This is a genomic window from Oceanisphaera pacifica (genome assembly GCF_017498065.1).
Taxonomy (GTDB): Bacteria; Pseudomonadota; Gammaproteobacteria; order Enterobacterales; family Aeromonadaceae; genus Oceanimonas; species Oceanimonas pacifica.
In genome coordinates, this window is sequence record NZ_JAGDFX010000003.1 from 57,672 (window position 1) to 173,014 (window position 115,343).

The 115,343-nt window shown below is 47.6% G+C and carries 107 protein-coding genes, 3 tRNA genes and 1 pseudogene (2 of these 111 cut by a window edge); 48 read left to right on the forward strand and 63 right to left on the reverse strand.

Annotation, left to right across the window (positions count from 1 at the left end):
- Together bioD and htpX are read left to right on the forward strand one after the other, a co-directional pair.
- Positions 1-220 carry the 3' portion of a dethiobiotin synthase gene (bioD, locus tag J3U76_RS02985; protein ID WP_208004250.1) on the forward strand. Its footprint begins 473 nt before the window's first position, so 220 of the gene's 693 nt are visible here — the last part of the coding sequence; the start codon falls outside the window, past its left edge; it ends in the stop codon at positions 218-220.
- An 86-nt stretch (positions 221-306) separates the two neighbouring features.
- Positions 307-1,176, forward strand: a complete 870-nt coding sequence (gene htpX / locus J3U76_RS02990; RefSeq protein ID WP_208004252.1) for a protease HtpX — start codon at positions 307-309, stop codon at positions 1,174-1,176.
- 532 nt (positions 1,177-1,708) lie between these two features.
- On the opposite strand, the gene J3U76_RS14395 is transcribed toward htpX, so the two are convergent.
- Positions 1,709-2,833: a methyl-accepting chemotaxis protein gene (locus J3U76_RS14395; RefSeq protein ID WP_208004257.1), complete on the reverse strand. Its 1,125-nt coding sequence runs from the start codon at positions 2,831-2,833 to the stop codon at positions 1,709-1,711.
- A 341-nt stretch (positions 2,834-3,174) separates the two neighbouring features.
- Between J3U76_RS14395 and J3U76_RS03000 the strand changes: the two genes are divergently transcribed.
- On the forward strand, positions 3,175-3,894 hold the full coding sequence (locus J3U76_RS03000) for an RNA polymerase sigma factor (protein ID WP_208004259.1): 720 nt from the start codon (positions 3,175-3,177) through the stop codon (positions 3,892-3,894).
- Between the two features lie 41 nt (positions 3,895-3,935).
- Positions 3,936-4,568, forward strand: coding sequence for a hypothetical protein (locus J3U76_RS03005; RefSeq protein ID WP_208004261.1), 633 nt, complete (start codon positions 3,936-3,938; stop codon positions 4,566-4,568).
- A 185-nt stretch (positions 4,569-4,753) separates the two neighbouring features.
- Here the strand turns inward: J3U76_RS03005 and J3U76_RS03010 are convergent, their stop codons facing one another.
- Complete coding sequence (locus J3U76_RS03010) at positions 4,754-6,658, reverse strand: PhoX family protein (protein WP_208004263.1); 1,905 nt, start codon at positions 6,656-6,658, stop codon at positions 4,754-4,756.
- 418 nt (positions 6,659-7,076) lie between these two features.
- Here J3U76_RS03010 and J3U76_RS03015 point away from each other — a divergent pair, with 418 nt between their 5' ends.
- From J3U76_RS03015 to J3U76_RS03025, 3 genes are all read left to right on the forward strand, one after another.
- Complete coding sequence (locus tag J3U76_RS03015) at positions 7,077-8,201, forward strand: NapC/NirT family cytochrome c (RefSeq protein WP_208004271.1); 1,125 nt, start codon at positions 7,077-7,079, stop codon at positions 8,199-8,201.
- A gap of 2 nt (positions 8,202-8,203) precedes the next feature.
- Entirely contained in the window at positions 8,204-10,669 is a 2,466-nt protein-coding gene (locus J3U76_RS03020; RefSeq protein WP_208004273.1) for a molybdopterin guanine dinucleotide-containing S/N-oxide reductase, read from the forward strand.
- A gap of 291 nt (positions 10,670-10,960) precedes the next feature.
- Positions 10,961-11,935: a transposase gene (locus tag J3U76_RS03025; protein WP_208004275.1), complete on the forward strand. Its 975-nt coding sequence runs from the start codon at positions 10,961-10,963 to the stop codon at positions 11,933-11,935.
- Positions 11,936-12,317: 382 nt separating this feature from the next.
- Here J3U76_RS03025 and J3U76_RS03030 read toward each other — a convergent pair whose 3' ends face one another.
- On the reverse strand, positions 12,318-13,799 hold the full coding sequence (locus J3U76_RS03030; RefSeq protein ID WP_208004277.1) for an anion permease: 1,482 nt from the start codon (positions 13,797-13,799) through the stop codon (positions 12,318-12,320).
- A 135-nt stretch (positions 13,800-13,934) separates the two neighbouring features.
- Positions 13,935-14,987: an NADP(H)-dependent aldo-keto reductase gene (locus J3U76_RS03035; protein ID WP_243454025.1), complete on the reverse strand. Its 1,053-nt coding sequence runs from the start codon at positions 14,985-14,987 to the stop codon at positions 13,935-13,937.
- Between the two features lie 151 nt (positions 14,988-15,138).
- On the opposite strand from J3U76_RS03035, the gene J3U76_RS03040 reads away from it, so the two are divergent.
- Entirely contained in the window at positions 15,139-15,735 is a 597-nt protein-coding gene (locus J3U76_RS03040; RefSeq protein WP_208004279.1) for a DUF5610 domain-containing protein, read from the forward strand.
- 269 nt (positions 15,736-16,004) lie between these two features.
- Here the strand turns inward: J3U76_RS03040 and J3U76_RS03045 are convergent.
- The 3 genes and pseudogenes from J3U76_RS03045 to msrA all read right to left on the reverse strand — a co-directional run.
- Positions 16,005-16,448 (reverse strand): annotated as a pseudogene (locus tag J3U76_RS03045) (hypothetical protein); the annotation flags it as partial.
- Positions 16,449-16,777: 329 nt separating this feature from the next.
- Complete coding sequence (msrB, locus tag J3U76_RS03050; RefSeq protein WP_208004281.1) at positions 16,778-17,248, reverse strand: peptide-methionine (R)-S-oxide reductase MsrB; 471 nt, start codon at positions 17,246-17,248, stop codon at positions 16,778-16,780.
- A 4-nt stretch (positions 17,249-17,252) separates the two neighbouring features.
- Complete coding sequence (msrA, locus tag J3U76_RS03055) at positions 17,253-17,867, reverse strand: peptide-methionine (S)-S-oxide reductase MsrA (protein ID WP_208004283.1); 615 nt, start codon at positions 17,865-17,867, stop codon at positions 17,253-17,255.
- Between the two features lie 237 nt (positions 17,868-18,104).
- Here msrA and J3U76_RS03060 point away from each other — a divergent pair, with 237 nt between their 5' ends.
- The 3 genes from J3U76_RS03060 to J3U76_RS03070 are packed head-to-tail and all read left to right on the forward strand — an operon-like array spanning position 18,105 to position 20,680.
- Complete coding sequence (locus J3U76_RS03060) at positions 18,105-18,890, forward strand: TSUP family transporter (protein ID WP_424022294.1); 786 nt, start codon at positions 18,105-18,107, stop codon at positions 18,888-18,890.
- Positions 18,891-18,930: 40 nt separating this feature from the next.
- Positions 18,931-19,938, forward strand: a complete 1,008-nt coding sequence (gene btuC / locus J3U76_RS03065) for a vitamin B12 ABC transporter permease BtuC (protein ID WP_208004292.1) — start codon at positions 18,931-18,933, stop codon at positions 19,936-19,938.
- A complete protein-coding gene (locus tag J3U76_RS03070) occupies positions 19,925-20,680 on the forward strand; it encodes an ATP-binding cassette domain-containing protein (RefSeq protein ID WP_208004297.1) in 756 nt (251 codons plus the stop codon). Before btuC ends, J3U76_RS03070 begins: the two co-directional genes overlap by 14 nt.
- A 48-nt stretch (positions 20,681-20,728) precedes the next feature.
- Here J3U76_RS03070 and J3U76_RS03075 read toward each other — a convergent pair whose 3' ends face one another.
- Positions 20,729-21,136, reverse strand: a complete 408-nt coding sequence (locus tag J3U76_RS03075; protein ID WP_208004298.1) for a VOC family protein — start codon at positions 21,134-21,136, stop codon at positions 20,729-20,731.
- Between the two features lie 78 nt (positions 21,137-21,214).
- Between J3U76_RS03075 and J3U76_RS03080 the strand changes: the two genes are divergently transcribed.
- Complete coding sequence (locus J3U76_RS03080; protein ID WP_208004300.1) at positions 21,215-21,517, forward strand: putative quinol monooxygenase; 303 nt, start codon at positions 21,215-21,217, stop codon at positions 21,515-21,517.
- A 15-nt stretch (positions 21,518-21,532) separates the two neighbouring features.
- On the opposite strand, the gene J3U76_RS03085 is transcribed toward J3U76_RS03080, so the two are convergent.
- Positions 21,533-22,567, reverse strand: coding sequence for an LLM class flavin-dependent oxidoreductase (locus tag J3U76_RS03085; RefSeq protein ID WP_243454026.1), 1,035 nt, complete (start codon positions 22,565-22,567; stop codon positions 21,533-21,535).
- Between the two features lie 134 nt (positions 22,568-22,701).
- On the opposite strand from J3U76_RS03085, the gene J3U76_RS03090 reads away from it, so the two are divergent.
- Complete coding sequence (locus tag J3U76_RS03090) at positions 22,702-23,190, forward strand: prolyl-tRNA synthetase associated domain-containing protein (protein WP_208004302.1); 489 nt, start codon at positions 22,702-22,704, stop codon at positions 23,188-23,190.
- Between the two features lie 342 nt (positions 23,191-23,532).
- On the opposite strand, the gene J3U76_RS03095 is transcribed toward J3U76_RS03090, so the two are convergent.
- The 3 genes from J3U76_RS03095 to ttrB are packed head-to-tail and all read right to left on the reverse strand — an operon-like array spanning position 23,533 to position 28,401.
- A complete protein-coding gene (locus tag J3U76_RS03095) occupies positions 23,533-26,607 on the reverse strand; it encodes a molybdopterin dinucleotide binding domain-containing protein (protein ID WP_208004304.1) in 3,075 nt (1,024 codons plus the stop codon).
- Complete coding sequence (gene nrfD, locus J3U76_RS03100; protein ID WP_208004312.1) at positions 26,600-27,664, reverse strand: NrfD/PsrC family molybdoenzyme membrane anchor subunit; 1,065 nt, start codon at positions 27,662-27,664, stop codon at positions 26,600-26,602. Before nrfD ends, J3U76_RS03095 begins: the two co-directional genes overlap by 8 nt.
- A gap of 8 nt (positions 27,665-27,672) precedes the next feature.
- Positions 27,673-28,401, reverse strand: coding sequence for a tetrathionate reductase subunit TtrB (ttrB, locus tag J3U76_RS03105; protein ID WP_208004314.1), 729 nt, complete (start codon positions 28,399-28,401; stop codon positions 27,673-27,675).
- A gap of 87 nt (positions 28,402-28,488) precedes the next feature.
- Between ttrB and J3U76_RS03110 the strand changes: the two genes are divergently transcribed.
- Both J3U76_RS03110 and J3U76_RS14655 read left to right on the forward strand, forming a co-directional pair.
- Complete coding sequence (locus J3U76_RS03110; protein ID WP_243454027.1) at positions 28,489-30,228, forward strand: PhnD/SsuA/transferrin family substrate-binding protein; 1,740 nt, start codon at positions 28,489-28,491, stop codon at positions 30,226-30,228.
- A complete protein-coding gene (locus tag J3U76_RS14655; protein ID WP_341534293.1) occupies positions 30,225-30,836 on the forward strand; it encodes a response regulator transcription factor in 612 nt (203 codons plus the stop codon). Before J3U76_RS03110 ends, J3U76_RS14655 begins: the two co-directional genes overlap by 4 nt.
- A 54-nt stretch (positions 30,837-30,890) precedes the next feature.
- Here J3U76_RS14655 and J3U76_RS03120 read toward each other — a convergent pair whose 3' ends face one another.
- Together J3U76_RS03120 and J3U76_RS03125 are read right to left on the reverse strand one after the other, a co-directional pair.
- Positions 30,891-31,781: a tetratricopeptide repeat protein gene (locus tag J3U76_RS03120; RefSeq protein ID WP_208004318.1), complete on the reverse strand. Its 891-nt coding sequence runs from the start codon at positions 31,779-31,781 to the stop codon at positions 30,891-30,893.
- A gap of 109 nt (positions 31,782-31,890) precedes the next feature.
- Positions 31,891-32,100: a cold-shock protein gene (locus J3U76_RS03125; protein WP_208004320.1), complete on the reverse strand. Its 210-nt coding sequence runs from the start codon at positions 32,098-32,100 to the stop codon at positions 31,891-31,893.
- Between the two features lie 299 nt (positions 32,101-32,399).
- Between J3U76_RS03125 and ectA the strand changes: the two genes are divergently transcribed.
- The 11 genes from ectA to rplY all read left to right on the forward strand — a co-directional run bounded on the left by ectA (position 32,400) and on the right by rplY (position 46,156).
- Positions 32,400-32,921 carry a diaminobutyrate acetyltransferase gene (gene ectA, locus J3U76_RS03130; protein ID WP_208004322.1) on the forward strand — a complete coding sequence of 174 codons (522 nt, stop codon included), beginning with the start codon at positions 32,400-32,402 and terminating at the stop codon, positions 32,919-32,921.
- 60 nt (positions 32,922-32,981) lie between these two features.
- A complete protein-coding gene (gene ectB, locus J3U76_RS03135) occupies positions 32,982-34,256 on the forward strand; it encodes a diaminobutyrate--2-oxoglutarate transaminase (RefSeq protein WP_208004324.1) in 1,275 nt (424 codons plus the stop codon).
- Positions 34,257-34,360: 104 nt separating this feature from the next.
- The gene (locus J3U76_RS03140; RefSeq protein WP_208004327.1) at positions 34,361-34,756 is read left to right on the forward strand and encodes an ectoine synthase; all 396 of its coding nucleotides are present in this window, start codon (positions 34,361-34,363) and stop codon (positions 34,754-34,756) included.
- A gap of 134 nt (positions 34,757-34,890) precedes the next feature.
- Positions 34,891-36,333 carry an aspartate kinase gene (locus J3U76_RS03145; protein WP_341534294.1) on the forward strand — a complete coding sequence of 481 codons (1,443 nt, stop codon included), beginning with the start codon at positions 34,891-34,893 and terminating at the stop codon, positions 36,331-36,333.
- A gap of 183 nt (positions 36,334-36,516) precedes the next feature.
- Entirely contained in the window at positions 36,517-36,798 is a 282-nt protein-coding gene (ppiC, locus tag J3U76_RS03150) for a peptidylprolyl isomerase PpiC (protein WP_208004329.1), read from the forward strand.
- Positions 36,799-36,850: 52 nt separating this feature from the next.
- Positions 36,851-38,473: a DUF2813 domain-containing protein gene (locus J3U76_RS03155; protein WP_208004331.1), complete on the forward strand. Its 1,623-nt coding sequence runs from the start codon at positions 36,851-36,853 to the stop codon at positions 38,471-38,473.
- Positions 38,474-38,544: 71 nt separating this feature from the next.
- Entirely contained in the window at positions 38,545-39,285 is a 741-nt protein-coding gene (locus tag J3U76_RS03160) for a hypothetical protein (protein ID WP_208004332.1), read from the forward strand.
- Between the two features lie 92 nt (positions 39,286-39,377).
- Positions 39,378-40,517: an MFS transporter gene (locus tag J3U76_RS03165; protein ID WP_208004334.1), complete on the forward strand. Its 1,140-nt coding sequence runs from the start codon at positions 39,378-39,380 to the stop codon at positions 40,515-40,517.
- Between the two features lie 156 nt (positions 40,518-40,673).
- Positions 40,674-41,147, forward strand: a complete 474-nt coding sequence (locus J3U76_RS03170; RefSeq protein ID WP_208004335.1) for an outer membrane lipoprotein — start codon at positions 40,674-40,676, stop codon at positions 41,145-41,147.
- Positions 41,148-41,891: 744 nt separating this feature from the next.
- Positions 41,892-45,767 carry an ATP-dependent RNA helicase HrpA gene (hrpA, locus tag J3U76_RS03175; protein WP_208004553.1) on the forward strand — a complete coding sequence of 1,292 codons (3,876 nt, stop codon included), beginning with the start codon at positions 41,892-41,894 and terminating at the stop codon, positions 45,765-45,767.
- A gap of 101 nt (positions 45,768-45,868) precedes the next feature.
- Positions 45,869-46,156 (forward strand): 50S ribosomal protein L25, encoded by a 288-nt coding sequence (gene rplY / locus J3U76_RS03180; RefSeq protein WP_208004338.1) that lies wholly within the window; start codon positions 45,869-45,871, stop codon positions 46,154-46,156.
- A 70-nt stretch (positions 46,157-46,226) separates the two neighbouring features.
- On the opposite strand, the gene J3U76_RS03185 is transcribed toward rplY, so the two are convergent.
- Complete coding sequence (locus tag J3U76_RS03185; RefSeq protein WP_208004339.1) at positions 46,227-46,721, reverse strand: LabA-like NYN domain-containing protein; 495 nt, start codon at positions 46,719-46,721, stop codon at positions 46,227-46,229.
- A gap of 4 nt (positions 46,722-46,725) precedes the next feature.
- On the reverse strand, positions 46,726-46,872 hold the full coding sequence (locus J3U76_RS03190) for a hypothetical protein (RefSeq protein ID WP_208004341.1): 147 nt from the start codon (positions 46,870-46,872) through the stop codon (positions 46,726-46,728).
- On the opposite strand from J3U76_RS03190, the gene J3U76_RS03195 reads away from it, so the two are divergent.
- The 3 genes from J3U76_RS03195 (at position 46,871) to J3U76_RS03205 (ending at position 49,356) form a co-directional block, all read left to right on the forward strand.
- On the forward strand, positions 46,871-47,377 hold the full coding sequence (locus tag J3U76_RS03195) for a DUF3087 domain-containing protein (protein WP_208004343.1): 507 nt from the start codon (positions 46,871-46,873) through the stop codon (positions 47,375-47,377). The genes J3U76_RS03190 and J3U76_RS03195 overlap by 2 nt on opposite strands.
- A 155-nt stretch (positions 47,378-47,532) precedes the next feature.
- Positions 47,533-48,525, forward strand: a complete 993-nt coding sequence (locus J3U76_RS03200) for a hypothetical protein (protein WP_208004345.1) — start codon at positions 47,533-47,535, stop codon at positions 48,523-48,525.
- A 12-nt stretch (positions 48,526-48,537) separates the two neighbouring features.
- On the forward strand, positions 48,538-49,356 hold the full coding sequence (locus tag J3U76_RS03205) for a mechanosensitive ion channel family protein (protein ID WP_208004353.1): 819 nt from the start codon (positions 48,538-48,540) through the stop codon (positions 49,354-49,356).
- A gap of 64 nt (positions 49,357-49,420) precedes the next feature.
- On the opposite strand, the gene J3U76_RS03210 is transcribed toward J3U76_RS03205, so the two are convergent.
- A complete protein-coding gene (locus J3U76_RS03210; protein WP_341534295.1) occupies positions 49,421-51,940 on the reverse strand; it encodes an EAL domain-containing protein in 2,520 nt (839 codons plus the stop codon).
- 111 nt (positions 51,941-52,051) lie between these two features.
- Positions 52,052-52,480 (reverse strand): YbjN domain-containing protein, encoded by a 429-nt coding sequence (locus J3U76_RS03215; RefSeq protein ID WP_208004555.1) that lies wholly within the window; start codon positions 52,478-52,480, stop codon positions 52,052-52,054.
- A 230-nt stretch (positions 52,481-52,710) separates the two neighbouring features.
- Here J3U76_RS03215 and J3U76_RS03220 point away from each other — a divergent pair, with 230 nt between their 5' ends.
- Positions 52,711-53,571, forward strand: coding sequence for a universal stress protein (locus tag J3U76_RS03220; RefSeq protein WP_208004355.1), 861 nt, complete (start codon positions 52,711-52,713; stop codon positions 53,569-53,571).
- A gap of 29 nt (positions 53,572-53,600) precedes the next feature.
- Here J3U76_RS03220 and cysQ read toward each other — a convergent pair whose 3' ends face one another.
- Positions 53,601-54,413: a 3'(2'),5'-bisphosphate nucleotidase CysQ gene (gene cysQ, locus J3U76_RS03225; RefSeq protein WP_341534297.1), complete on the reverse strand. Its 813-nt coding sequence runs from the start codon at positions 54,411-54,413 to the stop codon at positions 53,601-53,603.
- Positions 54,414-54,632: 219 nt separating this feature from the next.
- Here cysQ and J3U76_RS03230 point away from each other — a divergent pair, with 219 nt between their 5' ends.
- The gene (locus tag J3U76_RS03230) at positions 54,633-56,225 is read left to right on the forward strand and encodes an ABC-F family ATPase (protein WP_208004360.1); all 1,593 of its coding nucleotides are present in this window, start codon (positions 54,633-54,635) and stop codon (positions 56,223-56,225) included.
- An 87-nt stretch (positions 56,226-56,312) separates the two neighbouring features.
- Here the strand turns inward: J3U76_RS03230 and J3U76_RS03235 are convergent, their stop codons facing one another.
- The 6 genes from J3U76_RS03235 to mtgA all read right to left on the reverse strand — a co-directional run bounded on the left by J3U76_RS03235 (position 56,313) and on the right by mtgA (position 63,057).
- Positions 56,313-57,167 carry a universal stress protein gene (locus tag J3U76_RS03235; protein WP_208004362.1) on the reverse strand — a complete coding sequence of 285 codons (855 nt, stop codon included), beginning with the start codon at positions 57,165-57,167 and terminating at the stop codon, positions 56,313-56,315.
- 209 nt (positions 57,168-57,376) lie between these two features.
- On the reverse strand, positions 57,377-58,228 hold the full coding sequence (locus J3U76_RS03240) for a universal stress protein (RefSeq protein WP_208004364.1): 852 nt from the start codon (positions 58,226-58,228) through the stop codon (positions 57,377-57,379).
- A 27-nt stretch (positions 58,229-58,255) separates the two neighbouring features.
- The gene (locus J3U76_RS03245) at positions 58,256-59,740 is read right to left on the reverse strand and encodes a SulP family inorganic anion transporter (protein ID WP_208004366.1); all 1,485 of its coding nucleotides are present in this window, start codon (positions 59,738-59,740) and stop codon (positions 58,256-58,258) included.
- A 192-nt stretch (positions 59,741-59,932) separates the two neighbouring features.
- A complete protein-coding gene (locus J3U76_RS03250; RefSeq protein WP_208004367.1) occupies positions 59,933-61,522 on the reverse strand; it encodes a cation:proton antiporter family protein in 1,590 nt (529 codons plus the stop codon).
- A gap of 25 nt (positions 61,523-61,547) precedes the next feature.
- Positions 61,548-62,294, reverse strand: coding sequence for an HAD-IIA family hydrolase (locus J3U76_RS03255; protein WP_424022295.1), 747 nt, complete (start codon positions 62,292-62,294; stop codon positions 61,548-61,550).
- An 88-nt stretch (positions 62,295-62,382) separates the two neighbouring features.
- The gene (gene mtgA, locus J3U76_RS03260; RefSeq protein ID WP_208004371.1) at positions 62,383-63,057 is read right to left on the reverse strand and encodes a monofunctional biosynthetic peptidoglycan transglycosylase; all 675 of its coding nucleotides are present in this window, start codon (positions 63,055-63,057) and stop codon (positions 62,383-62,385) included.
- Positions 63,058-63,140: 83 nt separating this feature from the next.
- On the opposite strand from mtgA, the gene J3U76_RS03265 reads away from it, so the two are divergent.
- From J3U76_RS03265 to J3U76_RS03275, 3 genes are all read left to right on the forward strand, one after another.
- Positions 63,141-64,151: an adenosine deaminase gene (locus tag J3U76_RS03265; protein ID WP_208004373.1), complete on the forward strand. Its 1,011-nt coding sequence runs from the start codon at positions 63,141-63,143 to the stop codon at positions 64,149-64,151.
- Between the two features lie 87 nt (positions 64,152-64,238).
- Positions 64,239-65,114 carry a flagellar protein MotY gene (locus J3U76_RS03270; protein ID WP_424022296.1) on the forward strand — a complete coding sequence of 292 codons (876 nt, stop codon included), beginning with the start codon at positions 64,239-64,241 and terminating at the stop codon, positions 65,112-65,114.
- Between the two features lie 211 nt (positions 65,115-65,325).
- Positions 65,326-66,117 carry a sulfite exporter TauE/SafE family protein gene (locus tag J3U76_RS03275; protein WP_208004376.1) on the forward strand — a complete coding sequence of 264 codons (792 nt, stop codon included), beginning with the start codon at positions 65,326-65,328 and terminating at the stop codon, positions 66,115-66,117.
- Positions 66,118-66,232: 115 nt separating this feature from the next.
- Here J3U76_RS03275 and J3U76_RS03280 read toward each other — a convergent pair.
- Positions 66,233-66,317, reverse strand: a tRNA-Tyr gene (locus J3U76_RS03280).
- A 106-nt stretch (positions 66,318-66,423) separates the two neighbouring features.
- Positions 66,424-66,508: transfer RNA gene (locus tag J3U76_RS03285), tRNA-Tyr, on the reverse strand.
- A gap of 62 nt (positions 66,509-66,570) precedes the next feature.
- On the opposite strand from J3U76_RS03285, the gene J3U76_RS03290 reads away from it, so the two are divergent.
- Positions 66,571-67,107 carry a VC2046/SO_2500 family protein gene (locus J3U76_RS03290; protein WP_243454028.1) on the forward strand — a complete coding sequence of 179 codons (537 nt, stop codon included), beginning with the start codon at positions 66,571-66,573 and terminating at the stop codon, positions 67,105-67,107.
- A 522-nt stretch (positions 67,108-67,629) separates the two neighbouring features.
- Here J3U76_RS03290 and J3U76_RS03295 read toward each other — a convergent pair.
- The 4 genes from J3U76_RS03295 to J3U76_RS03310 form a co-directional block, all read right to left on the reverse strand.
- Positions 67,630-68,712 (reverse strand): ketoacyl-ACP synthase III, encoded by a 1,083-nt coding sequence (locus J3U76_RS03295; protein ID WP_208004377.1) that lies wholly within the window; start codon positions 68,710-68,712, stop codon positions 67,630-67,632.
- Positions 68,713-68,810: 98 nt separating this feature from the next.
- On the reverse strand, positions 68,811-69,188 hold the full coding sequence (locus J3U76_RS03300; RefSeq protein ID WP_208004379.1) for a thiol-disulfide oxidoreductase DCC family protein: 378 nt from the start codon (positions 69,186-69,188) through the stop codon (positions 68,811-68,813).
- Positions 69,189-69,269: 81 nt separating this feature from the next.
- Positions 69,270-70,745 (reverse strand): carboxypeptidase M32, encoded by a 1,476-nt coding sequence (locus tag J3U76_RS03305; RefSeq protein ID WP_208004381.1) that lies wholly within the window; start codon positions 70,743-70,745, stop codon positions 69,270-69,272.
- 173 nt (positions 70,746-70,918) lie between these two features.
- Entirely contained in the window at positions 70,919-71,062 is a 144-nt protein-coding gene (locus J3U76_RS03310) for a DUF3149 domain-containing protein (protein ID WP_208004383.1), read from the reverse strand.
- A gap of 233 nt (positions 71,063-71,295) precedes the next feature.
- Between J3U76_RS03310 and J3U76_RS03315 the strand changes: the two genes are divergently transcribed.
- Complete coding sequence (locus J3U76_RS03315; RefSeq protein ID WP_208004385.1) at positions 71,296-72,165, forward strand: MYG1 family protein; 870 nt, start codon at positions 71,296-71,298, stop codon at positions 72,163-72,165.
- A 29-nt stretch (positions 72,166-72,194) separates the two neighbouring features.
- On the opposite strand, the gene J3U76_RS03320 is transcribed toward J3U76_RS03315, so the two are convergent.
- The 10 genes from J3U76_RS03320 to rbsD all read right to left on the reverse strand — a co-directional run bounded on the left by J3U76_RS03320 (position 72,195) and on the right by rbsD (position 80,912).
- Positions 72,195-73,046, reverse strand: a complete 852-nt coding sequence (locus J3U76_RS03320) for a TraB/GumN family protein (RefSeq protein ID WP_341534298.1) — start codon at positions 73,044-73,046, stop codon at positions 72,195-72,197.
- 2 nt (positions 73,047-73,048) lie between these two features.
- On the reverse strand, positions 73,049-73,915 hold the full coding sequence (locus J3U76_RS03325) for an SDR family oxidoreductase (RefSeq protein WP_208004387.1): 867 nt from the start codon (positions 73,913-73,915) through the stop codon (positions 73,049-73,051).
- A gap of 116 nt (positions 73,916-74,031) precedes the next feature.
- A tRNA-Arg gene (locus J3U76_RS03330) sits at positions 74,032-74,107 on the reverse strand.
- Positions 74,108-74,163: 56 nt separating this feature from the next.
- On the reverse strand, positions 74,164-75,054 hold the full coding sequence (locus tag J3U76_RS03335) for a DMT family transporter (protein WP_243454029.1): 891 nt from the start codon (positions 75,052-75,054) through the stop codon (positions 74,164-74,166).
- Positions 75,055-75,163: 109 nt separating this feature from the next.
- Positions 75,164-76,162, reverse strand: coding sequence for a substrate-binding domain-containing protein (locus J3U76_RS03340; RefSeq protein WP_208004389.1), 999 nt, complete (start codon positions 76,160-76,162; stop codon positions 75,164-75,166).
- Positions 76,149-77,093, reverse strand: coding sequence for a ribokinase (gene rbsK / locus J3U76_RS03345; protein WP_208004391.1), 945 nt, complete (start codon positions 77,091-77,093; stop codon positions 76,149-76,151). Before rbsK ends, J3U76_RS03340 begins: the two co-directional genes overlap by 14 nt.
- 10 nt (positions 77,094-77,103) lie before the next feature.
- A complete protein-coding gene (gene rbsB / locus J3U76_RS03350; protein WP_208004393.1) occupies positions 77,104-77,985 on the reverse strand; it encodes a ribose ABC transporter substrate-binding protein RbsB in 882 nt (293 codons plus the stop codon).
- A 38-nt stretch (positions 77,986-78,023) separates the two neighbouring features.
- On the reverse strand, positions 78,024-78,983 hold the full coding sequence (gene rbsC, locus J3U76_RS03355; RefSeq protein WP_208004400.1) for a ribose ABC transporter permease: 960 nt from the start codon (positions 78,981-78,983) through the stop codon (positions 78,024-78,026).
- The gene (rbsA, locus tag J3U76_RS03360; RefSeq protein ID WP_208004401.1) at positions 78,983-80,485 is read right to left on the reverse strand and encodes a ribose ABC transporter ATP-binding protein RbsA; all 1,503 of its coding nucleotides are present in this window, start codon (positions 80,483-80,485) and stop codon (positions 78,983-78,985) included. Before rbsA ends, rbsC begins: the two co-directional genes overlap by 1 nt.
- A gap of 7 nt (positions 80,486-80,492) precedes the next feature.
- Entirely contained in the window at positions 80,493-80,912 is a 420-nt protein-coding gene (gene rbsD, locus J3U76_RS03365; RefSeq protein WP_208004408.1) for a D-ribose pyranase, read from the reverse strand.
- A gap of 266 nt (positions 80,913-81,178) precedes the next feature.
- On the opposite strand from rbsD, the gene miaE reads away from it, so the two are divergent.
- On the forward strand, positions 81,179-81,964 hold the full coding sequence (miaE, locus tag J3U76_RS03370; RefSeq protein ID WP_208004409.1) for a tRNA isopentenyl-2-thiomethyl-A-37 hydroxylase MiaE: 786 nt from the start codon (positions 81,179-81,181) through the stop codon (positions 81,962-81,964).
- Positions 81,965-82,084: 120 nt separating this feature from the next.
- On the opposite strand, the gene J3U76_RS03375 is transcribed toward miaE, so the two are convergent.
- From J3U76_RS03375 to J3U76_RS03400, 6 genes are all read right to left on the reverse strand, one after another.
- On the reverse strand, positions 82,085-82,885 hold the full coding sequence (locus tag J3U76_RS03375; protein WP_208004417.1) for a peptide ABC transporter ATP-binding protein: 801 nt from the start codon (positions 82,883-82,885) through the stop codon (positions 82,085-82,087).
- Positions 82,882-83,889: a peptide ABC transporter ATP-binding protein gene (locus J3U76_RS03380; protein ID WP_208004423.1), complete on the reverse strand. Its 1,008-nt coding sequence runs from the start codon at positions 83,887-83,889 to the stop codon at positions 82,882-82,884. Before J3U76_RS03380 ends, J3U76_RS03375 begins: the two co-directional genes overlap by 4 nt.
- Positions 83,889-84,782 carry an ABC transporter permease subunit gene (locus tag J3U76_RS03385; RefSeq protein ID WP_208004424.1) on the reverse strand — a complete coding sequence of 298 codons (894 nt, stop codon included), beginning with the start codon at positions 84,780-84,782 and terminating at the stop codon, positions 83,889-83,891. Before J3U76_RS03385 ends, J3U76_RS03380 begins: the two co-directional genes overlap by 1 nt.
- Positions 84,766-85,728, reverse strand: coding sequence for an ABC transporter permease (locus J3U76_RS03390; RefSeq protein WP_208004425.1), 963 nt, complete (start codon positions 85,726-85,728; stop codon positions 84,766-84,768). Before J3U76_RS03390 ends, J3U76_RS03385 begins: the two co-directional genes overlap by 17 nt.
- 2 nt (positions 85,729-85,730) lie before the next feature.
- A complete protein-coding gene (locus tag J3U76_RS03395; RefSeq protein WP_208004426.1) occupies positions 85,731-87,389 on the reverse strand; it encodes an ABC transporter substrate-binding protein in 1,659 nt (552 codons plus the stop codon).
- Between the two features lie 228 nt (positions 87,390-87,617).
- A complete protein-coding gene (locus J3U76_RS03400; protein WP_208004427.1) occupies positions 87,618-88,091 on the reverse strand; it encodes a hypothetical protein in 474 nt (157 codons plus the stop codon).
- A gap of 225 nt (positions 88,092-88,316) precedes the next feature.
- Here J3U76_RS03400 and J3U76_RS03405 point away from each other — a divergent pair, with 225 nt between their 5' ends.
- The 3 genes from J3U76_RS03405 (at position 88,317) to J3U76_RS03415 (ending at position 91,187) form a co-directional block, all read left to right on the forward strand.
- Positions 88,317-88,514 carry a DUF4250 domain-containing protein gene (locus tag J3U76_RS03405; protein WP_208004428.1) on the forward strand — a complete coding sequence of 66 codons (198 nt, stop codon included), beginning with the start codon at positions 88,317-88,319 and terminating at the stop codon, positions 88,512-88,514.
- Positions 88,515-88,557: 43 nt separating this feature from the next.
- Positions 88,558-89,226, forward strand: a complete 669-nt coding sequence (locus J3U76_RS03410) for a thiopurine S-methyltransferase (RefSeq protein WP_208004429.1) — start codon at positions 88,558-88,560, stop codon at positions 89,224-89,226.
- A gap of 593 nt (positions 89,227-89,819) precedes the next feature.
- On the forward strand, positions 89,820-91,187 hold the full coding sequence (locus J3U76_RS03415) for a YjiH family protein (protein ID WP_208004430.1): 1,368 nt from the start codon (positions 89,820-89,822) through the stop codon (positions 91,185-91,187).
- A gap of 127 nt (positions 91,188-91,314) precedes the next feature.
- On the opposite strand, the gene J3U76_RS03420 is transcribed toward J3U76_RS03415, so the two are convergent.
- Both J3U76_RS03420 and dinG read right to left on the reverse strand, forming a co-directional pair.
- Positions 91,315-91,947, reverse strand: a complete 633-nt coding sequence (locus tag J3U76_RS03420) for a YccT family protein (protein WP_208004431.1) — start codon at positions 91,945-91,947, stop codon at positions 91,315-91,317.
- Positions 91,948-92,323: 376 nt separating this feature from the next.
- Positions 92,324-94,453 carry an ATP-dependent DNA helicase DinG gene (gene dinG / locus J3U76_RS03425; RefSeq protein WP_208004432.1) on the reverse strand — a complete coding sequence of 710 codons (2,130 nt, stop codon included), beginning with the start codon at positions 94,451-94,453 and terminating at the stop codon, positions 92,324-92,326.
- A gap of 268 nt (positions 94,454-94,721) precedes the next feature.
- Between dinG and J3U76_RS03430 the strand changes: the two genes are divergently transcribed.
- The 4 genes from J3U76_RS03430 (at position 94,722) to J3U76_RS03445 (ending at position 99,080) form a co-directional block, all read left to right on the forward strand.
- On the forward strand, positions 94,722-95,873 hold the full coding sequence (locus J3U76_RS03430) for a porin (protein ID WP_243454030.1): 1,152 nt from the start codon (positions 94,722-94,724) through the stop codon (positions 95,871-95,873).
- A gap of 402 nt (positions 95,874-96,275) precedes the next feature.
- Positions 96,276-97,205 carry a tRNA dihydrouridine(16) synthase DusC gene (gene dusC, locus J3U76_RS03435; RefSeq protein ID WP_208004433.1) on the forward strand — a complete coding sequence of 310 codons (930 nt, stop codon included), beginning with the start codon at positions 96,276-96,278 and terminating at the stop codon, positions 97,203-97,205.
- A gap of 69 nt (positions 97,206-97,274) precedes the next feature.
- Entirely contained in the window at positions 97,275-97,643 is a 369-nt protein-coding gene (locus J3U76_RS03440; protein WP_208004434.1) for a transcriptional regulator, TraR/DksA family protein, read from the forward strand.
- Between the two features lie 255 nt (positions 97,644-97,898).
- A complete protein-coding gene (locus tag J3U76_RS03445; protein ID WP_208004435.1) occupies positions 97,899-99,080 on the forward strand; it encodes an MFS transporter in 1,182 nt (393 codons plus the stop codon).
- A gap of 221 nt (positions 99,081-99,301) precedes the next feature.
- Here J3U76_RS03445 and J3U76_RS03450 read toward each other — a convergent pair whose 3' ends face one another.
- Positions 99,302-99,835, reverse strand: coding sequence for a VOC family protein (locus J3U76_RS03450; RefSeq protein WP_341534300.1), 534 nt, complete (start codon positions 99,833-99,835; stop codon positions 99,302-99,304).
- A gap of 5 nt (positions 99,836-99,840) precedes the next feature.
- Positions 99,841-100,602 (reverse strand): DNA repair ATPase, encoded by a 762-nt coding sequence (locus J3U76_RS03455; protein WP_208004437.1) that lies wholly within the window; start codon positions 100,600-100,602, stop codon positions 99,841-99,843.
- A gap of 209 nt (positions 100,603-100,811) precedes the next feature.
- Here J3U76_RS03455 and cysB point away from each other — a divergent pair, with 209 nt between their 5' ends.
- Entirely contained in the window at positions 100,812-101,786 is a 975-nt protein-coding gene (gene cysB, locus J3U76_RS03460) for an HTH-type transcriptional regulator CysB (protein ID WP_208004438.1), read from the forward strand.
- Positions 101,787-102,059: 273 nt separating this feature from the next.
- On the opposite strand, the gene gloA is transcribed toward cysB, so the two are convergent.
- The 12 genes from gloA to J3U76_RS14405 form a co-directional block, all read right to left on the reverse strand.
- Positions 102,060-102,467, reverse strand: coding sequence for a lactoylglutathione lyase (gloA, locus tag J3U76_RS03465; protein ID WP_208004439.1), 408 nt, complete (start codon positions 102,465-102,467; stop codon positions 102,060-102,062).
- Between the two features lie 215 nt (positions 102,468-102,682).
- On the reverse strand, positions 102,683-103,318 hold the full coding sequence (gene nth / locus J3U76_RS03470; protein ID WP_208004440.1) for an endonuclease III: 636 nt from the start codon (positions 103,316-103,318) through the stop codon (positions 102,683-102,685).
- On the reverse strand, positions 103,315-104,010 hold the full coding sequence (locus J3U76_RS03475; protein WP_208004441.1) for an electron transport complex subunit E: 696 nt from the start codon (positions 104,008-104,010) through the stop codon (positions 103,315-103,317). Before J3U76_RS03475 ends, nth begins: the two co-directional genes overlap by 4 nt.
- Positions 104,010-104,642 (reverse strand): electron transport complex subunit RsxG, encoded by a 633-nt coding sequence (rsxG, locus tag J3U76_RS03480; RefSeq protein WP_208004442.1) that lies wholly within the window; start codon positions 104,640-104,642, stop codon positions 104,010-104,012. The genes J3U76_RS03475 and rsxG overlap by 1 nt, the downstream gene beginning before the upstream one ends.
- Complete coding sequence (gene rsxD, locus J3U76_RS03485; protein ID WP_208004443.1) at positions 104,642-105,691, reverse strand: electron transport complex subunit RsxD; 1,050 nt, start codon at positions 105,689-105,691, stop codon at positions 104,642-104,644. Before rsxD ends, rsxG begins: the two co-directional genes overlap by 1 nt.
- On the reverse strand, positions 105,691-107,871 hold the full coding sequence (gene rsxC, locus J3U76_RS03490) for an electron transport complex subunit RsxC (protein ID WP_208004444.1): 2,181 nt from the start codon (positions 107,869-107,871) through the stop codon (positions 105,691-105,693). The genes rsxD and rsxC overlap by 1 nt, the downstream gene beginning before the upstream one ends.
- 1 nt (position 107,872) lies before the next feature.
- A complete protein-coding gene (rsxB, locus tag J3U76_RS03495) occupies positions 107,873-108,427 on the reverse strand; it encodes an electron transport complex subunit RsxB (protein ID WP_208004445.1) in 555 nt (184 codons plus the stop codon).
- A complete protein-coding gene (rsxA, locus tag J3U76_RS03500) occupies positions 108,427-109,008 on the reverse strand; it encodes an electron transport complex subunit RsxA (protein ID WP_208004446.1) in 582 nt (193 codons plus the stop codon). The genes rsxB and rsxA overlap by 1 nt, the downstream gene beginning before the upstream one ends.
- 553 nt (positions 109,009-109,561) lie before the next feature.
- Complete coding sequence (pfkA, locus tag J3U76_RS03505) at positions 109,562-110,524, reverse strand: 6-phosphofructokinase (protein ID WP_208004447.1); 963 nt, start codon at positions 110,522-110,524, stop codon at positions 109,562-109,564.
- Positions 110,525-110,598: 74 nt separating this feature from the next.
- On the reverse strand, positions 110,599-111,360 hold the full coding sequence (gene tpiA, locus J3U76_RS03510) for a triose-phosphate isomerase (protein ID WP_243454031.1): 762 nt from the start codon (positions 111,358-111,360) through the stop codon (positions 110,599-110,601).
- Positions 111,361-111,640: 280 nt separating this feature from the next.
- On the reverse strand, positions 111,641-112,168 hold the full coding sequence (locus J3U76_RS14400) for an ElyC/SanA/YdcF family protein (RefSeq protein WP_341534301.1): 528 nt from the start codon (positions 112,166-112,168) through the stop codon (positions 111,641-111,643).
- Positions 112,141-112,491: a hypothetical protein gene (locus J3U76_RS14405; protein WP_243454032.1), complete on the reverse strand. Its 351-nt coding sequence runs from the start codon at positions 112,489-112,491 to the stop codon at positions 112,141-112,143. The genes J3U76_RS14400 and J3U76_RS14405 overlap by 28 nt, the downstream gene beginning before the upstream one ends.
- A gap of 70 nt (positions 112,492-112,561) precedes the next feature.
- On the opposite strand from J3U76_RS14405, the gene J3U76_RS03520 reads away from it, so the two are divergent.
- The 3 genes from J3U76_RS03520 to mukE form a co-directional block, all read left to right on the forward strand.
- Positions 112,562-113,350 carry a methyltransferase domain-containing protein gene (locus J3U76_RS03520; RefSeq protein WP_208004448.1) on the forward strand — a complete coding sequence of 263 codons (789 nt, stop codon included), beginning with the start codon at positions 112,562-112,564 and terminating at the stop codon, positions 113,348-113,350.
- 86 nt (positions 113,351-113,436) lie between these two features.
- A complete protein-coding gene (gene mukF, locus J3U76_RS03525; protein WP_208004561.1) occupies positions 113,437-114,762 on the forward strand; it encodes a chromosome partition protein MukF in 1,326 nt (441 codons plus the stop codon).
- Positions 114,743-115,343: the 5' portion of a chromosome partition protein MukE gene (mukE, locus tag J3U76_RS03530; protein ID WP_208004449.1), read on the forward strand. It continues 122 nt past the right edge of the window; 601 of the gene's 723 nt are visible here — the first part of the coding sequence; the start codon lies at positions 114,743-114,745; its stop codon lies off the right edge, out of view. Before mukF ends, mukE begins: the two co-directional genes overlap by 20 nt.

Sequence of the window (115,343 nt, forward strand, 5' to 3'; positions counted from 1 at the left end):
ATTAACACTCGAAGCCATCGAGCGTGATGGGCTAACGGTTGCTGGTTGGGTGATTAATCAGGTCTATCCGAATATGAGTCATTACCAAGAAAACGTAAACACCCTCAAACAGCGTATTAGTGCACCGCTGCTCGGTGAGATCCCTTGGTTAGAAGGTAAGCCCACTGACAGTGTCGACCAATACATAGACATTGACCTACTATTTAAAGATTATTGTTAATTTACACCTTGAAATGGCGCTAAATGGCCGCATTATTTACCTACAAGTTTAACCCCCATTTGAACACACTTTAATTAAGGAAAGGTATGAAGCGCATTTTGTTGTTTATTGCAACCAACTTGGCCGTAGTATTGGTGCTGGGCGTGGTGCTGAACATTGTGTTTTCAATGCTAGGCATAGACCGCAATAGCATTGGCGGCTTATTAGTTTTTTGTGCGATATTTGGTTTTGGCGGCTCTTTTATCTCACTGCTTATTTCAAAGTGGATGGCCAAGCGCGCCTACAATGTACAAGTGATTGATCAGCCGCGTAACGAAGTAGAGCACTGGTTGCTGACCACAGTCACGCGTCAGGCACAGCAAGCCGGCATTGGCATGCCAGAAGTGGGCATTTATCATTCAGGCGATATGAACGCCTTTGCCACAGGTGCTAGCCGCAATAGCTCATTAGTGGCGGTATCCAGTGGCTTAATGAGCAGCATGAGTCGTGATGAAGCCGAAGCCGTATTAGCCCATGAAGTAAGCCACATCGCCAACGGCGACATGGTGACCATGACCTTACTGCAAGGCGTAGTAAACACCTTTGTGATGTTCTTTGCCCGTATTATTGCCAATATTATTAGCAGCGCCATGAGCCGCGATGACGAAGAGGGCGGTGGCTTAGGTGGCCTTGCCTATTTTGGTGTGGTAATGGTGCTAGAATTAGTGTTTGGCATGTTGGCGTCCATTATCGTGATGTGGTTTAGCCGCTACCGCGAATACCGTGCTGACGAAGGCTCTGCACGTTTAGTGGGCAAAGAAAAAATGATTGCCGCATTGCAGCGCTTAGGCCAAGGCTCACAAGCGGAGTTAGAAGGCTCATTAGCCGCCTTTGGTATTACCGGCCGCGGCAGCAGCGAGCTGTTCATGAGTCACCCACCGCTAGAAAAGCGCATTCAAAGCCTGCGCAATCTATAAAACAACGCTGTACGCCATACGTCAAAACACCGCCAACAATGGCGGTGTTTTTGTTTATCTAACCGCGTAAGGCGTATAGCGAACCGTATTTTTTAAGCTTGGTGCCGTACGTTTTGAATCTTTTGTAGATACTCTGTTGGACGTCAAGGCTTTGCACTATATTGTTATGCGCCCTTATTTCGTCTTTGCGAGCGTAGCGCGGCAATCCATTTGTAAGAAAGCGCTACGTCTAACGCTGACCGCGTTACATTAAAGAAAAGTGCGGTTTTGCTTTTTCGTCAGGCGCTCAGCGTAAAGCGTACGGCTGCTTGTTAGATGGATTGCCGCGTCGTTGCACTCCTCGCAATGACCAAAGGGGGGCTCTGGCTTTTCGTAGGGGCGAATTTATTCGCACAAAAACCATGGCACGGCTTAAAATCGGTCGAATGAATTCGACCTTACACACGATTGTTTAGCATGCAGCTGTACACGGCGTAAGGCGTATAGCGAACCGTATTTTTTAAGCTTGGTGCTTGGCGCCGGGCGCTCGGCGCTATTTATCGTTAATCAAACGCCGCAATCTTGTCATTACATCCAAATTATTATCTTCCATGGCGGTTAACGCAGCTAACGCATCGTCATTGCGTTGCTCATAATGCGCCTGTACCGCCTCTTTAGCATACAGATGCACTAACCGGTGTGGCTCTTCAATGCCTGCAAAGTCTAATTGATTGGCATAATGTTCGCGGCCACTGCCCTGATAATACCACTCCCCCAAACGGCACTGAGTTTCATCGGGCAACGAGTCTAGAGAAACTGTCGATAAGCCCGATAAAACTTGATACACAGTAAGCTTAATTTCTAACTCTTCAAGATTCGCCAACTCAATTTCCGACAACATAGCCGCATTACCCAAGGCCCCAGAAGACGCATTAGCCAGCTCAATTAGCGTTAATAAGCGGGTTCGTGCCGTTTCTGCTTCTTGTGCAAGTTCCTCTATCTCGCTACTATTTTCTCGGCTCACACCGGCGACCGCCACGGTTTGATTACGAATGCGCGCAATCACAGAGTCAATTTCTTTAGTGGCATCACTGGTGCGCGACGCTAAACTGCGCACCTCAGTTGCTACCACACTAAAACCTCGACCATGTTCACCGGCACGCGCCGCCTCAATACTGGCATTCAGCGCTAATAAAGATGTTTGATCAGAGACACCATCAATTACATGCACTAAGTCAGTAATGCCATGGGTGTCCGACTCCAGAGAGTTCATCTGCTGCGCCGACTCCATTACATGGGATTTAGCTTCGTTTAGTTGCTCCACTAAAGTATGCATTCCATCACGTACATGCTCAGACTCATCACGGGTTGTGAGCGCTTCATCACGTCGCGTGCCCAGCATTTGCGATAGCTCTGCAAATGACCCTTTAAGCTCAGAGAGTGAGTGACCAAATTGCCCCAAGCCCGACATTAATTTATGGCCCAAATACAGCTGACTTTTAGCAGACTGCAGCTCAGCTTCTTGCTCACCTAGCTGCAACTCTAATTGCTGCTTTTCAGCAATCAACCGCTGTATTTCTTGCTGAGAGTGACTTAATTGATCAGAAAGCTGCGCCGCCTTCTTTTTTACTCGCATTAAAAAACATGCATCGCCTCTATTACTGCCGCTCTCTGCCACATGGTACACCTTAGGGGGATCGCTTTATCGCTATAGACAATATGAAGAGTTAGAGCGGCACTTAATTGTCATTTGGTATGCGTATTTAAGCATGAAGTGCGGCCTAGGTGCGAGAATTATGTGTGAGCCATATTAATGCTCCACTTCTCAGTTTTGTATATAGACGTTACGTTAGTGGAAGTAATCTACGGGTTTATTGCCTAGTGTCGATAATGAAAGGGCGGAAGAGTGTGCGGTTGAAATGAGGGTTGAGAGCAGTAAATTTTAAAATAAATGTCACCAATTTTCATCTGCTGCGTCAAATCTTATAAGAACCCCAAATGTTGATGAGAGAGCCTGCGATGTCTTATCCAAAAAATAAAGTGCCAGTCCCGCTTATTAAACTCACAGATGTGTGCTTACTTGAACGGGCACAGCGTGGTGAAGGGGCGGCTTTTGAATTAATAGTGCGTCGTCATAATCGATCGCTATTTCGGGCGGCAAGGGGAGTGCTAAGGGATGAGGGTTGGGCACAAGAAGCGGTGCAAGAGGCTTATTTAAGTGCTTTTAAAAATATGGATTCTTATCAAGGGCGGGCATCACTCAAAACTTGGTTAACGCGCATTGTTATTAACCAGGCTATCAGTATTAAGCGCCGACAGCGCCCTGAGGTGTCGTTGGATGAGAATGTCATTCAACTTAATAGCCCTCAATCTGAGCAGAGCCAGGCGGTGAGCAATATGAGCGACAGCCACACTCCAGAAGCGGCGGTTAACCAGCAAGAAGCGAAGACTTTTTTAGAGGCGGCCATCCGGCGCTTACCAGAAAATTATCGCAGTGTATTTATGTTGCGAGTTGTTGAAGAGATGTCTGTAGTTGATAGCGCTTATTGCTTAGGCATAACAGAGGCGGCGGTTAAAAAGCGTTTATCACGAGCTCGAGCAATGCTGCGTACCGATCTGATACAACAAGCAGAAAGCCAAGTGACAGATACCTTTGAATTTGCGGGTAAGCGTTGTGATGCGGTTACTGCACATGTAATGACAGAGCTAGTTTGTTTGGGAATAGTTAGGCCTGAATAATATGGCAGCTGTTCTCGCTTTTGAAGCAGAAGGAGAACCCCATGAAAAATACAAAGTTATATTTAGCGATAATGATGGCTGTCTTTACAGCTGGGCCGATATGGGCCGCTGATGTAGAGCGAACAGCTCATGCGCAACACGAGCAAGGTGTAGTGAATATGTTTGGTGGTGCCGTTTATACAGGAGAGCCAGCATTGGCCGTTACTGCGGCATTAATTAAAGCTGGGGGTGGTGCGGAGCATTTTAGTTTTGCTAGTGCTTTGGTGGCTATGTTGGGTGAAGAGACGGTTAATAGTGAAGTTGCCAAACTCACCAAGCAATATGGTGAAGATGAGGTAAATACCTTTATTAGTGGTATGGATGCAGCAATTGGTTATGCAATAAACCGCGTTACTGATGCGGGCATTACTTTGCCGGAGCCGGCTGATCTGACTGGAGTGGCGTTAGCGAAAACCTTAGTAGAAGCGGGTACGGCACCGGATGGCGTTTTTTGGAGTGGGTACCTGTTTGATAAGGCGCTTTCTAATAAAATTCATAATCAGGTAATGGCTGATATCAATGCAAATATTAGTTATGAAGATGACAAAATAACGCATAAAATCCTGAATCAAGCAATGTATGACGTGGCTCAAGCGTTAGCAATGACAGATGTAAAGTTGGCTGATTTGCATTAATAAATGCTAGTTTTCTATCAGAGGCAGCTTGGTATATTTAATACCAAGCTGCTTTTTCATTTGTACTAGTAAGGGGAGGCGGCCACGGGGCACGCGCCCCCGCTTGGCCTCACCAGCAATAGACATTAATCGTTGGGCTCGTAAGCGATTACGACGACCGCCTCGTGTTAGGTGTATCTTATTTATTAGCTGCCGATAATGCCGCCGTCTTCTTTGGTGATCATCATAACGCTAGAGCGAGGAGTGTGGTTACCTCCAAATGGAAAGTGAGAGCCTGCTAAGTCTTCTCCTGGGTGCTGTACCCCTACAAATAATGTTTTGTTGTCTGGCGTAAAAGCAAGGCCGGTGATCTCACAGGCGATAGGCCCGGTTAAAAAGCGCCGTACCTCTCCTGTTGTTGGGTCGGCACAAAGCATTTGGTTATTGCCTTGGCCGGCAAAGTCACCTTGGTTAGAGTATTTGCCGTCTGTTTGAATCCACAGCCGACCTGCGTTATCAAAGCCGATGCCATCGGGGCTGTTAAACATATTATCGGCATTAATATTCTCTGAACCTGCATATATGTCTTGATGTACGGTAGGGTTACCGGCAAGTAAAAATAGATCCCAGTTAAAGGTGTCGTCTGTATGATGCCCATGGCTTGGCTGCCAGCGAATAATTTGACCGTAGTGATTGTTCGCTCTGGGGTTAGGGCCGTTGATAGCTTGGTTATCTAGCACGCCACGATTTTTATTATTAGTGAGAGTACAAAAAACTATGGGCTCGGTAGGGTGTGCTGCTACCCACTCGGGTCTATCCATGGTGGTGGCACCCACTTGTGTGGCGGCAAGACGAGCATGAATTAACACCTCAGCTTGGCTGTTAAAACCACTTTCAGGTGTGATCCCGTGCTCACCTAATATTAGGGGCAGCCACTCTCCGGTGCCAGATAACTCGCCGCCACTGGCGCTGTTAAAACGTGCGACATATAAGGTGCCTTCATCCAGTATATTTTTGTTTGCTTCATTATTATTAGGGTCAAATTTATTATGACTCACAAAGCGATAAATATGCTCCCCGCGCTCGTCGTCACCTAAATACACAACTACATGGCCACTTTTATCGATAACGAGCTCGGCATTTTCATGTTTAAAACGCCCTAATGCAGTGCGCTTGATGGGGGTTGAAGTTGGATCTTGTGGGTCAATTTCGACCACCCAGCCAAAGCGATTACTTTCATTAGGGTTTTTTGCGACATCAAATCTGTCATCAAACAGGTGCCATTGCCAACCCGCGTCTTCTGTTCCTATGCCGTAGCGTGCTTGGGCTGGGGTGATGTGAGCGGATTGCTGGCTGCCAAAGTAGCCGTGTACGTTCTCTTCACAGGTTAAATAGGTGCCCCAAGGTGTCATGCCATTGGCGCAATTATTAAAAGTACCTAATACGCGCTCGCCGTTGGGATCGGCCTGAGTATGCAGCAATGGGTGACCTTTAGCGGGGCCACTAATAGCCATGGGGGTGTTGGCGTGAACGCGGCGATTATATCGGCCATCTTTTTCTACCTGCCAACCTTGGGGGCCATTTTTTAAAGTAAGCACAGACACGCCCTGAGCGGCCTGGGCTTTGGCTACATCTTGGGTAGACATTTTCTGACCCTGGTGCTCAAACATCAGTTCGTAGTTACAATACTCGTTATTGACCACTAAAATAGCGGTTTCTTCATCTAACGAGAAAAAGCTCATGCCATCGTTGTTATCACCAAACTGTTTTAACTGATCAGTGGCCGTATTTTTGCCACCATCAATAAACTCGGCAACGCCAGAAAATAAAGGATCTCCCCACGAAATTAAACGCTCGGCAGTATACCCAGGTGGTACCACTAAGGTATCGGCAGTGCTGGTTGGCACCGCACTAAAACCGAGTAAGGGGCTACTGGTTGCAGCAGCAATAGCACGAGACAAAGGCGACACACTAAAAAAAGCGGCAGCACCTAGGGCAGCCGTTCCCCCTAAAAAACGTCGCCGACTGACTTGTTTCTCTATCATTTGGGTAAATTCGGGAACGTCCGGTCGAGGGTGGTTTTGCTCATCCTTTAATTCAAACTGACTCATGTTGATTATCCTTACTCGCGCGAGGGTAAACTGAGTTAAACGCCATTAACTCAATATTTATGCCGTTAAGGTTAGCGATAGTTCATGGCATTTGGGTGTCGGATTGATGACAGTCATTTGACGTTACGCTGAGCTATCTTGCATTCAGTGCGTGGGCTATTAATTAAAAATACGGATTTGGTTATAAGAAGGGCACTCAAATTTTAGAACGGCTGGATCTTTACTCCTTTAATAAAGCGTCGCCTTATTATTTTTTATGTGATGAAGGTCAAAGTCTTTGCCCATCATTTTTATATTCATCTTATTATTGATTAGGCATAAGTTTTTCCTTATCTCAAATCGATACACTTCTAGTTATATAAATAAAAGTGTCGTTTTCGACTAGCTTGATGTTAGTGAGAAAATAAGGATAAACATAATGAAAAAACGGTATATAGCCATAATCGTGCTGATTGGTGTGGTGGTGGGTTGGCTCACACTGGGTGGCACGCAAGCGGTGTTGCATGCTACTTCTACGCAGGAGTTTTGTGTGTCTTGCCACACTATGGATACGCCATTAAAAGAATACCAAGGCTCGGTGCACTTTAGTAATGCCAAGGGCATTCGAGCTGAATGTGCCGATTGTCATATTCCAACTCATACCACGTTCGATTATTTATGGGCCAAGGTGCGTGCATCAAAAGATGTTTATCATCAGTTTGTTACCGGTAAAATTGATACCGATGAGAAGTATGAACTGCACCGCTTAGCCATGGCTGAAAGTGTGTGGGAGCAGTTACGGGCTAATGACTCTGCTACCTGTCGTGCTTGCCATACTTACGATGCCATGGAGCTGTATGATCAAGCGAGTGGCGCGCGCAATATGCATATCTCGGCGCAACAAGAAGGGCAAACCTGTATTGATTGCCATAAAGGCGTCGCGCATATTGCGCCGCAAATGGAGCTAGATACTTCAGCGTTCGATCACTTATACGACCTAGCTAAAGCTACGCCTGATGATGCCAGTGTTGTTTACCCACTGGATTATATAAAAATGGGAGAGCTGGCCACCATTAACCCAACCGTAGAATTGCAGGTTGAACATGTTGATGCTAATCAGCGTACCGTGACGGTTGCGGGTTATCAGATGACAGGCGCGGAGTCGGTTATTTATCTGGGTAACGGTAAACGCTCGGTGCTGGCGACCTTAACCGAGGCAGGCCAGCAGGCGGTAGTGCTGGGTGAGAGCACTACTGATGAGTACGGCAATGAATGGCGCACCGCGCGTTTAACCGGTGACATTACCGCCCCTGTTTTAGAGTCTAATGAGGCAATTTGGGAATACGGTAATAAACTCGACAGCACTTATTGTTCTACTTGCCATGCCAAAATTCCAGCCAATCATTTTACGGTGAATGCGTGGGGGCCGGTGGCTAAGTCGATGGGCACACGTACCGATATCTCCGATTTAAACCTTGAAATTCTCACTAAGTATTTACAGTTCAACGCCAAAGATGCTGTTTCACCAGCACCCGTTGCTCCATCAATAGAAGAAGGAATATAAGCATGTCTAATATTTCACGTCGTAAATTCTTAAAAGGCTCTGGTGCAACGGCTGGCGCCATGGCGATTGCTTCTATTTTGCCGATGCCTGTGATGGCAAAATATGACATAGGGCGTAGCGACGGAAAAATTTTAACCGCCGGGCGCATGGGGGTGTTATTGGCTGAGGTGAAAGACGGTAAATTAGTGTCCACTACCAATGCGCTTCCTCAAACTGTGGTTAACCACCTGCAAAGCACGGGTCCTTCGCAAGTACACACCAAAGCCCGTATTAAGCACCCTATGGTACGCAAAGGCTATTTGGCGAACCCTGAAAATCCGCAAGGTATTCGCGGTAAAGATGAATACGTGCGGGTGTCGTGGGAGCAAGCCTATCAATTGGCACACGAGCAGCACCTGCGCATTCGAGAGCAATACGGTGCCGAGGCGATATTTGCAGGGTCTTATGGCTGGCACTCCAGTGGCGTGTTGCACGACGCACGTACTTTATTGCAGCGTTATATGGAACTGGCTGGCGGTTATTCCGGCTCGCTTGGCGATTACTCAACCGGCGCGGCACAAATTATTATGCCTCATGTGGTGGGCTCCATTGAAGTGTATGAGCAACAAACTACCTATCCGGTGGTGCTAGAGCACAGTGAGGTGGTGGTACTGTGGGGGATGAACCCGATTAACACCTTAGAAATCGCTTGGACCGCCGCCGATGGACAAGGCTTGGAGTTTTTTCATCAGCTGAAAAAGTCTGGTAAAACCGTGATTGCCATCGATCCTATTCGCTCCGAAACCATCGACTTTTTTGGTGACAATGCACAGTGGATTGCCCCGCACCCTATGACGGACGTGGCGCTGGGCATGGGCATTGCGCATACCTTAGTGAAGAACAATAAACACGATACGGCATTTATTGAAAAATACACCCATGGTTTTGATAAGTTCAAAGATTATCTATTGGGCGTGAGCGATGACGTCGTTAAAGACGCGGCATGGGCGGCCAAGATCTGCGGCGTGTCGGTTAAGCAGATTGAGTTGCTGGCTGATATTTTTTCTAACAACCGCACCATGTTAATGGCCGGCTGGGGAATGCAGCGCCAACAATATGGTGAACAACCCCACTGGATGATCACAACGCTAGCAGCCATGCTCGGTCAAATTGGTTTGCCGGGCGGAGGATTTGGTTTTTCATATCACTACTCCAATGGCGGTAACCCAGCACGTGATGCGGGTATTTTACCCTCTATTTCTTCCACTATTGGCTCAGTGAGTGATACCAATGGCAGCTCTTGGCTAAGTAAGAATAAAGGAGTGGTCAATGCCTTTCCGGTGGCGCGAATTACCGAAGCGCTCGAAAACCCAGGCCAGCAATATCAGCATAATGGTCAGACGCTGACGTTCCCTGATATTAAAATGGTATGGTGGTGTGGCGGCGGCAACTTTACTCACCACCAAGATACCAACCGTTTAGTAAGAGCATGGCAAAACCTAGAATTATCAGTGGTGTCAGAAATTTACTGGACCGCCGCCGCCAAGCATGCGGATATTGTATTCCCGATCACCACCAGCTTTGAGCGTAACGACTTAACCATGGTCGGTGATTACAGTAGTCAATATTTGGCCCCAATGAAGCAAGTGATTGCGCCGCAAGCCGAAGCCAAAAGCGACTTTGAGGTGTTTGCTGACTTATCAGAAAAACTGTTTGCGGGTGGCAGTGAGGTATACCGTGAAGGGCGCGATGAAATGGAATGGTTAAACCACTTCTATAAAATAGCACAAGCCAGCGGGCGCAACGTTCGGGTACCCATGCCTAACTTTTCACATTTTTGGAAACAAAACCAAGAGTTTGAAATGACTTGGAATGAAAAAAATGCCCAGTTTGTGCGTTTTGCCGACTTTAGAGAAAACCCAGTATTAAACGCATTGGGCACGCCGAGTGGTAAAATAGAGATTTATTCTGAAACCATCGCCAGCTACAACCTGCCCGATTGCCCTGCGCACCCCACGTGGATGGAGCCGACAGAGTACACCGGCAATGCCAAAGCAGATGAGTTACAGCTGATGACGGCGCACTCGGCATATCGGTTGCACAGTCAGTTTAACTATGCCGATATACGCAAAGAATACGCAATTGCCAATAAAGAGCCGATATTGATCCATGAGCAAGATGCGCAAAAGCATGGCATTAACAGCGGTGACATTGTGCGGGTGTTTAACCAACGCGGCCAAGTGCTCGCCGGTGCACAGGTGACAAGTGGCATTAAGCCTGGCAGTGTTTGTATTCACGAAGGAGCTTGGCCTGACTTTGATCCTCAGCTAGGCATTTGCCGCAATGGCGGCCCTAACGTGTTAACGTTGGATATTCCTGCCTCACGATTGAGTAACGGCTGTGCCGCTAACTCGTCATTAGTCAAAATTGAAAAGTGGACAGGCAATGCACTGGAGACACAAGCTTTTGAGCCACCGCTAGGTGCTTGAGAATAGTCTGTTAATGGGGAGACTCCTTAGACGCTGACTTTTTCCGCCTGATTTCCAGTTACACTAAAGCCCTCTGTTTATATAAACGGAGGGCTTTTATACATTCCAGAAGCGAAATTTAACCATAATAAACCATCCAGTCTAGTGAGTGATCTCAATACTCATATTACTAATTAGACACCCAGACCATCTAATTATATTCATTAATGTGACACTCATGCGGTATGGTTAAATTTTGCACACTTGTCTACACTTAGTATGTTCAAACCAGAACACTCTAAGGAGGCGGATATGCCTAAGCCACGAGTAGAGCAAATTAGTTTACAGGACACGCCCTTTTACCACTGCGTAAGTCGCACAGTGAGAAGGGCGTTTTTATGTGGTGAAGATAATGTCACAAAACGCAGTTTTGAGCACCGCAGAGAATGGTTAGAAAAGCGAATAATATACCTATCAAAGACCTTTTCTATTGATGTAGCCGCTTATGCAGTTATGTCTAATCATCTGCATTTAGTGTTACATATAGATGCAGAGAAGGTGAAGGTTTGGAGTGATATTACGGTTGTAAAACAATGGCATAGAGTATTTAAAGGTACTGTTGTTACACGAAAGTTTGCCAGAAGTGAGCCTATTGAGGCGCACGAAATTGAGCACCTTAATGAGCGAGTTGCGGAGTTTAGAAATCGGCTGATGGATATCAGCTGGTTTATGCGTTGTTTAAGTGAGCCCTTGGCGCGAAAAGCCAATAAGGAAGATGAGTGTACTGGACACTTTTGGGAAGGTCGCTTTAAATCGCAGGCTTTGCTAGATGAAGCAGCAGTATTGGCCTGCATGACTTATGTAGACTTAAACCCAGTACGTTCACAAGTAGCTACAACGCCCAAAAAATCAAATTACACCAGTATTAAACAGCGCATTGCGGCTGCAAAAAATAGCAAGCAGCCGGAATGTTTACTGCCTTTTATTGGCAATGAGCAAAAAGAGCAACTTAAAGGCCTGACATTTGATGTGCAAGATTACATTGCATTAGTGAATGATATGGGCAGCATACAACGGGATGATAAGCGCGGTGTAATTTGCGACAGGACAGCTAACCTATTGGAAAGGCTGAATATTACACTAGGAAGCTGGCAAGAAATTACGCAAGATTTTAAGATTTTGTTTACAGGCCCTGTGGGTACACTTGAAGACCTAAGCCGTTACTATACGCACTTAGGTCGCCAGCGCCGCTCACACATACAAAGCTGCCGATATTGGCCTCATTGAGGCTGCTTATATTGACCTCGTTGAGGTTGTAAGCGTCTTGTAGCTAAATAATATTTCCACTCTTGAGCTTGAGTGGTTTTGTGCTGCCTAGCATTGGGTATTTTCCTAGATATTTTCTTACTTTTAGCACTTTCACTCGTTATATAGATATTTTACGCCTACTTAATTAAAAATAATGCTCATTTATCATGGTGAGCGGACTTTTTTGGAACCTTTTTATGGTTGTTATACCTTGGCTGGCCTTTTAAGCGGTATGAAGTATTGTGGATGAATTAGTGTTTAAGTCTCTTGGGTGGCAAAACTGAGGGAAGGGCAGCCCTGTAAGGATCAAGGGCTACTTATTATGAGTGTGGTTAAGTCAGTGTGTGGGGTTGAGTTGCTATTACCAATAGCCTAATAGTTTCCACCAGGCGCCGCCAACAATGACCCAAATTGTTAGGTTGACCACACTCATAACAAAGCCGACTTTCCACCATTCGCCTAAGGTCACGTAGCCGGAGTTAAAAATAACCGGAGAGGTGCCGGTCGCATAGTGCGTAAGGGTCATCATAATAGAGGATGAAGCAGCCATCATCAGTACAAATGGCATGGGTGGTGCGCCTAAGCTTAAGCCTACAACTAAGAAGGCACCCATCATGGCAGTAATGTGTGCCGTGGTACTGGCAAAGAAGTAATGAGAGTATAAAAACACCAATACCAATAAAGCCGCGCCTGCGGGCCAGCCCATACCTGCTGTGGCGATAATGTTTTGCATTGAATGAGAAAACCAGTCAATTACGCCAAGTTTGTTTAATTGGCTGGCCATCATAACGAGTGCGCCAAACCATACTAAGGTATCCCAAGCGTTACGCTCTTTTAGCACGTCTTGCCAAGTCAATACGCCGGTTAATAGCAATACAGTTAGGCCAATAAATGCGGTTGTAGTGGCATTTATTGTTAAGAAGTCACCAAAGAAAAGCGCTGGAATATCAGCCCATAATAAAAGTAAAAGGCCAAATACCGACATCATAATTTTTTCGTCTTTTTGTATTGGGCCCAGCTCTTTTAGTTGTTGCTTGGCAAAGCGAGAAGCGTCAGGGGTTGTTTTTATTTGGGGTGGATATAACCAATAAATAACCAATGGCATAAGTGCGAGGGCGATCAGGCCTGGCAATAGCATGGCCAGCATCCAAGTGGTCCAGCTTAACTGTATATCTGCCCCTGTGGCTTGGGCAATTAACTGTACCGTGAGTGGATTTGGGGCGGTGGCGGTAATAAACATAGCTGAGGTGATAGGGTTGCTGTGATAATTAACCAAGGCCAAGTATTTACCAATAAGGTGACTCGTGTTTTGTTCTGGGCCGCTTTTAAAGCTATTGGCGATTGATTGCATAATAGGGTGAATAATCGCACCCCCACGGGCCGTATTACTGGGAGTCACAGGCGCAATAACCAGTTCAGACAGCGCTAAGCCATAGCCGATACCTAAGGTTTTTCTACCAAAAATAGAGATAAAATAATAACCAATACGCCCCCCTAGCCCTGTGTTAATTAAGCCGCGAGAAATCATAACAGCCACGGCAATTAACCAAATTAGAGGGCTAGAGAAACTACTAAGGGCATTACTAATAGATGTGCTGGGGTTATCACTAGTAACGCCGGTGGCAGCGACTAATGCAATGGCTAAAATAGATAAGGCACCAATTGGCATGGCTTTGCCGATAATTGCGGCAATGGTGCCAATAAAAATGGCGAGCATCATCCAACCCTGATTACTTACTTCGGCGGGTTGCGGTAAAAACCAAATAAGTAACCCCACCGCAATAGCAACGAGGGCGGGTTTAATATGTAAATCTGACTGCGTAACAGGGGATGTGCTAGACATAGTGTGTTCCTCTAATAAGTCCACACTATGGTATCAATCATTTCTTCAATATAACGAGGATGAGATCAAACTTCCCTGTTATTTATTGCATCAGTCAAGGTTATGTATATAAAAGAGCTTACGCCTTGCCAGTGATCACACTGCCGGATTAGGAATGGCTTGGTGTAGTGCTTCTATGGCGGTGATAAGTTCAGTACTGAGTGTGATATTAACGCTGTCGATGTTTTCTTTTAGCTGCTCAAGATTAGTGGCACCAATTAAATTACTGGCGACAAAAGGGCGCGAGTTTACAAAAGCATGTGCCAGTTGTACTGGCGTTAAATCATGCTCTTTAGCTAAGTCACAATAGGCGGCGCTGGCTTTTTGTGCTTGTGGGTTTAAGTAGCGTTGAAAGCGGTCGTATATTGTTAAGCGTGCTCCTACTGGGCGGGCGCCATCTTGGTATTTTCCACTGAGCATGCCAAAGGCCAGTGGGGAATAAGCCAGTAATCCCACCTGCTCTCGCAGGCTAAACTCTGATAACCCCACTTCAAAGCTTCGGTTAAGCAGGCTGTATGGATTTTGAATGCTGGCAATACGGGGTAAATTTGCGTGTTCAGCCAGTGTTAAATATTGATGTAAACCCCAAGGGGTTTCGTTAGAGACACCAATATGGCGAATTTTTCCGCTATTAACTAATTCTTCTAATGCGCGCAGTGTTTCTTCAATTGGCACCGTTTCTTCTTCGGGCAGTTGCGTTAACCCTAATTGGCCAAAGTAATTGGCACTACGATCAGGCCAATGCAGCTGATATAGATCGATATAGTCGGTTTGCAGCCGCTTTAGGCTATCGTCTACGGCTTGTATTAGGTTGGCGCGGTCGAGTTTGGCTTGGCCATGGCGAAAGTGAGAAGGGCGCACTGGGTTGCGGGATGGGCCGACGGCTTTAGTGGCAATCACTAACTTCTCTCGTTGGCCTCTGTTTTGTAGCCAGTGACCTATCATGCGCTCGGTGTCCCCTTGGGTTTGCTGGCGAGCTGGAACGGGGTACATTTCTGCGGTATCAATGAGGTTAACACCCTGATCTACGGCCATATCAAGCTGAGCATGGGCGTCAGCTTGGGTGTTTTGTTCACCCCAGGTCATGGTACCTAAGCCAATTAGGCTAACCTTAAGGTTGGTTTGGCCAAGCAAGCGATATTGCATCATCAGTCCTTATGGGTTGGGTTAATAAGGGGTAGGTTAACAGTTATCAGGTATTTAAGTTAAGGAAGTTATGCTTGTTGCCGATACCTTGTATAAGTACTTTTTCATCTTGGTTCATATCACTGAGGTGTAATCTCAAGAGTAGGAGCTAGATATGGCAGTTTCTCCCATAACAGGTAGTCAAGCGGCACACACAGCTCGTGTTGACTCACAGCAGGTACAAAATAAAGATAAAGCCGAGCAAAAAGAGTCGGCAGAGTTTACGTCGTCACGCACTGAGCTAAAGGCGCAGTCTAACCGTAATATAGTGGAAGCCATGTTCGGTGGTGGCCAACAAGGCGGTGATAAGGCGATGAATGTTCTCTATAGCGAGATCATGGATACTATTAACGCCGCGTTAGGTGAAGAGCATGCGATTACCCCCGACAAGGTGGCGAGCCAATCTGCAGATTATTGGTCACCGGAAAATACCGCAGGGCGCATTGCGGAAGGGGCATTAGGCTTTTTTGAGACCTTTCAAAAGCAGAACCCAAATATGCCAGAAGAAGAGCAGGTTGATGAGTTCCTTTCTGTGATCAGCAAGGCGATTGATAAAGGTTACGGTGAAGCGGCTAAGATACTGGAAGGGCTACAGGTATTTGATGGCAGTATTAAAGATAATGCACAAGCGACGCGCAGCATTATTACCGATAAGCTTGAGGCCTTTCGTGAAGCCAAATTAGGTCCATCACAGCAAGAGGGCGGTGAGTAATTAACGCTCGCCATCTTCTTTGCTATAAAATTAAACGGCTAGGTGGAGGTACCTAGCCGTTTTTAGATTTAAGCCGTTATTTATCTGTGTTTATATATGGGGCTTTGAAATAACAGCAGCTGCGTTGTTTAACGATCCCATTGGTCATAATAGCGATCTCTTCGCGCCTCATACGCATCTCTGCGTCTTTTTTCTTCATATTTACGCATTTTTCTTTGATATTTTATTTCTTGCTTGCGCACTTTTTCATAGTGCTTACGTTCTGCTTTTCTACGTTTTCGCTCGTATTTGCGGTCGTAGTGATCACGATAGCCGCGGTCATACTCTCTGTTATGGCGACGATCATGCCGATCACCGGTTCTGGCGCCGATGGCAGAGCCCAAGCCTCCTCCTACCCCAGCACCAATGAGTTCACCATTGTGGCCACCAGCTTGCTTGCCCAGTGCTGCGCCCCCAACAGCACCCACAGCGCCACTTAAGGCGGCTTCGTTTTTATTACCACGACGAGCCCCCGCCGTGCCGCCGGCGGCACCCCCTAAGGCAGCACCAATAAGAGCGCCGGTATCGCCTCCTATTTGGCGGCCAATAAGGGCACCGGCTGCTCCGCCTGCGCCACCACTAATAGCCGTATTAACATCTTCACTGGCCATTACAGGGGCGGTGGCGAATAGTGTGGGGAATAAAACAAAACTGATTATGCGTTTTTTCAGCATAATACCGTCTCTCTTAGGCTGTTTGACTTAACAGCTACTATACAAAGCTAAGGTGCAAAAGAAAGCGAAATAGAGCATTAACTTAATACAGGGTAGTGAGAGGAGTTTATTATAAGTGATTGATAATAAAAGCTTAGTTTTAAGTTTGTCTAAGGTGGCGACGGTTTATGACCGACAACTATTGTCCATGACTCACCAAAACCGCTGCAAAAATACGGTGAGACAATGATGTGAGAAGGTGCGGCGCATTGCGTTAAGGCGTTAGAGCAAGCCAAGATGACCGCTGCACTTTGTATTTATTAACTAGCGTTTACAGCGAACCTTGAGTGTTACAGACATTCGCGCTCGCCGCGGCGTAATGGGTCGGGCTTTTCCTCGCCACGGGCACAAAAATCCAGTGACGCCGAATTTAAGCAATAACGCAGGCCTGTGGGGGCAGGGCCGTCCGGAAACACATGGCCCATATGGCTGTTGCAACGCTTACAACGAATTTCTACCCGGCGCATGCCATGGGTCACATCGGACAGCTCAACAATATGATCGCTATGGTAGGGGGCAAAAAAGCTGGGCCAACCGGTGCCAGATTCAAACTTACAAGCGGAGGAAAATAGCGGCAGTGCACAAAGCTTACATATATAGCTGCCCTCTTGTTTATTATCTAGCAGGCCTCCACAAAAGGGAGCCTCTGTGCCTTGGCTAAGTAAAATATGCCGTTCTTCTTCGCTTAATGTGGCTGCGAGTGATGCTAAAAGTGCGTCACTCGGAGGGTTTAAATCATAAGGCGTTGGGGAGTACGACATAATGCTATAAATCCTTTTTTAACTGATGTTTAAAGAAATGCTGCACTTTGGCCACTTTGGGCTGGGCAACCGCGGCAATATAAGGTTGATTAGGATGGGTGGCCGCGTAGTTTTGATGCACACTTTCTGCAGGATAAAAAGCAGTCAGAGGCTCTAAACTGGTCACAATAGGTTGCTTTAGTGCGCCGTTTTGCTCAAGCAATTGAATATAGTCGCTCACCAATTGTTTTTCTGCGCCGTTTTGATAAAAAACAGCCGAGCGATATTGCCGGCCTTGATCGTGCCCTTGGCGGTTAAGCTGGGTGGGGTCGTGTGCAATGCCAAAAAATACTTTTAACAAGGTGCCAGGGCCAATAATATGGCTGTCATATTGAATGCGAATGGCTTCTGCATGTTGGGTGCTGCCACTGCAAACGGCATCGTAATTGGCAGTGTCTTCGCTATCACCGGCATAGCCTGCTATCACCTCTATAACCCCATTTAGCTGGCGGTATACGGCTTCGGTACACCAAAAACAGCCACCGGCTAGTACCAAGTCGCGAATGCCTTGCTCTAAAAAAGCCTCGTCTTGGGCGTCGGGAAAATCATGGGGTAATAGGCTCAGTATTTCATCTGGCATTACATTTCTCCTCCATAGTGATAATGCTACATTAACATAGCTAACCAAGAGTATCTTTGGTTCTTTTACGTCTTTTGCGAGCGCCCAAGCATATATGTTGCCGTTAATAAGGGGCTGGATGGCATTAAGTGTTAATTGTGTGTGAGTTAGCATAATTTAAGTCACTATTTTGTGTAGCTAACCCTCTGATCCTGCTAGGCTATACGCCTTTTTGTTTGATGCGGATGACTCATGGAGCTGGAATTAGGACTGCTAACCTTATCCTTGTTGGCAATAGCGGCATTATTGGCCGGTTTTATTGATGCCATTGCCGGTGGTGGGGGCTTAATTACCGTGCCTGCCTTGCTAGCCACTGGTATGCCCCCAACCATGGCACTGGCCACCAATAAGTTACAAGGTAGTTTTGGCTCATTTTCGGCCACACTTTATTATTTGCGCCGTGGGTTACTGGACTGGCGCACCATGAAATGGGCGGTGCTTTGTACCTTTATCGGCAGTATGCTGGGCACCGTCTTGGTGCAATTAATTGATGCCTCGCTATTGCAAAAGGTTTTACCTTTTTTATTAGCTGGATTTGCCCTGTACTTTTTATTTTCCCCCCGGGTAGGAGACGAAGATAGGCAACATCGGCTGAGTATGATCCCCTTTGCGTTGCTTGTTGGTACTGGGGTGGGGTTTTACGATGGCTTTTTTGGCCCCGGGGCCGGATCATTTTTTGCCCTAGCGTTTATTGCGCTGGCGGGCTTTAGCATGGCCAAGGCCACGGCGCACACCAAATTACTGAACTTTACTTCTAATATCGCCTCCTTGTTGTTTTTTATCTTAGGCGGACAAGTGGTGTGGGTGGCCGGTTTATCAATGGCATTAGGGCAGTTTGTTGGGGCGAGACTCGGCTCAAAAATGGTGGTCACTAAAGGCACTCGCATTATTAAGCCCATGTTAGTGACAGTGTCTATGGTGATGTCACTGCATTTATTATGGCAGCAATACCCCAGCTGGTTTAGCTGGCTTAACTTTGCTTAAGTGTTCATATTCAGCATAATTATTTAAGGCATAAAATAAGGTGCTAACAACCCTCTTTTTACAGCAACAGCGTAAGTACCATTATTGGTTAGCTGCACTGGGTCTGGCTTTACTGGCCAGTATTCTATTAAGCTTGCAGCTAGGCGCGGTAGGGGTGGGAGTAGAGGCGCTTTGGCAGCCGGTGTCGCCACTAGAAAAGCAGGTGTTTTGGCAATTAAGGCTACCGCGCACCTTGTTAGCGGTGTTAGTGGGGGCAAGTCTTGCCTTGTGCGGTGCTGTATTACAGGTATTGCTGCATAATCCTTTGGCTGAGCCCGGCCTGATTGGTATTTCTAGCGGCGCCAGTTTAGCGGCGGTGTTAACGCTGTCGTTGTCGGTGTCATTAGGCATAACGCTGCCTTATTGGAGCTTATCGCTGGCCGCTTTTATGGGCGCCTTGCTGGTTACCTTATTGCTGTTGGCCTTGTCACGACGGCGGTTAGGCTCGGGAGCTTTATTATTATTTGGCGTGGCGGTGGGCATTTTGGCTAATGCGATTCTCACTTGGCTTTTATATTTGGCAGATGATGCCTCGCTGCGCAGTTTTTTATTTTGGATGATGGGCAGCCTTGGGCATGGTCAGCCGTTATCTTTTGCATGGTGGTTACCCGCCATTGCCACCCTATTTTGGTTACTTCGCCAAGGCCGTTCATTAGATCTATTAGCCTTGGGGGATCATCAAGCTCAATTATTAGGCTTAAATGTGCAACGCCTACAACCACAGTTGGTGTTGGCGGTGTGCTTGCTAACCGCCTTTAGTGTTGCCATGGCCGGCCCCATTGGTTTTGTCGGATTAGTGGTGCCGCATTTATTGCGCTTATTAGTGGGCGGTAAGCAACGTTTTTTATTACCGGCTTCAATGCTGGCTGGCGCCTTGGTATTAACCCTTGCCGATGTGGTTGCGCGTACCTTGCTGAGTGCAGGGGAGGTGCCCATAGGGGCAGTAACGGCTACTTTAGGAGCGCCTGTGTTTATTTGGTTATTGGTGCGTCGTTATGCTGGCGCTTAATGGATTTGTACAGCGCGATCGCGTAGGGCCGATTGGTGGTGAGTTTGCAGCCAAGCATGTCACGCTACTGATTGGGCCTAACGGCAGTGGTAAGTCGAGTTTATTAACGGGGGCGGCTGGGCTTAGTCGCAGTGAAGGGCAGGGCGAGGTGCGACTAGCTGGCCAAGCGCTTGCTGAGTTTGGCTTACATGAGCTGGCACGCCACCGTGCTATGTTGGCGCAACAGGCAATCTTACCTCATGGGTTGCGGGGTTATGAATTATTAGCATTGGGAGCAGAGCCATTAGGGGGCGTGAGTGACGAAGTGTGTATGGCCATCGCTCGACTGGCTAAACCATTAGGCCTAGAGGCCTTGTATCATCGCCAGCTGAATACCTTGTCGGGGGGCGAGCAGCAGCGCTTGCTGATTGCGAGCACCTTATTACAGGTGGATCCTGTTATTAATCCCGATGCCAAATTACTGTTACTCGATGAACCCTTAGCCGGCCTAGACTGGCAACATCAATTGGCGACTTTAGGTTTGTTGCGCCAATATGCCGAGCAAGGGTTGGCGGTGGTGGCCTCTATTCATGATATTAATATGGCTTGTCAATACGCTGATAGCGTTTGGTGCTTGCACCAAGGCCAACTTGCCGCTTGTGGCCCACCTAGCGTGATCACCCCTGAGCTTATCGCCGAAGTATTTGCGGTAGAAGTGCGGGTGTTAGCGCAAAATGGCATTAGCGTCATGCTGCCTAAATAAAAAACCGAGCCCAAGCTCGGTTTTTAGCCATTTATTCAAGATTGAATATTACGGCTTGGTGAAGCGTTGGCCAGAAATGTCGGGGTGATAAATAGGCTGGATCACGTTACCAGCAGGGTCGGTAATATGAAAGCTGCGCGCTCCGTCACCATGATCGTGAGGGGTATCTAACATAGTCACCCCTTTACTTTTTAGAAATAAAAACCATTCTTCTAGCTGTTCTTTGGTATCAACAATAAAGCCAAAGTGATCGAGGGTTTGTACGCCACTGGCGGCCACATCGGAGCGGCCTAAAGAAATATTGTCGTTACCACAAGTGAGGTAGACCAAGTCTGCGTGAGCACGGCGCAACAGCTGCATACCTAAAATCTCGGTATAAAACTGCTCACACTCTTCGAGATTGGGCATTTTGAAGGCGATATGACGCATGCCGTTAAATGGGCTAGGTCTTTCCATGGCAAAGCTCCTGACTTGTCTATTGTGTAAAGAGTTGTGTACTATTTATAACGTTTTCATTTTCAGATGGAGTTTACAATGTATTCGATTATTGTCAAAACCAAGCTAAAGCCAGGCAAAACAGATGAGTTTTTAGCCGCCATGTTGCCTAATGCCGAAGCCTCGGTGCGCGACGAGCCTGGTTGTCATACCTTTGATGTGCTGCAAGACCGCACCGATCCTGAGCTGTTTTGGTTATATGAAATTTATCAAGACGAAGCCGCACTCGCTGATCACAAATTGACCCCTCACTATAAAGCCAGCCGCGCTGTGGTGACCGATCTTATTGCCGAGCAGTCTGTAATCAAAGCCGACGTACTCGCGGTCAACCCAAAAAGATAACCATCAGCTGTACGCTTATCGCTGACGGCTACCCGAAGGGTTATTTTTAGCCAATTCTGCCAGTAGGCTCAGGCTTTGGTGGCGGGCGCTGGGCTCGTAGATATCAGTGACGACCATGATTTCGTCAGCATCGGTTTGGGCAAGCAGGGCGTTAAGCTTTGCCGATACCTGTGTTGGTGAGCCAATGGCTGACGCCGCTAAAAATTGCTCGACGCCTTGTTGTTCGTGGGGCAACCAATGGCCATCCATGCTATCAAGAGGGGGCTTTAAGGTGAGAGATTGGCCTCTAAATAAAGATAATATTTTTTGTTGCCCTGTGGTGGCGAGCCGTTTGGCTTCTTGTTCGGACTCTGCCACCACAACCGGCACTGTGATTATCACGTAAGGCTTAGCGAGAGTGGAAGATGGGCAGAAATTATCTTTATAAAGCTGTACAGCCTCCACTAACATACGCGGCGCAAAATGTGAGGCGAAAGCATAAGGCAGGCCCATTTTTGCTGCTAGTTGCGCACTAAATAAACTAGAACCTAATAACCAAATTGGCACATGGGTGTCGGCGCCCGGAATCGCTCTGAGCTGCTGGCCATGCTGGTTAGGCCCCAATAATTGCTGTAACTCTTGTACCTGCTCGGGGAAGTGTTCGGCATCTTGTGGGCGACGATGCAGAGCACGCATGGTCGCTTGGTCAGTACCGGGAGCACGGCCTAAGCCTAAATCTATACGGTTGGGATACAGAGTCGCTAAAGTGCCAAATTGCTCAGCCACCACTAATGGTGGATGGTTGGGCAACATAATGCCGCCGGAGCCGACACGAATGCGTTGAGTGTGTCCACTAATGTGACCAATAAGCACCGATGTTGCCGAGCTGTTGATGCCCTCAATGTTATGGTGCTCAGCAAGCCAAAAACGCTCAAAGCCCAACTGCTCCACATGTTGGGCTAGCGCCACTGACTCCTTCATGGCATCAAGCTGTGTGTGCCCGCTGCGAGTAGACACCAAATCCAACATGGATAAAGTAACTTGAGCGAGTAAAGACATCGTTGCTGACATTAGGCCTCTCATTTTCACATTTTGTGATGGTTAATGTAAGGATAACATCATATTTGACTGCATCTGGCTAGTGGTGCTTGTCTAATGTACTGTACTTCTAATATTAGGTAGGTAAAGTTAAAGAGATAAAAATAATGGATATACTAGAAAAGTTAACGAGCTGGCAGATAACGCCCCCCTTAATCGAACATCCGCCTTTGTTTAATTGCGATGAGGCAGATCGCTTGTTGTTAGAACGCCCCGGCACGCGACTAAAAAACTTATTTTTGCGGGACAACTATGGCCGCCGCCATGCCTTGCTATTAACCAAGCCTGATAAGCAAGTGGACTTAAAGGCGCTGTCTAGCCAGTTGGGGTGGTCGCGCATTGGGTTTGCGTCAGCTGAGCGTTTAGATAAATACCTAGGCGTTGCGCCTGGTCATGTATCGGTATTGGCACTAATCAACGATGCTAATGCCCAAGCTGTTGAGCTATGGCTAGATAATGACTTAAGTGAGGGTGATGACTTTCATTGTCACCCGCTGCGCAATACGGCCACTGTGTTACTGAGTAAAGTCGATCTTGCCCGTTTTGCCGAGCACACCGGCCACACCCCACAATGGATTGATGTACCAGAGCGCTAAAAGCTGCTCTAAGCCTTACGTTGACCGCTGTACGTTAAAAAATACCCGCCTTTGCCTTGTCTGTCTTTGCGAGTGTAGCGCGGCAATCCATTGTTTGTCTTTAGACTGTGCGTTTTAAGCTGTACGTTAAAGATGAAACCTATTTTTCGGTGGGTTCTGTGGATTTCGTGGCAAAAGAGGATTAGTTTTTTTAAAATTACTTCTAGACTGTCATGCGAAAGCATGATCAACCTAAAGCAAGTCGTCGACACAAACGACAGCTCTCTAAATAAAAACACCGAGCATAAGCTCGGTGTTTCACTATTTTTCGTACGACGTAAAGCGTACGGCTTACCGCGGTGTTTAAATCGCTTCTATTTTTGCTGGTAGTCCTTGGCGCACGGCCGCGCCACTGGTCCAATCTAGCCACACGTTAGCCACGTCTTTGCGGGTGGGATCCATTAGCCCGAGTAAGTTTTGGTTAACGCCGGCCCCCAAGCGTGGGTTGGCGGCCATGGGTTTGCCGTCAATTTCATGGGCGCGGGCGCCAAGCTCGGTATGGCCGTAGCCGTGCTCGATGGCAATCGCCCCTTCCACTATGCCATCGCGTACCAAAGCAATCCCTTCTACTTGGCCGCCTGGGGTACTAACACGTACTCCTTGGCCGTGTTTGATACCCGCGCGCTCGGCATCTTTGCGATTGATGCTAATCGGGTTTTCGGGGTGGATCATCCGTAATCGCTCGGCACCAATACTCGATGAACTCATAATATGAGATTTATACGAGGTCACCAATAACGGCCAATCTTGCTCAGAATAATGCGCGCGCATTGGGCTGCCATCGGCAAAGCGCGGGCCATATTCGCCAGCACAACCCAGCAGCTTTTCGCCGGTCATGGAATGGGTAATCGTGCCTATGGTTTCGTTCCAAATACTTAAGGTGGCGTTAATGCGGCTGTTCATGAGTTCACCTTCCCAGCCACTGGCAAAGGGCGCAAAGCGTCCGCCACGGCTGAGTACAAAGCCAACCTTGCGTTGCTCATCCTTTGCCAGCGTTTTATTAATAAGCGGCATCATGCGGGCGGCATTGGTCAGCATTAAATCATCAGCACTGGCATCGGGCACGGGGTCGTTATTGGCAAAGGCCAAGTTGGCCGCAGCACGCAGATAAAAATCCGATGATGTATGTAGGCCATGTTTATTGCCTTTATGATCGCGAATGACGCCATCACCGTAGCCGGGCAAGTTCATTTTTTTGGCCACAGCGATAATAAACGACTCCAAACCCACATAATCACCATTTTCAAGCTTAGGCGTGGCAGGCGTCACCACGGGCCAGCGTGCGGTAGTAGTTTTTTGTGGCACACCACTCCAAGGTTTAGTAAAGCCCCAGCTTTCATAGGTGAGGGTGTCGGGCACAATGTAATCTGCTAGCGCTGTGGTTTCGTTAATAAAGCCATCAATGGCGATAAACAGCGGTAATTGCGCGGGATCTTTTAACTTTTCACCTAAAAAGGCGTGTGCGCCGCCAATGCCATATAAAGGGTTAGTCATATGACTGATCCAAGCTTTAAGGCGATAAGGATAACCGCCAAAAGCCGCCGCTAAGTGCTCGGTGAGCAAGGGGGATGAAAAGGTATACCAAGGCGCGCGCGACGGGTAAGGCGATTCACCGGCTGCCACTTTGCGTTTATATTCGCTGCTTTTTTCATAGGCAAAGCGGTTACGCGACAAAAATAACCCTTTGGGACCAATCTTTCCGTCAAAGCTCATTAAATCGTAACGGGGGCCACCTTCAACACCGGCCACACCGCCGGCCCCTGGGGCTAAGCCGCCTTTGGCGTTAATATTGCCCAGCAAGGTATTAAGGGTTGTCACGGCAAAGGCGGTATAAAAGGCATTGCCGCTCATCATGCCACCGTGGGCATCAATGGAGGCTTTGGTGCCGTGGCGTTTTAGCTCTTGGCCAAGGCCTGCAATAATAGACTCAGGTACGCCACAACGCTCACTGTATTGGGCGATAGATTGGCTTTGCGCCGACTCTTTTAAACATTGCAGCGACGATTTCACCTGAGTGGGCACACCATTAATATTGACGGTACGTATCACCCACAACTCAGCGGGGCGTGCTTGAGTATGCGCCATTAGCTCGCCATTGCTGGCATCCACAACCAAGTGGGTCTCGGTATCGCCCATATTGAGATCGGCGGCGGTTAAAAAGCGCCCCGCTTCAGGGTGAGGTGCTTGTATCACTAAGTGCGTGGCATTGGCATGGCTGGGTTGCTGCGCTTTGGCTTGAGCCGCGGGGCCGGGTTGGGCCAAATAATCGAGGTTAATGCCCTCGTTTTCTATTAACCAACGGATCAGTGCCATGGCCAGCGCATCATCGGTGGCCGGCTTAATGGGCACCCAGTGCCCCCTATTTTCATTTAAGCGACTAATGCTGTTGGGCAGGGTGGGGGCCACCACCACATAATCAAGCTTGCCCTCGCTTCGTGCTTCAGCCAGTTGGCGGCCTTGGCGTTTAAAGGGGTTACCGGCTTGGGCAGGAGAGGTGCCAATACACAACACAAAACGGGCGTTATCCCAGTCGGGCTTGCCATGGGCGAATTTTTTTAAATCAGGATTAAATACAGCACCGGCCCCAGCTCGGTAGCCAAAGCCACAATAGCCGCCGTGGTGGCCAAAGTTACGGGTACCGTAGCTGTTAAAAGTAAAACGCTTTAAGAAGCTATCACGGCCTTCGTCACCAGCGTTGGTCACTAAAAGCTGGTTGGCTTTAGGGCCATACTCGGGGTTATTGGCATCCACTGGAGTGTCAATGTCACGAATAGCGCGCAAACCGTCCACATGGCCTTCGCCAAATAAATCACCGCCTTCAACCACCTCGCTAATGAGCTGCTCAAAACTAATGGTTTGCCATTTGCCTTCGCCTCGCTTACCCGCACGTTTCATAATTTTTGTGAGGCGGTAAGGGCTTTGCAGTTGCTCGCCAAGTGCTGCCCCTCGGGCACAAGCCGTTGAACGATGGTGAATGCCTGCTTCGCCGGCTAATTGCGTAAACACCTCGCGTACCGGGGTTTCTTGGGCCGGCGCATGGGTGTTAGATAAGGGGTGGTACGGATTACCAGCAATGCGAATAATTTTATTCGTTTGGGTGTCGACGCGAGCGCGCAAACCGCATTGGGTCCAGCAACCAAAGCACTGTACTGGACTAACCACTTGATTCTCGCTCATCACCAACTCGTTATCTGGGGTCACCATAAATTCGGGTTGCAAAGCATTGCCGGCAATACGGTCGTTGGTGGGCACGCCACTGGTGCCATTGATTAGGCCTTTTACTGCTTTATTCACGGGGTCGGCATAGCCGAGGGCAAAGGCACCTGTGCCACCAGCAATCATACCTGCTTGTAATAAGGCGCGACGTTTCTTATCCATGACGGACTCCCATATTATCCAGTAAGGCCCACACGGCGGCGGCCATTGCTAACCATAAACCAATAGTACCGGCCACAATAATGCCGGCCGAGCCCACTAAGTCGGGGCTTAAGTGATACATACCAGCACCGTATTTAGGCACTGTCTGTACGTTCATTAACACCACCCATCTAAAGCCCCAGGAGCACAGTAGCGCGAGCAGGGCGGGGATAAAATCAAACTGGCTGCGTGGGCGCTTGCGTCGTGCAATGCATAATACCCACAACAAAACGCCCCCCGCGAGTGACACTAAAAGCAAGTCTCGCCAGAACGTAAATTGGCTAAAAATGCGGTAAGCTTCTAACCAAGAGGGTGAGCCTAAAATTATGCCAGACAGGGCCCACAGCACCATGGCGCCAGAAAGTGCGCCCAGTGTGAGCTGCATGCCAAAGCGCAGTGGTTGTACTTGATGAGAGCTGCGGGGGAATAAAATATCCAGCAGCAACAGTAATCCAAATAAAGCGAGCAGAGCGGTCAGTAAAAAGTTAACTGGCAACCAGTAGGTATCCCACAATGCCCGTGAGCGCACTACCATTACCTCCATCCCGGTATAGAGCAAAATGCCCATCGCCGATAATGCCGTTAACCAAGCGAGCAGTTGCAGCACGTTATCCTTGGGCCAAATGGCGAGCTCGCACCACCACTTTAATAAGGGGTGCTTAGGCTTAAGCAAGCTCACTAACAGGCTACAAGACACCACTAAGCTCAGGGTGACAAACACGGGCAAGATTAACGCGCCAATCCACATCCAAGAGCTAGGGGTGAGCTGGGTATAAAAGTGCCAAAAGCGCAGCGGCTGATGTAAATCGGCCAACAAAGCTACCGGACCGGTTACCGCACTAATGCCCATAATAAAGGCTAAGCGCCAGCGCCACGGGGCCAATGCCGAGCCGTTACGCAAAGCAAAGGGCAGTAATAGGGCGGCGGTGGCGGCTAAGCCAATTAAAAAGAAATATTGCACCGCCCAAGGCAGCCAAGGGGCGTCTGCATGAGTGGTAAGCAGTTCAATAACAGGCATAAGGCCTCCTAAGCGTGTTGTGGAAACCAAAGTCCGGGCTGACCGTCGATACGATCCACAAACTCATCACCTAGACCGATGTAATACACTTGCGGCGCTGTACCTTGTTCGGGTTTAAGCACCTTGATGTCGTGGCTATGTTCTTGTAACAGTTGGCTAATGTGACTGTTAGGATCTTTCATATCGCCAATAACGCGCGCCCCACCCACACAAGACTCCACACAAGCGGGCAGCAAGCCGACTTCTAGGCGGTGTACACAAAAAGTACACTTATCAGCGGTTTGGGTTTCGTGATTAATAAAGCGCGCATCATAAGGGCAAGCTTGCACACAATAAGCGCAACCCACGCACTGTTCGTTGTCGACCACCACAATGCCATCGGCCCTTTGGTAGGTGGCTTGGGTTGGGCAGACAGGCACGCAAGGCGGATTGGCGCAGTGGTTGCACAGTCTGGGTAACATTACATGGCTCACCTGGTCTTTATCTGCAACCTCCACTTCATATTGTTGTACTGTGGTGCGAAACTGACCGATAGGCGGTAAGTTTTCCATGCTGCAGCTCACGGTGCAGGCTTGGCAGCCAATGCATTTTCGTAAATCAATGATCATGCCATAGCGTTGATTGCCATCACCCTCTGCCGTAACAGGGGCAGCTTGCAGCTCGGTTACCGGGATCAGGCTGGCGCCAGCGGTGAGCCCGGTCAAATTTCTAAGAAATTGTCGTTTACTGACGTCCATAAATAACTCCTTATGAGTAATGAGTGCTATTGTCTCGATCCTTTACTCATTAGCTCTATTGTGGTTTACCACATAAGGCACTTTGACTTGATCTGGAACAGGTTTTTATCCTATTTAATGGCTGCCTTGCCGCTTTTGTTACTGAGCTTTTCCGCGATTAGCCAGCAGTATCAGGTGGGATTTTTGGCAGTACGTGGTGAAGCCCACTCACAAGCTCAATGGGCGCCGACCTTAGCCTTATTAAATCAGCGCTTTAGTGACCATGAGTTTGTGGGCCGCCATCTTACGCAGCAGCAGTTGGATGAGGCACTTAGCCAACAACAACTCGACTTTGTGGTGACCAATCCGGTGCACTTTATGTTGAATCATGGGCAAGCGCTTAACTGGTTGGCCTCGTATTTAGACAGCCACTATGGCCAAGCACGGGCCAGTGTAGCGGGTACTTTGTGGGTGCGAGCTGACCGCCCCATCACAAAACCGGAACAATTACGTGGCCATACCGTGGGCGCTGTGCACGAGCAAGCTTTTGGTGGGTTTTTATTAGTGGCAGAACAGCTGCGTCGCCGCCAGATATTGCTCAGTGAACTTAAAGTGACGTTTCAAGGGTATCCACTGGATAAATTGGTTTATGACTTACAGCAAGGCGCACTAGATGTCGCTATTCTGCCCAGCTGTTTATTAGAAGATATGGCCAGTGAAGGTTTACTTAAGCAAGAGGATTTTCGAGCATTAATGGTGGAGGCCAGCTCGCCTTGTGTGCGTTCTACGCCTTTGTATCCGGGGTGGAGTTTTGCCAGTGTTGGCAATATAGAAGAACCGTTATTGCGAGAAATAACACAAGCGCTATTAAGCTTTGAGTTAGCAGGGCGTGCGCAGTGGGGAGCCAGTGTACGCCTAGATGAAGTGGCGCAGCTACTTATGGACTGGCAACTAGGGCCAGAGCCCAAACCGTTAGCACACTGGGCGTTATTACAGCAATTTATTGAGCAGCACTGGCCATGGCTGGCCGGTTTTATTGCCTTACTGTTGGGGCATTTGTTATATCATTCTCGGGTGGCGGTATTGCTGCACAGACGCACCAAAGAGTGCGAGCAGCTTTATCATCAGGTACAACAAAAAGAGCAAGCGCTGGCCCAGGCTCGCCAGCGTACCCTAATGGGGGAGATGGCCACCGGCTTAGCCCATGAGCTCAACCAGCCCTTATCGGCAATTCAGGCTTATGCTCAGGCTGGGGAGTTGATGCAAGACCCCGTTAAGCATCAAGCGGCATTTAGCCATATAGTGGAAGAAACCGAGCGTGGGGCTGCCATTATTCGCCGTTTTCGCCAATGGGCGACTCAAGCCTTGCCCAGTGCTGCTCCCTTTGAGTTGGCGGACTTGTGCCAAGAATTAATTGTTCGCATCAGACCCAGAGCCGATGCATTAGCGGTGCAGTTGGCCCTTGATCTCACCCCCGGCACCTTATTATCAATACGCCCGGCCATAGAGCAGATATTAAATAATCTTTTAAGTAATGCGCTTGATGCTCATGAACGTCGTTTACAAGTTAAGCCCACTCATCAAGGCTGGATAAGGGTGACCCTGAGCCAACTAGCTGCAGAGCAAGAGCAGTCTGGCTGGCAGTTAATAATAGAAGACAATGCCGGCGGCATAGATGACGGCATTATTAGTACCTTGCAGCATAATTTACCGGCTAGCCATTATCATGGCATGGGCATAGGGCTATTGGTTAGTCATCGACTGGCCTTGCGTTTACAGGGGCAATTAAGCTTGAGCAATACCGAGCAGGGCACACAAGCACGACTAGTCATTAAGGAGAGTGAGTGAAGCACAGTGTGGTGGTTTACATCTTAGATGATGACAGCCAAGTATTAGCGGCGAATCAATTTTTATTACAAGCGCTGGGGTATCAGAGCCACACTTGGCAAGACCCTGAGCAATTTTTAGCTGAAGTGGATGAGCAAACACCGGCAATTTTATTACTCGATTTAGCCATGCCCAAACAAGATGGCTTGGCCGTACAACAGGCCTTGCTGGCTCGTCATGCAAATATTGCCGTGATTTTGCTCACCGGCCATGGTGATGTGCCTCAAGCCGTACAGGCGATGAAGCAAGGGGCGGTCGACTTTTTAGAAAAGCCTGTTGATGCAAAGCGCTTAGCCAGTGCATTAGCGCAGGCGAACAAACGTGTGGCACAGCTGACTGATTATGCCAACCTACAAGCGAACTTTGCTTTATTATCGGTGCGCGAGCGTGAAGTGGTTAAATTAGTCGCAGAAGGATTGACCAATAAAATGATTGCTCATCAGCTGTGTGTGGCGGTGCGCACGGTAGAGGTGCACCGTGCGGCTGCCATGAGTAAGCTAAAGGTGACCAATATGGCGGAGCTACTCAGCCAATGGCAGCTGCTAACCTCTGGGCCCACTGGTGCTTAAGCTTATATAATACGGCCGCCTATTGATAAGCGGCCTGTGAAGTATAAATATTGATTAGGTATTTGCCTCATCATCGCTTTGTTCATTACTGTCACTGGTCAGCTCAATAAAGCGAGGGTGCTGGCGCAGTGGTTCAAATTCTTCATCTTCTGCTGCCACATCACGCAGATGCACATTGTTTTCTACCGCCAGCTCTAAGTCTGATAGGGCTTGCTCTTCATGGCCAACCCCGGCATGCGCACAGGCGCGCTGATAGAGCGCATGAGCGTTTTGCTGATCCACTTGTAATACACGGTTACATAAGCTGAGCGCCCACTGGCGTTCGTTCATCATAAGAGCAGCGTCGGCTTTATGGGTCATGGCGTCCAAGTCACCGGGTTTGATGTCGAGAATTTGATCATAAATATCAATTTTAGCCTGGGGACTTTGTTCTTGACTGGCTCTTAACCATAAACCATGAATTTCTTGGAATCTTTCTATTTCGCGGTAGTTCTCCGCAATAACCTTAGTTTTTCGTTGCAGTTCGCGTTCAATTTGCTTTAGCTTATGTTCATAGGTGTTAGTGATTTTACGCATTTCTGTTTCGGCATATTCTCGCGCCGTTTTTTTAAGCTCACGCAGCGACTGCCAGCCCACAATGGCCAATACTGAAGCCGCCCCCGCGAGCAGATAGAAGAAGTAGGTGACCGTCACATTGGCATAACTAATGGCTTTGTCTGCTACTTCCAGCTCTTTTTCGGCTATTTCTTCGGTTACCTTTATTTGATACTTCGCCATATCGATGCGCAACGATTTAAGCTCATCCAATATATAACGTTCCATAAAAGGCGTTAATGGAATACGCTTTTCTGCAGGCGGTTGGGCTGATTCTTGTGCTGTGGTTGTTTGAGCCAAAGCTGGCAAAGAAAGTATTAGAAAACAAAACGATAGCAATATTTTCAACATAAGGTCCCTAGCAATAAAATAATAAGGTAAGCAAACATGCTGAGAATAACCCTATGTTGCTAAGTGTACAAATTTTGATAGGCGGCTTTATCGCCGCCTGATTTAAGCACTAGGCCAGCTCAACCTCTTCAGCTTGAGGCCCTTTTTGACCTTGGCCGACCACAAAGGTCACCGACTGTCCTTCTTGCAGCGTTTTAAAGCCTTCTCCTTGTATAGACGAAAAGTGCACAAATAGATCTGGCCCAGAGGTGCGAGTGATAAATCCAAAGCCTTTTTCTTCGTTAAACCATTTTACGGTTCCTGTTTCTCGGGTACTCATAACTGTTATTCCATGTTCTATGGCAAGGTGGCAATAAAACATTGCCACTCTTTTAGTGTAGCAGCTTAGGTCGCATGGGCTTTTGCGCGTTTTTAATCACATAAAAAATGACGAAGAAAAAGTAGTCTATATTGAGAGTCAACACAGGAGCGACAGCTTAAAACGCATCAGAGTTAAAGAGGAAATTACATGCAGCTCTAACTAAATAATCAGATATATGCTTGCAATTCATGCCTATGTTGGTAGGTTAATAAAGGAAATTTACTTAGCCCACTAACTAAATAAGGTTAGGACTATAAATGATTGATACAGATACTGACACTGCCGTAGAGCTACAGCTCTTGTTACGTCATCCTAAATCAACTGACGGTTATGGCATCAATCGTCTGATTGAACGTTGTAAGCCGCTTGATACCAACTCTACTTACTGCAACTTACTACAATGTTCGCATTTTGCAGATACCTGTGTAGTGGCTGAAAATGAAGATGATGGTTCATTACTGGGGTTTATCTCTGCCTACCGCAAACCTGCCGAGCCAAACACCTTGTTTGTCTGGCAAGTAGCCATAGATAAACGCGCACGTGGTGAAGGCTTGGCACGCACTTTATTAAACACTCTGCTAGATGCGGATGCGTGTGTGGGTGTTACTCACTTAGAAACCACTATAACAGCAGATAACGCAGCCTCTTGGGGGCTATTCGAAAGCCTCAATCGTAGCCAAGGAACAGGTAAAGGCGAGCGCCATATCTTGTTTGATCAGCAGCGCCACTTCAACGGCGACAGCAACAGCGAAATACTCTTTCGTATTGAACTCGGCTAATCCCCTCTAGCTGAATGCACCTATTTTTAGATTTAAACTCAAGACTTTAAAGGAGTCAAAATGAGTAATATTTTTGATGCAATGGAATCTTCGGTACAAACCTACGCTCGCTCTTTTCCTGTGACCTTTAATAAGGCACAAGGCGTGTGGCTGTATGATGATGCAGGAAATCGTTATTTAGACTTTTTAGCCGGTGCTGGTACGCTTAACTACGGCCATAACAACCCTGCTTTTAAAGAAGCATTAATTGAATACATTCAAGCCGATGGTATTGCCCACGGCCTAGATATGCACACCACTGCCAAAGCGGGTTTTTTAACTGCGCTACAGCAGTTTATTCTTAAGCCTCGTGATATGGACCATATTGCCCAGTTTACTGGTCCAACTGGGACTAACGCGGTAGAAGCTGCCATGAAGTTGGCACGTAAAGTCACAGGTCGTAATAATATTGTTACCTTTACTAATGGTTTCCACGGCGTGACCTTGGGTGCTTTAGCGGCCACAGGTAACCAACACCACAGAGGCGGTGCGGGTACATCTATGGCTGATATTAGCCGTTTACCTTACGACGGTTACCCAGGCTCTGGTGAAGACAGCTTGTTGTTGTTTGAAACCATGCTCAACGACAAGTCTAGTGGCTTAGATAAGCCTGCAGCTGTACTTTTTGAAATTGTACAGGGCGAGGGCGGTTTGAACGCCTCATCATTTGAGTGGCTACAACGTTTAGAGAAAATCTGTCGAGCCCACGATATCTTGATGATTGCTGATGATATTCAAGCAGGTTGTGGCCGTACCGGTACCTTCTTTAGTTTTGAGCCTGCGGGCATTAAACCAGACATTATTACCCTGTCTAAATCATTAAGCGGCATGGGCTTACCGTTTGCCGTTGTATTACTGCGTCCTGAGCTAGATAAGTGGAGCCCAGGTGAGCATAACGGTACTTTCCGTGGTAATAATCACGCCTTTGTCACGGCCCGTAAAGCATTAGAAACTTATTGGCAAGATGATGAGTTGGCTGCAGGCGTTCGTGCTAAAGGTGAGCTATTAACCCAGCGTATGCAAGCCATGGTTGACCGTTTCCCTAAACTGTTTACCAAGGTAAAAGGTCGCGGCATGATGCAAGGTATTGCTTGCCATAACGGCGAAATAGCCGATGTGATCACCGGTAAGTGTTTTGAACGCGGTCTTGTGATTGAAACAGCCGGCCCAGACGGTGAAGTAGTGAAGTGTTTATGCCCACTGATTATTACCGAAGCTGAACTTACCCAAGGTCTAGACTGGTTAGAAGAAGCCATTGTAGAAGCTGAAGAAGAGCGTGTTCGTAAAGCTTCTTAATGTTGTAGGTTAAAAAAGGGGTAATGCAAATTACCCCTTTTGCTAACAAAGTTCATTGGACTTGCTTAGGTGAGCCCAAAAAAGTATTAAACAAAGGATATTTCATGATAGTACGTACGCTTGCAGAATGTGAAAAAACAGACCGTTGTGTTAAATCTGAAACCGGTACTTGGGAAAGCACCCGTATGCTGTTGAAAGACGACAAAATGGGCTTCTCATTTCACATCACTACTATTTACGCTAAGAGTGAAACACACATTCATTATAAGAATCACCTTGAGTCTGTGTACTGCATGAGCGGTAATGGTGAAATTGAAGATTTGTCTGATGGCAAAATCTATCCCATTGAGCCAGGTACCTTGTATATTTTAGATAAGCACGACAACCACCTGCTGCGTGGTGGTAGTGAAGACATGAAGTTGGCTTGTGTATTTAACCCGCCATTAAGCGGTAAAGAAGTACACGATGCAGACGGCGTATACGCTGCAGACACAGAATAAAAGAATACTGTTACGGGGGCATGATGCCCCCGGCTACGAGCATTTTCACTGGGCAGGGCTGGTTAATGTCCCAGGCCCAATGAAAATGTGCGACTACAGTAATTAACTGTTTTACAAACATAAAGGGAATAAAAGTGCCACATACACATACAGTAGAGAAGATCGGCGGTACCTCCATGAGTGAGTACGAGGCGGTACGCGATCATGTAGTGTTACACGACCGCACTCCAGAACAATATTATCAACGTATTCTCGTGGTCTCGGCGTTTGGTGGGGTAACCGATGGTTTACTCGAATGTAAGCGTACCGGTGCACCAGGGGTTTATGCCACCTATGCAGACTCAGAAGATGACAGTGCTTGGGAGCAAACCCTAGATAATGTCTGCAATTACATGGCACAAATTAACGAAGACATGTTTGGCAAAACCCCCGAACGTGCATTAGCAGACTCTTTTTTACAAGACCGTATTGCCGGTATTCGTGATTGTTTACATCACCTGCGCCAGGTGTGTGCTTTTGGTCAGTTTCAGTTAGCCGAACAATTACAAACCATTCGTGAGCTATTAGCGGCCATGGGTGAAGCACACAGTGCACATAACATGGTGCTCTATTTACGCCAAAGTGGTGTGAATGCGGTGCTAATGGACTTAACGGGTTGGCGTACCGATGATGCCTTGCCACTTGATGATGTACTAAAGCAAGCATTAGACCATATTGACTTGTCGACACAACTGCCGGTTGTTACAGGCTACGCTCACTGCCAAGAGGGCTTAATGAGCCGCTTTGACCGTGGCTACAGTGAAATGACCTTTAGCCGCTTGGCAGTATTAAGTGGTGCTCGCGAAGCTATTATTCATAAAGAGTTCCACCTAAGCAGCGCCGATCCTCGCCTTGTGGGTAAAGACAAAGTGGTGCCTATTGGTCGTACCAACTATGATGTGACCGATCAGCTGTCTAACTTGGGTATGGAAGCGATTCACCCGCAAGCGGCCAAAGGCTTACGTCAACAAGGTATTCCGTTGCGGGTACGTAACACCTTTGAACCGGATCACGAAGGGACGTTAATCACCACTGATTACCGTAGTCCGTCTCCTTGTGTCGAAATGGTGGCGGGGCGTCGCAATATTTTTGCAGTTGAGCTCTTTGACCAAGACATGGTGGGTCGAGTGTCACACTATGCTGAGTGCTTTACCGATGAGTTAGACGGTATGCGTTTAAACTTGGTGTCAAAAGACATGAACGCCAACACGCTGACCTATTATATTTCGGGTAACCGTAAAGCGGTACGCACCTTAGTGGGCGCCTTGCAGCGTCGTTTTGAGCAAGCCGAAATTAATGCTCATAAGGTTTCTGTCGTATCAGCGGTAGGCAGTGATATGAGTATTCCAGGCTTATTGGCCCGCTCGGTGGCGGCCCTAAACAAAGCCAACGTTCCGGTACGAGCGGTGCACCAGTCGTTGCGTGCAGTAGAGATGCAATTTATTGTTGATGATCAGTACTATGAGCAAGCTGTAGTTTCATTGCACAATGAATTGGTACAAACGGATGCAGAAACCGTGGCCATGTCAGTTGCCTAAGAGCTTTAAGCTTTGATAAACGCCGCGTTTTCAAAGACCACAGCTTAATTGCCTAACAATCCCTTGCTAACTTATAGCAGGGGATTTTTTATACTCAGCGCTCAACTGCCGGTGCGCTTGCTTTCTTGTTGCCGTACTTTTTGGCACAATTACCGCTTACTTGATTAACGATGGACTCCATTTATGGCCAAGCGTGCCTGTGCCTTACATATACTCGTCAAAACCGAAGCCGAATGTTTGGCGCTAAAAAAACAACTGGCTGGGGGAGCTGATTTTCATAAGTTAGCGAAAAAGCATTCAACCTGCCCCTCGGGTAAACGCGGCGGTGACTTAGGCGAGTTTAAGAAAGGAGACATGGTGGGATCGGTGGATAAAGCCGTGTTCTCTGGCCCAGAGCTTACGATTCAAGGACCGGTGAAAAGTCGATTTGGTTACCACTTAATTAAAGTCTTGTATCGCAACTAGCCTATTTACGCTGGATATTTAACTGGGGGTCAACAGATCCTAGGGACGGTCGATGTTTCTTGAACATATTCAAATCCGTAACTTTATGGGTCTGAATCAGTTGTCGTTAACCCTGCACCAAAGTACGGCACTGATGGGGGAAAATGCTTGGGGAAAAACCAGCTTATTTCGTGCCTTATGGCGGTTAATGGGGCAAGGCGGCTGTTGTTATCAATTTATTGACGATGACTTTTATCGACCAGACTCCGATGAAGCTATTCATGATCTACAAATTGTACTCACCTACCGTGAACACAGGCCCGGCATCAGTGAGCACTCCGCTCGCTTAGCCCGCCTAGAGCCGGCATGGATAAAGCACAAAGATGGCTTTCACCGAGTGCATTATTGCGCCAGTGCCAAACGCACAGGGCAAAACATTATTAGCCATCATGGTTTTACTAATGCTGCTGGGGTGGAACTTGAGCTGGATAACGCCCAGCAGTTAGTGCATCAACTTATTGAAATGAACCCAGTGTTTCGCCTGCGAGATTCTCGCGGCACGCCGCAAGACCTTCCTATTGTTAACTTAAACGGGGACTATGAGCAGTTACTTACCCATTTAAGTGAACAGTTAGCGCAAGACGATGAGCTGCCTCAGCAAGATATTAAAGCCGGCCTTGATGCGGTGCGCCAATTACTCGAGCATTATTTTACCCCGCAAGGGGCAACCAGCCGAGCCCCAAGGCGAGCGCGAGATATTGCCATTCACCCCGTAACACTTAGCCAATTAGGAAAGCTCAACAATTGGCAGCCTAAAGGTGAAGAGAGTAATTTATCGTTAGCGCTGTCAACCGTGGCTCACACTATTTTGCAAGCCCGTGGAGGGCGGCCCATCGAAACCGGCGCACGGCCCTTACTGCTGATTGAAGACCCCGAAAGTCGCTTACACCCCACTATGCTAGCGGTGACTTGGGGGATATTAGACCGTTTTCCGGGACAGAAGCTGGTGACCACGAACTCAGGGGACTTGCTTTCGGCATTTCCACTGCATCACTTACGACGTTTAGTTCGTCTGTCAGATCAAACCAAGAGTTTTCGCATTGGTAATGAAAAATACAATGGCGAAGATATGCGCCGCATTGCCTTTCATGTGCGTATTAACCGGCCTATGTCATTATTTGCCCGTTATTGGCTGCTGGTGGAAGGAGAAACCGAGATTTGGCTGCTTAATGAGTTGGCGCGAATTTGTGGATATATACTGCCAGCAGAGGGCATTCGTATTATTGAGTTTGCGCAATGCGGCTATAGTCCATTAATTAAGGTTGCCCGAGATTTTGGTATTGGTTGGCACCTGCTTACCGACGGTGATGAGGCCGGACAAAAGTATGCACAGGGCGTGCGTAGTTTACTGCGAGGCGAGCGTGAAACCAACCATCTAACGGTATTGCCCCATATTGATATTGAGCGCTATTTATTTGATAACGGGCTCGAGTCAGTGTTTCGCCAAGAAGCACAAATTTTTGATAAACATACCCCCGCCAGTCGTATTATAGAGCGCGCCTTAAGTCGGCGTACTAAGCCTGGCATGGCATTAGCTGTCATTGAAGCCATAGAGCTACAAGGAGTAAAAACGGTTCCCAAAGAGCTGAGGCGCATGTTTGCCCGTATGGTTGCTAATGCCCGTCAACAAGGTTAGTTCATGCTTGTTGACGCTTGGTGTCCGCTAAGCGTTTTATTTTTAATTATTTATTTGTTGGAGAATCATCCATGACAGGATTTTTGGCGGCGCAACTGTTTGCGCCTTTGGCGCTGACGGCCACCACAGCACTAGGATTATTGATTTGGATATTACACAAAGGTGATTTATGCCCGGGTCAAAAACGGCGTATCAGTGATGGTTTAATGTCGGTATGGGCCGTTTTTGGCTTAGCCCTTATGCTATCGGTAGAAGCCAGCGCTCCTCCATTTATGTTATGGCTGGGGGGCGCAAGTTTAGTCGCAGGCTTGGCTGCGATCGTTTATCAAGCACGGTTACAAGGCAAGCGTAGCCTAGCGCTGAGCTGGCATTGGCCCGCCTTAGTGTTAGCGGTTATTTATGGGGTGTGTGTCTTGTTTAGAGTAGGGCCTGCTGCGGTGTTAATGGCTGGAGCCGGTGGCTGCGTCTTTGCCCATTTGATTATGGTGCGTGCCAAACACAGATTGCAGGCGTTTAATGTTTTATTACCTCTAGCGGGTATTGGCTGTTCGCTTGGTTTATTGGTGTATTTGTTGGTGCAAACCTTATGGCTACAAAGCGATGCGAGCGCGGTATTCAGTGCCGAGCCGCTGATCCCCCTGTTTGCTCAGGTATGCGCTGCCATTTTATTCGGGAGTATTATCTGGTTGCTACCTTTATTACGAAAACAACAGACTAAACCGCCAGTGGTTGCCGTTGCGGCCTTGTTAATCTTGGGCGGTTTAACCGTTGGGCGGGGCATTATCTGGCAATTGTCCGTTAACATTAGTTAAACAGCAAAAAAATTGCAGGCTAAGACAAATTTTTCTCGTTGTACTTCATTTTGTGTTCTTCTTAATATGCGCGCCTCAAATTCGGAGGCGTCATGCATTTACTACCCCTTTATCTTCATTTAACACTGCTTACCTTGGGTAATGCTTTTTTACTTACCTTGGTTGCTGTGTATTTGAATGCGCAGGGAACCTCAGCTGCTCAAATTGGTTTGGTGGGCTCTGCATTTTATTTGGGGATGTTTGGTGCCAGCTTTTTTGCCGATAAATTTATTCAGTCATTGGGGCACGTTCGCGCCCTGGTTTTGTGCTGTATTACCCTAGCCTTAGCTGCGGTGGCACTCACTTGGACCCACTTATTGCCTTTGTGGTTATTACTTAGAGTGATAGCAGGGGTTGCTGCCGCCATTGGTTTTGTAGCGGTAGAAAGTTGGGTGCTGGGTGTGGCGCCATTGCATCAGCGCTCTCGCTCTATGGCGCGCTATATGCTGGTCTATTATTTTAGTTCTGGTATTAGTCAGTTGTTTATTGACTGGATCCCTCTTTCAGGCTTACTGGGCTTTGGGCTGGCGGCCAGTTTATGCGTGCTATCGGTAGTTCCTTTATATTGGACTCAGCGCCCAGACTTAACGGATGACGATGCTATTAATGTCACTGTCAGCGCTAAGCCGCCTCGCTCTGAGCGAGCACTGGGTTTAGTCGGATGTTTGGTGGCCGGCATGCTATTAGGCGTATTAGCGGCACTGATGCCCATTCAACTACAACAGCTGGCGTTAAATGACGAAGTGGGGTTGTATATGGCATGGCTGGTACTTTGTGGTATGGCCTTTCAGTTACCTAATGGCGCCTTATCAGATAAGTTTGGTCAAAAAAATATGATGGCAGTACAAACCGTTATGATAGGTGTTGGCTGCTTATTATTATGGGAGTTTGACGACAAGCGCATATTGCTGCTGGCTTTAGCTTTGCTAGGGGCGGGAGGCTTTACCTTATATCCCACCACCATGGCTTATGCATGCGGTAAGCTTAATGGCCGGGCGTTAGTGAAAATGACGCAAAAACTGATGTTTTTTTATAGTTTAGGTTCACTAACAGGGCCCATGATGGCGGGCATGATGTTAGAGCGACAGCAGTCAGGGTTGTTTTTGTTTGTTATTTTACTCATGACCAGCTGGGGCTTATGGTTATTACTTATGCGTCTATTTAGTAATAAGCCGGTGGGCACGACTATATAAGGGCAGAGTGAGCCTCTTTTCACTAGCAAAGGTTGGCCGAGTGCCAGCCTTTGTTGATCTTAATAGCGCGCAGCTTAGCGTTGGCGGTCTACTGGCAATGGTTTATGTTAGTATCAAGGTAACAGATGACTCACACAGTATGTAAGAGGGTGAAATATGAAACTGAAAACACTATCAGCAGTAACTGTGGTGGCCGCACTTGGCTTAACAGCTTGTGCTAATCCAGATGTCTACTCCGGTGATGTATATGGCAGCGGGGCGGCTAAACAGGCACAAAGTGTAACCTATGCGACTGTCAGCTCAGTACGCCCTGTACTTATTCAGTCAGGAGATAAAAACCCGAATGCCATTGGTACCTTAGGCGGTGGTGCTGTGGGTGGTATCTTAGGCCATCAGGTTGGTGGTGGCTCAGGGCAAGCGTTAGCAACGGCGGTAGGGGCGATTGCCGGCTCTATGATTGGCTCAAGAGCCGAAGATAAAGTGAATCAAGTTAAGGCCGTTGAAATTGAAGTGCGTACCGATAACGGTGAAAACTTAGTGATAGTACAAAAAGCCGATCGTAACTGGCAACCAGGGCAAAGAGTACGCTTGGTAGGTTCAGGCAGAAATCTAAGCGTGACACCTTATTAATCATAAGTACTAATTAAGCATACCCAACAACAAAAAAGGCACCTTAGGTGCCTTTTTTGTTGTGAAACTGTGGTGATCTTCACTTACGATGTTTTATCATCGTTTTATTTTTACAGTCCTGTCTTCCCGGGCTCATTACATCTGTGCCAAGGAAGGGGCAGAAATGGCGACTAAGGTAGCGCCAACTGTAAAAATGACAGTAATAATTAACTCTTTCATTTTTATCCTTCCTCAACTGGTGATCTGTGGACTTAATATACCCATTTAAAGGTCTCTTTTCAACCTGTATTTGCTTTTTATTAAGGTTAGGGTCATTTTTTGATGTGTAATGCTTATTTTTTAACTCTAATCATTCGATACTAGAGTTTTTTAGCACTTTAATGTGTTGATGGTTATCTTTTTTTATATTTAAACTCTTTTAAAACAATGGTTTGCTTTGATTTTGTGTTGGTTGGCTAAGCTTAGTGTTAATCGTGACCTTGGTCGCATTTATTTTCAATTACTTGTTGTTTATTAGCGGTTTTATCGTACTTTGAACCCTTAGTCAGCTTTGTTGCGGTTTAAAGCGCCACTAAAATACTGTCGTGTGCTTTATTTTTTGAGTGGGGCAGCTAAATGCGATAAAAACAATAATACGTTCTGCTATATGGGCTGACGGTTACAGTAAGCCGCCTAGTGGATCCCCCCAAGAGCACATTTCTGATAAACTGTGTGCCAGTTTTTATCTATGAGGTGGGGTTGAGTTTGGCGCAGTCGGTTGAGCAATTGCAGACAAGGCTAAAAGAGTGCAGAGGGGCCGAACGTGGCCGCTTTCGCCGTCGCTTACAAGGTGTAGCAAAATTACCTGCTGCCAAGCAGCAAGCAGTACTGGAAAAAATTGCACTGCAAATCGCCATCTCTATGGCTGAGCGCAGTCGTCGTTATGGGCTGCTAGAAGCGCCCATTCATTATCCGCCGCAATTACCGGTGAGTGATAAGCGCGAGGTGATTAAAGCGGCGATTCGTGATCATCAAGTGGTGATTATTGCCGGCGAAACTGGCTCGGGTAAAACCACACAAATCCCCAAAATGTGTCTTGAGCTAGGCCTAGGGGTAGAGGGCACCATTGGTCATACTCAACCCAGACGATTGGCGGCACGCAGTGTGGCAGCCCGCTTAGCACAAGAGTTAGAGTGTGAACTGGGCGATCGCGTGGGTTATAAAATCCGCTTTAACGATAAAGTGAGTGACAGTACCCAAGTTAAACTGATGACAGATGGCATGCTACTGGCCGAAATTCAACAAGACCGCATGCTGCGCCAGTACGACACCATTATTATTGATGAAGCCCATGAACGCAGCCTGAATATTGACTTTACCATGGGTTACTTAAAGCAGTTATTGCCAAAACGCCCCGATCTTAAAATCATTATTACCTCAGCCACTATCGATCCTGAGCGTTTTTCTGAGCATTTTAATCAAGCGCCCATTATCACGGTATCGGGTCGGACGTATCCGGTAGAACTGCGCTATCGGCCTTTGGTGGATGATAACCGCGAGCGCGATCAACTACAGGGTATTTTTGATGCGGTTACCGAGCTAAGCCAAGCCGGCCCCGGTGATATTCTTATTTTTATGAATGGTGAGCGAGAAATTCGTGACACCGCCGATGCGCTCAATAAATTAGAGCTGCGCCATACCGAAGTGGTCCCTTTGTATTCACGGCTATCGAATGCCGAGCAGAACCGTATTTTTCAATCTCATACCGGGCGGCGTATTGTACTGGCCACCAATGTGGCAGAAACCTCACTTACCGTGCCGGGTATTCGGTATGTTATTGACCCAGGCACGGCTCGTATTAGCCGTTACTCTTATCGCACCAAGGTGCAGCGCTTGCCTATTGAGCCTATTTCTCAGGCCAGTGCCAATCAACGTATGGGGCGCTGTGGTCGAGTAGAGGCGGGTATTTGCATTCGCTTATACGGTGAAGACGACTTTTTAAATCGCCCCGAATTTACCGACCCTGAAATACTGCGCACTAACTTAGCCTCTGTTATTTTGCAGATGTTGTCATTAGGACTCGGTGATATCTCGGGCTTTCCGTTTGTAGAGGCGCCTGAGCGTAAGCACATTAGTGATGGTATTCGCCTACTCGAAGAGTTAGGTGCCGTGCTGGGCGAGCAGGGCAATTTGCGCTTAACACCCTTGGGGGCAGACTTGGCCCGTTTACCGGTCGATCCTCGGCTGGCGCGTATGGTGTTAGCAGCGCGCGATCATGGCTGTGTGACTGAAGTCATGGTGATTGTGGCTGCGTTAAGCATTCAAGACCCCAGAGAGCGCCCGCAAGATAAACAACAAGCAGCGGCAGAAATGCATCGGCGTTTTGCCGATAAAGACTCTGATTTTGTGGCCTACATTAATTTATGGAACCACCTTAAAGAGCAACAAGCGGCGCTAAGTGGTAACCAATTTCGCAAGCAATGTATCAGGGAGTATTTAAACTACCTTAGGGTGCGTGAGTGGCAAGATATTTACAGCCAGCTGCGCTTAGTGGTGCGCGAGTTGGGCTTTGCGTTGAATAGCGAGCCGGCAGGTTACAATAGCCTGCACCAAGCATTACTGAGCGGCATGTTAAGCCAAGTGGGGCTGCGCGACGGTGATAAAAAAGACATAATGGGGGCGCGTAATGCCCGCTTTGTGCTGGTTCCGGGCTCATCCTTGGCTAAAAAGCCTCCGCGCTGGGTGATGGTGGCAGAGCTGACTGAAACGCACCGTTTATATGGCCGAACCGCCGCGCGTATTGAGCAAGACTGGATAGAAAGAGCCGCAGGGCACCTGCTTAAATCCAATTACAGCGAGCCCTATTGGTCAAAGCGCCAAGGGGCGGTAATGGGCTATTTAAGCCAAAGCTTATTTGGTTTGCCGGTTGTGGTGCGCCGACGAGTGAATTATAGCGAGGTGGACCCTAAGCTCTGCCGCGAGCTTTTTATTCGTCAAGCGTTAGTCGAAGGCGAGCTCAATACGCGCCATGACTTTTTTCATCATAACCGAGCCTTGCTCGATCAAGCAGAAACACTGGAGCATAAATCTCGTCGCCGTGACTTAGTGATTGACGATGAAACCTTATTTGGCTTTTATGATGAGCGCCTGCCAGCACAGATTGTTTCGGTGCGCCATTTTGATAAATGGTGGAAAAAAGCGCACAAAGTCGCGCCAGAACAGCTGCACTTTAGTGAAGACATGCTGCTTAATGACAAGGCAGACAAGGTTAGTGCACAAGATTACCCCGACACCTGGCAGCATGATGGACTTAACCTAGCGCTAGACTATCAGTTTGAACCCGGCCTTGAAGAAGACGGGGTTACGGTACAAATCCCCTTACCGCTGCTTAACCAAGTCACAGCCGCGCCTTTTGTGTGGCAAGTGCCGGGATTGCGCCGAGAGTTAATTGTAAGCTTAATTAAATCTTTGCCTAAACCTATGCGCAAACATTTTGTGCCCGCCCCCAACTTTGCCGATGCCGTATTAGCAGCAGTCACCCCGTTTGCAGGGGACTTGCTTGATCAGGTAGAAAAACACTTACGTCGTATGACGGGGGTAACCGTTCCCAGAGAAGAGTGGAATTGGCAGGCATTAGCGCCGCACTTACTGATGCGCTTTTGTGTGCTAGATGCGAAAGGCGAGACACTGGCCGCCGGACGAGACTTAGAAGCCATTAAGCTGTCGCTACAAGGTCAAGTGCAAACCGCGCTCACCGAAGTGGTTGATGATGACAGATTTGAGCAAGACAATTTACAAGCGTTTCCTGAGCGTACTATTCCTAAAACCTATGCCGCCAAACGCGCAGGCTTTGAAGTGAAAGCTTATCCGGCGCTGCTTGATAATAAAACCAGTGTGGCGCTTACTTTGTGCGAAGATGAGCTTAGCCAGCAGCAAACCATGTGGCAAGGGCAGCGGCGTTTGTTGTTATTACAGCTGCCATCACCCATTAAGTATTTACACGAAAAGCTGCCCAATAAAGCCAAACTTGGGCTGTATTTTAACCCTTACGGTAAAGTACTAGATTTAGTGGATGATTGCATTCAAGCTGGCATAGAGGCCTTAATGCGCCAATATGGTGCGCCCGCTTGGTCGCCCGCTGAATTTGAGCAGCTAAAAGAACAGGTAGCGGGGGAGCTAAATCAAACCGTGGCAGCCATTGCCTTGCAGGTTGAAACCGTGTTGAGCCAAGCCCATGATGTAAAAAAACGGCTCAAAGGCAAAATTGATTTATCGCAAGCCATGGCGATGACGGATATTAAGGCGCAACTCGATGGCTTGATCTTTCGCGGCTTTGTTACGGCCACGGGGAGTGAAAAGTTAGCCGATGTGGGGCGTTATTTAGAGGCCTTATCGCGACGTTTAGAAAAACTGCCCGTTGATCCGCAGCGCGACAGGGCACAATTGATAAAAGTACAGCAGGTACAAACGGCCTATCAACAACTGTTGAATAAGCAGCCCAAAGGTAAGCCACTATCAAAAGAGGTGGCAGAGATCCGTTGGATGATAGAAGAATTACGGGTCTCGTACTTTGCGCAGACCTTAGGCACGGCTTATCCGATATCTGATAAACGTATCTTGCAACAAATACGTGCCTTATGACTTTATCTTGTTGTAATCTGGATTGCGTGTTATTATCCGCGCGATTTTTACAGGCAGCTGCCGGTCGCAGCAGGTGCCACTAACCTTATAGAGAGAAAATTATGTCATTTGTTTTTGAAGCAGAAGTTCGTTCTGACCTGGGGAAAGGTGCGAGCCGCCGCCTGCGTCATGAAGACAAAGTACCTGCCATTGTTTATGGTGCAGGCCAAGAGCCAGTAGCTGTTGCTCTGGATCACAAAAAAGCCATCATCGCGCAAGTTGAAGATGCTTTTTACAGCGAAGTGCTGACTCTGGTTATTGATGGCAAAGAAGTAAAGGTAAAAGTACAAGATGTACAACGCCACCCGTTCAAGCCTAAGCTGACCCACCTGGACTTCATTCGCGCTTAATTGCGAATAAAAGACAGAGAAAAAGCCGCCCACCTTGGGCGGCTTTTTTGTTGCCGTTTTCAATTAGCGATTACAGCAAAAGAGCGTCATCAATGGCGATAAACTGATCTGCGGCCTCCATCAGGGCTTTGGCCGTGAGGGCAGGCACGCCGTATACTTCGACTCGCTTAGCGTAATGCTGGCGCAGTTTATCGATTAAGATCGCAAAGTCACCATCGCCAGAGACTAATACCAAGGTATCGGCGATAGCCGCACACTCCAGCATGTCTATGGTGATCCCAACATCCCAGTCTCCTTTGGCTGTACCATCGCTACGTTGAATAAAGGGTTTGAGTTTTACCTCAAAACCAATTGCGCGCAATATATGTTGAAACTGGCGTTGCTTTTCGTCTTGCCGATCGATGGCGTAAGCGTAGGCGGCCACCACTGTACGTTGGGCGCTAACCTTAGCCCAAAAAGCGTTATAGTCAAAGTTACGGTTATGGGTTTGTCGACAGGTGTAGTACATATTTTGCACATCAACAAAGATGGCGACGCGCTCTTTTGCTGCGGGTTGTTGAGTCATAAATTTAAGCACCCTCAGTGAGTAAGAGCTGGGGGAGCTGAGTGTGCTGGCCATGTTTAACTCGAATACCGGCTATCTGCTCGGTCTCGTCATGGTGGCGAAAGCGGGTTTCGGTTACAATACGCATCATTTTATTTATAAAGTCTCTCATGAAATTAATCGCCGTAGATAAAGAACGTTATCGCAAGCATTTTAACCGCCTCTTATTCGGCTGTGCTGTGTGTTTAGCCGTGTGCAGTTTAGTGATTTCTTATACCTTGATTGCCTTGTTTCCTGACCCCAGTGGCAGCCATTTTCATTGGAATGCCATTGGGGTATTGATCAGTGCGGCTTTAGTTGGCGGCGCTTTATACCACTATCGCCACCACGAATATTTAACTGAAGTGTACTACGTATGGCGGCTAAAACAGTCATTAAATAAAATCACCCGTAAAATGCGCAAAGTAGAAGCCGCCGCTAAACAAGGCAACCCAGATGCCATGCTGATATTGCAATACAGTTATTCGGGCTCACGTTTATTATGGAAGCTAGACGATAACACCCTGATTATGGATGAATTAGCCGTTAAGCAAACTGAGCTAAATAACTTAGCAGAAAAATACAATATCACCCTAGATGTTGATAACTACGATGAGCAGTTATTGGCAAAAATATAAAGACCACTATCTATACTCAACCTTAGCCCCACACTATTTATGTTCAGTGGGGCTTTTTTGTATGTAAAACCCATCTACAATCAAATTAGGGTACCTAAGTAACGCGTTAATCTTGAGAAAAAGAGGCTACCATTTTATTTGATTAAGGAAGCATAATGACCGACGCTCATCACTGGCAACTGATTCTTGCACAAGACTATGACTGCCCATCACCACCAACGCTCACGTGGTTTCAACAACTTTGGCGGAAAATACTGCGTATTTTTGGTCAAGATGGTGCAGAAAAAATAGAAAATACTGCTAATGAGGAACTGGCTGGCCATCAAAGTTTTGATCGTACAGCGGCTGTTGGTGCTATGACGGATTATTTAGCTGACTGGGTGCTAGACGCAAAATCTGAAGTCGCTTTTTTGCTTGATCCTCCCTTTAGTGGAACGGCGGCTATTGCTCGAGACTGGACTTGGCAACAAGGATGGGCGCTGGTGACTCCACCCTCGATGGCGCAAATACGAGATGTTGACCTTGATGGGTGGTGGCAGCAACAAAACTTGCATCATAGTGCTTGGCTGATTGATGACTTGGCGCGCTTTTTATTACGCAGTAGTGATGGGTTGCGTTTTATTCGAGTGCTACTGCCGAGATTGCTACAAGGTGATTTTGGTCAAGGGCTAGTTGTCTGTGATAGCTGGACTTTTGCATTTTTACGCCGCACTTGGCCACTTACTCTACCCAGAGTTTATTGTTTTCCCCCAGCGAGTGCAGAGTTATTACGATCGCTAGGAGCTAAAGGCGGTAACCGGCAGCTTGGACGGGTCGTGGGCGAGGCAAGAGGAAATGTGGGCGTCGCATTATCTTTATGGTCATGCAAAGTAAACCAAGAACAACAACCTCCTACTCTGCCGTCGCAAGCTGATGATAAAACAGGCTTTATCTTATATGCATTGCTTGTACATCGCGGTTTAACCGGTGAGCGAATTCAAGATGTGCTATCAACCATGGCCGCTGATGAGCTTAATGTACAGTTATTACGCTTAGCGCAGTTTGGCATTGTGGAGTCGGATGGCGAATATTGGCGTTTAAGTGTACGCGGTTATTTAATTTCTCGGGAATTTCTGGCCGAGCGCGATTATTTATTGGATGACTTTTAACGGGCGGTGCGCATGGACCCTAAACGTTTTATTGGCTTATTTAGAGATATTACGACCGATATTATACTCGAAGCCATGCTAGTGGTGGTGGTCGCCATTCTCTTTATTTGGTTAACTCAGCGCATATTACCTTGGCTTGCTAGTCACTTGCATAGCCAGCGTCGATTGTTTGTGCTGGCTCTTATCCCGACTATTCGTGTGCTTGTGATAGCGGGCGCTATACTTTGGATCGTCCCATTATTTATTGAATTAACCGTACAAAATACCATTGCGATATTAAGTGTGACCGGCTTGGCGATAGGGTTTGCGCTAAAAGATTATGTCAGTAGTTTACTGGCTGGTGTCGTGGCTGCATACGAAATGCCCTATCGACCGGGTGATTGGATTGAGGTCGACGGTCATTATGGCGAAGTTAAACATATTGGTATACGAGTGGTTGAAATTGTCACACCGCAAGATACGGTGATTTATGTTCCGCATCAAACAATATGGACGGGGCTGATTCAAAATGCCAATAATGGCGGTGCCAGCTTAATGTGTGTAGTTAACTTTTATCTTAGCCCAGATCATAACGCGAATGAAGTGCGTCAGGTATTAGAAGACGTGGCATTATCTAGCCCCTATTTAAAACTAAGCCAACCTGTAGTGGTGCTATTAGAAGAGCAGCCTTGGGGCACACATTATCGTATCAAAGCTTATCCGATGGATCCCAGACAACAGTTTCAGTTTATGTCTGACTTAACTGCGCGAGGCAAAGATAGCCTGCGCAAAATGCCTGTCAGTTTTGCCCGTATCCCTGCAGAGCAGTCGATGGATGTTAGCCGCTTTTAAGCACGGTTATTGTTATCTAAGGACTAACAAGCGCACGTTTTGGCTCATATAAAGAGTATGGCTTTTATTTTTGGCTTAAATACAAGGCTGTAAACTCTTCTGCTGAAACAGGGCGGCCGGTTAAATACCCTTGAATTAAATCAACCTGATAATGGCGTAAGGCTTCAAGTTGTGCTTGAGTTTCTACGCCCTCGGCTACCACTGTCAGTTTAAGACCTTTTGCCATACCGGTGATCGCCGCAAGAATGGCTTCGCTGCCGGCATTTTCATTCAGTTGTTGAATAAAAGAACGATCAACTTTAAGGGTAGTAAGGGGGAGCTGATGTAAATAACTGAGAGAAGAGTAGCCGGTACCAAAATCATCCATGGCTATATTGCAACCAAACTCACGCAATGCGGTGAGTACTTTAATGGCGGGTTGTTGTTTGTCGAGTAAGATGCTTTCGGTTAGCTCAAAGCTTAACAAGCCTGTTGGTAATTGAAAGGTGTCATACAAAGCACGAACCTGTGTAATTAAGTCGTGCTGCCAAAATTGTTGGGCTGATAAGTTTACCGCAACCGGTACCGGAGATAGCCCCGCATCTAGCCAATGACGCAGCTGCGCGGCAACCATGGTCATTAACCGCTTGCTTAAGGATAATATCAGCCCCGAGCGTTCAGCCAGCGCAATAAAGTCAACCGGAGACACTTGACCAAAGTCAGGGTGCTGCCAGCGTGCCAAGGCTTCCATGCTCACTAATTGTTGAGGCGAGTCACTGGAAAAGAGTGGCTGATAATGCAGACTCAGTCCCTCATTACTATCAATAGCATTGCGTAAAGCCGTTTCCATCGCAAGCCAACGATGCTCGTGAGCATCTAAGTGAGTGCTGTATAAGCGATAGGTGTTACGTCCTTCTTGCTTTGCGCGATACATAGCGGCATCCGCTTGGTGCAATAATTGCTCTGTATTAGTAGCGTCGTCAGGATACAAGCTGATTCCCATGCTACAGCCAATGCGAAAATGCTGATTTTTGAGCTGAAAGGGGGCACCAATGGCATCAATTAATCTTCTCGCCACCCGAGTGACTTCATCAGTGTCAGTTATACTCGGTAAAATGGCAATAAACTCATCGCCGCCTAAGCGCGCTAATGTATCGTCTTCTTGTAATCGTGCGGCCATTCTACGAGCAACATCGAGTAATAGATCGTCTCCTGCAGCATGACCTAGGCTATCATTCACCTGTTTAAAATGGTCGAGATCGATAAACAACACCGCAAACCGTTCTTTATGGCGATGCGCATGCTTTATCGCTTGTTCAAGCCGGTCTTCGAGCAAGCGCCGATTAGGCAGTTGAGTGAGGGCGTCGTAGTAGGCAAGCTTGCGGATCCGATCTTCATTTTCTCGAATATGAGTAATATCGGTAAACAAGGCGGCAAAGTGAGTGATATCGCCATTATCATGGTAAATAGTGGTAATGGTTAATAATTCTAAATAAAGCTGACCATTTTTATGCCGATTCCAAATTTCTCCTCGCCAATAACCCTTATCGTGTAAGGCTCTCCACATCTTTTCATAAAAAACGTTATCGTGTCTGCCTGAGGATAATAAGCTGGGCTTTTGTCCTAATGCTTCTTCAGCGGTATAGCCGGTGGTGTGAGTGAAAGCTGGGTTGATAAAAGTGATTTCACTGTTCGCATTAGTGATCATTACGCCTTCTAATGAGGCCTCAATCACCCGTTCTGCTAGGTGCAAGTTCAACCGAGAGTGCAGCATAGTATTGTCACGTTCAGCCAGTGCATGGTGAAGTTCAATACTGTATCGCTGTTCTGCGCCATCCAATATATTTTGAAATCCTAATAACCCCACAATGTGCTGACTGTCTTTGTCTTTCACTGCTAAATGACGCAATCGCTTATCAATCAGTATATCCCTAGCACGCAATAAAGAATCGTTTGGATTTATAGTCAACAAAGGGCGGCTGGCCAGCTTACTAAGCGGAGTATCCCCTGGGTGACATGCCACAAAGCGCACCATATCTCGCTCGGTAATCATACCAAGTTCACCGCCGCCACAACTGACAATAGCCGCATCTTGCTGTTGTTCGAGCATAAACAAGGCCGTTTGTCCTAATGTTAACGACCCAGGCAATAACAAGGGATCTTTGTCCATGGTGTCTTTGACGATACGCAAGCTTAAGTACATTTCTAGCCCTTGTTTGAGGGCGACGTCGGTTTGCGAAATAATGCCTTGCGGGTGGCCTGCATCATCAGTCACTAAAAAGTGACGGCGCTGCTCTTGATTAAAGCGCTGGGCAACGTCAGTGATAGACGTTGCCATATTCACGCTGCTCACCGGGCTACTCATTACCTGACTAATGGGAGTATATGATGAGTTAGGATCATTAAAGTTAAAGCGCAAACTATCGTGTTCTGTCCAAATGCCAACCGCAACGCCGTTTTTGATAACCAGTACAGAGCTGCATTGGCGTGCTGCCATGCGCTCTGCAGCTTCGTATAGCGGGGTATTGGGTGAGCAAGTAAGCAGACCTTTATGCATTAAGCGCTCAACTGGCATATCGAAGGAAGTCGAATCGAGGTAATTCACGTTAACTATCTACCTACATTTTAATCAGGTTTGGCCTCTACTTTAGCATATTGCGCTACCTCAACCGAAGAGTGCGGTCAATTAATCATACGTTTTATTTGAGGTACAGCCCTAATGTACGGCTGTAGAAGGTCTATCAGGTTCGTCTTCATTCATTAAAAAACCCAGCTCAGCGACTTCCAACAATAACTGTTGAGTGGCCATTAAGGCATGCTGCACTATCCACAAAAATTGGGCTTGATCGATACCGGCTTTGGTATGTAAATAATCTGCCACAATTAAACGCGGCATATTATCATCTAATACGTCGACAAATATCTTAAGGCTGGGGTAGTTCATATTTAAACGCGTTAAGTCAGCCATAAGCGTCAGTAACGCTGTCGGTCTAATTTCTATTTCACTAGTAAGAATCGCGCCTTCATGCTCAACAAACAGCCGACTTTCCAATATACCATCTAGCGCCTGTAACTCAGAAAAGTGGATGCCATGGCAGTGTTCACATACATAGTGTTCGATATAGCCGGCATTGAGCCAACGCATGGCCGTTTCTGCTGTTAACACTCAAACTCCCTAATAATCAGTAACGGGCTTTAAAGGTGGTCAGTGTAAACTAAAGGGAGAGTGAGGAGAATAAAAAGCGTAGCAATAGCCTACTGCTACGCCGATGCACGCCCTTGTTGCTGGAGTAATTTGCTTTTATCAACAAAAACAGGAATGCTCGTCTAATGACGTAAAGAAATGATGTCTCTGACTGAATAAGGAAAACGGACTTGAAAACGCTACTTGTTGCTATCGATTTAGAACCCGGCTCGTTGCGAGTTGTTAATAGGGCGGCTGAGCTGGCAGAACAGCTAAAAGCCAAGTTACATATTGTTCATGTAGTAGATGATGCGCTGACCTTGTATGAACCTATGGTGGAAATTTCGGTGCGCCATCGATTGCAACAAGCAGCAGAGCGGGCATTACAAGAGTTTTTTGAGCAATTGCCCCCTAGCGTACAGGCCCACACACGCTGTCATGTGGTGCTGGGTAAGCCCCATCAAGCCTTGAGTCGACAGGTAAACCAATTTAATGCCGATATTCTTATTGTTGGGCGCCACCATATAGAGCCGCTACGGGATTTATTTGTCGGCACCACAGCAGAGCGTTTACTACGCCATTGTGATATTCCATTATTAATGGTGAGCGTCGACTCAGTGCAAACCTATCAACATATATTAGCGGCCACAGACTTTTCACGCAGCTCACATCATGCCTTGCAGGCCAGTCTAGCTTTAGCGCCGCGCGCAGATATTCGACTGGTGCATGTTTGTGATCCTCCTTTTAGTGGTTTTGTGCGTTATGACCAACAAGATCTGGACGCCATGTTAGCGCAAAAGCATGAGCGCTTACGCCAAGAAGTAAATACCGAAATGGCGCACTTTTTGGCAGACGATGACCATAGTCGTATTCTCACCGATATTTTAATGGGCGATGTTGAAGAATGTCTCACCCTAGCGGTAGAGCAGCAGCGTCCCCAGTTACTGGTATTAGGTACTCATGGTCGACAGGGCATCAGTCGCCTACTCATTGGCAGTGTGGCCACTCGCTTTTTAAGCACGCTTCCCTGCGATGTATTAGTTGCACGCTAGCAAAAGACGGAGAGCATTGTCTGATGTACTTACTGGTTTAAAAATAAGCTTGGCCAGTCTTGTTGGTGATGGCCTAACACCAAAAAGTGAGGGTTCAGTAATTGGCCGGTGTTACTGTAATCTAAAGGCTTCCCATTCAGTTGTATTACCGAGCCGCCAGCTTGCTCTACCACACAATGAGCCGCTGCCGTATCCCATAAAGAGGTTGGGCCCAAACGAGGATAAACATCAGCGCTGCCTTCGGCGACTAGACACAACTTAAGTGAACTGCCCATGGCCACTAGCTCATGGTTGCCTAATTGTTCTAATAAACGAGGCATGGCATCGCCGGCATGAGAACGGCTACCTACCACACGCCAAGGCTGTTCTGGAGTGTGTGTGGCAACGTTAAGAACGCTAACTTCTCCTTGATCATCTACTTTTTGTGCGCCCAAGCCCCGAGCTGCGGTATAACAAAGTGCTAATGCGGGAGCATAAACGACTCCTAATACCGGCTTGCCATGTTCTACTAAGGCAATATTGACGGTGAACTCACCGTTGCGCTTAATAAACTCTTTGGTGCCATCAAGGGGATCAATTAACCAATATCGACCTTGAGTGTCGGCGCCGGCAAAAGCGGCGGTATCTTCTTCAGATAATACGGGTAACAAGGGTGTTAATTGTTTTAACTGTTGATCAATTAACCGGTGAGCCGCCGCATCTGCTTCAGTAAGCGGTGAGCTATCGGCTTTTTCTGTCACACTAAATGGCCGACTGTATATTTCCATAATAAGCGCACCGGCTTCGCGTGCAATGTTGGCAACATCCGCCACCAAGCGAGTCGTTAAATATTGTTTATGCACACCGAACTCCATCGATAACCTTTGATAAGTATCTTTATGATATAAAAAAACGCTGCTTATTCCTATTTGTCTGCACTGTTATTATTTTTTATGCGGCAGTATTGGGTGCGCAGCAACCGATAAGTTTGCGCACTCTTTGAACTTTAGGCCAACAGTCGGTATCCTAGCCGACTTTAATGCTTCCTATCTTTTCATCCCGTTAACTTGTGAGTTCACTTCTTGATTTCCACTAACAATATCACCATGCAGTTCGGCGCCAAGCCGTTATTTGAAAACATTTCCGTTAAATTTGGCGAGGGTAATCGCTATGGCCTGATTGGTGCCAACGGTTGTGGTAAATCCACCTTTATGAAAATTATGGGCGGCGATCTTGAGCCAAGTGCTGGCAATATTAGCCTAGATGCCAACGAGCGACTGGGTAAGTTGCGCCAAGATCAGTTTGCTTTTGAAGAGCACAGAGTATTGGATGTGGTGATGATGGGACACACAGAGTTGTGGGCTGCTATTCATGAGCGCGATGCCATTTATGCTAATTTAGAAGCCAGCGACGATGACTACATGCGCGCCGCTGAACTTGAGGGCGTGGTGGCTGAGTATGACGGTTACACTGCCGAGGCGCGTGCCGGAGAGCTTTTGTTAGGGGTCGGTATAGAGGTAGAACAGCACACAGGCCCTATGAGTGAAGTGGCGCCTGGCTTAAAGCTGCGAGTATTATTAGCTCAAGCCTTGTTTTCTAACCCCGATGTATTGCTGCTTGACGAACCCACCAACAACTTGGATATCGACACCATACGCTGGCTAGAAAGTGCCCTAAACGAGCGTGATAGCACAATGGTAATTATTTCTCATGACCGTCACTTTTTAAACAGTGTCTGCACTCACATGGCCGATTTAGACTTTGGCGAGCTGCGGGTTTATCCGGGTAATTACGATGATTACATGCTGGCGTCAACCCAAGCACGCGAGCGTTTAATGTCTGATAACGCCAAGAAAAAGTCACAAATTGCCGATCTACAATCCTTTGTGGCGCGTTTTAGTGCCAACGCCTCTAAAGCCAAGCAGGCAACATCACGTGCCAAGCAGATAGATAAAATTAAGCTAGAAGAAGTTAAAGTCTCTAGTCGTCAAAATCCCTTTATACGCTTTGAGCAAGATAAAAAGTTGTACCGTAATATCTTAGAGGTTGAGCAGCTAGCTCAGGGCTATGATGATAACATTTTGTTTAGCAAGCTAGATATGTTGGTTGAGGTTGGTGAGCGTATCGCCATTTTAGGGGCGAACGGTGTGGGTAAAACCACCTTAGTTAAAACCCTAGTGGGTGAGCTTGCGCCTAAAAGTGGGCATTATAAATGGTCGGAAAATGCCAGCATCGGTTATTACGCGCAAGACCATAGCGACGACTTTGATGTCGACTTAACGGTATTTGACTGGATGAGCCAATGGCAACAAGCCGGAGATGATGAGCAAACCGTGCGCAGCGTGTTGGGGCGTTTACTGTTTAGCCAAGACGACATTAAGAAAAAAGTAGGCGTCTTGTCGGGTGGTGAGCAAGGTCGCATGTTGTTTGGCAAGTTGATGATGCAAAAACCCAATATTTTGATCATGGATGAGCCAACCAACCACTTAGATATGGAGTCTATCGAGTCGTTAAATATGGCATTAGAGCTATATGAAGGAACGCTTATTTTTGTTTCTCATGACCGTGAGTTCGTATCTTCATTAGCCACGCGCATTTTAGAGCTAAGTGAAAGCGGGGTGCGTAACTTTAGCGGCAGCTACGAAGAGTACTTACGAGAAAAAGGTATCGTATAACCTTTTATCTTTGTATTTAAAATCCAAATAAGCAAAGCCCCAACAGACACTGTCTGTTGGGGCTTTTAAGTATTAGGTGTTATATGGTTAACGTAAAATCAACATAGGTTGGCAAGACTCTTTGAGCATCAAGTTAGTAATGCTGCCTAATAACCACCGACGAATACGAGAATGGCCGTATGCACCCATCACCAGTAAGTCGATGTCTTGTTTTTCTTGGTAGGCCAGTAGGTTTTGCTTAACCTCGCCTTGTAACAGTGCTGATACCGCTTTTAATCCGGCTTCTTCTAGCTGTAAACGAGCCACTTCTAGCTGCTCAAGGTTTTGTGGATCTGGGCCGGCAACCATAACCAAGTGACATTCTAACCCTTTAAATAACGGCGAAGAGGTGAGCATATCTAAGCCTTTGCGAGTGGTTTTACTGCCATCAAACGCCAGCATCACTTTTTTAGGTTGTACAAACTTATCAAGAGTGAGTAATAGCGGCTTATCTGTAGTACGAATAACTTGCTCTACATGACTCCCTAAGCGGTGTGTTGAGTCGTCTTCGTTGGCACCTTGACGACCCAGTACGAGTAATTGGCAGTAATCATCGTATTGCTCTAGTTCTTCAACAATACGGCCTTCTTGCTGAATAGTACGCGGACTAGGGTAGCCCGATTCCACAACATGCTGTGCTGCTTGATCCAAAATTTGCTGACTGTGTGCTTTGGCAAGCGCTGCTCGCTTGGCGTCTAGGTCTTCGAGTTCTTTGATCACGTTATCTTGCATGCTGAGGGTGGCAGCCCCACTGATATTGTATAATAACGTAGGTTCACGCTTAGGTAGTATATGCAATAATACTAGGGAGGCGTCTAGTTGACGGCTGGCCCAAGCTGCATAGTCGCACACGGAAGTGGTGTGTTTGGAGCCATCAATACAGGCTAATACATTTGTTCTCATATATTTCATCCCGATGATAAGTTATTGACTCTAAAATAGAAAAGAGTCGCGGGGGCTCCGACTCAATATCAATGTAGCATACTTCTAATAAGATAAAGCTTGATGTCTATCAATTCTCACACTCTTATCACAAAAAACCGCCTTGTGATTAACAAGGCGGTTTACAGGCAATGTCGTTTATAGCCTTAGTTAAAGGCGCGGGTTAACGTTTAGCGCAAAATTAATAACGGCAGCTTGGCATTACGGATCATGGCGGCTGTGGTACTGCCTAAAATTAATTGACGAATGCGTGAATGGCCGTAGGCACCCATCACCATTAAGTCGATATTTTCTTGCTCTTGATAATGGGTTAATGCCTGCTCTACCGGGCCTGTCACAATACGGCTATAAGGGGTAATCTCTGTTTCTTGTAGCAAGGCGCTGGCCCAGCTTAATTGCTCGCGGTTAAGCTCACTATCTTCCCCCACCAATACAATATGCACTTCAAGGCCGGCCAATAAACGGCTATTGGCTAATAAGGTGACGGCTTGTTTGGTACTGTCACTGCCATCAAAGGCCAACAAGACCTTTGATGGCGCTCTAAAATAATCCTTAGTGAGTAACATAGGACAATGCAAGGTACGCGTAACTTGCTCAACATGACGGCCCAAGTGCGGGGCATCAACGGCGGAGTTGGCGCCGTGGCGCCCCAGCACCAATAAGCGGGTATTCGGCTCAAGCTCAGCAATGGTGTCAACCAGCTCACCGTGCCTTTGGGTTGTGTTGGCCAGCACTCCACTTTTAAGCACGTGAGCTTGCGCAGCTTCTAACAGTTGCTGACCGCGCTCGGCAGACTGTTTATTTTGCTTGGCATCAATATCGCTTAAATGGGTGAGGAGTTGCTCTTGGCTGCCAACGCCAATACTGCCACTTAAATCTGGTGACACACTGGCGGCCACTTTATTGGGTACATGCAATAAAGTGAGGGGGGCATCTAGACGCAAGCTTGCCCAGGTTGCGGCATCGGCCACGGCGTTGGCGTAACGCGAGCCATCTATACAAGCCATTACATTAGTAGTCATGGTGTTCTCCTTTTAGTGGCTCTGAGCTTAATGCCCCATTAGCTTAGCAACGGCTTTGGGGTCATTATGTACGGCAAAACGGTCAACTAAGGTGGCGCTGGCTTCATTAAGGCCAATCACTTCAACCTCAGCCCCTTCACGTTTAAAGCTTAATACCACTTTATCTAAGGCCGCAATGGCACTGATGTCCCAAAAGTGTGCCCGAGACACGTCAATACGTACGTTTTTAATGACCTCTTTAAAATCAAACGCGCTAACAAATTGCTCGGTAGAGGTAAAAAATACTTGGCCTGTTACTTGGTATTCGCGAGTGTGGCTATTTGGTGAGTGAGAACCCACATATAAGATTTGCCCCACTTTGTTGGCGAAAAATAATGCGCTTAGCAGTACCCCTACCAAAACACCATACGCCAGATTGTGGGTCATCACCACAGTAGCAACCGTGGCCACCATCACAATACTGGAGCTAACGGGGTTGGCTTTTAAGTTAACAATAGAGCTCCAGCTAAAGGTACCAATAGACACCATGATCATAACGGCAACTAAGGCGGCCATTGGAATTTGTGATACCCAAGGTCCTAAAAATACCACCATCATTAATAACACTACACCCGCAACCAAGGTTGACAGGCGGCCACGGCCACCAGATTTTACGTTAATCACCGATTGACCAATCATGGCACAACCGGCCATGCCTCCCAGTACCCCAGTGGCTAAGTTAGCTAAGCCTTGGCCTTTACACTCGCGGTTTTTATTACTCTTGGTGTCGGTTAAGTCATCAACAATGGTGGCGGTCATCATAGATTCAAGTAAACCGACTACTGCCAGTGACAAGGAATAAGGAAAAATAATCAGCAAGGTTTCAAGGTTAAGAGGGACATCAGGCCATAAAAAGATAGGCAGGCTATCAGGCAGTTCACCCATATCACCCACAGTGCGAATATCAATACCAAATACGATGGCAATGAGGGTTAAGCTTACAATGCACACCAACGGGGAGGGCAGTAACTTACCCAAGTGCGGTACCAGTGGCAGTAAATAAATAATCCCCAAACCGGCCGCCGTCATGGCATACACATGCCAAGTGACATTAATAAGCTCGGGCAATTGCGCCATAAAAATCAAAATGGCCAGCGCGTTAACAAAGCCGGTCACCACAGAGCGCGATACAAAGCGCATTAGCTCGCCCAAGCGTAAGTAGCCGGCAATAATTTGCAGCAAACCACATAATAGGGTGGCCGCCAGTAAATACTCTAAACCATGCTCTTTAACCAAGGTCACCATGAGGAGTGCCATGGCTCCCGTGGCGGCCGAAATCATACCAGGGCGGCCGCCTGCAAAGGCAATCACCACCGCCATACTAAAAGATGCATACAAACCCACTTTAGGGTCGACACCCGCAATAATAGAAAAAGCGATGGCCTCTGGGATCAAGGCTAAAGCCACGACTAGGCCGGCGAGTACGTCTCCTCTAATATTAAAAAACCAAGTTTGTTTGAGGGTCGATAGCATGGTGAATGTTCCAGGTTATAAAGCGAAAGTGGTGACAAGGGCAATTGAGAATAATGTCTGGGTGTTATGCAACTGGCTCAATGTTTATTCAATATTCTTAATTATATTATCAATGGTACAAGCCAAATCGCGGCTATTATAGGGGGCTGACGCTCGTGTCACAAGGGGCGCTAAGGCACGCCCACCTTTGGGTTATGGCTTGGATAGTAATTGTGCGTTAGCTTCAATCACATGATGAGCAAAGCCGCTGCCTGCTTCTTCATAAATATTAAAGATATCGTCAACACCCAGCTCGCGTAATTGTGCCCCTTCATCGGGGTAACAAATAATAGCGGCCACCCGGCCTTTAAAGTGGTTATAGCGAATCTGCTCAAGCGCATACAGGTTACCGGCGTGGTTGGGCATGGCTAAAAAGATGTATTCTAACTGATCGCTAATGCTGGTTTTATCCCAAAAGTCCGAGTCAGAGGCGTCGCCTTCAATGGCGTTAATATCCAGCTCTTTTAATAATTCTATTTTTTTTACATCGCTGTCTATGCCCAGTAATTGTCCAGGATAGCGCTGCTCAAGCTCCATATAAGCCCCTTGACCAATGCGACCCATCCCAATAATCAGCACCTTGGCATCCCCTAACTCTATGGGCTGATCATTGGGATGTAATACGGTATTTTCTTTAGGTTGAAAGCGGGTCATTAGCCGCCTATAAATGCTTTCGTTATGGCTATTAAGTGGAGCAGACACCACAAAAGAGAGCGCTAACGCAATAGAAATCACTATCGCCCAATCGTTACTCAGTAGCCCTTGTTTTGCGGCGAGCGCGGCTACAATTAAACCAAACTCTGAATAGTTAGAGAGACTAAAGGTGGCTAGTAGGGCGGTACGTATACGCAGTTTTGAACCTTTATACAGCGTATAATAGAGGAAGCTTTTAAGGGGTAAAACCAAGAGTAAAATACTGGCAATCCATAAGGTTTCTACTGTTGGTAAACCATTAAGACCAATACTTAAGAAGAAAGCGACTAAAAAGAGCTCCTTCATATTAAAAAACGACTTAGCTAAGGCTGATGCACTGTAATGAGAGGCCAACATCATGCCCACAATTAAGGCACCTAAGTCGCCCTTAAGCCCGACGAGTTCAAAGCCGCCATGGCCCACCACTAAAGCTAAAAAAACAGCGAATAGCGTTTGTAGTTCACCATGACCAATGCGAGACATCACCCTAAAAGCGACCAAGCGCAGTAAGGGGAGCAGAATAATTAAGCTTAAGGCCCAAAGGGTGGGAAGCTTACCGCTGGAAGCGGTTAAAAAAGCCACCGCAAACAAGTCTTGCATCACCAGTACCCCAATGGCAATACGGCCATAAAAGGTACTCATATCACTGCGCTCTTCTAATACTTTAACGGCAAATACTGTGCTCGAAAAACTCAAGGCAAAGCCCATTAGTATGGCTTGGCGCCACTCTAGCTCCATGGCTAAGCTAAAGCCGATGGCTTTTATGGCCAGTAACACTAGGGTAAAGAGTAAGGTGGATAAAATAATGTGCCCAGATGCTGTGCCCCAGACTTCTTTTTGCCACAAGGTTTTAATGTCGAGCTTAAGGCCAATGCTAAACAGCAGCAAGGTTACCCCTAAGTTAGCCAGCGTATCTAGCGTCGCATTGCTCTCATAGCCCATGGCGTTAAGCACAAAACCGGCCGCTAAAAAGCCAATGAGCGGCGGTAAATTAATTAAGTAAACCAGTAAGCCACAGCCAAAGGCGATAGCAATAAAAGAGGGATCCATGACATCTACTTATGTTTGTGTCGGGTTAAAATAAATCTATATCGCCTGCACAGTCATAAATGTGCTGCGGGCGAAAGGGCATATTATCAATGTCGGCCACTTGGCTTACGCCTGTTAACACTAACGCGGTTTCTAAACCAGCCTGAAAACCCGCTAAAATATCGGTATTTAAATTATCACCCACAATAAGGGTGTTTTCAGAGTGGGCGTCCATGTGATTTAAGGCGGCGCGTATAATCCAGGCGCTGGGCTTACCTACATAAAACGGCTTTTTACCTGTCATGCGCTCAATGGGGGCACATAAAGCACCACAGGCGGGGTGCATTTTAGGGCCATGAGTATCTGGGTTAGTCGCAATAAACCGAGCGCCATCGGCAACAAAGCGCGCGCCCATTTGCATCATGCTCCAATTATAATTACGGGTTTCTCCCACTACGACAAAGTCTGGGTCAATATCGGTAATAGTAAAGCCCGACTTATACAGTTCATGAATTAAAGCGCCTTCGCCAATGACATAGGCTTTTTGCCCTTGTTGGCAGCGCAAAAAGTCGGCAGTGGCCATGGCGGAGGTATAAAACAGCGATTCAGGCACTTCTATCCCTGCGGCATAAAAGCGATTTTGTAAGTCCCGTGGTGTTTGAGCTGGGTAGTTAGTTAAAAATAATAAGTTAATATTTTGTTCTAGCACGCGGCGAACAAAGGTATCAGCACCGGGAATTAACTCATTATTGTGCAAAATGACGCCATCAATATCACAAATAATATTCTTTATATTCACTGGACTCTCCTTGAACCCGTCTTAGCGCTGCTTGGGGTAGGGGATAATTATGGCCCCACTTTTTTATTAGACAATGACTCTATCAGTTTTCTATGCACTTTAGCAGGGGGCCTAGCTGATGAGTTCGCCGCTGAATGGTGCGCGCTCGCCCTTGTACATAAGCCGACGGCTGGTCTGCATGATAAACTCTAGGGTTCGGCAAAACCGCCGCCAGCAACGCTGCTTGATGACGACTCAGCTTGGCCGCCGAAGTATTAAAATAAGTCTGGGCGGCGGCTTCAGCGCCATAAATGCCTGGGCCAAATTCGGCAATATTTAAATACAGCGTCATCACGCGTGATTTAGGCAGGATCAGCTCTAGCATAGGGGTATAAACCGCCTCTAAGCCTTTTCGTATAAAGCTTCGGCTAGGCCATAAATAAAGATTTTTGGCGGTCTGCATGCTAATGGTACTACCGCCTCTTAATTTGCCCTGATCTTTAAATTCATCTAACACATCGGCAAAGGCGGCCCAGTCAAAGCCATTATGTTGACAAAACTTATTATCTTCGGCGGCAATGACAGACGCTTTTAGATGTTGAGAAATGTTATCAGCTGCTTGCCAATCTTTTGCCCAGCTTTCACCTTCAAACAGGCGAATCACCATCAAAGGCGTGGCAGGCACGGGTACATAGCGATAAATCAGCGTCAGTAGCAAGGGCACCAGTATTAACAAAGCCAGTAACCAAAAAAAGCAGCGCTTTAAAAAAGAGAACATTCAACACAGTCCTTGTTGTGGATCAGCAGGTACTTGCTATCTTATCTGGTAGCCATCAAGACATATTTTTTTGGAGAAACACCGTGTCCTCTTTTATTCGCGAGCTGCCCAAAGTTGAATTGCACTTACATATTGAAGGCACCTTAGAGCCAGAAATGGTGTTTTACTTAGCTAAGCGCAATGGTATCACCCTCGATTACGCAGATGAAAGCGCCTTGCGCGCTGCATATCAGTTTAACGACTTACAGTCGTTTTTGAACATCTATTATCAAGGCATGCAAGTATTGCAAACTGAGCAGGACTTTTTTGATTTAACTTGGGCCTATCTTGCACGTAGTCACCAAGAAAATGTACGCCATGTTGAGATATTCTTTGACCCCCAAGCCCATACCGAGCGAGGGGTCGCCTTTGCCGATGTAGTAAATGGTATTAGTGGTGCTTTAGCAAAAGCGAAGCAAGAGTGGGGGCTAACCAGCTACTTAATCATGTCTTTTTTGCGTCACTTATCGCAAGAGGCCGCTTTTGAGACCTTGCAGCAAGCAAAGCCGTTTAAATCATTTATTACTGGCGTAGGTTTAGACTCTGCTGAGCGTGGTAATCCACCCACTAAATTTACCCAAGTGTTTGCCGTAGCGGCTCAACAAGGCTACCGGTTAGTGGCGCATGCTGGGGAAGAGGGGCCTGCCAGTTATATTCGTGATGCGCTTGATATTTTAAAGGTAGAACGTATTGACCATGGCGTGGCCGCCATTCATGACGCACCGCTGATGGCGCGTCTGGCACAAGAGCGCATTCCGCTTACCGTGTGTCCCTTATCTAACCTTGTGCTTAAAGTGGTGGATGATATGAGTGAGCATCCCATGTTGGCCCTGTTACATGCTGGGGTATGCGTGACGGTGAATGCTGACGATCCTGCGTATTTTGGTGGTTATATGAATGCCAACTATCAGGCGCTACAAGAAGGGCTTGGTGCCAGTGATGCCGATCTGTTGCAGCTGGCATTAAATAGTGTAGAAGCCTGCTGGCTACCGGAGTCTGAAAAAGCCACCCTGGTTGAGCGCATTCGTGCCCATGGTCAACAGTACCTTGCGTAAAGCGAGCTTTGGTCACCGACTCATAAAAATAGCATTAAAGAAATAGCCATTGGCGCCGATACGCTTTTATCGAGCAATAGGAGAGCCATTGTGCGCATTATTACCTTAATAGCTGGGCTGACCCTGAGTGCAGGAGCGTGGGCCCAGCCCCAAGCTTATCTGGCCAATTTGGATCAGTCATTATGGCGTCTTACGTCAGATTCGGCCATTGAATGCCGATTAGAGCATCCTATTCCTCGTTTTGGTACTGGGGCTTTTATCAGCCGTGCATCTAAAAATATTAATCTAGAGTTTGCGCTAAGTAGCTTACGCGGCCAACCTCGTACTCAAACCGCTGCCTTAGTTAGTGAGCCACCGCAGTGGCAGCCCGGCCGTGGGGGTCAGCGGTTATCAACTGTCACATTTCATCAGCAATTTGATGGCATGGTAGAGCAGCAATCGGCATGGGTGATGTTAGAAGAGCTCAATGAAGGGCGCTGGCCTACCTTTTATTTTGATAACTGGTTTCGTAACGGTAAGCAAACCAGCGTTGGCTTATCGTCGGTCAATTTTCGTGCCCGTTACGATGCGTTTTTAGATTGCCAAGCCAACCTCTTGCCTTATAGTTTTGAGGATATTGCTTTTAGTGTGCTTAATTATGTGAACAACGAAGATGCGTTAACAGAACACTCTAATCAGCGTTTGGCCATGATTATTGAGTATGTGAAAGCCGATCCCGATATCGATGAAGTGGTGATTAATACTTACACCGACAGTTTTGGTACTGCTTATCATAATAAACAGCTATCGGAACGCCGCGCTAAAGCGATAAAAAACTACTTTATTGAATTAGGCCTGCCCGAAAGCAGTGTGAGCTTAGAAGGGCACGGTGAGCGCAGACCTATAGCAGACAACCGCAATCCAGACGGGCGTAACACTAACCGCCGAGTCGTGATAAGTCTGGGAGCTAAAACCCATATTTAGCCTTTTCTAAACTGCACCCCACACTCATACTCGCGATCTCTTTCTGCTGTGCGACCTACTTTATACGTCGCACATTATATCTAAATATTTCCTCTTGCACGGCCCTCACAGTTCCGGTGTTGCACCTTCTTATCCCCGACTATTACAGGCATAATAACGCGCTTTCATATCTGACATTCACACAGAGCACTCTTTGTTTTAAGGAATAAACATGACTTGGTTAATGTATTTGGCGCTAGGAGCGTTTGCGGGCACGCTGGCGGGCTTATTTGGGGTTGGCGGTGGCCTTATTATAGTGCCTGTGCTGATTATCAGTTTTAAACTGCAAGGCATAGGCGGCGACTTAGTCACCCATATGGCGGTGGGAACCTCATTAGCCACCATAATGTTTACTTCGCTCAGCTCTATTCATACCCATCACGGTCGTAAAGCCATAGATTGGAAATTAGCCGCTATGCTCTCGGTTGGTATTATTGTGGGCGCTTGGTTAGGGGGCTATACCGCTGATAAATTATCTGGGCCTTTATTGCAGCGCTTAATTGGGTTGTTTGCTTGGCTGATGGCCGCGCAAATGCTGTTTAGTTTGGCACCACAAGGTGGGGCACAATTACCCGGCAAACCTGTACAAGCGGCGGTGGGTGGCGTGATTGGCTGGGCATCGGGTATTTTTGGTATTGGCGGCGGCTCGCTAACGGTGCCTTTTTTAACTTGGTGCTCGGTGCCCATACAAAGAGCGGTGGCGGTGTCGGCTGTGTGTGGTTTTCCTATCGCTTTGGTGGGGGCGCTCAGCTATGTAGTACATGGCATGGAGCATGACTCATTACCCAGTGAAGCTTGGGGTTATGTCTACTTACCGGCATTATTAGGGGTGAGTGTGGCCAGTATGCCGTTTGCGCGCTTTGGTGCTATTTTGGCGCATAAGCTATCAGCACTCGCCTTAAAACGGGCGTTTGCAGTGTTTTTGATTATCGTCGGCGCTAAGTTCTTATTATTCCCTGGCTAAAACTTGGCAGCTAATAACTGACAGCTTTCAGGCTTTCAGTTATTAGCTGTCAGTTAAACCAAATATTTTAATTAGTCATAAAAAAAGCCAGTGCTAAGCACTGGCTTTAAAAGGATGGTGGAGGAGACTGGATTCGAACCAGTGAAGGCGGAGCCGTCAGATTTACAGTCTGATCCCTTTAGCCACTCGGGAACTCCTCCACAAATTAACTTGTGTATGGGGCTAGTTATTCACTTAAAGTGTGTTGTTACTACTCAACCCATTGCTGCGTTATCGAAGCAAGACATGCATCGACTTACAAATAAATGGTGGAGGAGACTGGATTCGAACCAGTGAAGGCGGAGCCGTCAGATTTACAGTCTGATCCCTTTAGCCACTCGGGAACTCCTCCACACTTTGTGCTGCGCATACTACCAAAAAGTTTGGCCTTGTGAACCCCTAAAGTGGAAAATATTGCTAATTAAATCGAGTTTGCTGCCGATAACCATTCAAACGCCTACTTTTTACACTTTTTATATGCAGACAGAACTTAACAACACCTTGCTCGTCAACGATAGCCAACTTGGAGACCACCTTAATCAGGCGGTCTCTGAGGGGCGTCGTAGCGACTTTGGGTTGTTGCTGTCTATGTTATCTGAAGATGCCCGCGATTTACCTCGGGTAGAAGAAAGTAAAAATGAGCAAGGCGAGCCGGACTGGCGTGAATATTTTGCCTTGCCCGATGAAAATCCGCTATATGCCGAAGCGCAAGATGAAATTCGTGCGCCCCAGCTCTCTTCTCTAGCAGGTGAGCTCTATCAAGATAGTGTGCGAATGATGTTGGCAATGCGCGCTGAGCCATTAAAAGTGAATAAAGATGCTGTGCCTTACGAAGTAAGCAGCAACCTAGACCCACGTACTCAAGCAAAGCTTGCGGGCAAGTACCTTACCAGCAGTATTCCCCAAGATCCCAGCCGTATTCTATCGGTGTTAGAAGGGTTAAAAGCGTAATCTGACAGCTGATAGCCTGTCACTTAGTCAGCTCTTCTTCTTGTATTATAAATAAAAATGATATCCGCGATTAAGTTGATAATATCCTGCACTATAGTCGAACAAAGGGTCTCCTCCACCGACACGCTGCAAATACATTCATGTAACGCTCAGCACATAACATCCCTGTTATGTGCTGGTCGGTGGAGTAGATCCCTTTATCCGGCCACACACCCCGATGTCGCCTATTGGTATCGATGACCGATGCCCTTGAGCGAATGATTGAAATCAAGCCATTTTTCGAAAGAAGCTGATTTGCGCCTGCGGCCAATGCGAGAGCAAGCGTTCGCCTACACATTCAGGCAACTCGGTGCCAATGGGAAGGCAGAGGGTGTCTGCTCCGTCGACCCTCCGCGCCAGGGAGGGCGCGGCGGAGCCCCCATGGATGGGTTTATGGCGAGTCGAGCGCTTTGCCTGACTTTTACCCAAACATCAACAAAAAGATGTGACTAAGTGACAGGCTGATAGCTGACGGCTTATAGCTTACAGCTTACTACTTTCTTTACAGCCTTTTATGGCTGGCGCTAATAACTCGAGTGCGGTTTTATCGCAAGGGGGCAGGGCGGCGTCTGATTGGCGCAATGGGGTTACACGATCGCCCCAGCGAATAACACCGGCTCCCCAAGTGAGCCCTGCGCCAAAGGCGGCAGTGAGCAATAATGCGCCAGGCTTAACTCGACCTTGCTCAAGGGCGTCGCACAAAGCAATAGGCACAGTGGCCGCCGAAGTATTGCCATAGTGTTCAATGTTAACCATCACCTTATCTGCATCAAGGTCCATCTTTTTAGCTAAAGTTTCAATAATACGAATGTTAGCCTGATGAGGCAGCAATAAATCGATGTCTTGCTGGTTTACCTTAGCTTGCATTAATACATTTTCGGCAGCTTCCCCCATGCCTTTTACAGCACGTTTGAAAATCTCTCTGCCATCAAAGTTAACATCAAATAAACCATCGGTATGGGCAAAACGCTCCCGTGCCGTGCCTGAGTTAGGTACTGCTAAAATATCGTTGGCCTGTGCATCGCAGCCGAGCTTATCGGCAATTAGCCCTAGGGGCTGCTCGCTTGCCTCTAATACCACGGCACCGGCGCCATCACCAAATAACACAGCGGTGTCGCGTTTCGTCCAATCAAGGTAATGAGTAAGGCGCTCAGCCCCAATCACCAATACACGACTCATGGTACCGGCTTTAATTAAGGCTGTACCCACACTGAGTCCATATATAAAGCCAGTACAGGCCGCATTAATATCAAATACGGCGGCATTGCCTGCACCCAAATTGCGTTGTACCGCAGAGGCGGCACTGGGCACTAAAGTATCGGGGCTGGCGGTGGCCATAATAATGCAATCTATGTCTTCGGCGGTTAGGTCTGCCGCTGCTAGTGCATGCTGTGCCGCCACTGTAGCGAGTTCAGATGTGTTTACATGAGAGATACGGCGAGAACGAATACCCGTGCGGCTGTGCACCCATTCATCTGAAGTGTCTAAAAAAGTACTAAGATCTTGATTGCTTAATGCGGCTTGCGGTAAACATTTACCCCAGCCGCTAATATTGGCGTAGCGCATAATAAGCCTCTGCTCATATGATAATGTCTGCTATCGGTTATGCCTCAGCAAGGTGTTAGAGTCAAATATAACGCGACCCTCAAGCTGTCGTATTATGTTCAAATACGCCCTTGGCGCTTTAGGCGACGCTCTACCCAGGTGCGATACAACCAAGATAAACAGGGGCGCACTAAGGGTAAGCCAATCAACCAAGCGAGCAGCTTGAGTCTTGGCACGCGGCGCATTAATAAAATATAGGCGTCAATTTCCGATAAAATAGTACCGTCGGCTGTTTGCACATGCAGCTCGCGCATCACCGCCTCGGGTGTGAGCCCAATATTGTGGATGACATCTTCTTGGTCGGTAATATCAAACCAATAAATATCGCGGCCGCCTTCTCCTGCCCAGCGCTCGTAATTGGCACGATCTTTAATACAACTTTCACAACTACCGTCATAAAACACCACTAACTTATGGTGGTCTTCTTTATTATCCATCAGATCCTCCTAGCCCCTTCGGGTAGCGGTAAACGATAAGCCAACGCATCCAACATCCCAAATCCAGCTTCCCGCTTTCTTTTACCCCAAATATCGCTGTTCTAAATGCTGTTTAAAGGCACTGGCGTTTAACGGCTGGCCGCATGCTTGAGTTATTAATGTATCTGTATCGAGTAGGCTAGCATGTTGCCAAATATTGTGTTGCAACCAGTCAAATATGCTGGGTAAGTTTTGCTCAATTAAAGTGTCTAGTGGGCCAAGCTGTGCTTGCATGGCGGATGCTTGTTGGGCGGCATACATGGCGCCTAATGTATAACTTGGAAAGTAACCAAAGCTGCCATCGGTCCAGTGAATATCTTGCATACAACCGTCTTTGTAATTGCCTTTAGTGCTAAGCCCTAAGTATGTTTGCATCAGTTGATCCCAACATTCAGGCACGTCTTTAGCCGCCAATTTACCTTCAATAAGATCGCGCTCTATTTCATAACGCAACATAACATGCGCCGGATAAGTCACTTCATCGGCATCAACGCGAATAAAGCCAGGCTGTACTCGGGTATAGAGTTGCGCCAAGTTATTAGGATCAAAGGCTGCCTGATCACCAAAGTGTTGTGTTAACAGCGGGCTAAGCTGTTTTATAAAGGCAGGATGGCGGGCAAGCTGCATTTCAAAAAACAGACTTTGTGACTCATGAATGCCCATTGAACGCGCCTGACCCACGGGTAATTTTCGCCACTGTACCGGCAGGCCTTGCTCGTAGCGGGCATGGCCGGTTTCGTGAATAACGCCCATTAATGCTTGTGCCACATCTTGTTCGTCATAACGGGTGGTCAGTCGCACATCTTCGCTTACGCCACCACAAAAAGGGTGCACGCTCACATCTAGCCGGCCATGGTTAAAATCAAAGCCTAACAGTCGCATCACATCGAGCCCGAGCGCGCGTTGCTGCTCGGTCGCAAACGGCCCCTGAGGCGATAACACAGTGTCGTGACTTTGCTTATCTTGTACTTTACTGATCAATGTTGGCAGCCATTGTTTAACCTCAGTAAATACTTGGTTAAGGGTGCTACTGCGCATGCCAGGTTCAAACTGTTCTAATAAGCTGTCGTAACGCGACAGCCCTAGCACCTCGGCTCGTGCCGCTGCTACTTGTTGTGATAGGTTGACCACTTCTTCAAATAGTGGCAAAAAACCAGCCCAGTCGTTAGCGGGGCGTAAACTGCGCCAAGCGTGCTCACAGCGAGAGCCAGCCAATGAAAATGCGCCCACTAAATCGCTGGGTAGCATAGTGGCATCACGCCATTGGCGGCGCATTTCCTGTAAGCTCACTGTTTGCTCTGGGGTTAATGGGCTTTGCTCGGCGCTGGCAAACCAGTCTGCTAATTGCGGCGCTTGTAACTGCTGGTGACTTAATATCGCTAATGTGCTCATGGCCTCAGCACGGGCTTGGCTACCCCCAGTGGGCATCATGGTTGCTTGATCCCAGCCACAAATCGCCCCTAAATGTTGTAAGTGGTGTTGCTGTTCAAAGTGGTGGGTTAAGGCATCATAAGACATAGCAGGCTCCGTAAAAAAGCATTACGCCGCCTAAATAGACAAAATAAAGAAGTCGTCTGCTTAATCAAGCTGGCGGCGAATTAAAAGGTAAGCCGCAGTATAAGCAAGTTGATGATAAGAGGAAATGGCAAGCCCGGGGGAGGAGGAGTAGAGCCTGCCATTGTAAACAGAGGTTATTCGTCTGTTGATTTCGCGGTGCGCACTTTGTAAACAAAGAAACAACCCAAAAAGCTAATAATAATTGCGGTGCAAATAATCACCATCATTGACATAAAACCAACATCGCTACCAAACATTAAATCAAGCCAAAAAGCCATAGTTGTCTCCCTTCGTATGCGCTATAGAAGTATCTTAGCGACTAGTAACAATGCAATGCTGATCTTGATCAATAAAGTGCGCTGTTTAAAAGCGCGGTGCAACAGGTGTGAGTAAGCTGCCCTTTTTAGAGGCACTTTGGGGTGAATAGGATGTCTTGTACGGCTTTGATTGTTAATATTACCTTCAAGCTTTCTCATTTTTGCACCCTAGCGTGCATGTCATAGAGTGTTGTATGAAAAAAATCATAGTAACCCATAGCGGTAAGTTTCATGCTGATGATGTATTTAGTGTAGCGACACTGATGCACCTATACCCAGATGCGCAACTAATACGTACCCGCGATGCTGCCATTATTGCCACCGGCGATATAGTGGTGGATGTGGGGCAAGAATACGATGCCAATAGGGGGCGCTTTGACCATCATCAGCGCGGTGGTGCCGGTGCGCGCGATAATGGTATTCCATATTCTTCTTTTGGCTTGGTGTGGCGTCATTATGGTTTAGCGGTGTGCCAAGAAAACTCAGCGCTTGCCGATAAACTAGACGCAAATTTAGTGTCGGTGATTGATGCTATTGACTGTGGTTATGCGATATCAGGTGATGATCATGGCGTAAGCTTGAGTCAAACCATCGGCTTATTAAACCCAACGTGGCAAGAAGCCGATAACTTTGATGACTGCTTTTTACAAGCAGTGCAGTTTGCCTCTACAATTTTAATGCGCTTTATTGCCAGCGCTCGCGCCCAGCTTGATGCTTACCAAGAAGTGGTAACGGCCATTACCCAAGCCGAGGATCCTAATATTGTGGTATTGGATAAATACATTCCGTGGAAGCAGGCAGTGCATGATCATGCACTGCAGGCTTTATATATTGTTTATCCTTCGCCCTCTATGCAATGGATGATACAAGCGGTGCCGGTTTCACCCGACTCATTTGAGAATAAAAAGTCGCTTCCTGTGGCATGGGCGGGCTTATCTGGGGCCGAGCTACAGCAAGCAACAGGTATTAATGACGCCGGCTTTTGCCATAACAATCGTTTTATTGCCGGTGCTGCCTCTTTTACCAGCGCCATCGCCATGGCCAAACTGGCTAAAGAAAGTTAAAGAAAGCTGGAAGCTGGAAGTAAAAGCTTTCAGCTTCCGGCTTTGTTAACTTGATAGCCGGCATTGCGCAGTAACTGCAATAAGCCGTGCTCGCCGTATAAATGCAGCGCCCCCACTACTATTAATGCACTAGAGGGGGCTTGGTGTGCTAGTTTTTCTAGCCAGAGTTGATTGCGTGCCAGCAAGAGTTCTTGTTCAATAAAAGTAGTCATATCAGGGGATTGCTCATCTTGCAGTAAGGCTAATAGCGCCTGCTCATCTCCTGCTTGCCAGGTGCTTAATAATAATGTTAGCTGTTCAGCTAACTGTGCTTGCTCAGCCAAAGTATGACGAACAAAATCTTGCTCAAGCTGGCGCTCAGCAAGGCTCGATAACAGCTCAAACACCAGCGTAGGCGGCTCTAATCCGGTGATGGTAATGCCTTGCTGTTGTGCTAAGCGCAATAGCTGCATATCCACGCCTTTATCACTTGAAAAACCTAAGCGCTGGGCATTCGCCTGACTCAGCTGCATGGCAGCAAACCAAGGCGGCAGGGCACTTAGATGCGCCAAGTGAAGCTTATCAAGTTGTTGCTTAAGCTCAGCGGCTAAGGGCTCGCCTAATCGAGACTGCCATGTTTGCTGTTTAGGCAGGGTTAAATAGGGAGCCAATACATCAGGTGTTAAGCGGCTCGGATCCACTTCTACATACAGGTGCTTGCTGTGGGTTAAACGCGCTTGCAAAGAGTTAGGCAGGGGGGAAATACTCTCGTCTGCCAAGTGAATAGAGCCAAATAACCACAATTGCTGATCGTCTTTTATTGCAGACCATAAGGCCGGGGCCGCCAAGCTGTAACCTGCAACACCCCACAACAACAGTATTAGCCCGAGTGTAAACCGCACTGTTAACCTCCTGCTTTTAATAATAATTTATCTAATGCGCGCGCACTTAATAATCGACGTAAGTAGCTCATCATAATGGTGGGGCGAGTCTCGGGGTAGCGCACTTTAGGGTTTTGGCGAGTGAGCGCATCCAGTAGCGGCGCCATACAGGCTTCTGGTGCTAGGCTGTATCGCGAGCTAGGGCCGGGCTTGTCGAGCCGGTTTAAGGTCTGTTGATAATTGGCCTGATGGCGGCTGTTATCCATCTCAATATGTTGCATAAATGCGCGCTTTGAGTTGGCCCTAAAACGGGTTTCTATGGGGCCTGGCTCAATTAAGCTTACCTTGACTCCGGTGTTATGTAGCTCTAAACGCAAAGTGTCTGTATAGCCCTCAAGGGCAAACTTAGAGGCATTATAAGCACCGCGATAAGGCAGGGCCACTAAGCCTAAAATTGAACTGTTTTGAATAATGCGGCCTTCCCCTGCGGCTAACATAGTCGGCAATACTAAACGGGTAAGGTGATGCAAGCCAAACAAGTTACTTTCAAACTGCTGGCGCAAGGCTTGGGTAGGCAAATCTTCTAATGCTCCCGGCTGGCCGTAAGCCCCATTATTAAATAAGCCATATAATTTGCCACCTGTTAGTTGAAGGGCATTTTTTACACCTGCTTCAATGGAAGCCTCATCGCCAAGATCTAATATAACGGCAGTTAAGCCTGCTTGGCGCAGCATATCCACATCAACTTGTTGGCGAGCTGAGGCTATCACCTGAAACCCCTTATCCTGTAAAAAGTGCGCGGCACACAGGCCAATGCCCGACGAGCAACCTGTGATTAATATGCTTTTTTTAGAAGATAAACTCGTACTATGAGCAGAAGAGGACGCCATAAGGGGGTAATGCCTTTAAATTACGCAAATAGAGGCACACTTTGCCAGTGCTTGACTAAGAGGGCAAGCTGCTAAATAGATAGCAGGGCGGTAAAGCAGCAAGTTTAAGAAAGGGATGGCGCTCCCACCAGGACTCGAACCTGGATCGGCCGCTTAGGAGGCAGCTGTTCTATCCTGTTGAACTATGAGAGCACAACAAGATTATATATAAGTCTCCAACCATTGAAAACCCGCCCCTGTGCAAGCGCTTATTTCTTGCACAGGGGCGCTGGTGCTGTCTTTAAAAACTCAATGCCGTTTTTAATAAAGATCACACTCACCACAATGGCACCACCAAGCAAGGCTAAAGGGCTAGGGCGCTCACTTAATATCCACCACACTAATAAAGTGCCCAAAATGGTTTCTAGTAGCAGTAATAAACTTACCTCAGCTGAGGGGATATATTGCGGGCCTTGTTGAATCAGCGTAAAGCCGATTGGGAGTAATAAGGCGCATAATAACAGCAGCCAACCAGCATTAACGGCGTCCGGTAATGCAATGGCGCTGCCAGTAAACTTTATCCAAATAAAAGCAAATGTTGCCGTAAACAAACCACTGAGAGTCAGCATGGGGCTCATATCAATGTGTGGTCGACTGCGCGCCAGCGTTAAATTACCCGCAAGCCCTAAGGCGGCTAATAAAGCAAAGGCGCTGCCCAGCCAAGAGCCAGAGCCTAAATCGTCTATCACGATAAGACTAATGCCCACCATAGAGCCAGCAATGGCTAAGCCTGTGCGCAGGGCTAGGCGTTCATGTAAAAAGAAACGGCTTAATAGTGCGGCAATAAAAGGGGCCGAAGCCAAAATAACCAACACATTACCGGCTTTAGTAAAATGATTACCCAGCACAAAACCAAAGGTACTTACGGTGAATAATAGGGCGCAGCCTATGCCGACACGCGTACAGGCCAGATAAGCTTGCACCCAGTGGCGACGATAACGAAACACCACAATTGCAAAAAAGCCCAGCATATTGAGCAGACCACGCCACAGCACCACCTGCTCGGCCGGTAAAGTGATAAAGCGCAGCAATAGGGCATCGGGGGCAATCACCAATACGCCTAATGCGGTGATCATTAATCCTTTTTGATGGGGAGTCATGGCTACTCACATAATGAGAACATCACATTATGCTAGCACATTAACAATAACTTAAAGCAGAAGCCATATAGAGCAAGATGGCTTGACACAAGGCGCCTCTTCCCTTGGGTTATATGCCTTGGCTACTGTGTCGGATCACCAGCTCTGGTTTAAGAGTTAGCACCTGCCTTGGGCTATCGGGCTGCTTAATACGTGCCAGTAGTGTGTCTACGGCCAAAGCTCCCATCACCGCCTTGGGTTGCTCTATGCTGGTAAGAGCCGGCACTAGGTAGTGCGCCAGTTCAATATTATCGTAGCCCACAATCGACATCTGCTCGGGCACTGTCATATTCGCATCTGCTAGAGCGCGTAAGGCGCCGGCGGCCATCATGTCGTTGGCAATAAATACGGCACTGGGGCGCTGCGGTAAGGTGAGCAGGCGGCTCATGGCGATATTGCCTCCCGCCAACTCAAAGTCCCCCTCACACACCCATTCATCAGGTACGGTTAAATTTGCGTTCGCCATTGCGGTTTTAAAACCGGCTAAGCGCTCGTCGGCTGCCCGTCGGCCTAAAGGGCCGGTAATACAGCCAATATGGCGGTGGCCTAAGGCAATTAAGTGCTCGGTGGCTAATTGGCCGCCAAGTTGTCCGCCGTCTTGAATTACATCGGCCAGCATATCTTGTGGGCCCCAGTCGGCTAGCACTAAGGGTACATTAGGGTAGCGCTCAAAAATATGGGCGCCAAGCTCCAGCTGGGTACACATCAAAATAATGCCGTCTACCCGCTTTTGTAGCAGCATTTCTATATTGCTCGTTAAGCGTTTTTTATCTCCTTGGGTATTACACAAGGCTAAGCTGTAGCCTAATTCAAAACAACGCTGCTCAACCCCTTGTACTACTTCAGCAAAAAAAGGGTTGGCACTGCTGGTCACTAGCATGCCGAGCGTCCGGGTTTCTTTCACTTTTAAGCTGCGCGCGAGTGCCGAGGGAGCGTACTGTAGCGCTTTCATAGCCTGCTCAACGCGCAGTGTCACCTCTGGGCTAACAAAGCGCGTTTTATTTAGTACATGGCTCACCGTAGAGGTGGATACCTTGGCCTGTTTGGCTACATCTTTAATGGTGGCCATTATGGGGGCTCCGGCATACATGAGTATCCAAAAACGCCTGAATATCAGCCTGATAAGGAATCGATGTTTGCGCTCCCTGAGCCGTTACCGATAAAGCGGCCGCGGCTTGAGCAAACTGAATCGCTCTCAGTAAGGGCAGTTGCTCTTGTAGTGCTGCAAGTAGCGCGCCGTTAAAGGTATCACCGGCGGCTGTGGTATCAATGGCCTTAACGTTAAAGCCCGATATTAACTGGCCTGCTTTCCCGTGCTCGCTTAACCATACTCCTCGCGCGCCTAAGGTGATGATAACGGTGGCAATGCCTTTTTTATGTAAGGCCGCAGCAGCCTGCGCTGCCCCCTTATCGTCGCTTACTACTATGCCGGTAAGTTGTTCGGCTTCGGTTTCGTTGGGGGTGATCACATCCACCAAAGATAATAATGCCTCGGGCAGCGCCTGTGCCGGAGCGGGATTAAGAATAACCCGGGCTCCTTGTGCTTTTGCTTGACTGGCAGCGGCTATATTGGTTGCCAGTGGGATCTCAAGTTGCAGCAGCAATTGCTTGCAAGCCAAGCCCTCGCAGTTTGCTGCTAGTTGCTCTGGCGTTAAGTAAGCATTGGCGCCCGCAGCCAATGCAATGGTGTTTTCTCCATCACTGTTCACCTGAATGAGCGCCACGCCAGTATTCACCTGGCTGATGGAGGCAATTGCTTGAGTGTTAATGCCATCTGCGGCAAAGCCTGCCACCAAGCTCTGCGCCAAGGCATCGTCACCCACGCAAGCAATAAAGCGCGTGCTGGCACCCGCTCGCGCTGCCGCCACTGCCTGATTTGCCCCTTTGCCACCCGGTACAATCTGATAATCATGGCCGGTTAGGGTTTCGCCAGGGCGCGGAAATTGCGTTAAGCGGATCACATGGTCAATATTAATGCTGCCCACTACGGTTAATGTCATGGTGTTTGCCTTATTCACTGATCACTTGCAATGGCACTGGGATGTGTTTTTCAATGGTTTGTGCGTTCAACAGCTTATCGGCCGTTTCTACAGCAATGGCGCCAATGGCATCGGGCTGCTGAGCAATAGTGGCGGATAAACGCCCAGCTTGTACTGCTTTTATGCCATCTGCAGTGCCGTCAAATCCCACAATCAGTACGTCTTTTTTATTAGCAGCTTGCAGCGCACGCAAAGCACCCAGCGCCATTTCGTCATTTTGAGCAAACACGGCTTGTACATCTGGGTTAGCGGCCAATAAGTTCTCCATCACATTTAACCCTTTAGTGCGGTCAAAGTCGGCGGGTTGGCTGGCCAGCAGTTCAAACTTGTGCTTGGCAATTGCTTGCTTAAAGCCTTCGCCTCGCTCGCGCGCCGCACTGGTGCCGGCAATGCCTTCTAATTGAATGACTTTGGCATTACTACCGACTTGTTCGGCAATAAAATCACCAGCCATTAATCCGCCGGCCACGTTGTCGGAGGCAATATGAGACTTCACATCGCCGCGGCTGGCCGCGCGATCTAGGGTTAATACTGGCAATTTGGCGCGATTGGCTAAACGAATAGCATTGGTTACGGCATCGGAGTCGGTTGGGTTAATCAGCAGCACTTTGGCACCGCGCACGTTTAAGTCTTCTACGTTAGAAAGCTCTTTGGCAGGATCATTTTGTGAATCCAGCACTATCAGTTGATAACCTAATTCGTCCGCTTTTTGCTCGGCCCCTTCTTTCATAGTGACAAAAAACGGATTATTAAGCGTCGAAATCACCAGCGCTAAGGTTTCTTTGGCATAAGCAGTGCTGCTTATAGTGGCACTTAACAGTGCAACAGACAGTACAGTCGTGAGTTTTTTCATAATAGATTCCTTAATGGATAACATGAACCAGTTCAGTTTTATTTGTGTTTATTGTCGACCAAAACCGCCAACAAAATAACACTCGCCTTGGCAATCATCTGATAGTAAGAAGACACATCCAGCAGGTTAAGGGCATTATTCAAAAAGCCAATAATCAGCGCACCAATTAAAGTGCCCATAATGGCGCCTTTACCACCGGCTAGGCTAGTACCGCCTAACACCACGGCGGCAATAGCGTCTAACTCATAAGTGGTGCCAGCCGTGGGTTGAGCTGAAGATAAACGGCTGGTAACAATAATCGCGGCCAATGCCGATAACATGCCACAAATGGCATATACGCCAATTTTTACCCGTGCCACATTAATGCCCGATAAGCGAGCTGCAGCCTCGTTGCCACCCACGGCATAAATATAGCGGCCAAACCGAGTATGGTTTAATAAATACCAAGCACCCAAAAACGTGATGGCCATTAACCACACCGGCACTGGAATGCCAAACACATAACCGGTGCCAAACCACGCAAAAATATCGCCTGCATCAGTGAAACCGGTAGAAATAGGGCGTCCTTGGGTATAAACCATGGTAACGCCGCGCAGCAGTGTCATGGTGACCAAGGTGGCAATAAAAGCTTGCACCCGACCTTTGGCAACAATCAGACCACTTAAGCTGCCCAAGGCAAAGCCGGCCAATAACACAGCGGGCAGGGTGATAAAAATAGACAGCTCCATCGACACCATGCTGGCAGCAAAGGCACCACATAATGCCAGCACTGAGCCCACGCTTAGGTCGATACCGGCGGTTAATATTACTAGGGTCATGCCCACGGCAATAATGGCGTTCACCGAGGTTTGGCGCAAAATATTTAGCAGGTTATCAAGGGTAAAAAAGTACGGGTTTAATGCCGAGACCACGGCAATCAATATGAGTAGCGCGATCAGCGATTTTTGAGCAATCAGCCACTCTTTAGTAAACCAACGGCGGGTATTAGCGGTTGTCATTATGGGTGTTCCTCTTGATGGGGCTTACCGACAGCGGCGGCCAGTAATTGTTCTTGAGTGACAGTGGTGGCAGTAAACTCACCGTTAATTCGACCTTGGTGCATCACCATAATACGATCACTTATGCCTAACACTTCTGGCATATCAGACGAGACTAAAATAATAGCCATGCCTTCTTGTTTAAAGCGATTAATGAGCTGATAAATCTCTTTTTTGGCACCCACATCTACGCCGCGTGTGGGCTCATCCAAAATCAGCACCTTAGGGCGCGTCATTAAGCCTTTCGCAATGGCGACCTTTTGTTGATTCCCTCCCGATAAATGACCAATCAACTGATCGCGTGTGGGAGTTCTAATATTAAACAAACTAATAAACTCATCTACCGCACTGCGCTCAGCTTGGTGAGCAAGCTGTAACCCTTGGCTCAGCTCGGCGAGCGCCGATAAGCTCATGTTATTTTTAACAGATAATCCCAATATCAGGCCATCGCCTTTACGGTCTTCTGAAATATAAGCGATGCCTGCGGCCAACGCTTGTTGTGGGTGTGCGGCGCCATAAGGTTTACCAGATAACCACACCTTACCTTTTGTTCGGGGCTCGGCACCGTATAAGGCTTTTACCAGCTCTGTGCGTCCTGCGCCCATTAAGCCAGAAAACCCCAGTATTTCACCTTGATGCAAGCTAAAGCTAATATCTTCAATGCCCGGGGCGCTCATCTGTTCAACTTTAAGCACTTCTTGACCAAGAGGCGTTGCTATTCTGGGATATTGTTCGTCGAGCTTACGCCCAACCATGAGTTCAATAAGCTGATCTTCGTCTATGTCACTCACCGCGGCTTCAGCAATCCATTGTCCATCACGCAATACGGTGACGCGATCGCAAATTTCAAAAATTTCTTTTAACCGGTGAGAAATATAGACAATGGCGCAGCCAGTAGCGCGTAACTCGTTAATGACTCTAAATAAAGCGCGAGTTTCTGTATCAGTTAGGGCATCTGTGGGCTCATCCATAATGATCACATCGGCTTTAAACGATAATGCCTTGGCAATCTCCACCATTTGCTGAGCCCCTATGCTCAAGTTGCCCAAGCGTGTTTGTGGCGACTGGCGAATTTGCAAACGATCCAGTAGCGCTTGGGCATCGGCATATAACTGAGTCCAGTTAATCTTGCCAAACTTATTCACCGGCTCTCGGCCCAAGTAAATATTCTCGGCAATGGTCAGCTCATTTAAGAGATTAAGCTCTTGATGAATAATGCCAATTCCAGCCTGTTGCGACTCGCGAGGTCCTTTAAAATGACAAGGCTTGCCATGATAAATAATACGGCCTGCATCGGCTTGATAAATACCGGTCAGCACCTTCATTAAGGTTGATTTGCCGGCCCCGTTCTCTCCCATCAGCGCCATCACTTGCCCGGGATAGACGTTAAGGCCGGCTTGCGTGAGTGCTTTTACCCCCGGAAACGCCTTATCTATGGCGGTTAAAGACAGTATTGCTTCCATATTCACCTCAAAAAGGCACGCCGCAGCGCAATATCAAATTGGCGTAGGGCGTGCATTCGCCAGTGCGAACCACCGCCTTGGCTTGAGTGGTATTGTGTTTGAGCTGCTCATGACTGATGTAGTTAACAGTAATGTGCTTGCCCTGAGCGGCGCTGGCTTGTTCAATGTGTGTTAACAGTTGTTGGTGTAACTCTGGGCTGGCCGTGATCACTTCTTTAGCTAAGGTGACGTTTTCTAATTGCAGCTCGGTGAGTAGGGCGCTTAATACAGACAATAAACTCGGTACGCCTGGGCTCACCGCCAAGTCAATACGTTGTGGGCCAGAGGGAATAGGCAGGCCAGCATCGGCCAATACCAAGGTGTCGGTATGACCTAGGCTTGCGACTTGTGCCGATAGATGGCTATTTAATAAGGTGGTTTTTTTCACACTATTGGCCTTTTTGTGGGACAGATGAAGCCCAAGCGGTATGACGCCTTGATGACATGGTTTACAAAATCAAAGCCTTAAATTATATCAAATCGGTTGCGCAATCGGTTCGATAGGTAATTGTAGACAAGAAAGTGCATTATTGTGTGTGTACAATGATAAAAATGAGATCTAGATCAACAAAGCCTTTAGCAAGAGCAGCCTAAGCCAGTTAATGATAAAATACCTAACTTGATCATTCTAACGATGAGCTTACCTAGACCCTTATGACAAATGCACCTTCTTTATCGTCTGAGTTTGACGTGTTATTGGCTCCTATTTATGACTTTTTACGCTGCGATACTCCCAATGCTTGGGTTGAAGAGGCACGTAAACCGGAGAACTTACCGATTATTCTGCGCGACCATTTGCTATGTGAATTAAAAGCCGCACAAAGTGCCATGTTTTTGCTAAAACGTTATGCGCTTACCGAAGAGGGCATTAGCGACATCTCAAAGATGATGGCGCCTTATGAGCAGTTTGCTTATAACCGAGTGGGAGACTTGCACAGCTTACGAGCGAAAAACTACTTGTCTAAAACCATTAAAGCTCGGCCAGACTGCGCTTATGGGCAAGAGATGATCGATAAAATGGTATTATTGATCAGAGAAGAATTACATCACTTTTATCAGGTGTTAGAAATATTGGAAGAAAATGGCATTGCTTATGAGCCTGTGCCGGCGTCTCGTTATGCCAAAATGATGCTGAAGAAGGTACGAACCTATGAGCCCGAAGCCTTAGTCGATAAGCTCATTGTGTGCGCGTTTATTGAGGCACGCTCTTGTGAGCGTTTTGCCAAGCTGGCGCCGCATTTGCCGCCTAAAATTGGTCAATTTTATACTTCTTTATTACGTTCAGAAGCACGTCACTATCAAGATTACTTAGCCTTAGCTGATCAAATAACCGATGAAGATATTAGCGACAGAGTCGCGCTGTTTCGTGACGTTGAAGCCGATTTAATTCAATCACCCGACGATAACTTTAAGTTTCATTCCGGGCACCCGGGTAACTGATAGCTGTAAGCTTTACGCCGACCGCTTTACGAAAAACCGAACCGGTTTTATCTTTAACGTATAGCGTATAGCGTATAGCGTATAGCGTATAGCGTACAGCGTTAGGCGTACCGCGTTCTTTTAGCGCTTATTATGATGCCAGCGGTATTCATTGTTGTAGTTTTGCAACAGGCGCAGCCCGTGTTCGCTTTGTGGTGTGGTTAATACTTTTTGCGTGGGGCCGGCTTCTACCACATAACCGTTGTGCATTAACATAACGTGGTCACTAATGTGGCGCACCACACCGAGATCGTTGGCCACCAACACATAAGATAACCCCAACCGGCTTTGCAGGCTCAATAGTAAGTTAATAATTTGCGAGCGCACCGAAATATCTAAATTAGAAATCGCCTCGTCCGCTACAATAATATTGGGCGATAAAATAAGCGCGCGTGCCAGTGCTACCCGCTGTTTTTGGCCGGTTGAAATCATTTGCGGATAAAAATGATAATGATCTGGCAGCAAGCCTACTAACTTTAGAGTGTCTAACACTAATTCGTGACGCTCGGCCTCATTGAGGTTGGTGTTGAGGCTAAGGGGCATTTCTAAAATATTACCAATGTTACTGCGTGGATTAAGAGAAGTATTGGGATCTTGAAAAATCATGCGTAGCAACTGACAACGCTTTTTATCATCACCGGCTGCAATTTTATCGCCATTAATATAAATACTGCCTTTTGTTGGCGGCATCACCCCAGCCAATACTTTAGCCAAGGTACTTTTTCCTGAACCCGAATCGCCCATAATGGCCAGCGTTTGCCCTCGCTCCAGTGTAAAAGACAAGGGATGAAACGCCGTTTTGGTGACTTTGCGAAATAATCGAGTTTGAGTGACAAACTCTTTACTCAAATTATCAACTTTTAGTAATGGCACCTGACTCATGACTTGGGCTTACCTTTTTGGGGCATATTCAGCGGAAAGTGGCAGTAGTAGCTTTGCCCTTTGTACTTAGCTAATGGCGGCGTGATCACACATTTTTTTTGTGCATTAGGACAGCGTGGGCCTAATCGACAGCCAATGGGTAAGCTTTGCAGTGGAGGAATAGCCCCCGGCAAGGTATTCAGCCGTGACTTATGGGGTAAACTGCCGTCTAAGTCGGGCATCATCTGTAACAGGGCAGCCGTATAAGGGTGATGAGGCTGGGTTAATATTTGCTCTCGGGTGCCAGACTCGACCGCCTGTCCACAGTACATAACAGTAATATTATTAGTTAAACGCGCAAAGGTCGTTAAATCATTACTGATCAACAATACAGTGGTGCCCGATAGCTTATTGACACGTTCGAGTAGGCGTAAAATTTGTGCCTGATTAGAGGCTTCCATGGCATTGGTGGGCTCATCTGCCACTAATAATTTAGGCTGTGTCGCCAGTCCCATAGCAATCATGACCTTTTGGCATTCGCCTTCCGATAACTCAAAGGGGTAAGCATTTATCACGGTTTGTGAGTTGCGAATGCCCACTCTGTGTAGCAAGGATACCGCCTCTTTATGCCGCCAGTGCCAATGCTGCCACCATTTAGCGTTAGCCATACGTCTTGGCATTGCCTCTTTTAGCTGAGCACCTATGGTTTGTGACGGGTCAAGACAGCTTGATGGCTCTTGAAATACCATAGCAATGTCTTGCCCCATCATACGTCGGCGTTCTTTATGAGATAGGCTGAGCAGGTCGATATTACCAAAGTGCATCCGATCGGCCGTAACATGCCAAGTATCTTTGGCAATGCCGGCCAAGGTTTCTGCCACCAAGCTTTTTCCTGAGCCTGACTCGCCCACTAGGCCGCGAATTTCTCCCTCGGCCAGCGTTAAGCTAAATTTATCAACCGCTTTCACCAAGCCCTGTGGCGTTTCTATTTCAATAGTGAGATTACGAATATCGAGTAGTGGCATTAGTCCATGACCTCATTAATGGCTTGGCGCAGCCCTTCACCCACCATATTAATCACTAATACCGTGAGCAAGATGGCCAAGCCGGGGAGGGCGACCGTCCAAGGGGCAAGAAATACTAACTCTATGGCATCGGCCAACATGGTACCCCACTCCGGTCTAGGGGGCTGGGCCCCTAAGTCTAAAAAGCCCACGGCGGTGATGTCCAAAATAGCAGAGGATAGCCCTCGGGTGGTTTGGCTAATAATGGTGTCACTGAGGTTGGGCAAAACGCCGTAGCGCAGCATATCCCAACGGGTGCCACCGTCTAATCGCAAGGCGGTAAGGTATTCTTTTTGCATCTCATCCGACACTGCATTGTAAATGGCGCGGGTAAATTGCGGCGTTAGAGCTAAGGTAATGGCAATCAGGGTGTTAAACAGCCCAGGCCCCAAGATAGCGACAAAAATAATGGCCAGCAGCAGTGACGGAATAGATAAAAGGGTATCTAATAAGTGGTTAAGAATGCTGGCTTTAAAGCCTTTGAACATGCCGCCAACAATGCCGATACTGCCGCCTACCAATAGCGCTACTAATACCGCTAATACGCCATTACCAAAGGTAAGGCGGGCCCCAAACATTAAGCGCGATAACATATCGCGGCCTAAATCATCCGTGCCTAAAAAGAAGTCCACATTACCTTCATCGGCCCAAGAAGGGGGCATTAATAACAGCTGGGTAAATTGTTCATTGGCCGCATAGGGGGCCAACCAAGGGGTAAGTAGGGTGAGCAAAGCTAACAGCACCAAGCCCCATAGGCCGATCATGGCCAGCATATTGCGCTTAAACACCAGCCAAGTCTGTTCCCGTGGCGAGCGCACCCGCACTTCTGGATAAATATTACCCTTGCTTGGCATAAACGGCCTTCCTTCTGGCTGGGTAAATTAAGGTCGACATCACTTCAACAATGGCGCTGGCGACTATGGTAAAAGTAGCAATGGCCAAAGTCCCCCCTTTTATGGCGGCATAATCTTGCAGTGCAATACTGGTGACTAGCCAGCGACCTAAGCCAGGCCAATCAAACACAATTTCGGTCATAATGGCAGAGGTCAGCACAGTACCAAACTGTAGGCCTAATGTAGGAATGGCCAGCGGCAGCGCATTGCGCAGGCCATGGCGCAACATTACATGTCGGTCGCTTAGCCCCTTAGTGAGTACCGCACGAATATAATTATGTTTGAGCACCTCAAGCAAGGCACTGCGAATTTGGCGGATCACCTCTGTGGTGGGCACTATGGCCAGTACTAATGCGGGCAGCACTAAGTGGCGCAAGGCATCTAAAAAAGCAGACCAGCGATACGGGCCATCGGCCAGCAAGGTATCTATGGTCATAATGCCGGTCACTTGCTTCACGTCATACAATAAACTTAATTGTCCCGAGACCGGCAACCAACCTAAATTCAGCGAAAAAAACATCACCAATAATAGGCCTAACCAAAATACGGGCACCGAATAGCCGATAAGCGTACCGGTGAGGATGAAGGTATCTTGCCAGCGCCCCACCCGTAAGGCTGCCAGTGTGCCAGCAGGAATGCCCACCAGTAACGAGAGAATAAAAGCGGCAATACACAATTCTAACGTAGCAGGGAAATACTGACCTAAGGCCCCCAAAATGGGTAAGCCAGACACACTGGATACGCCAAAGTCACCGGACAATAGTTGACGAATAAAGGTGATATAGCCGTTAAAAAAATCAGGTGGCTGCGCGTTCATAAGCTGAAACTCCAGCACATAAGCAATTAACGACAGCATAAGCAATGTGCTTATCAGCAACATGGTGCGACGTAATAAATACAACAGCATGATTATTCCTTGTAAGCCTTATCAAACGCCACGCCACCGTAAGGCAATAACGCGAGTCCTGTTATATTGCGCCGATAAGATAATAATCGTTGGCTGTGTATTAAGGGGATGACGGCCACATCTTGATAAGCCAACATTTGTGCTAGTTGATAATGGGAGCGGCGCTTTGCCTGTACGGGCTCTGTTAAGGCCAAATCTAATTGCTGCTCAAATACAGGGTGACACCATCGACTGGCATTAGTGGTGTTGGCAATACCATGGCAGCTTAGCAGGTTACGCAAGGTATTGTCTGGGCTTGGGGTGTCGGCAGACCAGCCTGTGAGCACCGCATCTTGACTGCCATCTTGTAACTGTTGGCTTAATAGTTGCTCGTCCATGGGCTTTAATATCACCTTGATTCCAAGTGTTGCAAAGCGCTGTTGAATGAGCTGGCCAGTTTTTAATCCATCGGGGTTATAGCTGCGCGCGCCAGCAGGCAATAATAAGGTCATGTTAATAAAGGGTTTATTGTTCTTTTTGACTCCTGTCCGCTTGCTGTCAGCGCTGTTATCAACACCGGCTTGTTTCAGCAGCCAACGCGCACGCGCCATATTGGTATCGGGCATTGTTTGAGTCTCACTGTGCGCCCAAGAGCGTGCGGGGAGTAGGGTGGTGGCTTTTCGACCTTCATTAAAATACACCGCCTGCAATATATCTTGGCGCGACAGGGCTAAGCTAAGAGCTTTGCGCACCCGAATGTCATTAAACGGCGCCTTTTGGGTATTCAGTGCAAGTAAAGATACATTTATTCCCCCTGCCTCACTGACTGCAAGAGAGGGGTCTTGTTTAATCATACTCACCTGACTGGCCGACGGGTTTGCCATGGCGTCACATTCCCCCGACAACAACTTAGCTAAGCGCTTAGACGACTGAGGAGTAATATCAAACACCAATTGTTGTAATGCTGGGGGGCCATCCCAATAATTGTTATGACGCTGATAACGAATAAACTCATCGGGGCGATAGTGTTGCAGCATAAAGGGGCCCGTTCCCACCGGCTGTTTATCTATTTGTGCGGGTGTGCCATTTTCTTGCAGCTGTTTGCCATATTCGGCTGATAAAATACTGGCATAATCTGTAGCTAGATAACTTAAGAAATCTGCATCGGGGCGAGTGAGTACAAATTCGACTTGATGTGGGCCGAGCACGCGTATTTCTCGCACCAGCTCTGTCCAGTTAATACCACTAAAAAACGGATAGCGACCGCCGCCTATAGCATGGTAGGGGTGTTGTTTATTAATAATGCGATTAAAAGTAAAGGCCACATCGTCGGCAGTCAACATACGGCTGGGGCTAAACCAGGCTGTCTCATGAAAAGGCACGGCTTTTCGTAAGGTAAAACGATAGCGTAGCCCTTGGCTATCTTGTTGCCACTGAGAGGCCAGTGCCGGTATTAGCTGCTGATTATTAGGATCTCGCCTTAACAGGCGGTTATATAACTGATGTGCGGTGGCGTCTAAGGTTTCACTCGACATCACCAACTGAGGGTTAAAACTAAGTGGGGCGTTACTAATGCAATACAATAAGCTTTTTTGTGCCAGTTGTTGGCGATGACTGTCGTTATCGCCGCCACACCCTGCCAGTAACAGACTGCTAAACAGCCCTAAAAGCCACACTCGCATTATTTAATCCTAGAATTGTACCTGCCCTAAGGCAAAAAAAATGAGCCATAACGTATTAAGGCTACAATACAAACCGTTATGTAATTGGTCTGTATGTTTTGATAAGGGCGCTAATGTAATCACATTAACGGCCTGTCTATCAAGCACAACTCACCTAACATCTTCTTTTAGTACTCGCTTCTTTAACGCGCCTATGGTGGCATTTCAGTATGCAAACATAAGCCACCTTTAGTTTAACTGATAAGATGGTACCGAGGCTTTTGGTAATGCTGACTCAAGATGCGCGCGACTCACGGGTAGCGATTTTTTTAGTGCGCAGGCTTGATTAGCGATAAGGTCGCCGTACTTCCAACACACCACTACCGCAATGCTGGCACACTGTGTTGCCTGTAACACCAGCTGGCGAGACGCTTGCTGAGCATCAATAACGCGAGCGGGATTGATGCCGGCATTTAACAGTGCGGTTCGCGATAATCGCTCGGGAGCATTGGCGATCAGGATCCAGCCATTATTCTGTTGGCTGATATTCGCTAAGTTGGCGAATAAGCGCGCTTGGGGTACGCCTCCCCAATGGCTAATACTACTGGTACCAGGGTGAGCAGAGGTATACATAAAAGGGGCTTCTAGCAATAGCGGCTGCCAGTGTATGGATGAACAAAGGGTCTGATCTGTAAGTTGCAGAGTATGCAAAAAAGTAGCCATCGATAATCCAACTCCTGTGTGTTGCTGTATGAGCATACAGTAGTTGTCTTGCTGGCAGAGATCAAGTAAAACACTGTATAAATTAACAGTCATTACGCGGCATCTTGTACTTAGGCGTCACCTTAACGGTTCAGAAGGTTTTTGGTTAAATAGCGTATTGAAGGCGCTTTATTGTTAAGTTAGCGTTAACATCAAAAAACATGACTGATTGAGCAGGAGGCGAATATGGATAAGTTGCTGCTAGAAGATATGGATCGCCACATGGTGCTGAGTATTTTAAACGAAAAGCTGCGTTTAGAATGCGATAACTTAACCACACTGGTATCACGTTACGAACTCGACACACATTGGCTAACCCAGAGTATGGAGCACATTGGGTATCGTTACGACGCAACCAGTAATCAATTTAAACCTTGTGCTTAAGCGTAAGGTTATTATGTGTAAATAGAGCAGTGATAGAAAAATTATGGAAGCAGATTTTTGGCACCAACGTTGGCAAAGCGCGCGTATTGGCTTTCACCGTGAACAGGTTAATAGCCAACTAAAAGCGCACTGGCCAACGCTGAGCTTACCTACCAATAGTCAGGTATTAGTGCCATTGTGTGGCAAGACTAATGACATGCATTGGCTGGCAGAGCAGGGCCATCAGGTAGTGGGGGTTGAACTCTCACCCCTTGCAGTACAGGATTTTTTTGCTGACAGCAAGCTGACTCCAAAGCAAGCAGTGCTTGGCCCTTATCAAGGTTGGCTCACGCCGCACATTAACCTATATCAAGGGGACTTTTTTAAGGCAGACCAGCTTAATATCACCTTTAATGCCGCCTACGACAGAGCCGCCCTTATTGCGCTGCCAGCCTCTATGCGACACCAATATGTTGCGCAGTTAGCCAGGCTACTTAAGCCTGGGGCCGTGGTGTTATTGATTAGTGTGCATTATGCCCCCGACCAACAACAGGGGCCGCCGTTTTCGGTGTCGGAGCAAGCGGTAACCGCCTTGTTTGAGCCTTACTTCACCCTGATAGAAGTGCGCCCCACAGTATCGGAGCAGACAATCCACCCCAGAGTCGCCAGCGGCGAACTCGATTTTTTTGATGAGATCTGCTTTGTACTGGTGAGAAAAGAGCATGACGAGTGACTTTTAATAAACAGCTACACGCTTTACGCTGACCGCTGTACGGAAAAGCAAACCGGTTTTATCTTTAACGTACAGCGTTAGACGTACCGCTTTCTTTAACAGACAGCTATACGCTTTACGCTGACCGCTGTACGAAAAAAAACGGTGAAGGGTGAGGTGTAAGGGGGGGGGCAAGAATACATCGACCATATTAATTTTAAGTACGCCGCTACGCGCCATCGGCCAGCTGAAGCGGCCTCTGCATAGATGTTTAGGTGTTGTTTTTTAAACTGACAGCTCTCACTTCGGTCATTGCGAGGAGCGAAGCGACGCGGCAATCCATGTCTTAGCCCGCCGGCTTTACCACTTTTACGTCAGGCTCTTTAGTAGACAAAGTATCTTGGCTTGGTAGGGTAAATAGCGTTAAATGTTAACTCCCCCTTTAGATTAAATATATTCCACTGTAAAATAACTATTCAGTCAGCCTATTGTTTATTAGTGATTTATTCACTTCGTAATGGGCTTTATGCAAATGTTGTTCTTGGTTTGCATAACTCAGCATTTTTTCACTTTATTTATTCAAGCTATGCCAAGCAGAGCTTGGTGGAGTACTCATGGAAAAAACACAGGCGAAGCAGGCTAACGCCAGCAAACGCAACCTACTTATGTTTGTGCTGCCTTCATTGTTGGGCATCTTTTTGTTTATGACCCCGGTGAGCTATCAGGGCGATCTCACTATTATGATTGCCGTGTTGGCCAAAAGCTTACAGGGGATACTTGCAGATAAGCTACCTATTATTGTGACCCTGATTATTTGTCTATCGGCGGTGTTGTCTTTATGGGTAACCTTGCTTAAGCCCATGGCAATACTTAAACACGCCTTTTTAAACACGCTGTTTAACGTGAGCCCTGTTTGGCTTATCAGCCGATTGTTAGGGGCGGTGTTTGTATTGCTGGTGTATGCCCAAGTGGGGCCAGAAATTTTATACAGTGGCGACACTGGCGGCCTAGTGCTCAATGACTTATTACCGGTACTGTTTGCAGTGTTTATTTTTGCCGGTTTACTGCTGCCACTGTTACTGGATTTTGGGCTATTAGAATTTATAGGCACCTTACTGACCGGTATTATGCGCCCCATTTTTCGTTTGCCTGGCCGTTCAGCAGTAGACTGTATGGCGTCTTGGCTAGGGGATGGCAGTGTCGGCATTTTACTAACCAGCAAGCAATACGAAGGGCAGCATTATACTCAGCGCGAAGCCGCAGTGATTGGTACCACTTTTTCGGCCGTCTCCATTACCTTTAGTTTAGTGGTGCTGGCGCAAGTTAAACTCGAACACTTATTTTTACCCTTTTACTTTGCGGTATGCGTAGCCGGTATTGTGGCCGCCATTATCGTGCCGCGCTTGCCACCGCTGTGCTGGAAAAAAGACACTTTTATTAATGGCGAATCAAGAAATGCCCAAGATGAAGCCACCCCAGCGGGTTACTCACGCCTAAGCCATGGCTATCATTTAGCGTTAGCACGAGCCAATAAGGTTGAAAGTTTAGGCCAAGTGGTACGTACTGGCGTTTATAATGCGCTAGACATGCTGCTGGGTGTATTACCTGTGGTAATGGCTTTTGGTACCTTGGCATTAGTGATTGCCGAAACCACTCCTGTGTTTAGCTGGTTAGGGGTGCCGTTTGTGCCTTTATTAGAGTGGTTACACATACCCGAAGCGGCGGCGGCCTCACAAACCATAGTGGTGGGTTTTGCTGATATGTTTATTCCGGCCATCTTGGCCTCGTCCATTGAAAGTGACATGACCCGCTTTGTGATTGCGGCGTTATCGGTCACGCAACTTATTTATATGTCTGAAGTGGGTGCCTTGTTACTGGGCAGCAAGATCCCCGTTAATGTAGTAGAGCTGTTTGTGATCTTTATACTGCGCACGTTAGTCACACTGCCAGTGATTGCCTTAGTTGCCCACTGGGTGTTTTAACTAAAAAGGGGTCGGAGTCATTTACGGGCATAATGCTGACAAACAGGCGCTAGGGCGTGCTGTATCAGCAAAAAGGGTCGGAGTCATCGATAAATGACTCCGACCCTTTTTCTGTGTGTTGGCTTGCTTACTGTTGTTGGATCATCCAAATTTGGAAGGCTCGCTGGGTGTCTTTATCGGCGCTGTTCCACCAGTATTTCAGCATATCTAATGAATCTGCATCTACTGCGGCATCACCAAACTTGGCTGTGGCTGCTGCTACAGCGGCGTCGGTGCGGCCATTAAAATCTTTATTTTCTACCTTTAGGTAATCTTGTATACCACTGGCTAAATTTAAGCCGGCAGGGCGATGAATGGTATAAACCTCAGCAGCAACAGCCTGACCGGTGCGCTTGTCTACTATGCTTATTTGGCTGGCTTGATCGCGTAAAAAAGCGCGAGCTTGCTGATAATTAATCGGCTTTTTATATTCAACGCTTAGATTGGCATCGGCAGGTGTGTCTAGGTTGATAATAACGGGATCACCTTCCATTACTCGAATATGCTGTTTGGTTGAGTAGTCTTCTACATACTCCAATACAAACTGATGTTTGCCGCCTTTGACTTCTGTGGAGTGCACTGTGTTAAATGCGCTGTGTTTCGTTTTTTCACCATCAACCAGTAGTAGTTGATAAGGTTTGGCTGCTTCAAAAGTAGCCGCATTAGCGCCAAAAGATAAGCCTGCCAAGGCGAGGGCGGCAAGGGTTAAGCGTGTTTTCATTAAGGTGGGCTCCTAAGCCGTAATTAAATCACTTTACCTTGTGTAATAGCAGGCCAAAGTGAATCATTCCATCATTGGATATCATAAATTTAAACATAAAGATTGTGACAAGTTAATGAGTTAAGCGCAATAACTAACAAAGTTTAAGGCAGCGACAAGCTTAAAGGCAATCCTATAACTTGGGTCATTGCGAGCGCAGCGCGGCAATCCATTCCAAAGAAAACGCTACGCCTAACGCTGACCGCCTCACGTTAAAGAACTCGGCCAAAGCGGACGGGCTAAAATAATCCGGTAAGGAGTGAGGGGATAGATAAGGGCAAACTCTGTAGTCTTGCGCTTTAGCTGCAAGTCTTGCGGAGCAAGAAGGTTGTCCCCTTTACACCTCACTCTTTACTGTTTTTCCATGCAGCTGTTTGTTAAAAGGCGGTAGGGCTTGTAGTAGGGCGGGGCCGTAGCGTTTGCTGACTAAGCGTTTATCTAATAACACAATGCGCCCGGTGTCGGTTTCGGTGCGCAGTAAACGGCCACAGGCCTGAATTAATTTACGCGACGCTTCGGGTAGGGCTAATTGCATAAAAGGATTGCCACCACATAGGGTGATCCATTCAGCCATGGCTTCTTCAACCGGCGAGGTAGGCACGGCAAAGGGCAGTTTAGTAATAATCAGGTTGGTTAAATAATGGTTGGGCAAGTCTAAGCCTTCCGAGAAGCTGCCAGTACCAAATAAAATGCTGGGTTGTTTACCATCACATTTGTCTTTATGCAGCCGCAACAAGGCTTGGCGGCTGGCTTCTCCTTGTACTAACAGCGAATAGCCTTGGGCTCTAAGGCTGGCGGCGACGTGTTGCATTTGTCGGTACGACGAAAATAACACTAAGCTTGCCGCCTGATTTTTAAGCCAAATAGGAATTTGGGTGGTCAATAAGTCATTAAAGTCGGGGTGGCTTGGCTCACACGCCAGATCAGGAATAATCAGCTGGGCTTCAGCATAGTTAAACGGTGAGTTAAGGCGAATATAATGGCTGCCGTCGTCTTGGCGTAACCCCACCGCACGGCGAAAATAACCAAAATCATTCAGCGCCGTTAAGGTGGCCGACATCATCACCACGGCACTGGCCCGAGACCAACACCATTGCTCTAATAAGTGCCCCACTGCTAAGGGGGTGGCGCACAACATAATGTCTTGATGGTCTTTTTTATCGAGCGCTAGCCAGCGGGCAGGGGGCGTTTGTTTTGGGCCTGGGGCGCGCAGTAATAAGGTGGCGCCATCGCGAATTTGCTCCCCTTGCAGTTGTTGCTGGCTAATAATCGCCAAGGCAGCTTCAATGGCAGGGGCCTGAGACGGATTAAGCTTAAGCTGGTCTGCAAGCTGAGTGTTAATGGGCCCCAGTGCGCGGCAAAAGGTTTGGCTGTCTTCTTTTACTATGCTTAACCGCTCATCTAGCCCGCAGGGTAAGTCGCCGGTATTAAAGCGCAAACAGCCTTGCTCATCTGTGGTTAATTCTTGGCGTTGCAGCGCTGAAAATAGCGTTTGATAGACCTGAGTTAATGCCGGTATTAATTGGGCCGAGCTGTGTTGTAAGCGGCCAATGGCGCTTTGGCCGTCTACTCCCAATAAATCATTAAGCTTGCCTTGCCATTTATTAAACTGCTCTAAAGAGCGCCTAAGCTGGCGCAGGTTTAAGCGAATAGAGCCTTGTTCGCGAGCGACGGTCGCAATATGGTGGGCTTCATCCAAAATATATAAACATTGCTCGGGCTCGGGCAATACAATGCCGCCGCCCATGCTTAAATCGGCCAGCAAAAGCGCGTGATTCACCACTATTACATCGGCGTGTTCTAGCTCGGCACGGGCTTGATGAAACGGGCAGTGCTGGTGCCCCAGCATGGGCTGGCAACTGTGGCGCTCGGCTTGCAACTGCTGCCATAATGCCTGATCGATGGGGCTGGGCCAGCTGTCGCGATCGCCTTTCCAGCTTTGGTCTTGATAAGCTTGCCATAGCTCAGCAAGCTGAGTTTGCTGAGTGGCGGTTAACGGGGCGGATAAAGTGCTTTCAAATGATCCTACATCAAACATTTGGCCTTGCGATGTCCCCCCAGCAAGATCGGCCAAGCGCCGTGCGCAGCAATAACGGGCACGGCCTTTGGCTAACGCAAAGCGAAAGCTGGGCTTGCTGTAAGGCAAAAATAACGGCAAGTCTTTATCCACTAACTGCTCTTGCAGCGCCAAGGTGGCGGTTGAGATCACCACTTTTTTTTGATTGGCTTTTGCCCACGGAATACCCGCTTGTAAATACGCCAACGACTTACCAATGCCGGTGCCGGCCTCGGCCACCAAAATGCGCCGTGCTTTATCATATTGGCCCAGCAAAACTTTGCCCATTTCAGCCACTAGGTAATTTTGCTCGCGGCGAGGGATAAAGCCTGGCAAGTTTTTGCTTAGTCGGCGATAGTTTTCTTGTACTAAGGTTTGATAGTGATTGGCAGGCTGATGCTTGGTTGACATTATATTGGCTTATTAGTTGAGCGTAGGGGCAAGCTTAAGTAAATACTTTGTTCATTATAGAGGAAGTGGCGCGCTATTGTGAGTGCCGTTAATGGGCATGGCAAGCGTTGGCAATGTTTATATTATATGTTAGCTAACACTTATATTGCATTTATATGACCATTTATATGACAGTGTTAGTCGCAAAATTATTGTGGCTGCGTTTTTAAGCTGTTGAGCTCAATTTTATTGCGCCAGAGTCTAATTGTCATAAAAAGTTCCTGTTATTTTGTTGCAAGCAAAAAATAGCGGTGCTAATGTGTTTAGCATAGTAACGCTTGGCGTTGCTAACACAGGGAAAAACAAAGACTTAGTGTTTAACTACAGTAGGCATATAAAAATCATGAAAAAAACAATTTTAGCTCTAACTATTCCTGCATTGTTTGCAACGTCTGCAAGCGCAGTTGAAATTTACTCAGCCGAAGACGGCTCAAAAGTTGATCTATACGGTCGCCTGCAGTACCACGCAGGTGGTTTAGGTTATCAAGGTGGTGGTGAGCGCCAAAACTTTGGTGGCGAAGGTCAAATTCGTGCTGGTATTAACTTTAACCAAGTACTAAACCAAGATATCTCGTTAATTGGTAAGTACGAAGCCAACTTTGATGCAGAAAGCAAAACTAATAGTGTTGGAAATGGTAAAAATAATGCTAATAACGAAATCGATACTCGTTACGCTTGGTTAGGTTTTAGCTTTCAAGACACCACTACCCTTACTTTTGGTAAAAGTGAAGCGCCGCGTGCCCAGTTAACTGACCTAACTGACACCTTAGATATCTTCGGTGCAAATGTTACACGTGCGGGTGGTTTTAACCGTGTTGATGACCAAATTCGTGTATCTTATGCGGCCAACGGTTTAGATTTGCGCGGTGCTTATGCTTTTAACGATGATCGTAAGCAAGATCAAAGTATATTTAATAACGATATAGACGACACTCGTTGGGGCGTTTCAGCAGGTTATACATTACCAATTAACTTAGGTTTTGTAGCTTCTTATAACCAAGAAGATAACGACTATGTTACTGCTGGTAGCACAGACAAAACCAAAGAGTGGGGCTTAGGCGCACACTATAGCATCGATGGTTTTTACTTTGCCGGCCTATACGGTCAGATTGATGAGAAAAATACCGGACTTGCTGACGATGATGGCGCTAAGTTCTGGGAGCTTCAAGCTTCTTACAATGTAGAGGAGTGGACTTTAATTGCTAACTACGCAAATGCTAAAGGTCGTAAGGCGTCATCAGGTGATAAGCTAGTTGACGAATATACTTTAGCCGCTCGTTATGCATTCACGCCTAAGACTAAAATTTATGCTGAATACGTAATCAACGAAATCTCAGATGAAGACGATCTGTACGGTGTTGGTATTCAGTACAACTTCTAAGCGAGTTTAAGCGAGGCTTAAAACTAACTTAAGAAGCATAAAGCCGGCGCAAGCCGGCTTTTTTTATTGGTGAAACAAGCGCCCAAGCTGCATTCCTGCGCAGAACATGGGAGCGAGAAAAGCTGGGGTTGGGGATTAGGGACTCGTGATTAGAACACAGTTGACCTGTCAGTGACTATTCCCTGTTCACCCATCACTCACCACTCATCACTTTTTTCGCTCTTACCAATAAAAATTCCTTTCAGATCTGATCTCTATTTTTCCGTGTTCTTCCGTGTATTCCGTGGCAAAGCGCCTTTAGGTTTATCTTTCTTGGCGCTAGAAGCCGGGCGCTGGGCGCTTTTTTTCATTCCCGCTGTTACAATCTTACCCTCTACTTTTTAGCGACAGCCCTACAACACTATGCGTTTAATTTTGGCCCCCATGGAGGGGGTGTTAGATCACTTAATGCGAGACTTACTGACCCGCATTAACCCCTTCGACTTATGTGTGACCGAATTTGTGCGCGTGGTTGATATGCGCCTGCCACCCAGAGTTTTTTATCGCTTGTGTCCCGAGTTGCATCAAGGCTGCCAAACACCTGCTGGTACGCCGGTACGTATTCAATTATTAGGGCAAGAGCCAGACTGGCTGGCAGAAAATGCCGATCAGGCCTGCTTACTAGGCGCACAAGGTATTGATCTTAACTTTGGCTGCCCGGCTAAAACTGTCAATAAAAGCCGGGGCGGTGCCGCTTTATTAGCCGACAGTGAACTGCTTTATCAAATTGCCAAAGCGGTACGAGCGGCCGTGCCTGCGCATTTACCGGTTAGCGCTAAAATTCGTTTAGGCCTAGAAGACAGAGATTCTTACTTAGAAAACAGCCAAGCACTGGCAGCGGGCGGCATTAGCGAGTTAGCCGTGCATGCCCGCAGTAAGCAAGATGGCTATCGCCCGCCGGCATATTGGCCTTTGGTGGCAGATATTCGCCAAGCATTGTCGATTCCGGTGATCATTAATGGGGAAATTTGGAATGCCCAGCAGGCATTAGCGGCGCAAGCACAAAGCCAGTGTTGCGATGTAATGCTAGGCCGAGGTGCGCTGGCACTGCCCAATTTAGCCGCCACCATTAAACACCATGCCCCCACCATGAGCTGGTCACAAGTAGTGGCCTTGTTATTAGATTATTCGGCATTAGAAGTAGAAGGCGATAAAGGCGTGTATTACCCTAATCGCATTAAGCAGTGGTTGCGGTATTTAAAAGAACAATACCCCCAAGCAGCTTCTTTATTTACACAGGTGCGCACGCTTAAACATACCGACGACATTCGTCGTACTCTTATCGCTCTTTGATTTGCGTCATAATGTGATGCCCACGCTCACCGTATACTGCTGAGTATATTCAGTTTTTGGGAACGCATTATGAGCCATACACCCGAGTCTCAATTAACAGAGCGCCTACACACAGAAGCTAAAGTTCGCCAAGGGGCCTTTTTGCAGGCCCTTGCTGCGCTAGATGCCCCCCTTGCCCTCACCTTTGAGCAAATTGGCGCAGATGAATGGGCGGATCATCCCGCTTTATTAGCCTGGCCACAGTTACAATCTTATATTATAAAACTTAAGCAGGTAGATGCGGCTTTGTGCCAACAGCAGCTAGGGTTATATGGCCTGTGCAGTGATTGTGAGGCCGACATTAGTCGCGAGCAATTATATCAAGACCCTTGTCGGCAACGTTGCAGTCACTGTCACGCTAAACACCTTAATAGCCAACAAGCGAGCTGGGCACTTTAACGTTACAAAAGAGTATGCAGCACTAAGCCCGTCTTAAAGCTTGGCGAGGGGCGGCGGGTGAGTCGACCGACTTTAGATTACCTACCTCACAGATTTTAGATTTATCTGCGACTTCTTGGTGTGCTTTATGTATCTTGTATTATGCCTGTTGCAAAAAGGCTGTTTCGATTTAGCATCTGTTTTTCCTTTCTTTATAAACGTTTATTTTTATACCTGATGGAGCACTAAAATCTAGGCTCTTATTTAGGAGTCATCATGATTGAGCTAAAAACCCGCCTTTGGTGGCGTGCAACCTTGGCCTTAGGGTTAGGCTCTATGCTGGTATTTATTAATTTATATATTGCCCAGCCTCTGCTGCCTTTATTAGCACAAGACTTTAATGTGTCGGCACTGTCGATTAGTTGGGTGCTGTCTATTTCTACTTTAGGTTTGGCCATGGGCCTATTGTTTTGGGCAAGGGTTGCAGATAAGCGAGGGCGTAAGTCCATTATGTTGGGCTGCTTATTGGCCGCCTTACTCTTAGGCTTGGTTATTTCACAGCTGAATGATTTTAGTAGTTTATTGATTGCCCGAGGCTTACAAGGTTTCTTTTTAGCCGGCTTGCCTGCCACTGCGGTGGCTTATATGGGGGAGGAGTTTACACCTAAAGCGCTTGTTACCAGTATTGGTGTTTATATTGCGGCTAATTCATTAGGTGGCATAGCAGGTAGGGTGCTAGGCGGTTTATTGGCTCAGTGGGGCGGTTGGCAAAATAGTTTTATGATATTGGCGGCCATCAGTTTATTACTGTGGATCCCATTATTAAAATGGCTGCCCGCATCACAACATTTTGCGCCTGCTAATAAAGGCCAAGGGGGAACGGCACTAGTTAGCCATATTAAAAACCCGCTGTTGTGGCCCATTTATTTAGTGGGTGGGCTCAACTTTATGGTGTTTTTAAATCAATACACTTATGTGGCTTTTTATTTTTCGGCTCCGCCCATTCAAATGGCACCCGCAGCCTTAGGGTTATTATTTTTAACCTATTTGACGGGGACTTTTGCTTCAAGCGTGAGTGGTTATTTGGTTAACCGTTTTGGTTTATGTCAGACTTTGTTAGCCGCCATTATATTAATGGCTATCGGCAATGTGGGATTAATGACGGGTAAGCTGTCGATCATTTTATTGACCTTACTTGTTGATAGTTTTGCATTCTTTTTAGCCCATGCTTGCGCCAGTAGTTGGGTAGGGCGCAGCGTGCAACATCACAGAGCCTTGGCTTCGTCACTGTACTTGGTTTTTTACTATTTAGGTGCCAGCTTAGGCGGTTTGTATCTGTACCCCTTTTGGGAGCAAGGCCGCTTAGCCGGTGTGGCTGTAGGCATGTGGTTGGTATTGTTTATTACCGCAGGCTTAACGCTGCTTGTTAAAAGGCGCAGTGCCGAGCACCCAGCTTAAAAACAACCCCAATACTTGGGTCATTGCGAACGTCGCTGCGCTCCTCGCAATGACGGCCAAAGTGGTAAAACGGACGGACTAAGATAAACCAGTAAGGAGTGAGGGAGCTAGGTAAGAGCCAATACCAAACTTTGTAGTCTTGCGAAGCAAGAGGGTTGTTCTTGTCCCCCTTACCCCTCACTCCTCATCGTTTTTACGTACAGCCGCCAGTTCCTAAGCTTTTATTCAAAGTAATTTTCGGGTACGGGGATCACTTGTTTGTTGGCGATTTCTAGCGCTATGATGTCTGCCAAGCTTTGACAATGAAACTTCACCTGATAGCGACCTAAAGCCAAGCTTAGCTCGGGGGCCTCGCTGTGTAGGGCATCGCGCTTGAAGGGCACCCAAGGGTAATCTTGTAATAGCTGTTGTAGGCTCGCGACCACAATTTCGCCGTGCTCTAAGCCGTGAGTGTGCTGTTTGCCCATTTTAGGGGCGGCGAGCTCAAGGCAGGGAATAGGGCCAAAGGCACTGGGCAAGGGGTGATGCAGCTTAAAGGTAATAATAGGGCGCTGGCCTATCATGCCTTCAACCAATACATCACCACATTGCGCGAGTGTGTCACGCAACATTAGGTATTCATTATTATCTTGTGCGCGATAGCATAGGTGATCCATGGCGCCTATGCTGGGGGACAAGCCATGTTCGAGCATGCCTTGTTCTAGCTCCCCTAAAAAGTTAGGAATATTATCCAGTACTGAATATAAAGCGGGCACAGCGGTTACCATTTTCGTTTGGGCTCAAATAATAAGTCGAGTTCAGATTTTTCTTCTTCCGCCCGGGCTTGCTGTTCTTGCAGCTCTTTTTTCTGAGTGGAAGTCAGATCGCTTAGGCGCTGTTGTAAGTTGCTTTCTATCCCTTTTAGTTGATCGTCTTTATCTGGTATTTTATCCAGTACCGAGAGTCCTTTTTTAAGCAGCTGCTGCGCGGTATTGACGTCTTTATTGCCGATTGCGGTGCGTGCCCGTTTAGCCAAATTAACTAAATTAATTTTTAAGCGTATTAACTCAAGACGACGGTCTTCTTGTACAAAAGTCTGGTTACCCAGCTTGCCCTTATTATGCTCAATGCGTAGCACGGTACGCAGCCGCTTCACCACTTGTAGCATGTGCAGTGCTTGTTGATCTGACTCAGGGGGCTTTAACCCCGGCTGATCCAGAGTGTAATTATCTTTTACATGTTGTATTTGCTGCTGAATATTAACGAGGCGCGTTTTTATTTGCTCGTTATTGGGATCTTGCTGCTGCATGGCTTTTAAACTGTGCAAAATGCGGCTGTATAGGCTAACGACTAAAGCTTTACTAAACGGCAGTTGGCTGGCATTAAGCAAAAGCTCGTCTGTTTCGTTAATAATATTTTTATGTCTTAGCAGTTGGGTGCGTTTTTCTGCTTCTTGCTTTTGCAAATATTGCTGCAAAATATTGTAAATAATGATCAGAAAAAGCAGTGCGCCTATGGCTATGAGGATCAGTGTCAACATCATATTGTGGCGGCTCAGTTAGGGTGAAAGAGAAAAATAAATGGTACCCCAGTCCTGGGGTTTTGGCTAATTTACTGAGACAAGCTTGGGATGAGTCATTGAGATTTTAGTTATTTTGATATAACTTATAGTTATTAATGACTCAGCTAAGTATGTGTTTGTCGTATTTGACAATATACCACATATTATCACCACCTTAATGTGAGAATCCCATGAAACTGCAGCAGTTACGTTACATAGTTGAAGTTGCCAATCATAATCTGAATGTGTCTGCTACGGCAGAAAGCCTTTACACATCGCAGCCTGGCATTAGTAAGCAAGTGCGGATGTTAGAAGATGAACTTGGGGTTCAGGTGTTTGAGCGAAGCGGTAAGCATCTCACCCGTGTGACCCCTGCGGGTAAAGATATTATTCGCATATCTAGCGAAATATTAGGCAAGGTAGAAAGTATTAAAGCCGTGGCCAGTCAGCATACGCATCCCGATCAAGGCTCCTTGAATATTTCCACCACTCACACTCAAGCGCGTTATGCGCTACCCGAGGTCATTCAGGGCTTTATTGAACGCTACCCTAAAGTGTCGCTGCATATGCATCAGGGCACGCCGATGCAAATTAGTGAGTCTGTGGCCAAAGGCGCGTCAGACTTTGCTATTGCGACGGAAGCCATGCACTTATATCAAGATTTAATTATGCTGCCTTGTTATCACTGGAATCGCTGCATTTTAGTGCCTAAGGGACACCCGTTGGTGAAGATCAAGAAACCGACGATAGCTGATATCGCGCATTATTCTTTAGTGACTTATGTGTTTGGTTTTACTGGGCGATCTGAGCTTGATATTGCCTTTAATGAGGCCGGATTTGAGCCTAATGTGGTGTTTACTGCCACCGATGCTGATGTGATAAAAACCTATGTGCGAGCTGGGGTAGGAATTGGGGTATTAGCCAGTATGGCTATCGATCCGGTGCAAGATACCGATTTAGTGGCCATAGATGCCAGTCACTTATTTGCCTCTAGTACCACTAAAATTGGTTTTCGCAAGGGCACTTTTTTGCGCAGCTATATGTACGACTTTATGGAGCGCTTTGCCCCACACCTCACTCGCGAGCGGGTAGATAAAGCAATAGCCTTAAAAACCGCTGAAGAGCGCGATCAGCTGTTTGCAGATGTAGCGCTGCCGTTACGTTAGCCCTGCGGCCTGCGGTAAGCCGTCAGCTTTCAGTTAAGGTCAAAGACTAAGACTTTTTGCCACGGAATACACGGAAGAACACGGAAAAATAGTGATTAGATCTGAAAAGGATTATTTATAGCAAGGGCTAGCCCCTTTGGGGAGCGGTAAGCCATCAGCTTTAAGCTTTCAGTTAAACAAAAAGACCGAGCCATCTCTATGGCTCGGTCTTTTTACGCATAGGGTTTAGTGTTTAACTGACCGCTGATAGCTTATGGCTGCAAGCTTGAGACGTTATTCTCCCAATCCTTTGCCGGCATCTTCTTTGGCGATCAGTTCAATTTTATAGCCGTCTGGATCTTCAACAAAAGCGATGACAGTGGTGCCGCCTTTTACGGGGCCAGGCTCACGCACCACTTTACCACCGGCGATGCGAATATGCTCACACATGGCATAAATATCGTCAGCTTCAATGGCGATGTGACCATAGGCGGTGCCCTGATCGTAGCTGTCTGTGTCCCAGTTATAGGTTAGCTCTAATACGGCCTCGTCTTCTTCTTTGCCATACCCCACAAAGGCTAACGTATATTTATACTCAGGGTTTTCGCTGCTGCGCAGCAGCTTCATACCCATTACATCTGTATAAAAGGCGATGGATCTATCAAGATGACCCACGCGTAGCATAGTGTGCAAAATGCGCATTGTTATACTCCTCAAGCTGTAAGTTATAAAAAGGGTCGGAGTCAATTTATCATACTGAGTTAAATGACTCCGACCCATTTTACTGTTTTTATGGTTATCTTTATCCTAAGAAAGAGGTAACGTTCTGTTTTTATTGAGTTTATATTTACATTAAAATAAAAGGGGTCGGAGTCATTTTATAATACTGCGTTAAATGACTCCGACCCCTTTTTAGTTTAAATCTCTGTTTTTTCTTTAAATTCACATAAATCTTCGATGATGCAAGAGCCGCAGCGGGGCTTGCGAGCGATGCAGGTGTAGCGGCCGTGTAAAATAAACCAATGGTGTACATCTACTTTAAATTCAGCGGGTACCCATTTTAGTAACCCTTGCTCTACCTGATCCACGGTTTTGCCTTTGGCAAAGGCGGTGCGGTTGGCGACCCGAAAAATATGGGTGTCTACCGCTATGGTGGGCCAGCCAAAGGCGGTATTAAGCACGACGTTGGCGGTTTTGCGGCCCACACCGGGCAGGGCTTCTAAGGCGGCTCGGTTTTCGGGCACCACACTGTTATGTAGCTCCACCAACATGGTGCAGGTTTTAATAACATTTTCGGCTTTGGTATTAAATAAGCCTATGGTTTTAATGTGCTCTTTTACGCCATCTACGCCTAACGCCAGCATAGCCGCTGGGGTAGGGCCTGCGGCAAACAGGCCTTTAGTGGCCTTATTTACGCTCACGTCTGTGGCTTGAGCTGACAATAACACCGCTATAAGTAGCTCAAAGGGGTTATTAAAATTCAGCTCTGTAGTGGGATTAGGGTTATCGGCGCGTAAGCGTTCTAATATTTCGCGACGTTTTTTTATATTCATAACGAGGTCACTCGTGCTCGGGTTACTTCTGCTTTAGGTACTGGGGCTTTAATACGGGCCAAACGGCTGTCTATCCAGTTTTTAGCGGCCACTAATAAGCCCAAGCCAATAAAAGCACCTGGGGGTAAAATGGCTAATAAAAAGCCGTTATCAAGCTGTAATACATCCACTCTTAAACTGGTTGCCCAATCACCTAAGAGTAATTCGGCGCCATCAAACAAGGTGCCTTGGCCTAATAATTCGCGCAAGCCGCCCAGCACTAACAATACAGCGGTAAAGCCTAAGCCCATCATAAAGCCATCTAATGCCGCAAGTTTTGCGCTGTTTTTAGAGGCGAAGGCTTCGGCGCGGCCAATGATCACGCAGTTAGTGACAATTAATGGAATAAAAATCCCCAGTGACTGATACACGCCATAGGTGTAGGCGTTCATAAGTAACTGCACGCAGGTAACAAGGCTTGCAATAATCATCACATAAATGGGAATACGCACTTCGTTAGGCACCCATTTGCGTACCAAAGACACGCTAGTGTTAGAGCCCACCAATACCAATAAGGTCGCCAGTCCCAAGCCCATGGCGTTGGTGAGGGTATTGGTGACGGCTAACATAGGGCACAAGCCTAAAATTTGTACCAAGGCGGGGTTATTACCCCATAGGCCTTGGCGCATAATGTCTTTGTATTCTGTGTTCATTAATTCATCTCTTTACAAGCAGGGGCTTGAGTGAGTAATTGCGGCTGTTGTTGCACCAGCAATAATACATTTCGCACCGCCTTTACCACGGCCCTTGGGGTAATGGTGGCGCCGGTAAAGGCATCAAACTGGCCGCCATCACTGCGTACTGCCCAACGGGGGTCTTTTTCATCGCTTAGGGTTTTGCCATTAAAGCTCAACAGCCAAGGCGATTTTTTTAGCTCAATTTTATCGCCCAAACCTGGGGTTTCATTATGGTTAAGCACCCGTACGCCACTTAAGCTGCCTTGTACGTCTACCCCTACCACCAGTTTAATTTCACCACTGTAACCATCGGGGGCGATGGCTTCAATGGCATAGCCTTGTGGTTGGCCATTTTTAACCGCAGTAAAAATAGGGAGCGCGTGCTCGCTGCCTAAAAATTGTTTGTTGGTGAGCATAACGCAGTGATCAAATAACGACTCATCGTGACTACTGGCAGGCAATAGATCGTCTAGCACATCCAGCAGTTGTGCTTGTTCTTGCTCAATAATGGTGCCTTGTGTTAAGCGGTGGGTTAGGGCCACCAGGGCGGTACACACTAAAGCAAAAATAGCCAACACCATCGCATTTTTACGCATCATTGCTAGCATTAGCGCGCCGCTCCATAAGTGGTGGGTTTGGTTAGGGCATCAATCATGGGGACTGTCATATTGGCCAGTAATACCGCAAAGGCGATGGCATCTGGATAACCGCCAAAGGTGCGAATTAAATACACTAATAAGCCAATGAGTACGCCATATACGAGGCGCCCCTTAAAGGTGGTGGCCGCCGACACAGGATCGGTGGCAATAAAGAAAGCTCCCAACATGGTGGCCCCCGAGAGCAAGTGCATGCTAGGGCCAATGGTGGTGTCGGGTGAAATTAAAAAGCCAATTAGGCTAAACACAAATAAGCTCACCACAATGGCCACCGGAATGGGCCAGCTGATCAATTTTAGGCGCAGCATCATTAAGCCGCCGGCTAAATAAGCTAAGTTCACCCATTGCCAACCTATGCCGGCCAAGCCTGAAAACACCGGATTGGTGATAATTTCACTGTGAGTGTGACCTTGGGTAAAGCCGGTTTTTAAGGTGTCTAGCGGCGTGGCCATAGTGGTGCCGTCGGCCAGCTCTTTGAGTTGATGAGGACTAAAGCCATCTTGAGTAAAGCCGGTAAAAATAGCCGAGAAGCTATCAGCAAAGCTCACCGGATAGAGTTGTAACTCTAGGGGCGGCAACCAGCTGGTCATTTGTAATGGAAACGACACTAATAGCAGTACATAGGCCACCATGGCGGGGTTAAATAGGTTTTGCCCTATGCCGCCATACAGTTGTTTGGCCACAATTATGGCAAAGCTGGTACCGATAACCACCAGCCACCAGGGGGCAAGCGGTGGGATGGCAATGCCAATTAATATGGCGCTAAGTAGGGCTGAGTTATCTTTAAGGTGACTTAAACGTCGACCTCTTAGGCGCAATACTAAGGCTTCGGCCCCGTAGGCGGTTAATACGGCTAAGGCGATTTGAATTAAGCTACCCGCGCCAAAAAACCACCACTGAACGAGAATGCCCGGGATCAGGCAATAACACACCCGCCGCATTAAGGTGGGCGTATCCAGCGCTATGGTGCTGTGCGGTGAACTGCTGATGGTTAACGCCATTATGATTGCTCGTCCTTATTGGCTGATGAGTCTGATGAAGCCTTCGCCTCTTGTACCTCTGCTTGTTGTGCGGCCTTGCGGGCTTTAGCTCTGGCCACGGCCGCTTTAATGGCGGCTTTTTTATCGTCGACCGCCTCAGCAGCAGGGGCGTCAGTCGCATTATCGCCACTCGGCTCAGCTTGTGCCTCTGCTTGTTGCGCCGCCTTGCGTGCCTTAGCTCTGGCCACAGCCGCTTGTATGGCGGCCTTTTTATCATCGGCTGGTGCTGCAGCAGTTGCCGGTTCAGGCTGTGCTGCAGGAGCTGGCGCTTCGCCATTATCTGCTTGTTGTGCCGCTTTGCGGGCTTTAGCTCTGGCTACGGCCGCTTGTATGGCGGCTTTTTTATCGTTGGCAGGTGCAGCAGTTGCCGGTTCAGGCTGTGCTGCAGGAGCCGGCGCTTCGCCATTATCGGCTTGTTGCGCCGCTTTGCGAGCCTTGGCTCTGGCCACAGCTGCCGCCACGGCACTTTGTTTATCGCTGTTAGCAGTAGCGGCGCCGTCGGCTTGGGGCGCCTCGCTTTGGGCGGCTTGTTTAAGCGCTTTATTGCGCCGCGCTTCTTCTTTTCGTGCGGCGCGTGCGGCGGCCATATCTTTTGGTGGAGCGGCTTGCTGGCGTGCTTTAACGCGAGCCAGCGCCGCGGCAACGGGATCTTCTCCGGTGGCGGCGGCTTGTTCGGCCATGCGCGCTTTACGCTCGGCAGCGGCTTTGGCTTGTCTGGCTTGGCGTTCGGCTTTTTCGCGAGCTAGGCGCTCTTGGCGAGCTTCAAAGCGCACTTTGGCGCGCTCGGCTTGCACGGCCTCGTGGGCAGCTTGGCGAATATCGGCTTTTGCCTCGCGGTAATATTGCACTAATGGAATATTACTGGGGCACACATAGGCACAGGCTCCGCATTCTATGCAGTCAAATAAGTTATGAGCGTTGAGCTTGTCGTGCTCATGGTTGCGCGCATACCAATATAGCTGTTGCGGTAATAAGCTGGCAGGGCAGGCATCAGCACACTGGCTGCAACGAATGCAGGCCATTTCATCTTCTGGTGGCGGCAGCTCTGTGTATTTAGGAGCCAACACACAGTTGCTACCTTTTATAATGGGAGCCGCGGCTGTGTGTAGGGTAAAGCCCATCATGGGGCCGCCCATAATCACTCTTTGTTCTAGCTCGGCTTTTAGGCCATAGCGTTGCAGTAAATAGCGCACAGGAGTGCCAATGTGTACCCAAGCATTACCGGGTTCGCTAAAGGCTTCACCGGCTAGGGTAACCACGCGTCTAATTAAGGGCTCATCATCGATAATGGCGCTTTTAACGGCAAATGCGGTGCCCACATTTTGCACCACTATGCCCAAGTCTGCGGGTAGCCCTTTGCGGGGTACTTGTAAGCCGGTTAGTACTTCAATTAACTGTTTTTCGCCCCCCGAGGGATACTTAGTCGGAACGGGCACAATAACAATGCTGTCATCTTGATTGGCAGTCGTAAGCGCGGCAATTGCCTCGGGTTTATTGTCTTCTATGGCCAAAATAGTGGTGGTGGGCTGCACGATATGGCGCATGATATGAATACCCTGCAAAATGTCGTGCGGGTATTCGCGCATTAATCTGTCGTCGGCACTAATATAGGGTTCGCACTCAACGCCATTAATAATCAAGGTGTTTATGGTTTTTTTACGAGGAGTGAGCTTAACATGCGCTGGAAAACCCGCGCCGCCTAAGCCGGTGATCCCTGCTTGATGAATACGATTAAGCAACACATCGGCATCTAATAATTGATAATCAGCAACCGGAAACCGAGGGCGCCACTCTTCTTCGCCATCGGGGGTAAGCACAATGCACAAGCCATCTAGGCCAGAAGGGTGACACAAAGGCCGCTCCTCAATGGCACTAATGGTCCCTGAGGTGGGGGCATGTACGGGCATCATCATGGGGTTGAGCGGCTGAGTTAATAGCTGACCTTTAAGTACGCGCTCGCCCACTGCCACTTTAAGCTGTGCGGCCTGACCTATGTGCTGGCGCACTTGCAATATCAGCTCGTTAGGAAGGCCGGCTTCGCTAATGGGCGTTAAATTAGCTGGGGCTTTGCGTTGTGACGGATGAATGCCGCCATGAAAGTGGTGCAGCTTGCCCGCTTTTAGTTGCTCTAATAGCGTCATATTAATCTACCTGTTTAATGGCGATGGAGTTGAGCTGCCATTTCCAGTTATCTGTGGTGACTTTAATGGGGATCATTTCTATGCAGTCTGTCGGGCAGGGGTCGACACATAAGTCGCAGCCGGTGCATTCGTCTTCAATTACAGTGTGCAGGGCTTTAGTAGCACCCACTATGGCATCAACCGGGCAAGCGGCAATGCACTTGGTGCAACCAATACACATATCTTCGTGAATAAAAGCGACGCGTTTTTCTGGTTCAGCCTCGGCTTCGCCTAAGCTTTGTGGCTCTACCCCCATTAAATCGGCAATTTTAATCATGGTCGCTTCGCCGCCGGGCACGCATTTGTTGATGTCGTCGCCGTTGGCTACGGCTTCGGCGTAGGGCCGACACCCCGGATAGCCGCACTGGCCACATTGGGTTTGTGGCAGTAGTTCATCCAGTTGTTCAACTATGGGGTCGGACTCTACCTGAAACTTAACGGCAGCAAAGCCTAAAATTAGGCCGAAAATCAGCGCCAGTAGCGCCAGTACAGCAATGGCTATTAAAATATGACTCATTAAAACTTCACCAATCCGGTAAAGCCCATAAAGGCTAACGACATTAAGCCGGCGGTGATCATGGCAAGCGCCGCTCCTTTAAAGGGAGCGGGCACATCGGCACCGGCTAGCCGCTCACGCATGGCGGCAAATAACACTAACACTAACGAAAAACCCAAAGCGGCACTAAAGCCGTACACTAGGCTTTGCATAAAATTATGTTGTTCGTTGATGTTTAATAACGCCACACCAAGTACGGCACAGTTGGTGGTGATCAGCGGTAAAAAAATACCTAATAGGCGATAAAGTGCTGGGCTGGTTTTATGCACCACCATTTCGGTAAATTGCACGACTACGGCTATCACCAAAATAAACGACAGGGTACGCAAATAGGTCAGCTCTAGGGGCTGCAAGATATACTGGTTGACCAAATAAGAACAGGCAGAGGCCAAAGTCAGTACAAAAGTGGTAGCAAGGCCCATACCAATAGCGGTTTCTAGCTTGCCAGACACACCCATAAAGGGGCAAAGACCTAAAAATTTGACCAGTACGAAGTTGTTGACCAGCACTGTGCCAACAAACAGCAGCAAATATTCAGACATGATCACTCGGTAATATAAAATGACAGCGACTATTATCGGACTTTATGTTGCATTTAACAATGCCCTAGGCTTAAGGAGCCCGCAGGAAAAGGGGTGTTTATTAAGGCTGAGCATAAATAACGCTGTGCTAGTGGCTGCTAATACAAAAAGCCAACCCTGAGGTTGGCTTTAAATGTATAGCATTGGTCAAAGCTCAATTACTCAGCTTCTGCTTGCTGCTCTGCTTGCGCTTTAGCCTCGGTTGCCGCTTGTTCTTGCTCTTGACGAGTGTGCTCACCGCCGCAACCACCACAACATCCGCTCATAGCATTCTCCTTTATTGACCGCTTGATAGGTATATTTGTTATGTCACGGGCAAACAGTATAAAGGCGAATAAGGCAGAAGGATGTGATCTAGCACAATAAGGTGCTTTTCAAATGCCAGTTTGAGGGGGGGGAGAAAAGGGGTCGGAGTCATTTTTACCATTTCCACACTATTTTGCTGATGAATACGGCTTTAGCACCTGTTTATCAGCATATTTCCCATAAATGACTCCGACCCCTTTTTAGTGTTTTAGAACAGGGTATTGGATAGTTGGTACATTTCTTCGTCGAAGGGGCGTCTTAGATGTTTAATGCAGTCAATAATGTCGTGATGCACAATATTATTGCTTTGTAAGCCCATACAGCGTCCGCCGTAGCCTTCAAGTAACAGCTCCATTGCGCGTGCGCCCATGCGACTGGCCATAATGCGGTCTTGTGCGGTGGGGCTGCCGCCACGTTGAATATGGCCTAAGGTGGTGGCGCGGGTATCGCGGCCGGTAGCAGCTTGAATGTCGTAAGCTAAGCGGTTGACGTCACACATATTTTCGCAAATGGCGACAATGGCGTGTTTTTTACCTTTGGCCACCCCTTGATGAATTTGCTGAATAAGCTCGTCTTGATCAAAGGCCACCTCGGGCACAATCACGTATTCGGCGCCGCCTGCTACTGCTGCAGAAGAGGTGAGATCGCCACAGTGGCGGCCCATGACTTCTACGACCGAAATTCGATTATGTGAGCTGCAAGTGTCACGCAATCTGTCTATGGCTTCTACGGCCACATTAAGGGCGGTATCAAAGCCAATGGTGAAGTCGGTGCCAGCAATGTCATTGTCTATGGTGCCCGGAATACCAATGCACGGAAAACCCAGCTCTGTTAGGCTCATGGCCCCCATGTAGGAGCCATCGCCACCAATGACTACCAGGGCATCAATGGCGTGTTTTTTTAAATTGGCCACGGCTTGTGCCCGTATGGCTTCTTCTTTAAATTCAGGAAAACGCGCCGAGCCTAAAAAAGTACCGCCTCGGGTGATCACATCTGATACCGAGTGGCGCTCTAATAAGCTAATTTCATCTTGATAAAGGCCTTTATAACCACTACGAATGCCAAATACTTCTACATTATGGTGAAGGCCGGCTCGCACTACGGCTCGAATGGCCGCGTTCATCCCCGGCGCATCGCCACCACTGGTGAGCACGCCAATGCGTTTGATCATTTATGCACTCTCTTTTGTATTTTTTATCAATTTAATAACACAGCAAAGGTTCAGCTTAATATGCCTTTCGCTTATTAACCTGCGCTAATAATGGCGGCAAATTCATCTGCCTGTAGGGCAGCGCCGCCCACAAGCGCACCGTCTATATCTGCCATGGCAAACAGTCCGGCCGCGCTGGATCCTTTTACTGAACCGCCGTATAAAATCTGCACACCATCGGCCACCTTGGCATCCAGGTTGGCTAAAAAGGCGCGAATGGCAGCATGCACCCCTTGGGCTATCTCTGGGGTGGCAGTTTTGCCGGTGCCAATGGCCCAGACAGGCTCGTAGGCGATCACGGCGTTAGCAAAAGATTCAATGCCACAATGGGCGATAACTTCGTGTAACTGACGCTCGACGACGGCTTGGGTTTCACCGGCTTCAAACTGCGCTAGGGTTTCACCAATACACAATACTGGGGTTAAGCCGGCATCTTGGGCGGCGCGAAATTTCGCAGCCACCATGGCATCGCTTTCGCCGTGCAGGGTGCGACGCTCACTGTGACCCACTAACACATATTGCACACCAAACTCGGTATACATGTGCGCCGAGTTTTCGCCGGTAAAAGCACCTTGGTCGTGAATATCAACATCTTGTGCGCCCAGTGCAATAGGGCTGTCGGTTAATAACGCCTGCGCTTGACCTAAAAATAACACGGGCGGACACACGGCAACGGCCACATTAGGGTGTTGTGTGGCGGGGGCTTGTAAGGCGGTAATTAACTGAGCCACCATGGCTTTATTGCCATTCAGCTTCCAATTTCCCATGACTAAGGTTTGTCGTGTTGTTTGTGTCATTTTTTAACCCTTATGTGTGCAATAAATAACGCAATAATAGGGCGGCAGTATAAAGGCAGGACGCTAGCAAGACCAGTGCCTTTGGGAGCTGTTAGCCGTAAGCGTTCAGATAAAGATCGAAGCTAAAGACTCTATTTGCCACGGAATACACAGAAAAACACTGAAAAATAGGGATAGTAGTAAAAGCCAAAGAGTTGGTGAGGGGAAGATCTTAACCATCAACAGCCCTGTCACTTTTTGTTCTTGAACTCTTCTGTGCGTTCCGTGGCAAAATGAGTCTTTAATTTTTTAGCTGGGTGCTTGGCGCAGGGCGCTCGGCGCTGTGGCTTATCGCTTCTTTTAAAAGACCTAAATATTCATGCCAAGCGGTTTCGCTGCGCTTTAGGTAACGAGCTTTAGGTAAATAGCTGTATAGCGGCAATGTAGCTTGGCTCTCTTTTGCTAAGTGCCCCACAGGAGCGGCGGTGGGTGTGGCGCCTTGGTGGTGAAATAACCTCATGGCGCGAGGCATATGGCTGGCTGAGGTGACTAATAAAGCGTGGCGGTCGTTAATTAAAGGTGCAATGGCGCGCGCCTCTTCATGGGTGTCTTTTGGTAGCGGCAGCATCACAATGCGCGCTTTATTGATGCCTAAGGCCTGCGCAACCTCAGCATATAAAGCGGCACTGGTGCGACCTTCGCCACCCGCATAGCCGCTCACAATGAGGCGCGCATTGGGGTAAGCGTGCGCCAGTTGCACGCCTTCGGTAATGCGAATTAACCCAGCATTGCTAAGTTGACTTAATAAGGGCAAGTTAGCATCCGCCACTTGGGCTGCCCCAGCACTATAATATCTTGTGGTTGTCTGTAATGAGGTGACTCAGCATCTGAGTGCGCTAATGAGTCTGGGTTTACTAATGAAGCAGGTAAATAAGTGGGGTAGCGTGATTCAAGTGGGCTTATTAAGGCGTTAGCCACTGGGCGAGTAGAAAGTAGGCATAAGCACAGTAACGACAGCACCAATAGGGCGCCACCGGCGTTTTTATGTTGTCGATAAAGCAAGATAAGCCCTAAAAAAGCCAAGATTAATAGCAAAGGCAGGGGTAATAATAAGCTACCTAGCCATTTTTTCGCCAAAAACATCGTTTGCACGCAGACACCCATTTGTTAACCCTATTGATTATGACAGAATAGCGCCCCCTAATACGTTAAGAAAGATGCAGTGCAGCCTAATACACACCTTAATACTAACTTTGATAGCAAAGCTCAGGCCTTTGCGCGCAATATTTATGGCACCACCAAAGGGCGCATTCGTGTGGCCGTGGTACAGCGCGATTTAGATGAATTGCTGGCCACGCTGCCTACCAATAAACCATTGCGCATTTTAGATGCGGGGGGCGGCTTTGGCCCTTTATCGCAGCCTTTAGCTGAGCTTGGGCACCAAGTGGTGTTGTGTGATGTGTCTGGCGACATGCTGGCGCTGGCTCGTGAGCAAGCTCGTGGCAAAGGCATATTGTCGCAATTTAGCTTTATTCACGGGTCTATTCAGTCGTTAACGGCAGCAGAGGTGGGGCAGTTTGACATTATTTTATGCCACGCCGTTTTAGAGTGGGTAGAAGACCAAGCTCATTTACTTGCCTGTTTGCATGCCTTATTAGTGGATGATGGCCATTTGTCTTTGATGTTTTATAACCGCGATGGGCTCTTATATCATAGTTTGGTGATGGGGCACTTTGACTATGTTTATGCCGACTTAGTCAAAAAGCGACGTCAAAAGTTGACTCCCGCTTGGCCTTGTCGCCCACCACAGGTTTATGGCTGGTTACATGACCTTGGCTTTGTTATAACAAGCCGCAGTGGGGTGCGGGTTATCCATGATTATATGGTAGAAAAACAGTTTCGTGCCGAGCACGCCGATGAGGTGATTGCCATGGAGCTCGCCCACGCCAAACAAGAACCCTTTATGCACCTAGGCCGCTATATGCATGTGGTTGTTAAGAAAAGCGCCTAGCACCAAGCTGATAGATTAAGACGAAAAGCAGCGCCAAGCTTCCAGCTTTGATAAAGCTCCCCGCAGGGGATAAAGAGAGTATGAATATGACACAAATGTCTCGCACCCTGCCGGACTGGATTGGCTGGGTACAAGAAGAGCAATGCCAGCTAAACTTGCCGCCAGAGCGGTTGGCATTTTTATTGGCCATTCATATATTTGGTAAAGAAGGTGAGCAAGCTCAGCTGAGTGAGGCCGAATTGCAGCACGGTTTTCGCTTTGTAAGCCAAGGGTTTAATCAAGCAGAAGATACCTTGGTGAGCCGTGCCAATAACGCGATAAATGATCTGGTGCGTCAACGGCTACTTAGCCGCTTTCAAAACGATGCTGGCGAGGGAGATAGCCTGTACCGGTTAACTCGTTTAGGGGTGGCCATTGTTGAGTTTTTTGCAGCACAGCGCGATGTAAGCCAAATAAAGTTATCGCTACAGCTTGAGCAAATTAGCCAAGATTTAAACAAAATCGCCGACACCATAGCTGCCGACCCTAACGATCAACAATGGCAGCAAGAGGTGGCTGGTCGACTCACCTATTCGGTGGCGGATCAGCTGGCGCGCATTGACGACACCCAGCGGGCGATGGACGAGCAGCAAAACGCGGTAAAAGCCAATATTGCGGCTCTGCTTAATAAAAACTGGCACGAAGCCATTACCGCCTGCGAACAATTACTGCGTGAAACCGGGCACACCCTGCGCGAGCTGCAAGATACTCTAGACAATGCCGGCCATGGTTTACAACTAAGTTTGCTCACTATAGAAGAGCTATTGCAACAGCAAACCCGTGGCCTAGAATTGGCTCCTTTATGCCAACAGCTGCAAGCGCGATTAGACGCCATTACATTATGGGGCAGCCAGTGTATTGAGTTGTGGGCCCGTTACGACTTACACGTGCATCGCTTTATTCGTACCGCCATTGATATGGACAAAAATCGGGCCTTTAGCCAGCGCCTGCGTGAGTCTATTCGCCAATTTGAACAGCACAATTGGCAGCTGCGTTTGGCACAGGCTCAGCCCTTGCTGGAATTAAGAGCAGAAACCCTGGCCGCCTATGCAGAAGAAGTGACCGGCGCAATACCTAACGAGCTGGAATACCAAGAAATGGTGGATGTAAGTACCGAGCTATCACAGCGCATTCAGGTGTACTTACAAGACTTTGCCAACACCGACCAACCGCTGGACATAGCCGCAGTACTTAAAACCTATTTAGAAGATTTTCCGCATTACCAACATTTTGATATTGCCCGCTTACTGATTGATGAAGCAGTGAAACTAGGCCATGCCAATCTTGAGTGTCTGGGTGCAGCTCAGCCAGACTGGCAACGCATTAACGCCCACGGGGCCGAGGTACAAGCACATGTTATCGACCAATACTGAACTGGCGCTCTCGCCTAAGCTTGCGCAAGCGATTGCTAATCCGTTATTTCCGACGCTAGACAGTCAATTGCGCACCGGCCGCCATATTAGTGCCGATGAATTAGAAGCCCACTCTTTGCTGCAAGAGTTTTATCCCGAATTAGAAGCCTTTTATCAGCGCTACCAAGTAGAGTTGGTGCGCGCACCTGAGGGGTTTTACTATTTACGACCCCGCTCAAGCAGTGAGATAAACACCGCTATATTATCTGAGCTAGAAATGCTGGTGGGCAAAGTGCTGTGTTATCTCTATTTAAGCCCGGATCGCTTAATTAACGAAGGGATATTTTCACTGCTCGACTTGCAAGAAGAAGTACTCACCTTGGCCAACGAAACCACTTTGTTGCGCATGGTCAATCAGCGTGCGGGTGGCAGTGACCTAGACAGACGCAAGCTGCAAGATAAGCTGAAAAGTGCCATTCGCCGCCTTAAACGCCTTGGCATGGTCAGTAGCGTGGGCAGCCAAGATAAGTTTCGCATTAGCGAGGCGGTGTTTCGTTTTGCCGCCGATGTGCGCACCGACGAAGACCCCCGTGAATTGCAAT

Coding starts and splice junctions, on each gene's coding strand:
- htpX (WP_208004252.1), top strand. CDS start 307: ATGAAGCGCATTTTGTTGTTTATTGCAACCAACTTGGCCGTAGTATTG.
- J3U76_RS03000 (WP_208004259.1), top strand. CDS start 3,175: ATGTCTTATCCAAAAAATAAAGTGCCAGTCCCGCTTATTAAACTCACA.
- J3U76_RS03005 (WP_208004261.1), top strand. CDS start 3,936: ATGAAAAATACAAAGTTATATTTAGCGATAATGATGGCTGTCTTTACA.
- J3U76_RS03010 (WP_208004263.1), bottom strand. CDS start 6,658: ATGAGTCAGTTTGAATTAAAGGATGAGCAAAACCACCCTCGACCGGAC.
- J3U76_RS03015 (WP_208004271.1), top strand. CDS start 7,077: ATGAAAAAACGGTATATAGCCATAATCGTGCTGATTGGTGTGGTGGTG.
- J3U76_RS03020 (WP_208004273.1), top strand. CDS start 8,204: ATGTCTAATATTTCACGTCGTAAATTCTTAAAAGGCTCTGGTGCAACG.
- J3U76_RS03025 (WP_208004275.1), top strand. CDS start 10,961: ATGCCTAAGCCACGAGTAGAGCAAATTAGTTTACAGGACACGCCCTTT.
- J3U76_RS03030 (WP_208004277.1), bottom strand. CDS start 13,799: ATGTCTAGCACATCCCCTGTTACGCAGTCAGATTTACATATTAAACCC.
- J3U76_RS03035 (WP_243454025.1), bottom strand. CDS start 14,987: ATGATGCAATATCGCTTGCTTGGCCAAACCAACCTTAAGGTTAGCCTA.
- J3U76_RS03040 (WP_208004279.1), top strand. CDS start 15,139: ATGGCAGTTTCTCCCATAACAGGTAGTCAAGCGGCACACACAGCTCGT.
- msrB (WP_208004281.1), bottom strand. CDS start 17,248: ATGTCGTACTCCCCAACGCCTTATGATTTAAACCCTCCGAGTGACGCA.
- msrA (WP_208004283.1), bottom strand. CDS start 17,867: ATGCCAGATGAAATACTGAGCCTATTACCCCATGATTTTCCCGACGCC.
- J3U76_RS03070 (WP_208004297.1), top strand. CDS start 19,925: ATGCTGGCGCTTAATGGATTTGTACAGCGCGATCGCGTAGGGCCGATT.
- J3U76_RS03075 (WP_208004298.1), bottom strand. CDS start 21,136: ATGGAAAGACCTAGCCCATTTAACGGCATGCGTCATATCGCCTTCAAA.
- J3U76_RS03080 (WP_208004300.1), top strand. CDS start 21,215: ATGTATTCGATTATTGTCAAAACCAAGCTAAAGCCAGGCAAAACAGAT.
- J3U76_RS03085 (WP_243454026.1), bottom strand. CDS start 22,567: ATGTCAGCAACGATGTCTTTACTCGCTCAAGTTACTTTATCCATGTTG.
- J3U76_RS03090 (WP_208004302.1), top strand. CDS start 22,702: ATGGATATACTAGAAAAGTTAACGAGCTGGCAGATAACGCCCCCCTTA.
- J3U76_RS03095 (WP_208004304.1), bottom strand. CDS start 26,607: ATGGATAAGAAACGTCGCGCCTTATTACAAGCAGGTATGATTGCTGGT.
- nrfD (WP_208004312.1), bottom strand. CDS start 27,664: ATGCCTGTTATTGAACTGCTTACCACTCATGCAGACGCCCCTTGGCTG.
- ttrB (WP_208004314.1), bottom strand. CDS start 28,401: ATGGACGTCAGTAAACGACAATTTCTTAGAAATTTGACCGGGCTCACC.
- J3U76_RS03120 (WP_208004318.1), bottom strand. CDS start 31,781: ATGTTGAAAATATTGCTATCGTTTTGTTTTCTAATACTTTCTTTGCCA.
- J3U76_RS03125 (WP_208004320.1), bottom strand. CDS start 32,100: ATGAGTACCCGAGAAACAGGAACCGTAAAATGGTTTAACGAAGAAAAA.
- ectA (WP_208004322.1), top strand. CDS start 32,400: ATGATTGATACAGATACTGACACTGCCGTAGAGCTACAGCTCTTGTTA.
- ectB (WP_208004324.1), top strand. CDS start 32,982: ATGAGTAATATTTTTGATGCAATGGAATCTTCGGTACAAACCTACGCT.
- J3U76_RS03140 (WP_208004327.1), top strand. CDS start 34,361: ATGATAGTACGTACGCTTGCAGAATGTGAAAAAACAGACCGTTGTGTT.
- ppiC (WP_208004329.1), top strand. CDS start 36,517: ATGGCCAAGCGTGCCTGTGCCTTACATATACTCGTCAAAACCGAAGCC.
- J3U76_RS03155 (WP_208004331.1), top strand. CDS start 36,851: ATGTTTCTTGAACATATTCAAATCCGTAACTTTATGGGTCTGAATCAG.
- J3U76_RS03160 (WP_208004332.1), top strand. CDS start 38,545: ATGACAGGATTTTTGGCGGCGCAACTGTTTGCGCCTTTGGCGCTGACG.
- J3U76_RS03165 (WP_208004334.1), top strand. CDS start 39,378: ATGCATTTACTACCCCTTTATCTTCATTTAACACTGCTTACCTTGGGT.
- J3U76_RS03170 (WP_208004335.1), top strand. CDS start 40,674: ATGAAACTGAAAACACTATCAGCAGTAACTGTGGTGGCCGCACTTGGC.
- rplY (WP_208004338.1), top strand. CDS start 45,869: ATGTCATTTGTTTTTGAAGCAGAAGTTCGTTCTGACCTGGGGAAAGGT.
- J3U76_RS03185 (WP_208004339.1), bottom strand. CDS start 46,721: ATGACTCAACAACCCGCAGCAAAAGAGCGCGTCGCCATCTTTGTTGAT.
- J3U76_RS03195 (WP_208004343.1), top strand. CDS start 46,871: ATGAAATTAATCGCCGTAGATAAAGAACGTTATCGCAAGCATTTTAAC.
- J3U76_RS03190 (WP_208004341.1), bottom strand. CDS start 46,872: ATGAGAGACTTTATAAATAAAATGATGCGTATTGTAACCGAAACCCGC.
- J3U76_RS03200 (WP_208004345.1), top strand. CDS start 47,533: ATGACCGACGCTCATCACTGGCAACTGATTCTTGCACAAGACTATGAC.
- J3U76_RS03205 (WP_208004353.1), top strand. CDS start 48,538: ATGGACCCTAAACGTTTTATTGGCTTATTTAGAGATATTACGACCGAT.
- J3U76_RS03215 (WP_208004555.1), bottom strand. CDS start 52,480: ATGCGTTGGCTCAATGCCGGCTATATCGAACACTATGTATGTGAACAC.
- J3U76_RS03235 (WP_208004362.1), bottom strand. CDS start 57,167: ATGAGAACAAATGTATTAGCCTGTATTGATGGCTCCAAACACACCACT.
- J3U76_RS03240 (WP_208004364.1), bottom strand. CDS start 58,228: ATGACTACTAATGTAATGGCTTGTATAGATGGCTCGCGTTACGCCAAC.
- J3U76_RS03245 (WP_208004366.1), bottom strand. CDS start 59,740: ATGCTATCGACCCTCAAACAAACTTGGTTTTTTAATATTAGAGGAGAC.
- J3U76_RS03250 (WP_208004367.1), bottom strand. CDS start 61,522: ATGGATCCCTCTTTTATTGCTATCGCCTTTGGCTGTGGCTTACTGGTT.
- mtgA (WP_208004371.1), bottom strand. CDS start 63,057: ATGTTCTCTTTTTTAAAGCGCTGCTTTTTTTGGTTACTGGCTTTGTTA.
- J3U76_RS03275 (WP_208004376.1), top strand. CDS start 65,326: ATGACTTGGTTAATGTATTTGGCGCTAGGAGCGTTTGCGGGCACGCTG.
- J3U76_RS03295 (WP_208004377.1), bottom strand. CDS start 68,712: ATGCGCTACGCCAATATTAGCGGCTGGGGTAAATGTTTACCGCAAGCC.
- J3U76_RS03300 (WP_208004379.1), bottom strand. CDS start 69,188: ATGGATAATAAAGAAGACCACCATAAGTTAGTGGTGTTTTATGACGGT.
- J3U76_RS03305 (WP_208004381.1), bottom strand. CDS start 70,745: ATGTCTTATGATGCCTTAACCCACCACTTTGAACAGCAACACCACTTA.
- J3U76_RS03310 (WP_208004383.1), bottom strand. CDS start 71,062: ATGGCTTTTTGGCTTGATTTAATGTTTGGTAGCGATGTTGGTTTTATG.
- J3U76_RS03315 (WP_208004385.1), top strand. CDS start 71,296: ATGAAAAAAATCATAGTAACCCATAGCGGTAAGTTTCATGCTGATGAT.
- J3U76_RS03325 (WP_208004387.1), bottom strand. CDS start 73,915: ATGGCGTCCTCTTCTGCTCATAGTACGAGTTTATCTTCTAAAAAAAGC.
- J3U76_RS03335 (WP_243454029.1), bottom strand. CDS start 75,054: ATGACTCCCCATCAAAAAGGATTAATGATCACCGCATTAGGCGTATTG.
- J3U76_RS03340 (WP_208004389.1), bottom strand. CDS start 76,162: ATGGCCACCATTAAAGATGTAGCCAAACAGGCCAAGGTATCCACCTCT.
- rbsK (WP_208004391.1), bottom strand. CDS start 77,093: ATGACATTAACCGTAGTGGGCAGCATTAATATTGACCATGTGATCCGC.
- rbsB (WP_208004393.1), bottom strand. CDS start 77,985: ATGAAAAAACTCACGACTGTACTGTCTGTTGCACTGTTAAGTGCCACT.
- rbsC (WP_208004400.1), bottom strand. CDS start 78,983: ATGACAACCGCTAATACCCGCCGTTGGTTTACTAAAGAGTGGCTGATT.
- rbsA (WP_208004401.1), bottom strand. CDS start 80,485: ATGGAAGCAATACTGTCTTTAACCGCCATAGATAAGGCGTTTCCGGGG.
- miaE (WP_208004409.1), top strand. CDS start 81,179: ATGACAAATGCACCTTCTTTATCGTCTGAGTTTGACGTGTTATTGGCT.
- J3U76_RS03375 (WP_208004417.1), bottom strand. CDS start 82,885: ATGAGTCAGGTGCCATTACTAAAAGTTGATAATTTGAGTAAAGAGTTT.
- J3U76_RS03380 (WP_208004423.1), bottom strand. CDS start 83,889: ATGCCACTACTCGATATTCGTAATCTCACTATTGAAATAGAAACGCCA.
- J3U76_RS03385 (WP_208004424.1), bottom strand. CDS start 84,782: ATGCCAAGCAAGGGTAATATTTATCCAGAAGTGCGGGTGCGCTCGCCA.
- J3U76_RS03390 (WP_208004425.1), bottom strand. CDS start 85,728: ATGCTGTTGTATTTATTACGTCGCACCATGTTGCTGATAAGCACATTG.
- J3U76_RS03395 (WP_208004426.1), bottom strand. CDS start 87,389: ATGCGAGTGTGGCTTTTAGGGCTGTTTAGCAGTCTGTTACTGGCAGGG.
- J3U76_RS03400 (WP_208004427.1), bottom strand. CDS start 88,091: ATGGCTACTTTTTTGCATACTCTGCAACTTACAGATCAGACCCTTTGT.
- J3U76_RS03405 (WP_208004428.1), top strand. CDS start 88,317: ATGGATAAGTTGCTGCTAGAAGATATGGATCGCCACATGGTGCTGAGT.
- J3U76_RS03410 (WP_208004429.1), top strand. CDS start 88,558: ATGGAAGCAGATTTTTGGCACCAACGTTGGCAAAGCGCGCGTATTGGC.
- J3U76_RS03415 (WP_208004430.1), top strand. CDS start 89,820: ATGGAAAAAACACAGGCGAAGCAGGCTAACGCCAGCAAACGCAACCTA.
- J3U76_RS03420 (WP_208004431.1), bottom strand. CDS start 91,947: ATGAAAACACGCTTAACCCTTGCCGCCCTCGCCTTGGCAGGCTTATCT.
- dinG (WP_208004432.1), bottom strand. CDS start 94,453: ATGTCAACCAAGCATCAGCCTGCCAATCACTATCAAACCTTAGTACAA.
- dusC (WP_208004433.1), top strand. CDS start 96,276: ATGCGTTTAATTTTGGCCCCCATGGAGGGGGTGTTAGATCACTTAATG.
- J3U76_RS03440 (WP_208004434.1), top strand. CDS start 97,275: ATGAGCCATACACCCGAGTCTCAATTAACAGAGCGCCTACACACAGAA.
- J3U76_RS03445 (WP_208004435.1), top strand. CDS start 97,899: ATGATTGAGCTAAAAACCCGCCTTTGGTGGCGTGCAACCTTGGCCTTA.
- J3U76_RS03455 (WP_208004437.1), bottom strand. CDS start 100,602: ATGATGTTGACACTGATCCTCATAGCCATAGGCGCACTGCTTTTTCTG.
- cysB (WP_208004438.1), top strand. CDS start 100,812: ATGAAACTGCAGCAGTTACGTTACATAGTTGAAGTTGCCAATCATAAT.
- gloA (WP_208004439.1), bottom strand. CDS start 102,467: ATGCGCATTTTGCACACTATGCTACGCGTGGGTCATCTTGATAGATCC.
- nth (WP_208004440.1), bottom strand. CDS start 103,318: ATGAATATAAAAAAACGTCGCGAAATATTAGAACGCTTACGCGCCGAT.
- J3U76_RS03475 (WP_208004441.1), bottom strand. CDS start 104,010: ATGAACACAGAATACAAAGACATTATGCGCCAAGGCCTATGGGGTAAT.
- rsxG (WP_208004442.1), bottom strand. CDS start 104,642: ATGCTAGCAATGATGCGTAAAAATGCGATGGTGTTGGCTATTTTTGCT.
- rsxD (WP_208004443.1), bottom strand. CDS start 105,691: ATGGCGTTAACCATCAGCAGTTCACCGCACAGCACCATAGCGCTGGAT.
- rsxC (WP_208004444.1), bottom strand. CDS start 107,871: ATGACGCTATTAGAGCAACTAAAAGCGGGCAAGCTGCACCACTTTCAT.
- rsxB (WP_208004445.1), bottom strand. CDS start 108,427: ATGAGTCATATTTTAATAGCCATTGCTGTACTGGCGCTACTGGCGCTG.
- rsxA (WP_208004446.1), bottom strand. CDS start 109,008: ATGTCTGAATATTTGCTGCTGTTTGTTGGCACAGTGCTGGTCAACAAC.
- pfkA (WP_208004447.1), bottom strand. CDS start 110,524: ATGATCAAACGCATTGGCGTGCTCACCAGTGGTGGCGATGCGCCGGGG.
- tpiA (WP_243454031.1), bottom strand. CDS start 111,360: ATGACACAAACAACACGACAAACCTTAGTCATGGGAAATTGGAAGCTG.
- mukF (WP_208004561.1), top strand. CDS start 113,437: ATGACACAAATGTCTCGCACCCTGCCGGACTGGATTGGCTGGGTACAA.